At 59.4% G+C, this 97,199-nt stretch carries 91 protein-coding genes, 1 tRNA gene and 1 riboswitch; of the genes, 43 read left to right on the top strand and 49 right to left on the bottom strand.

Going from position 1 to position 97,199, the window contains the following annotated elements; all coding sequences use genetic code 11:
* Window positions 1-143: 143 nt before the first annotated feature.
* Entirely contained in the window at window positions 144-464 is a 321-nt protein-coding gene (locus tag VE934_RS02185) for a hypothetical protein (RefSeq protein ID WP_324883877.1), read from the top strand.
* 297 nt (window positions 465-761) lie between these two features.
* Here the strand turns inward: VE934_RS02185 and VE934_RS02180 are convergent, their stop codons facing one another.
* The 12 genes from VE934_RS02180 to VE934_RS02125 form a co-directional block, all read right to left on the bottom strand.
* The gene (locus VE934_RS02180; RefSeq protein ID WP_324883875.1) at window positions 762-1,097 is read right to left on the bottom strand and encodes a transposase; all 336 of its coding nucleotides are present in this window, start codon (window positions 1,095-1,097) and stop codon (window positions 762-764) included.
* Window positions 1,094-1,846: an IS110 family transposase gene (locus VE934_RS02175; RefSeq protein WP_324883873.1), complete on the bottom strand. Its 753-nt coding sequence runs from the start codon at window positions 1,844-1,846 to the stop codon at window positions 1,094-1,096. Before VE934_RS02175 ends, VE934_RS02180 begins: the two co-directional genes overlap by 4 nt.
* A gap of 419 nt (window positions 1,847-2,265) precedes the next feature.
* On the bottom strand, window positions 2,266-3,150 hold the full coding sequence (locus VE934_RS02170; RefSeq protein ID WP_324883871.1) for an alpha/beta hydrolase: 885 nt from the start codon (window positions 3,148-3,150) through the stop codon (window positions 2,266-2,268).
* On the bottom strand, window positions 3,147-4,217 hold the full coding sequence (locus tag VE934_RS02165) for a branched-chain amino acid ABC transporter permease (RefSeq protein WP_324883869.1): 1,071 nt from the start codon (window positions 4,215-4,217) through the stop codon (window positions 3,147-3,149). Before VE934_RS02165 ends, VE934_RS02170 begins: the two co-directional genes overlap by 4 nt.
* Before the next feature lie 106 nt (window positions 4,218-4,323).
* On the bottom strand, window positions 4,324-5,301 hold the full coding sequence (locus VE934_RS02160; RefSeq protein WP_324883867.1) for a branched-chain amino acid ABC transporter permease: 978 nt from the start codon (window positions 5,299-5,301) through the stop codon (window positions 4,324-4,326).
* Window positions 5,298-6,023 (bottom strand): ABC transporter ATP-binding protein, encoded by a 726-nt coding sequence (locus VE934_RS02155; protein ID WP_324883865.1) that lies wholly within the window; start codon window positions 6,021-6,023, stop codon window positions 5,298-5,300. Before VE934_RS02155 ends, VE934_RS02160 begins: the two co-directional genes overlap by 4 nt.
* Window positions 6,020-6,847, bottom strand: a complete 828-nt coding sequence (locus VE934_RS02150; protein ID WP_324883863.1) for an ABC transporter ATP-binding protein — start codon at window positions 6,845-6,847, stop codon at window positions 6,020-6,022. Before VE934_RS02150 ends, VE934_RS02155 begins: the two co-directional genes overlap by 4 nt.
* 158 nt (window positions 6,848-7,005) lie before the next feature.
* The gene (locus VE934_RS02145) at window positions 7,006-8,190 is read right to left on the bottom strand and encodes a substrate-binding domain-containing protein (RefSeq protein ID WP_324883861.1); all 1,185 of its coding nucleotides are present in this window, start codon (window positions 8,188-8,190) and stop codon (window positions 7,006-7,008) included.
* Window positions 8,191-8,344: 154 nt separating this feature from the next.
* Window positions 8,345-9,814, bottom strand: a complete 1,470-nt coding sequence (locus VE934_RS02140) for a sigma-54 interaction domain-containing protein (protein ID WP_324883859.1) — start codon at window positions 9,812-9,814, stop codon at window positions 8,345-8,347.
* A 79-nt stretch (window positions 9,815-9,893) separates the two neighbouring features.
* Complete coding sequence (locus tag VE934_RS02135) at window positions 9,894-11,405, bottom strand: tripartite tricarboxylate transporter permease (protein ID WP_324883857.1); 1,512 nt, start codon at window positions 11,403-11,405, stop codon at window positions 9,894-9,896.
* Between the two features lie 42 nt (window positions 11,406-11,447).
* Window positions 11,448-11,990, bottom strand: a complete 543-nt coding sequence (locus tag VE934_RS02130; protein WP_324883855.1) for a tripartite tricarboxylate transporter TctB family protein — start codon at window positions 11,988-11,990, stop codon at window positions 11,448-11,450.
* Window positions 11,990-12,949 carry a Bug family tripartite tricarboxylate transporter substrate binding protein gene (locus VE934_RS02125; protein WP_324883853.1) on the bottom strand — a complete coding sequence of 320 codons (960 nt, stop codon included), beginning with the start codon at window positions 12,947-12,949 and terminating at the stop codon, window positions 11,990-11,992. Before VE934_RS02125 ends, VE934_RS02130 begins: the two co-directional genes overlap by 1 nt.
* A gap of 96 nt (window positions 12,950-13,045) precedes the next feature.
* Between VE934_RS02125 and VE934_RS02120 the strand changes: the two genes are divergently transcribed.
* The 3 genes from VE934_RS02120 to VE934_RS02110 are packed head-to-tail and all read left to right on the top strand — an operon-like array spanning window position 13,046 to window position 15,625.
* Window positions 13,046-13,723, top strand: a complete 678-nt coding sequence (locus VE934_RS02120) for a response regulator transcription factor (protein WP_324883851.1) — start codon at window positions 13,046-13,048, stop codon at window positions 13,721-13,723.
* 42 nt (window positions 13,724-13,765) lie between these two features.
* Window positions 13,766-15,181 carry a sensor histidine kinase gene (locus VE934_RS02115; RefSeq protein WP_324883849.1) on the top strand — a complete coding sequence of 472 codons (1,416 nt, stop codon included), beginning with the start codon at window positions 13,766-13,768 and terminating at the stop codon, window positions 15,179-15,181.
* Between the two features lie 48 nt (window positions 15,182-15,229).
* A complete protein-coding gene (locus VE934_RS02110; RefSeq protein ID WP_324883847.1) occupies window positions 15,230-15,625 on the top strand; it encodes an RNA-binding S4 domain-containing protein in 396 nt (131 codons plus the stop codon).
* Window positions 15,626-15,738: 113 nt separating this feature from the next.
* Here VE934_RS02110 and VE934_RS02105 read toward each other — a convergent pair whose 3' ends face one another.
* The gene (locus VE934_RS02105; RefSeq protein WP_324883845.1) at window positions 15,739-15,993 is read right to left on the bottom strand and encodes an I78 family peptidase inhibitor; all 255 of its coding nucleotides are present in this window, start codon (window positions 15,991-15,993) and stop codon (window positions 15,739-15,741) included.
* Between the two features lie 239 nt (window positions 15,994-16,232).
* Here VE934_RS02105 and VE934_RS02100 point away from each other — a divergent pair, with 239 nt between their 5' ends.
* Window positions 16,233-18,014 (top strand): glycoside hydrolase family 2 protein, encoded by a 1,782-nt coding sequence (locus tag VE934_RS02100; RefSeq protein ID WP_324883843.1) that lies wholly within the window; start codon window positions 16,233-16,235, stop codon window positions 18,012-18,014.
* A 21-nt stretch (window positions 18,015-18,035) separates the two neighbouring features.
* Here VE934_RS02100 and galE read toward each other — a convergent pair whose 3' ends face one another.
* From galE to cysS, 10 genes are all read right to left on the bottom strand, one after another.
* A complete protein-coding gene (gene galE / locus VE934_RS02095; RefSeq protein ID WP_422662156.1) occupies window positions 18,036-19,058 on the bottom strand; it encodes a UDP-glucose 4-epimerase GalE in 1,023 nt (340 codons plus the stop codon).
* Window positions 19,059-19,060: 2 nt separating this feature from the next.
* Window positions 19,061-21,256, bottom strand: coding sequence for a sugar nucleotide-binding protein (locus tag VE934_RS02090; protein WP_324883839.1), 2,196 nt, complete (start codon window positions 21,254-21,256; stop codon window positions 19,061-19,063).
* Complete coding sequence (gene glf, locus VE934_RS02085) at window positions 21,256-22,461, bottom strand: UDP-galactopyranose mutase (protein ID WP_324883837.1); 1,206 nt, start codon at window positions 22,459-22,461, stop codon at window positions 21,256-21,258. Before glf ends, VE934_RS02090 begins: the two co-directional genes overlap by 1 nt.
* A 9-nt stretch (window positions 22,462-22,470) precedes the next feature.
* A complete protein-coding gene (locus VE934_RS02080) occupies window positions 22,471-23,664 on the bottom strand; it encodes a glycosyltransferase (RefSeq protein ID WP_324883835.1) in 1,194 nt (397 codons plus the stop codon).
* Window positions 23,665-23,916: 252 nt separating this feature from the next.
* Window positions 23,917-24,009 (bottom strand) — tRNA-Ser (locus tag VE934_RS02075).
* Window positions 24,010-24,064: 55 nt separating this feature from the next.
* Entirely contained in the window at window positions 24,065-25,336 is a 1,272-nt protein-coding gene (locus VE934_RS02070) for an aspartate kinase (RefSeq protein WP_324883833.1), read from the bottom strand.
* A gap of 184 nt (window positions 25,337-25,520) precedes the next feature.
* Window positions 25,521-26,462, bottom strand: coding sequence for a tRNA lysidine(34) synthetase TilS (gene tilS / locus VE934_RS02065; protein ID WP_324883831.1), 942 nt, complete (start codon window positions 26,460-26,462; stop codon window positions 25,521-25,523).
* Between the two features lie 27 nt (window positions 26,463-26,489).
* Window positions 26,490-27,470: an acetyl-CoA carboxylase carboxyltransferase subunit alpha gene (locus tag VE934_RS02060; RefSeq protein WP_324883829.1), complete on the bottom strand. Its 981-nt coding sequence runs from the start codon at window positions 27,468-27,470 to the stop codon at window positions 26,490-26,492.
* Window positions 27,471-27,480: 10 nt separating this feature from the next.
* Window positions 27,481-28,179 carry a DNA-3-methyladenine glycosylase 2 family protein gene (locus VE934_RS02055; RefSeq protein ID WP_324883827.1) on the bottom strand — a complete coding sequence of 233 codons (699 nt, stop codon included), beginning with the start codon at window positions 28,177-28,179 and terminating at the stop codon, window positions 27,481-27,483.
* Window positions 28,180-28,234: 55 nt separating this feature from the next.
* Window positions 28,235-29,614 carry a cysteine--tRNA ligase gene (gene cysS / locus VE934_RS02050; RefSeq protein WP_324883825.1) on the bottom strand — a complete coding sequence of 460 codons (1,380 nt, stop codon included), beginning with the start codon at window positions 29,612-29,614 and terminating at the stop codon, window positions 28,235-28,237.
* A 318-nt stretch (window positions 29,615-29,932) separates the two neighbouring features.
* Between cysS and VE934_RS02045 the strand changes: the two genes are divergently transcribed.
* From VE934_RS02045 to VE934_RS02005, 9 genes are all read left to right on the top strand, one after another.
* Window positions 29,933-31,009, top strand: a complete 1,077-nt coding sequence (locus VE934_RS02045; RefSeq protein ID WP_324883823.1) for a L,D-transpeptidase Cds6 family protein — start codon at window positions 29,933-29,935, stop codon at window positions 31,007-31,009.
* Window positions 31,010-31,071: 62 nt separating this feature from the next.
* Window positions 31,072-32,343, top strand: a complete 1,272-nt coding sequence (locus VE934_RS02040; protein WP_324883821.1) for a L,D-transpeptidase family protein — start codon at window positions 31,072-31,074, stop codon at window positions 32,341-32,343.
* A complete protein-coding gene (locus VE934_RS02035; protein WP_414693798.1) occupies window positions 32,343-32,945 on the top strand; it encodes a peptidylprolyl isomerase in 603 nt (200 codons plus the stop codon). The genes VE934_RS02040 and VE934_RS02035 overlap by 1 nt, the downstream gene beginning before the upstream one ends.
* A gap of 5 nt (window positions 32,946-32,950) precedes the next feature.
* Window positions 32,951-33,460: a peptidylprolyl isomerase gene (locus VE934_RS02030; protein ID WP_324883819.1), complete on the top strand. Its 510-nt coding sequence runs from the start codon at window positions 32,951-32,953 to the stop codon at window positions 33,458-33,460.
* A gap of 31 nt (window positions 33,461-33,491) precedes the next feature.
* Complete coding sequence (locus VE934_RS02025; RefSeq protein WP_324883817.1) at window positions 33,492-34,256, top strand: UDP-2,3-diacylglucosamine diphosphatase; 765 nt, start codon at window positions 33,492-33,494, stop codon at window positions 34,254-34,256.
* Window positions 34,257-34,265: 9 nt separating this feature from the next.
* Window positions 34,266-35,048, top strand: a complete 783-nt coding sequence (locus VE934_RS02020; protein WP_324883815.1) for a M90 family metallopeptidase — start codon at window positions 34,266-34,268, stop codon at window positions 35,046-35,048.
* A gap of 136 nt (window positions 35,049-35,184) precedes the next feature.
* Complete coding sequence (locus VE934_RS02015; protein WP_324883813.1) at window positions 35,185-36,048, top strand: hypothetical protein; 864 nt, start codon at window positions 35,185-35,187, stop codon at window positions 36,046-36,048.
* A 29-nt stretch (window positions 36,049-36,077) separates the two neighbouring features.
* Window positions 36,078-36,665 carry a sigma-70 family RNA polymerase sigma factor gene (locus VE934_RS02010; RefSeq protein ID WP_324883811.1) on the top strand — a complete coding sequence of 196 codons (588 nt, stop codon included), beginning with the start codon at window positions 36,078-36,080 and terminating at the stop codon, window positions 36,663-36,665.
* Window positions 36,662-37,747 (top strand): ankyrin repeat domain-containing protein, encoded by a 1,086-nt coding sequence (locus tag VE934_RS02005; RefSeq protein ID WP_324883809.1) that lies wholly within the window; start codon window positions 36,662-36,664, stop codon window positions 37,745-37,747. The genes VE934_RS02010 and VE934_RS02005 overlap by 4 nt, the downstream gene beginning before the upstream one ends.
* A gap of 188 nt (window positions 37,748-37,935) precedes the next feature.
* Here the strand turns inward: VE934_RS02005 and VE934_RS02000 are convergent, their stop codons facing one another.
* Window positions 37,936-40,809: a DUF349 domain-containing protein gene (locus VE934_RS02000; protein WP_324883807.1), complete on the bottom strand. Its 2,874-nt coding sequence runs from the start codon at window positions 40,807-40,809 to the stop codon at window positions 37,936-37,938.
* A gap of 1,078 nt (window positions 40,810-41,887) precedes the next feature.
* Here VE934_RS02000 and VE934_RS01995 point away from each other — a divergent pair.
* The 3 genes from VE934_RS01995 (at window position 41,888) to nrdR (ending at window position 44,749) form a co-directional block, all read left to right on the top strand.
* Window positions 41,888-42,742, top strand: coding sequence for a lytic transglycosylase domain-containing protein (locus VE934_RS01995; RefSeq protein WP_324883887.1), 855 nt, complete (start codon window positions 41,888-41,890; stop codon window positions 42,740-42,742).
* 40 nt (window positions 42,743-42,782) lie between these two features.
* Window positions 42,783-42,912, top strand: a riboswitch (ZMP/ZTP riboswitch).
* A 44-nt stretch (window positions 42,913-42,956) separates the two neighbouring features.
* Window positions 42,957-44,201, top strand: a complete 1,245-nt coding sequence (gene glyA / locus VE934_RS01990) for a serine hydroxymethyltransferase (RefSeq protein WP_324883805.1) — start codon at window positions 42,957-42,959, stop codon at window positions 44,199-44,201.
* Between the two features lie 98 nt (window positions 44,202-44,299).
* Window positions 44,300-44,749 carry a transcriptional regulator NrdR gene (gene nrdR, locus VE934_RS01985; RefSeq protein ID WP_324883803.1) on the top strand — a complete coding sequence of 150 codons (450 nt, stop codon included), beginning with the start codon at window positions 44,300-44,302 and terminating at the stop codon, window positions 44,747-44,749.
* A gap of 9 nt (window positions 44,750-44,758) precedes the next feature.
* Here the strand turns inward: nrdR and VE934_RS01980 are convergent, their stop codons facing one another.
* From VE934_RS01980 to VE934_RS18160, 6 genes are all read right to left on the bottom strand, one after another.
* Complete coding sequence (locus VE934_RS01980) at window positions 44,759-45,184, bottom strand: type IV pilin protein (protein ID WP_324883801.1); 426 nt, start codon at window positions 45,182-45,184, stop codon at window positions 44,759-44,761.
* Between the two features lie 34 nt (window positions 45,185-45,218).
* On the bottom strand, window positions 45,219-49,904 hold the full coding sequence (locus tag VE934_RS01975; protein WP_324883799.1) for a pilus assembly protein: 4,686 nt from the start codon (window positions 49,902-49,904) through the stop codon (window positions 45,219-45,221).
* 22 nt (window positions 49,905-49,926) lie between these two features.
* Window positions 49,927-50,418, bottom strand: a complete 492-nt coding sequence (locus VE934_RS01970; protein ID WP_324883797.1) for a pilus assembly PilX family protein — start codon at window positions 50,416-50,418, stop codon at window positions 49,927-49,929.
* Window positions 50,419-50,538: 120 nt separating this feature from the next.
* On the bottom strand, window positions 50,539-51,759 hold the full coding sequence (locus VE934_RS01965; protein ID WP_324883796.1) for a PilW family protein: 1,221 nt from the start codon (window positions 51,757-51,759) through the stop codon (window positions 50,539-50,541).
* Complete coding sequence (pilV, locus tag VE934_RS01960) at window positions 51,756-52,283, bottom strand: type IV pilus modification protein PilV (RefSeq protein ID WP_324883794.1); 528 nt, start codon at window positions 52,281-52,283, stop codon at window positions 51,756-51,758. The genes VE934_RS01965 and pilV overlap by 4 nt, the downstream gene beginning before the upstream one ends.
* 5 nt (window positions 52,284-52,288) lie before the next feature.
* Window positions 52,289-52,909 (bottom strand): GspH/FimT family pseudopilin, encoded by a 621-nt coding sequence (locus VE934_RS18160; RefSeq protein ID WP_414693797.1) that lies wholly within the window; start codon window positions 52,907-52,909, stop codon window positions 52,289-52,291.
* A 78-nt stretch (window positions 52,910-52,987) separates the two neighbouring features.
* Between VE934_RS18160 and ribD the strand changes: the two genes are divergently transcribed.
* The 10 genes from ribD to tolA are packed head-to-tail and all read left to right on the top strand — an operon-like array spanning window position 52,988 to window position 60,642.
* Entirely contained in the window at window positions 52,988-54,109 is a 1,122-nt protein-coding gene (gene ribD, locus VE934_RS01955) for a bifunctional diaminohydroxyphosphoribosylaminopyrimidine deaminase/5-amino-6-(5-phosphoribosylamino)uracil reductase RibD (protein WP_324883792.1), read from the top strand.
* Window positions 54,110-54,142: 33 nt separating this feature from the next.
* A complete protein-coding gene (locus tag VE934_RS01950) occupies window positions 54,143-54,775 on the top strand; it encodes a riboflavin synthase (RefSeq protein ID WP_324883790.1) in 633 nt (210 codons plus the stop codon).
* Window positions 54,776-54,779: 4 nt separating this feature from the next.
* Window positions 54,780-55,886, top strand: a complete 1,107-nt coding sequence (ribBA, locus tag VE934_RS01945; RefSeq protein ID WP_324883788.1) for a bifunctional 3,4-dihydroxy-2-butanone-4-phosphate synthase/GTP cyclohydrolase II — start codon at window positions 54,780-54,782, stop codon at window positions 55,884-55,886.
* Between the two features lie 17 nt (window positions 55,887-55,903).
* Entirely contained in the window at window positions 55,904-56,368 is a 465-nt protein-coding gene (gene ribH, locus VE934_RS01940) for a 6,7-dimethyl-8-ribityllumazine synthase (protein ID WP_324883786.1), read from the top strand.
* A gap of 27 nt (window positions 56,369-56,395) precedes the next feature.
* Window positions 56,396-56,911 carry a transcription antitermination factor NusB gene (gene nusB, locus VE934_RS01935; RefSeq protein WP_324883784.1) on the top strand — a complete coding sequence of 172 codons (516 nt, stop codon included), beginning with the start codon at window positions 56,396-56,398 and terminating at the stop codon, window positions 56,909-56,911.
* A 4-nt stretch (window positions 56,912-56,915) separates the two neighbouring features.
* The gene (locus VE934_RS01930; protein WP_324883782.1) at window positions 56,916-58,112 is read left to right on the top strand and encodes a pyridoxal phosphate-dependent aminotransferase; all 1,197 of its coding nucleotides are present in this window, start codon (window positions 56,916-56,918) and stop codon (window positions 58,110-58,112) included.
* A gap of 4 nt (window positions 58,113-58,116) precedes the next feature.
* Entirely contained in the window at window positions 58,117-58,611 is a 495-nt protein-coding gene (gene ybgC, locus VE934_RS01925; RefSeq protein ID WP_324883781.1) for a tol-pal system-associated acyl-CoA thioesterase, read from the top strand.
* A complete protein-coding gene (gene tolQ / locus VE934_RS01920) occupies window positions 58,608-59,300 on the top strand; it encodes a protein TolQ (RefSeq protein ID WP_324883779.1) in 693 nt (230 codons plus the stop codon). Before ybgC ends, tolQ begins: the two co-directional genes overlap by 4 nt.
* Before the next feature lie 5 nt (window positions 59,301-59,305).
* Window positions 59,306-59,737 (top strand): biopolymer transporter ExbD, encoded by a 432-nt coding sequence (locus VE934_RS01915; RefSeq protein ID WP_324883777.1) that lies wholly within the window; start codon window positions 59,306-59,308, stop codon window positions 59,735-59,737.
* A 17-nt stretch (window positions 59,738-59,754) separates the two neighbouring features.
* Complete coding sequence (gene tolA / locus VE934_RS01910; RefSeq protein WP_324883775.1) at window positions 59,755-60,642, top strand: cell envelope integrity protein TolA; 888 nt, start codon at window positions 59,755-59,757, stop codon at window positions 60,640-60,642.
* A gap of 70 nt (window positions 60,643-60,712) precedes the next feature.
* Here the strand turns inward: tolA and dnaE are convergent, their stop codons facing one another.
* The gene (gene dnaE, locus VE934_RS01905) at window positions 60,713-64,222 is read right to left on the bottom strand and encodes a DNA polymerase III subunit alpha (RefSeq protein WP_324883773.1); all 3,510 of its coding nucleotides are present in this window, start codon (window positions 64,220-64,222) and stop codon (window positions 60,713-60,715) included.
* Between the two features lie 50 nt (window positions 64,223-64,272).
* Between dnaE and VE934_RS01900 the strand changes: the two genes are divergently transcribed.
* Together VE934_RS01900 and egtB are read left to right on the top strand one after the other, a co-directional pair.
* Window positions 64,273-65,058 carry a sulfurtransferase gene (locus VE934_RS01900; protein WP_324883885.1) on the top strand — a complete coding sequence of 262 codons (786 nt, stop codon included), beginning with the start codon at window positions 64,273-64,275 and terminating at the stop codon, window positions 65,056-65,058.
* A gap of 32 nt (window positions 65,059-65,090) precedes the next feature.
* Entirely contained in the window at window positions 65,091-66,386 is a 1,296-nt protein-coding gene (egtB, locus tag VE934_RS01895) for an ergothioneine biosynthesis protein EgtB (protein ID WP_324883771.1), read from the top strand.
* A 133-nt stretch (window positions 66,387-66,519) separates the two neighbouring features.
* Here the strand turns inward: egtB and VE934_RS01890 are convergent, their stop codons facing one another.
* The 5 genes from VE934_RS01890 to VE934_RS01870 all read right to left on the bottom strand — a co-directional run bounded on the left by VE934_RS01890 (window position 66,520) and on the right by VE934_RS01870 (window position 69,998).
* Window positions 66,520-67,215 (bottom strand): DUF599 domain-containing protein, encoded by a 696-nt coding sequence (locus VE934_RS01890; protein WP_324883769.1) that lies wholly within the window; start codon window positions 67,213-67,215, stop codon window positions 66,520-66,522.
* A gap of 48 nt (window positions 67,216-67,263) precedes the next feature.
* Window positions 67,264-68,148, bottom strand: a complete 885-nt coding sequence (locus tag VE934_RS01885) for a pirin family protein (RefSeq protein ID WP_324883767.1) — start codon at window positions 68,146-68,148, stop codon at window positions 67,264-67,266.
* A gap of 12 nt (window positions 68,149-68,160) precedes the next feature.
* Window positions 68,161-68,715 (bottom strand): flavodoxin family protein, encoded by a 555-nt coding sequence (locus VE934_RS01880; RefSeq protein ID WP_324883765.1) that lies wholly within the window; start codon window positions 68,713-68,715, stop codon window positions 68,161-68,163.
* Window positions 68,716-68,786: 71 nt separating this feature from the next.
* Window positions 68,787-69,197 (bottom strand): DoxX family protein, encoded by a 411-nt coding sequence (locus VE934_RS01875; RefSeq protein WP_324883763.1) that lies wholly within the window; start codon window positions 69,195-69,197, stop codon window positions 68,787-68,789.
* A gap of 99 nt (window positions 69,198-69,296) precedes the next feature.
* Entirely contained in the window at window positions 69,297-69,998 is a 702-nt protein-coding gene (locus VE934_RS01870) for a pirin family protein (RefSeq protein WP_324883761.1), read from the bottom strand.
* A 114-nt stretch (window positions 69,999-70,112) separates the two neighbouring features.
* Between VE934_RS01870 and VE934_RS01865 the strand changes: the two genes are divergently transcribed.
* The 5 genes from VE934_RS01865 to VE934_RS01845 are packed head-to-tail and all read left to right on the top strand — an operon-like array spanning window position 70,113 to window position 74,833.
* Window positions 70,113-71,102, top strand: a complete 990-nt coding sequence (locus VE934_RS01865) for a LysR family transcriptional regulator (RefSeq protein WP_324883759.1) — start codon at window positions 70,113-70,115, stop codon at window positions 71,100-71,102.
* A 9-nt stretch (window positions 71,103-71,111) separates the two neighbouring features.
* Window positions 71,112-72,236: an NAD(P)/FAD-dependent oxidoreductase gene (locus VE934_RS01860; RefSeq protein WP_324883757.1), complete on the top strand. Its 1,125-nt coding sequence runs from the start codon at window positions 71,112-71,114 to the stop codon at window positions 72,234-72,236.
* 5 nt (window positions 72,237-72,241) lie between these two features.
* Entirely contained in the window at window positions 72,242-73,183 is a 942-nt protein-coding gene (gene gluQRS / locus VE934_RS01855; RefSeq protein WP_324883755.1) for a tRNA glutamyl-Q(34) synthetase GluQRS, read from the top strand.
* Window positions 73,176-73,904 carry a tRNA (guanosine(46)-N7)-methyltransferase TrmB gene (gene trmB, locus VE934_RS01850; protein WP_324883753.1) on the top strand — a complete coding sequence of 243 codons (729 nt, stop codon included), beginning with the start codon at window positions 73,176-73,178 and terminating at the stop codon, window positions 73,902-73,904. The genes gluQRS and trmB overlap by 8 nt, the downstream gene beginning before the upstream one ends.
* Complete coding sequence (locus VE934_RS01845; RefSeq protein WP_324883751.1) at window positions 73,901-74,833, top strand: pseudouridine synthase; 933 nt, start codon at window positions 73,901-73,903, stop codon at window positions 74,831-74,833. Before trmB ends, VE934_RS01845 begins: the two co-directional genes overlap by 4 nt.
* Here VE934_RS01845 and VE934_RS01840 read toward each other — a convergent pair.
* Complete coding sequence (locus tag VE934_RS01840; protein WP_324883749.1) at window positions 74,823-75,935, bottom strand: transglutaminase domain-containing protein; 1,113 nt, start codon at window positions 75,933-75,935, stop codon at window positions 74,823-74,825. The two genes, VE934_RS01845 and VE934_RS01840, sit on opposite strands and share 11 nt — an antisense overlap.
* Window positions 75,936-76,108: 173 nt before the next feature.
* On the opposite strand from VE934_RS01840, the gene VE934_RS01835 reads away from it, so the two are divergent.
* Window positions 76,109-77,287, top strand: coding sequence for a hypothetical protein (locus tag VE934_RS01835; protein ID WP_324883747.1), 1,179 nt, complete (start codon window positions 76,109-76,111; stop codon window positions 77,285-77,287).
* An 8-nt stretch (window positions 77,288-77,295) separates the two neighbouring features.
* Here the strand turns inward: VE934_RS01835 and VE934_RS01830 are convergent, their stop codons facing one another.
* Window positions 77,296-77,847: a TlpA disulfide reductase family protein gene (locus VE934_RS01830; RefSeq protein ID WP_324883745.1), complete on the bottom strand. Its 552-nt coding sequence runs from the start codon at window positions 77,845-77,847 to the stop codon at window positions 77,296-77,298.
* An 84-nt stretch (window positions 77,848-77,931) separates the two neighbouring features.
* Between VE934_RS01830 and egtD the strand changes: the two genes are divergently transcribed.
* Window positions 77,932-78,945, top strand: coding sequence for an L-histidine N(alpha)-methyltransferase (gene egtD, locus VE934_RS01825; protein WP_324883743.1), 1,014 nt, complete (start codon window positions 77,932-77,934; stop codon window positions 78,943-78,945).
* A gap of 720 nt (window positions 78,946-79,665) precedes the next feature.
* Here egtD and parC read toward each other — a convergent pair.
* From parC to VE934_RS01805, 4 genes are all read right to left on the bottom strand, one after another.
* On the bottom strand, window positions 79,666-82,023 hold the full coding sequence (gene parC, locus VE934_RS01820) for a DNA topoisomerase IV subunit A (protein ID WP_324883741.1): 2,358 nt from the start codon (window positions 82,021-82,023) through the stop codon (window positions 79,666-79,668).
* A gap of 77 nt (window positions 82,024-82,100) precedes the next feature.
* The gene (locus VE934_RS01815; RefSeq protein WP_324883740.1) at window positions 82,101-83,294 is read right to left on the bottom strand and encodes a diguanylate cyclase domain-containing protein; all 1,194 of its coding nucleotides are present in this window, start codon (window positions 83,292-83,294) and stop codon (window positions 82,101-82,103) included.
* Between the two features lies 1 nt (window position 83,295).
* Entirely contained in the window at window positions 83,296-84,186 is an 891-nt protein-coding gene (locus VE934_RS01810) for a lytic transglycosylase domain-containing protein (RefSeq protein ID WP_414693796.1), read from the bottom strand.
* Between the two features lie 44 nt (window positions 84,187-84,230).
* Complete coding sequence (locus tag VE934_RS01805; protein ID WP_324883738.1) at window positions 84,231-86,201, bottom strand: DNA topoisomerase IV subunit B; 1,971 nt, start codon at window positions 86,199-86,201, stop codon at window positions 84,231-84,233.
* A 143-nt stretch (window positions 86,202-86,344) separates the two neighbouring features.
* Between VE934_RS01805 and VE934_RS01800 the strand changes: the two genes are divergently transcribed.
* From VE934_RS01800 to VE934_RS01780, 5 genes are all read left to right on the top strand, one after another.
* Entirely contained in the window at window positions 86,345-87,574 is a 1,230-nt protein-coding gene (locus tag VE934_RS01800; protein WP_324883736.1) for an MFS transporter, read from the top strand.
* A 132-nt stretch (window positions 87,575-87,706) separates the two neighbouring features.
* On the top strand, window positions 87,707-88,297 hold the full coding sequence (locus VE934_RS01795) for a class I SAM-dependent methyltransferase (RefSeq protein ID WP_324883734.1): 591 nt from the start codon (window positions 87,707-87,709) through the stop codon (window positions 88,295-88,297).
* 65 nt (window positions 88,298-88,362) lie between these two features.
* Complete coding sequence (gene dapA, locus VE934_RS01790; protein ID WP_324883732.1) at window positions 88,363-89,244, top strand: 4-hydroxy-tetrahydrodipicolinate synthase; 882 nt, start codon at window positions 88,363-88,365, stop codon at window positions 89,242-89,244.
* A gap of 72 nt (window positions 89,245-89,316) precedes the next feature.
* Complete coding sequence (gene bamC, locus VE934_RS01785) at window positions 89,317-90,402, top strand: outer membrane protein assembly factor BamC (protein ID WP_324883881.1); 1,086 nt, start codon at window positions 89,317-89,319, stop codon at window positions 90,400-90,402.
* Between the two features lie 29 nt (window positions 90,403-90,431).
* Window positions 90,432-91,205, top strand: coding sequence for an MBL fold metallo-hydrolase (locus tag VE934_RS01780; RefSeq protein WP_324883731.1), 774 nt, complete (start codon window positions 90,432-90,434; stop codon window positions 91,203-91,205).
* An 88-nt stretch (window positions 91,206-91,293) separates the two neighbouring features.
* Here the strand turns inward: VE934_RS01780 and VE934_RS01775 are convergent, their stop codons facing one another.
* From VE934_RS01775 to VE934_RS01765, 3 genes are all read right to left on the bottom strand, one after another.
* Window positions 91,294-91,551, bottom strand: coding sequence for a hypothetical protein (locus VE934_RS01775; RefSeq protein WP_324883729.1), 258 nt, complete (start codon window positions 91,549-91,551; stop codon window positions 91,294-91,296).
* Between the two features lie 188 nt (window positions 91,552-91,739).
* Window positions 91,740-92,246 (bottom strand): hypothetical protein, encoded by a 507-nt coding sequence (locus VE934_RS01770; protein WP_324883727.1) that lies wholly within the window; start codon window positions 92,244-92,246, stop codon window positions 91,740-91,742.
* A gap of 9 nt (window positions 92,247-92,255) precedes the next feature.
* Window positions 92,256-93,419, bottom strand: coding sequence for a cupin domain-containing protein (locus tag VE934_RS01765; RefSeq protein ID WP_324883725.1), 1,164 nt, complete (start codon window positions 93,417-93,419; stop codon window positions 92,256-92,258).
* A 14-nt stretch (window positions 93,420-93,433) separates the two neighbouring features.
* Here VE934_RS01765 and VE934_RS01760 point away from each other — a divergent pair, with 14 nt between their 5' ends.
* On the top strand, window positions 93,434-93,958 hold the full coding sequence (locus tag VE934_RS01760) for a peptidylprolyl isomerase (protein ID WP_324883723.1): 525 nt from the start codon (window positions 93,434-93,436) through the stop codon (window positions 93,956-93,958).
* A 74-nt stretch (window positions 93,959-94,032) separates the two neighbouring features.
* Here VE934_RS01760 and VE934_RS01755 read toward each other — a convergent pair whose 3' ends face one another.
* The 4 genes from VE934_RS01755 to coaBC all read right to left on the bottom strand — a co-directional run bounded on the left by VE934_RS01755 (window position 94,033) and on the right by coaBC (window position 96,955).
* The gene (locus VE934_RS01755; RefSeq protein ID WP_324883721.1) at window positions 94,033-94,548 is read right to left on the bottom strand and encodes a glycine zipper 2TM domain-containing protein; all 516 of its coding nucleotides are present in this window, start codon (window positions 94,546-94,548) and stop codon (window positions 94,033-94,035) included.
* 207 nt (window positions 94,549-94,755) lie between these two features.
* The gene (gene dut, locus VE934_RS01750) at window positions 94,756-95,202 is read right to left on the bottom strand and encodes a dUTP diphosphatase (protein WP_324883718.1); all 447 of its coding nucleotides are present in this window, start codon (window positions 95,200-95,202) and stop codon (window positions 94,756-94,758) included.
* Complete coding sequence (locus tag VE934_RS01745) at window positions 95,202-95,576, bottom strand: hypothetical protein (protein WP_324883716.1); 375 nt, start codon at window positions 95,574-95,576, stop codon at window positions 95,202-95,204. The genes dut and VE934_RS01745 overlap by 1 nt, the downstream gene beginning before the upstream one ends.
* Before the next feature lie 74 nt (window positions 95,577-95,650).
* Complete coding sequence (coaBC, locus tag VE934_RS01740; protein WP_324883715.1) at window positions 95,651-96,955, bottom strand: bifunctional phosphopantothenoylcysteine decarboxylase/phosphopantothenate--cysteine ligase CoaBC; 1,305 nt, start codon at window positions 96,953-96,955, stop codon at window positions 95,651-95,653.
* A gap of 101 nt (window positions 96,956-97,056) precedes the next feature.
* Here coaBC and VE934_RS01735 point away from each other — a divergent pair.
* On the top strand, window positions 97,057-97,199 hold a 143-nt coding region (locus VE934_RS01735; protein ID WP_324883879.1), incomplete at its 3' end, for a hypothetical protein.

Below are 97,199 nucleotides of genomic sequence, written 5' to 3'. Positions count from 1 at the left end.
ATGGCCCGACTCCTTGCAACATGGCAACGCCCCGACAGACCACCTGTCGGGTGCACTGGTGTAGCTCGGCAGACCCCGTGTCCGCAACCTACGGCTTCGCAGGCGTCGGGCCGCCCTTGGCTACAAAGCCATTTTGTCTAGACATGAATAAAAGCTATAGCGCTCTGGTCTTAGTGGCGTCTCTTGCAGTGGGTTTCTGTGTGCCATTTGTCATCCCCAAGGATTGGGTGGAGCCCGCTTTGGGTGGTGCTTTCTTGCTTGCGTTAGCCCTCGCGGGCGTTGCCGGCAACTTCGCTTTGAAAGAAGGCCCAAACATGAAGGACGTGCTTCCCTGGTTTATTCCCGGGGCAGATAGACCCTTTGGTCGTATTAAGAGCAAGGTTGCACTGTTGGCGTTCTTCTCGTCGCTTGCATTCTTGGGGGGCTTCACTGTTGGGGCGTTCGGGGCGGCGATTCATGTCTAACTTGTTGTATATGGACTCCCCCACAAGCGCAAGAAACTGATCAATAGATTGGCTGTTGGGGAAGCGCCTGCAGTCGTATATCCGGCATCTGAGGTGGGATCGTATGTGTCCCGTGCCGACATGGAATCTGCGTCACCGAAGCGCCAGTCGTTACAAGCGGCAGGCAAGCTGCCGGAAGAGTTATCGGCGTTAAACGGTGTGGGGTGAACCCGGTTGGCCATGATGGTCGATCAATCTCGTCGCAACGCGTGATGGGTGTTCACTACTTCTTGTTAACAGCTGTTGAGGTGCCGGCCTTCAGGCCGGCATCACAAAGCTTTCCCGGCTGATCTTCTTGCTTAATCGAACGGTGCCTTCACCAAACGGCTCCTTGTCACGCAGCGTGGCATAACAAATCCGCGCTAACTTGTTGGCCAGCGCACAGGCCGCCTTGTTGTGGTTTGAGCGGCCCTGCACATCCAGCGCCCAGCGGCGTACACCGCACACTTCGCGCCCAGCTGTTTCAGCCACCTTGGAGGCACGCAGCACACTCCTGGCCCCATGCGTGAGCAACATGCGCAAGTAGCGATCCCCCTTCTTGGAGATACGCCCCAGGTAGCGGCTATTGCCCGAGCTGTACTCCTTGGGCGTCAAGCCGAACCAGCTGGCAAAGTGCCTGGCATCCTTGAAGTGACTACATCACCCGAGGTTGCAGCCACCAGCGCGGTGGCGGTCAACAGGCCGATACCCGGGATCGACAGCAGCGTCGTGCAGGCCGGGCTGAGCCTGGCCAGTGCGGCCAGTTCACGTTCCAGCTGGGCAATGCGCGCCTCCAGCAGGCGGATTTCGTCAATCAACAGCTTGGCTGTCCCACGGATCAGCTCCGGTACAGCCGTAGCCGGGTCAGCCAGCACCCGACTGATAGCTTCGATACCGGTACGTGCCCCGACAGGAATGGCAATACCAAACTCCCGGCAAAAACCGCGCAGGGCATTAATGCGGCTGGTGCGGGTGCCCATCCACAGGCTGCGGATGCGGTGCATCCCCTGCAGGGCTTGCTGCTCAACCGATTTGACGCGTACGGGACGGATATCTGAAGCACGGGCTGCTTCCAGCAAGGCGGCCGCATCGGCTGCATCGGTCTTGTTGCGTTTGACGTAGGCGCGGATGTACTGGGCTGGAAGCAGCTTGACCTCGATACCCAGGCCATTGAGCCAGCGGGCCCAATGGTGGGCTGAGCCGCAGGCTTCCATGATGACCTGGGACACGTCGCGGTTGGCAAACCAGCGCTCGAACTGAGTGCGGGTCAGGCGCTGGGTCTCAACAATTCGCCAGTGCTCATCGGCAACAGCCAATTGGAAGACAGACTTTGCAAGATCGACGGCAACAGTAGTAGCATTCATGTCGGACTCCTTACGTTTGATGAAGACCTGATCCACACGCCAATGAAGACCAGTACGCGAATTTCGCGCAAAAAGACGGGGGAGTCCATCCCATCATCCGACACGGACGCAAAGTGTTTCAGTGCGCGTCGCGCACTCGCCTCATGTCCCCCGGTAATTTCTACGTTGCAAAGGCCTGCCTTTCCGCGATGAGCAGGTGTCACTCGCCGGCCAAGCGCCAGCGCTCCTTTTTCTATAGCAAACTATGCGAGTCATTAAAGGGCGAAATGCCGATTTGGATCTCAATCTCTGACGTAAAGCCTCTCAAGGCCTTTTTAGGCTTTAACTAAAGCATAAAAATTGCCACTCGCCCAATAACCACGGGAAAACATTGCTACATAAACTATAGCGTCATGCCTTGCGCACAGCCTCGGCGCGTCTCAGCCAGTAGTAGCCGCTTCCCGCACCGTATCAATAAACCCAGCCACCAGTTGCAACTGATCCGGCACATTCAGCGCAGGCGCGTGGCCGCAGCCTTCGATCTCAACGACCTCCGTCAGCCCCCGCGCGCCCGGGCCACGTGTCAGCATTTCAGCCGTGGTTTCACGCAGCACCAGATCTGAATCAACACCACGCAGGCACAGCACCGGAATATCGAGCGCGTCGTAGTGGTCCCACACCAAGTAGTCGTTGGGGTGGTGGGTGAACTGCTGCACCATGGCCGGGTCGTAGTGTGGCGTCACGCGGCCGTCTGGCAGGCGGCGGGTCGATGTCTCTGTCAGGCGGCGCCACTGCGCGTCGCTGAGCCAGCCATAAGGTTTGTAGACCTGCCTGAAGAACGCCTCAAGCTCACGCACGGTGTCAAAGGCTGGAGGGTTGCCGGCGTAGGAACGTATGCGTTCAATAGCTGCGTCAGCAATTTTGGGCGCGGTGTCGTTGAGCACCAGGCTCTGGATGCGCCCTTTCATGCTGGGCTCAAACAGCCCAGACGCGCACACCGTGCCGATGGCCCCGCCCATGGAGGTGCCCACCCAGTGCGCCTGGCGGATGTTCAGCTGGTCAAACAAGTCTTTGGCAATGCGGGCGTAAAACGAGAGCTTGTATTCGTTTTTCGGGTCCGGGCTCCACTGGCTCAGGCCGCGGCCAATCGTGTCTGGGCAGATCACGCGAAAGCGTGTGCTCAGGTGGGCCGCCAGCTCGCCCATATCACGACCTGTGCGGGCCAGGCCGTGCCAGGCGATGACGGTCTGGCTGTGCTGCGCGCCCCACTCTGTGTAGTGGATCTCGCGGCCAGCGCACGTCAGGTAGTTGGATGTGAAGCTCATACCTTGCCCAGTGATGTTTTCGCGCGCAAGCGCCCCACCACCCCGGTGGGAAAGTAATAAACCGACAAGACAAACAACACGCCCAGCCAGAGCAACCAGCGGTCTGGCGAGAGCAAGGCAGCCAGCCACGGCCAGCCGGCAGCGGCCTGGCTGCCCAGCGCCAACAAATCCTGCAGATAACTTTGCGCCACCAAGAACAGCGCCGCGCCAATGGCCGAACCGTAGATGGTGCCCATGCCACCAATCACCACAATCAGCAACACGTCGATCATGATTTCAAACGAGAGCGAGGTGTCGGGCCCGTTGTAGCGCAGCCAGAGCGCCAGCATGGCGCCGGCCACTGTGGCAAACAGCGCCGACAAAATGCTGGAGGTCGTGCGGTACACCACCACGCGGTAGCCAATGGCTTCGGCGCGGAACTCGTTCTCGCGAATGGCCTGCAGCACGCGGCCAAAGGGTGAATTGACAATGCGCAACAAGCTCAGCAGCAACACCAGCGACACCGCAAACAGCAAGTAGTAACAAATCAGGCGGCCGTCCATGGACGCGCCAAACACGGGCTGCATAAACTCGAAGCTGGGCGACAGCACTTCAGGCACCTTGAAGGTCAGGCCGTCTTCACCGCCTGTTACTTCCGACATCTGCGAGGCCAGCGTCTGGAAAGCCGAGGCCACGGCCAGCGTGATCATGGCGAAAAAGATGGCCTTGACCCGCAGCGAAAACAGCCCCACCGCCAGCGAGAGCACAAAAGACAACCCCAGCGCAGACAACAAGCCAACAGCGAGCGCGCCCCAGGTCGGGCCCATGTGGGTGGTGGCCACCGCAATGCCATACGCGCCTATGCCAAAAAACATGGTGTGCGCAAAACTGACGATGCCGGTGTAGCCCAGCAGCAAATCAAAGCTGGCCACCAGGACGATGAAGATCAGCACCTTGGCAGCAACGTTAAGCGCCTTGACGCCCGGAAAGATGAAGGGCGCAAAGGCCAGCGCCAGCAGCAGCGCCACCAGGATCACCGCGAGCACGCGGTTGCGTGGAAAGTCGTTGGAGAGAATGCGGGTCAGCATGGTATGTCCCGTTCGCCCCGAGCTTGTCGAAGGGCATACATCGTTGACAGGGGAGACTTCGACAGGCTCAGCCCGAACGGATAATGGATGTTCATGGCTTGCTTCCTCAGCGACTCGTGACAGGGTAGACGCCCTGCGGACGCCACAGCAGCACCGCGGCCATCAGCGCGATGTTTGAAAACAGCGCCACCTTGGGAGCCAGAAAGCCGGTGTAGTTGGCCATCAGGCCGACCAGCAAAGCGCCTATCAGTGCGCCGCCTGTGGAGCCCAGCCCGCCAATGATGATGACGATGAAGATCAGCACGTTGACCTGCGCGCCCATTTGCGGCACCACGTTTTGCTGGTACAGCCCCCACATCACGCCGCCCAGGCCGGCCAGTGCGCTGCCGACCACAAACACGCCGACAAACAGCCTGCGTATGCGGTAGCCCAGCGACTCGACCATTTCACGATCCTGCACACCGGCGCGGATCAACAGGCCAATCTTGGTGCGGCTCAAGGTCCACACCAGTAGGGCAAAAACGCACAGCCCCACCGCCACCGCGATCAGCCGGTATTTTTCAATCGCCGCATCGCCAATCAGCAGCGAGCCGCGCAGGGCTTCAGGCAGCGGCAGCGCAATTTGCGCCGGGCCCCAGATGACCTTGATGAGTTCTTCACCAATGATCATGCCGCCCATGGTGATGAGGATCTGCTTCAGATGCTGTCCATAAACCGGCCGCACAATGAAGCGTTCAAAGGCGAGACCCACCGCGCCTGCCACCAGCATGGCAACCACCATGGCCGGCAGCACCGCCACCAGGTTGCGCCAGAGTTCTTGCGAACCGGTCCAGTCGCCCATGGTGCCCAGCACGGTGGTGGCCACAAAGGCACCCAGCGCAATGAACACACCGTGGCCGAAATTGAGCACGTCCATCAGGCCGAAGACCAGCGTGAGGCCGGAGGCAATGATGAAGATGATCATGCCCATGGCCAGGCCAGCCACCGTAAGGGTGAGCCAGGTGGAGCTGGAGCCAATAAGGGGAAACACAAGCACTGCAAGCAATGGCACGAGGGCAAGCGGCTTCCAGTCAAAGTCTTTCATAGCGCCAACCCCAAAAGTGATTGCTGCAAGGCAGCGTCTTGCGCCAGCTCGGCCATGGAGCCGGCATGCACGACCACGCCGTTGTCCATCACCGCCACGGTGTCGCCCAGCCGCTTGGCAAAGTTGATGTTTTGCTCCACCAGCAAAATCGTCACACCGCTGGCCTTGAGCTGCGCAAACGCGTCGATCATGTTGTTGATGATGGCCGGGGCCAGGCCCTTGCTGGGCTCGTCGACGATCAGCAGCTCTCGCGGCTCCACAATGGCGCGGGCCACGGCCAGCATCTGCTTTTGCCCGCCCGACAATTTGCCGGCCGGGTGGTTCCAGAATTTCTCAACCGCTGGAAAGAGCGAAAAGATCCACTTTAGCCGCGTCTCGTCCATCTGGCTGGCGCGCTTGGCGCTGCGTGCAGCCAGCAGCATGTTTTCCTTGACCGTGAGGTCAGAAAAAATGCCCATGCTTTCTGGCACGTAGGCAATGTTCAATTCTGCAATTTGCGGCGTGCTCAGCGAGGTGATGTCGCGTCCGCCAAAAGTGGCGCGGCCTTTGGAGGCCTGCCACAAGCCCATGATGGTGCGCAGCGTGGTGGTTTTGCCCGCCCCGTTGCGACCCAGCAGCATGGTGAGCTGGCCGCGCGGAATCTGCAGGTCAACGCCATGCAGGATGTGGTACGCGCCGATATGCGTGTGCACTCCTTCCAGCGTGAGGAGGTTGTCGGTCATACGCCCTCCTCCCCTTTCCGGTCACCCTGAGCTTGTCGAATGGCTTCGACAGGCTCAGCCCGAACGGCCTTTGAAGAAACACCCAGATAAGCTTCCTGCACGATGGGCGAGGCAATCACCTCTGCCGGTTCACCATCAGCCACCAGCGAGCCGTTGTGCAGCACGATGATGCGGTCGGCCAGTTCGCGCACCACGTCCATCTTGTGCTCCACCAGCAAAATGGTTTTGGTCTTGTCTTGCTTGAGCTGGCGGATCAAATTAAGAATGACGGGCGCCTCGTCGGTGCTCATGCCGGCAGTCGGTTCGTCGAACATGAAGACCAGCGACTCCAGCGCCATCAGCAAGGCGACTTCCAGCTTGCGCTGGTCACCGTGCGGCAAGCTGGCTACTGGCATCTGCGCTTTGCTTTCCATGGCCACGGCTTCGAGGATATCCTCAGCACGTTGGGTCAGCGCCTTGTGGTCGCTCCAGATGCTCCACAGGTTCAAACCGCGACGGTGCGGGCCTGGGCGAGAGGCCTGCACGGCAAGGCGCACGTTCTCCAGCACACTCAGATTGGGAAACAGATTGGTGAGCTGAAACGCCCGGCCCAGGCCTGCATGGGTGCGCGCCGAAGCGCTCATACCCGACAGCTCCTGCCCGTTAAGGGACACGGTACCGCTGCTGGCCTTGAGCTGGCCAGAAATCAAATTGAAATACGTGGTCTTGCCCGCACCATTGGGGCCGACGATGGCCGTCAATGTGCCAGGCGCAAAGCTGCAACTAACGGCATTGACCGCCACGTGCCCACCGAAGCGGACCGTGAGTTCTTTGGTTTGGAGCATGAGTGTTCCGTTGGATGGGGGAACGGCGTAGCGGGTGGTCTGGCCCAAGCCTTTGTCTGTCATCCGGACTCGATCCGGGATCCATGCCGCGCTGACCAACCAACTGCGGTATGCCGACATGGATCCCCGATCTAGTCGGGGATGACAAGAAAGGGAAATCAGCGTTTGTTTTTGATCGGTACGGCCATCTCTTCGGCCTTGATCTCGCGCACCAGCTCAGGCACACCCCATGCGAAAGCGGGGTCGACCTTGATCTTGAAGTGGTACATGCTCTGCATGGCCTGGTGGTCTTCCTTGCGGAAGGTCATCTTGCCTTTGGGGGTGTCAAAGCTCATGCCTTCCATGGTCTTGATCAGTGTCTCTGCGCCGGTCTCGCCCTTGCTGTTTTTCAGCGCGGTAACGACAGCCATCGCGGCAGAGAAACCACCCGCGGTGAAGAAGTCAGGCGGCGCCTTGAACTGGCTGTAGTGGCGCGAAACCATGGCTTCGTTGACCGCGTTTTTGGGTATGCCGAAGTAGTAGTACGCAGCACCTTCCATGCCGGGGAACTGCTTGAAGGCGACCATGGCTGGCAGGATGTTGCCGCCGGTGGCGATTTCGATGCCGTGGCGTTTCAGGTCCATGTCAGCGATCTTGAACGGGTTGCCGCCAGCCCAGAGAATGAAGATCACCTTGCGGCCAGGCAAGCCCTTGAGCTTGTCGATCAGGCGCTGGCCGCCAGCGGTGAAGTCGGTGGTGGCGGGTGGCAGGTACTCCTCATGCACCAGCTTGCCTTTCTTGATGGCTTCCTTGAAAGCCTTGATGCCGTCACGGCCAAAAGCCGAGTCTTGCGCCATGGTGGCAATGGTCACGCCTTCCTTGTCCAATGCGACTGCGTTGGAGATCGCGTCTTGTGAGCTGTTGCGGCCGGTGCGGAAGATGTATTTGTTCCACTTGTCGCCGGTGATCGAATCGGCCACAGCGGGCTCCACCAGCAAAATCTTTTTGTATTCCTCAGCCACTGGCAGCATGGCCAGGGCGACCGGGGAAGCGGTAGGACCTACAGCCAGGTCCACCTTGTCGTCGCCATAAGCAGCAGCCAGCAGCGACTTGCCCTGGTCAGGCTTGCCCTGGTCGTCTTTTTCAATCACCACAATCTTTTTGCCGGCAACCATCATGGTCCCGCCAGTGGCATAGTCCAGGCCCATCATGAAACCGACCGCGGTTTGCTTGCCGTAGGCTTCCAGCGGGCCGGTCTTGCTGTAGATGTGGGCGATCTTGATTTCCTTGGACTGGCTGAGCGCCAGAGGGGAAACAAAAGCGGTGGCGAGAGCGGCGAGCGCGATCAGATGGCGACGATGCATGAAATGTCTCCTGTTTTTAAGTCGATGCACCGATATTGCACATGCCGTGCCAAGTAAAAGATGCTTGATTTATATAGTTTTTTTCTCAAACAGCTTTAATTTGCATGAAATAAACACAATTATTTTGTATTTATTTCAGGCAATTGCCTGATTTTTATACAGGGTTTTCCAGACGCTCGTAGAGCTTGGCACGGGAGATTCCGAGCAAACGCGACGCCGCCAGCTTGTTGCCGCCTGTAGCCGCCATGGCTGCCGCAATCGCCCGGCGCTCTACCCTGGCCACCTGTTCTGCCAGAGGCTGAAGCGGATCAGAGTCTTCTGCCGCCGTGGGCAGCGATTCGGGCGCAATGCGCTCTATGCCCGCCTCCTTGAGCACGGCTTCAAACTGCGCGCGGTCGATGTTGGGCGAGTCGCTGCGCATGACTGCCTGCTCCAGCACATTGCGTAGCTCGCGGATGTTGCCGCGCCAGGTTTGCGCTGACAAAAGCGCCAGCGCATCGGGGGCGAGTTCGGGCTGCCGGTCACCACTGCGCAAAGCGATGTCTTCGCCCAGCACTTCCAGCAACGCAGGAATATCGGCGCGGCGTTCACGCAGCGGTGGCACGCGGATGGGCAGCACACTGAGCCGGTAAAACAGGTCTTCGCGGAACTTGCCTTCGCGCACCAGCACAACCAGATCACGCGAGGTGGCGGCAATCACCCGCGCATCAAAAGGAATCAGCTTGTTCGAGCCCAGCGGCTCAATCTCGCCCTCTTGCAATGCGCGCAGCAGCTTGGCCTGCAGCGCCAGCGGCATGTCGCCAATCTCGTCGAGGAAAAGCGTGCCGCCATCGGCCAGCTTGAACTTGCCCTCGCGACCCTTGCGATCAGCGCCGGTGTAAGCGCCCGGGGCGACGCCAAAAAATTCGGCTTCCAGCAGTGTGTCAGGCACGGCCGCAATGTTGACGCTGACGAAAGGCCCACGCGCCCTGCTCGATGAGGCATGAATCGCATGCGCCAGCAACTCCTTGCCCGTGCCTGTTTCCCCCAGCAGCAGCACCGGGCTGCTGGTCTGCGCCGCGCGGCGCGCCTGGCGCTTGACTTCGACCGCGGCCTGGCTGGTGCCCACAAAACTCGCAAAAGTGTATTTGGACTGGCGCTGACCGGTGGGTTGCAGGCGATGACTGGCCAGCTCGCGCCGCACGTCGTCCAGGTCGCGGTGCAGCAACGCAAACTTGCTGATCAGCGGTTGCAGGGTGGTCTCGGGGTGGTCAAACAGCACGATGCCGATGGCGCCAATCACGTCGCCGCCGCTTTCGTCGCGCAGGGGGATTCGGCTGACAACAAAAGTGCCCGCCTGGTTGGTCAAGAGGTCAATGAGAAAAGGTTCACCCGTCTCAAGCACACGGCGCATCTGCGTGTTGGGAATCACCTCTTCAACCATGTGGCCGACAAACTGGTCTACCGATGTAAAGCCCAGCGCCGGCAGAAATCGCTTGTAACCCTCATTGACCCAAACGATGCGGCCGGTGCGATCCACCAGAAACATGCCCTGGCTGATGGTGGAAAACAGGTGGAACATCGACCTGGCAGCCAGGGCCAGAATGCTCTGGGCATCGCGCGGCAGGGCATCGTCGGTTTGCATGCGTCGCATGTTAACGCAGGCTGGAAAACGCAAACGCCGATGCCTTGTGGGCACCGGCGTATCTTTGGTTTTAAAGACTTTAGATGGGGGCTGCCGCTACCGCACCCTTGCGCGCTGCCAGAAACTTGCCAATACGCGGCAACAGCAACACGATGACAACGATGGCGAGCAGTACCAGAGACATGGGGCGCTGCAGGAAAACCAGTGCGCTACCTTCACCAATGGAAATGGCGTTGCGCAACTGCGCTTCCGCAAGGGGGCCCAGGATCATGCCGACAATGACGGGAGCGGTAGGGAAATCAAAGCGACGCATCACAACACCCAAGAGCCCAATGCCGTAGAGAAGCACCAGATCGAACACGCTCTGGCGCATGCCGTACACACCGAGAGTTGCAAAAATCAGGATGCCGGCATACAAATAAGGCCGGGGGATCTTCAGCAGCTTGACCCAGAGGCCCACCAGCGGCAAGTTGAGTACGAGCAGCATGATGTTGCCGATGTAGAGCGAGGCAATCAGCGCCCAGACCAGTGCCGATGAGGTGGTAAACAGCTGCGGCCCTGGCTGAATGCCGTAGTTCTGGAAGGCGCCAAGCAAAATCGCCGCGGTAGTGGAGGTTGGAATGCCCAATGTCAGCAGCGGAACCAGCGTGCCTGTGATGGCTGCGTTGTTGGCGGCCTCGGGGCCGGCAACACCTTCAATGGCGCCCGTGGTGCCAAACTCTTCAGTATGTTTGGACAGCTTGCGTTCCACGCCATAACTTAGAAACGTCGGGATTTCTGACCCCCCTGCAGGGATGGTGCCGAAAGGAAACCCGATAAACGTACCGCGCAGCCAGGCAGGCCACGAACGCTTCCACTCAAGTCCGGTCATGTGCACCGAGCTCATCTTGCTCTGGCTGGCCTTGACCTTGCCTTCGTACAAAACCATGTACAGCGCCTCACCCACCGCAAACAGGCCCACGGCCATCAGCACAATTTCGATGCCGTCCAGCAGTTCAGGCACGCCCAGTGTGTAGCGGGCCTGGCCGGTGATCTGGTCCAGACCAATCAGCCCAAATGCAAGTCCGATAAAAAGCGCGGTGAGGCCGCGCAGCGTGCTTTTTCCCAGCACGGCACTGACCGCAGTGAAAGCCAGCACCATGAGCAAAAAGTACTCCGGCGGGCCCAGCTTGACAGCAAACTGCGCCACCATGGGCGCAAACAGGGTAACCAGCACGGTGGCAATGGTTCCAGCGACAAAAGAGCCTATGGCGGCCGTCGCCAATGCGGCACCCGCGCGCCCACTCTTGGCCATCTTGTTGCCCTCCATGGCTGTGACCATGGTGCCGGTCTCCCCGGGCGTGTTGAGCAAAATCGATGTGGTGGAGCCGCCATACATGGCGCCGTAATAAATACCGGCAAAAAAGATCATCGATGCCGTGACCTCAACCTTGGCTGTGATGGGCAGCAACATGGCAACGGCGACCGCCGGACCTATACCCGGCAACACGCCTACCGCTGTTCCCACCACACAACCAATCAGGCACCACAACAAATTGATGGGCGTGGCAGCTGTGGCAAAACCGGCCATCAGTTGGGTCAAAACATCCATGTCTAACTTTCTCTATCTATCAACAATTTCAAACTGACGCCATCAAATCCAGCCGGTCGACGTGAGCCCGGGCAGGTTGATGGCCAGCAGTTTTGTGAACATCCAGTACACCGGAGCCGCAATGGCCAGGCCGATGCCAGCATCGCGCAATATGCGGGTCAGTGAACCGCCCGCATCTCCCTCGGATTGACGCAAGCCGCGCACCGCAAGCACAAAGCACAGCGCGCAGCTGAGAATAAACCCGAGCGTCGTGATGAGCGCGGCGTTGACCAGCAAGCCGGCGGACACCCAGGCGAAACCCTTCCAGTCACCGGTGGACGCGCCCGAGGCTTCTTCCGCGTTGCGAAAGCCGCCTGAGCGGGCCTCAAACACCATCCATGCACCGCACACCAGCAAAACGGCCGTCACCAGCCAAGGCAGAAAATTGGGGCCAACCCCCTGATAACCCGCCTCGCCAGGAATGGTGAGCGCTCCGACAGCAAGCAGACCGCCAATGACGAGCACGCCCACACCAATCAGGGTTTGCTCCAGCACAGGCGGGGCGTGCTCCACCTCGCCGTGCGGAAAAGCGCCGTCGTCGCGCATCAGATCATCCCTGAGAGATACATGATGGCGCGCAGTGAGGAGAATTCGTATTCAACGAAGTCGTCGAATTCTTTGCCAGTCATGACTGCTGGTGTCCACGCATTTTTTGCCAGCGCATCCTGCCAGGCCTTGGTCTTGGTCGCCCTGACGATGCCCTCAGTCAACGCAGCACGTTGGGGGGCGGTGATGCCCGGGCCTGCGTAGACGCCGCGCCAGTTGCCCAGCACCACGTTGTAGCCCTGCTCTCTCATGGTCGGCACGGTGCTGCCGGGCAGGCGCTTTTCAGATGTGACCGCAATGGCGCGCATCTTGCCCGATTTGATGTATTCAGCAAACTCGCTGTAGCCGCTGCCGCCAACAGTCACGTTGCCACCCAAGATGGCTGCAACCGCTTCGCCACCGCCACGGAAAGCAACGTAGTTCACTTTCTTGGGATCCACGCCAAGGGTGCGGGCCAGCATGGCTGCAGATATATGCTCTGTAGATCCGCGTGAACCGCCGCCCCACTTCACGCTGCCCGGGTCTTTCTTGAACTGTTCAGCCACATCCTTCATTGTTTTGAGAGGGGACTCGGCAGGCACCACGAAGACGTTGTACTCGCTGGTCAGACGTGCGATGGGGGTGCAAGAGGTCAGTGACACCGGTGGCTTGCCGGTGATGATGCCGCCAATCATCACGGCGCCCATCATGATGATCTGGTCAGGGTCATTTTTGGCCGAGTTGGCAAACTGAGCCAGGCCGATCACACCAGCGGCGCCGCCCTTGTTTTCGTATTGCACGTTGTCGGCGGCCTTGGCTTCCAGAATGGCTTGCCCCAAAGCGCGACCCGTCGCATCCCAGCCACCACCCGGGTTGGCCGGGATCATCATTTTCATGTTGGTCGCGGCTTGCGCGCTCAGGGGAAGGGATCCGGCAGCAGCCAGGGCCACCATTGATTTGAGGAATTCGTCGCGACGCATGGTTTGTCTCCTTGGGGTTAATGACAACTGTATGTTGCTTTCCTTGCCTGTCAATCGGCTGTCTCAAAACACTAGGGAAAGTGCTAGGCTTGGCGTATGAAACTGCTGCTCGTAGAAGACGATCCGTCGATGCAAACCGCGCTGCGCCGCGCCTTGCAAAGCCGGGGCATGGACGTGCAGACATGCGGCGACGGACGCGCAGCACTGGGCCGGTGGCAGCAAGTTGCGCCCGATGTTGTGCTGCTGGACCTGTCCTTGCCCGGCCTGGATGGCCTGCAAGTGCTGGAGCAGGCCCGGCGGGCTGGGCTTACAACACCCGTGCTGATACTGACCGCGCGCGGCACCGTGGGTGACCGCATCATCGGGCTGAACTCAGGCGCGGACGACTACCTGCCCAAACCTTTTGACCTTGACGAACTGGAAGCCAGGCTGCGCGCCCTGCATCGGCGTCGCGCCGAGTCCGATACAGAATCCAGCCCCGCCCCTTTGCTCCTGGGCCAACTTCGCTATGAAAAGCAGAGCGGTGCCATTTACCACGACGACAAGGTCATGGAGCTGACGCCGCGTGAGGCGGCCCTGTTGCATGCCTTGATGGCCAGGCCAGGCCACGCTGTATCCAAGGAGCAGTTGTTCGAGATGGTGTTTCCCGGCGAGCTGGATGTGCAGTACGAGGCCGTGGAGGTGGTTGTTTACCGGCTACGCAAAAAACTGGCCGACACCGGCGTAACACTGATGACCCTGCGCGGCCTGGGCTATCTGCTCAAGGCCGGTTGAAGTGTCATGAGGGATACCCCACCATCTACCCCAACTGAATCAATGAGCGTGAGAAGCATGTCCCTGCGCAGGTATTTGCTTCTGGGCATCCTTTTGCCGGTCGGCGTTTTCGTGGTGATCAACACCGTGGGGCTGTACCGTCAAGCGCTGGAAGCGATCAACACCGCTTATGACCGCACACTGCTGGCCTCGGCAAAATCCATCGGCGAGCAACTGGACGTGGTGGGCTTTGAAGACGGCGCCGTGCTGCGCGCAACGGTGCCCTACTCTGCACTGGAAGCCTTTGAGGCTGACACCCAGAGCCGCATGTTTTACCGGGTGTCCAGCCGCAGCGGTACGCTGGTGTCGGGCTTTGAGGAGCTGCCTTTTTGGGTCGGCAAAATTCCGGACCGCGGCGCGTACGCGGCCCTGGTCGATTTTTACGACGACACTTTCAGAGGGGACCCGGTACGCGTGGCTGTGTTGCTGCAACCCGTGGTCAGCCAGACCGGGCGCGGAATGGCCGTGGTGCAGGTGGCCGAAACGCTGGAGCTCAGGCAAACACTCACCCGCAAAATTCTTTTTGATACCTTGTGGCGCCAGGCCGTCCTGGTCGCCGTGATTGCGTTGGTGGCGGTGGTGGTGGTACAGCGCGCGACGCGTCCGGTCCGGCGCATCAGCCAGGAACTGCAGGCCAGACCTGAGGGTGACCTCACCCCGATTGCTGCATCTCATGCGCCGCGGGAGCTGATCCCGCTGGTGGACGCCACCAACCAGGTGATGACCCGCCTGCAGCACCTGCTGGACAACCAGAAGCGTTTTGTGCGCGACACCGCGCATCAGTTGCGCACGCCGCTCGCCGTTCTCAAGACGCAGGTGCAATCGGCGCTGCGAGGTGACGTGGAGTCTAGGCAAGCACTGCTCGAGATTAATGACACCGTAGATCGCGCGACCACACTGGCCAACCAGATGTTGTCCCTCGCCAAGGTAGAGCAATTGCGCCAGCAGCCCGACAGCGCAGCCAACGACCTTTCGGGACTGGTGCGATCGGTGGCGCTTGAGATGTCCCCGCTGATCGCCGCGAAAGACCTTGAATTCGACATCACCACGGAGCCAGCTCCGGTCCAGTCGCACGAGTGGATGCTGCGCGAGCTAACACGCAACCTCCTGCACAACGCCATCAAACACTCGCCGAGCAAAGGCGTTTTGTCGGTACGCGTGATCACCGATGCAACCTCGGTCGCACTGACGATTGCCGACAACGGCCCGGGCGTCACGGCAGAGCTGCAAAACAGGTTGTTCCAGCCGTTTTCAGCCGGAGACATGCACAGCGGTTCGGGGTTGGGCCTGGCCATCTGCCGGGAAATCACGCAGGCACTGGGCGGCAGCGTGAGCCTTGAAAACCGCGAAGTCCATGGGCGTATTGCTGGGCTGGACGCCACCGTGCGCCTGCCTCTGGTGCAAAATGAAAGCTCATGACAAAACCGCGTCTGTATGATTTGATTGTTCGCCTGCCGGGACTGGTCCATGCGGCTTGACAAGTGGCTGTGGGCCGCACGGTTTTACAAGACGCGCTCCCTGGCGACCGAAGAAATCAGCAAAGGCCGCGTCCGGGTGAACGGCGTGGAAGCCAAACCGGCGCGCGACATCAAGGCCGGCGACACCCTGGAGATGCGCCAAGGGCCGGTCATCCGTACCGTTATGGTCCGAGCCTTGAGCCAGCAGCGGGGTTCAGCCCCCGTCGCACAGCAGCTTTATGAAGAAACACCAGACAGCATCCAAAAGCGCGAACTCGCGGCCGAGCAGCGGCGACTGAACACCGAGCCAGCCGTCAGCCTGGAGCACGGCAGACCCACCAAGCGCAACCGGCGCGACATTGACAAAGCCTGGGGTGACCGCTGGAGCGCGTCGGTCGACTCCTGATTGCTACTGTTTTTATAGCACTTTGCGCCCGTCGTTAAAGGGCCGGTGGTCGATTCGGCCCACAACCACCCTCAAGAGAAGGTTTACAGAGGCAAACTCACGCCATCCCGCCGCTAGCCGCAGCGCACTCGCGTAATGACGCCGGCCGCATCCAGATCCAGATTGAGCCGCTGCGCGTTGAACTCCATGGTGACCACTTGCCCGGGTCGCAATACCCTGGCCATGTAGGAGCCAGACCGCTGCCGGGCCTGCTCCACGAGGCTGGCGACCGGTGCCTTGCCAACGGCGAACTGCGCGCCCTGAGCATTACAGACAGCGGTTACAGGCGCTGAAGATGGCGGGGCTGTTCCTGAAGGCGGCGTTCTCACAGGGGCAGCGCAAGCAAATAGCAGGGGAGCGACAAGGCAGATACAGGCGAGTTTCAAAACCATGGGACCTCCAAAAAAGAAAGTGACACCCTAGCGCGACTGGCCGGGCAACGCCAGAACCTTTACCGCTGGTTGCCTGAAGCGGGATTTTTCTGCCCGTGGCACGGCATCCACTCCTACACCACCTCCACCCCTGCCCCGGGCTAGCATGAGCCATTCAATCAAGGCAGGGATATCAATTGAGACACGGTTACCCACGACCCCAGCTACAACGCGACGAATGGATATCTCTTAACGGGCCTTGGCGGTTTTGCTTCGACGATGAGGGAGCCTACCGCTCACCTGCTGATGTCAAAGCGTGGACGAAGATCATTGAGGTACCCTACCCGCCCGAGTCCAAAGCGAGTGGAATCGGCGACTGCGGGTTTCACAAATCATTCTGGTATCAACGAGAAGTAGAAATACTTCCAGGCGAAGACCGGGTTATCTTGCGGTTTGGCGCCGTCGACTATTCGGCCCGCGTGTGGGTGAACGGGCTACTGCTGGCCACGCACGAAGGGGGGCACACGCCTTTTTCCGCCGACGTGACAGAAGCACTCAATGCCAGCGGAACGCAGACCATCACCGTCCATGCAGAAGACGACCCACACGAGTTGAACAAGCCTCGGGGCAAGCAGGACTGGCAGCTGGAGCCCCACGTCATCTGGTATCCCCGCACCAGTGGCATATGGCAAACCGTATGGCTGGAGCGTGTGGGCCGCACTTATATCGACAAGTTGCGCTGGACGCCTCGGCTTGAGGGCTTTTCAATCGGCCTGGAGGCGCGCCTCCGCGGAGAGCTTACTGGCGACTTCACCCTGGCGGTTGAACTTCGTCACGGAGACCGGCTGCTCGCACGCGATCGATACCTGGTGGTGGATGGCGAGGTGGACCGCTTCATCGGACTTTCCGACCCCGGCATTGACGATTTCCGCAACGAGCTGTTGTGGAGCCCTGAGCGGCCAACGCTGCTGGACGCACGCCTGACCCTGTGGCGCAGCGGTGAAATTGTGGACCAGGTTCAGTCGTACACGGCCTTGCGCTCGGCCAACGTGCTGCGCGACCGCTTCATGCTCAATGGCCGGCCCTATGTGCTGCGTATGGTGCTGGATCAGGGTTACTGGCCCGACACCTTGATGGCCGCGCCCGATGATGACGCGCTGCGCCGGGATGTGGAGCTGGCAAAAGCCATGGGTTTTAACGGCGTGCGCAAGCACCAGAAGATTGAAGACCCGCGTTACCTCTACTGGGCCGACAAGCTGGGCCTGATGGTCTGGGAAGAAATGCCCTCGGCCTACCGCTTCACGCGCACCGCCATCAAACGCACTGTCCGCGAATGGACCGAGGCGCTGGACCGCGACTACAGTCACCCGTGCATCATCGTGTGGGTGCCATTTAATGAATCCTGGGGCGTGCCCGAGCTGCCATCCGTACAGGCGCAGCGCCATGCGGTCGATGCGCTCTACCACCTGACCAAGTCTCTGGACCCCACCCGCGCCGTCATCGGCAACGACGGCTGGGAGTCTGGCGTCACCGACATCATCGGAATCCACGACTATGACTCCAACATGGCGCACCTGCGCGAGCGATATGGCGCCGAGGTTCCGCCTGAAAAACTGTTTGGCGAGCGCAGGCCTGGCGGCCGGGTGCTGACGCTGGATGGCCATCCGCATCGGGGCCAGCCTATCATGCTCACCGAGTTTGGCGGCATCGCATTCAGCAGCACGCCGCAGCCGGGCGGAGCGAAATCCTGGGGCTATTCCGAAGTGGCGGACGAAGAAACCTTCGCGCGGCTGTATGAGCAGCTTCTGGACACTGTTGTTCACACCGCGCTCTTCAGCGGCTTTTGCTACACGCAGTTCGCCGACACGTTTCAGGAGGCCAATGGTTTGCTCTATGCCGACCGGACGCCCAAGCTCCCATTGGAGCGTATTGCCCGGGCGACCTCACAGTCGCGCACCTGGATTCCGGGCGGCGTTTGACCGCGGCCCCAGGCAAGCGTGCTAGACCAAAGCTGACTGTGGCGCGACCGCAGGCGCCTCGAGCCGCCGCTGCGCTTTTTGCTCCCACTGCCAGGCGTGGGCAATGATGGTGTCGATGTCTGGATGTTGGGGCTGCCAACCCAGGTCAGAACGGGCCCGTGTTGCATCGGCCACCAGAACTGGCGGGTCGCCGGCCCGGCGCGGGTCATCACGCACAGGGATGCCATGGCCAGTTACCCGACGCGCTGCATCAATAACTTCGGTGACGGAATGCCCCTCTCCGTTGCCAAGGTTGTAGATGGCGCTGGCGCCCCCTGCCTCCAGCCGTTGCAGCGCAAGCAAATGCGCCGCGGCGAGATCCTGCACGTGCACATAGTCCCGGACGCAGGAACCATCCTGTGTGTCGAAATCCTTGCCAAAGCGCCCTATCTCCTTGCGGCGTCCAGATGCCACCTGTAGGACCAATGGGATGAGGTGGGTCTCCGGCTCGTGCCGTTCGCCCAGCGAACCATCGGGGTGAGCACCAGCCGCATTGAAATACCGGAGGGTGGTGTAACGCAACCCGTAGGCCTGGTCGTAGTCGGCGAGCGCGTTTTCAACCGCCAGCTTGCTTTGGCCGTAGGGATTGATTGGCAGCCGCCGGTGAGCCTCGGTCATCGGTACCTGCTGCGGGTCGCCGTACACAGCCGCCGTCGATGAAAAAATGAATTGATTCACACCGCACGCGCGCATGGTGTCGAGCAAACTCAGCGTCTGCACCAAATTGTTTCGCCAGTATTTTGCAGGGTCTGTCATCGACTCCCCCACAAGGCTGGCAGCTGCAAAGTGCATCACGCAACGCGGCTGAAACTCGCGCAGTAGCGGTGCCATGAATGCCGCATCGCCGATATCGCCAACACGCAAAATCGCGTTTGGGTGCACAGCATCGGCGTGGCCTGTAGCCAGGTTGTCCACCACGACCGCCTGGTAACCGCGGTCTTGCGCGAGGCGAACCATGTGCGAGCCAATGTATCCCGCACCACCGGCAATAATGACTGTCGGCATTCTCATAGGGCCTCCTCTGCAACGACGGGTTCGGCGCAACCAGTAGCCTCGGCCGCGCCACTAACGGCTTCGGTCATGTAGCGCTCCAGACCGCTTTGCAGCGTGGGCATTACATTGCCGCGTGCGCTGCCCAGCGCGGAAAAGCGCGGACGCGCCGCAAGCTGGCCAAGGGTCATGCCTGGCACTGGCTGGATGAGACGCGTCTCAAGCCCGGCCACCTCGGCGGCCATGCACGCAAGACCTGACCAGCTGGCAGACCCCTGGTTGGCCAGATGCCAGATGCCACGCTCGCCGTCTACCAGAAGGTCAAGCGACGAATGCACAAGGTCCGGCACATAGGTTGGCGAAACAGCCTGATCATGTGCCATCGTCCAGGGCTCCCCCCGCCGCAAAGCCTGCAGCCCCGTGGTCACGAAATTGTGCGCATCCCAGGGCCCGAAGAACGCGGCGCTGCGTACCATCAGCGCTCGTGGGGCCGCGGCAAGAACGCGGCGCTCGGCCTCGTGTTTGGCCCTGCCATACGCATTGAGTGGTTGAGGGGTGTCAGTCTCGATGTAGGGCTGGGTCTTGGCCCCATCAAAAACAAGGTCGCTGGAAAAAGCCAGCAAACGAATGTCATGCTGGGCGCACGCGCCAGCAAGCACACCAGGCCCGACGGCGTTTTCCCGCCACTGGCGGGCCCCGTCCCGTTCAGCGTCGTCCACACGCACAAAGCCGGCGGTGTTCACCACGGCCCAGGGCTGCCAGCGCTGCAACGCAACCTCAACCGATACCGGATCGGCAATGTCCATGTCCGCACGGCTCAAGAGTTGATAGGCCAGGCCCCGCGCTTCGCAGATGCGAGCGAACGCCTTGCCTAGCGTACCGGTGGCGCCTGTGATGAGGAGTGGCCTGCCGCTAACGGGTAGAGCCTCGACTTCTCCTTGGGGACCATAAATCAGGCGAGTCTCACGCTGCCACCAGCCCGGGCCGCCCAGCACCGGATGATCGGGTGTTTTGCCGCTGCTGAGATGGCGCGCCATACCCGCCAGGGCAGTCTCGCGCGGGGGCGTTGAGCTCAAGTCCCACAGGCCCGGCTCGTAGTGACCATCGCGGCGGGTCACAAGACTATTCCAGTCAAACGTACCCAGCGTCGCCCAGCAGGTGACGGCCCGAACATCGCGCCCTTCGTCCCGCACGGTGGATGCGGCGGCCCACGCCTGGTGCAGCCAGCGCAGCTGCTCCTCACGCCGGCAGCCGAGATGCACTTCGGTAATGGCCACTGGCCCGCCATAGCGCTCACAAGTCTCACGCAGGCGTGCCTCGAAGCCGCCCGCGAACGAGCCATTCACGCGCACAGCTTCTACGTCGGCATAACGGTGCCGCTTGTTCCCGCCCACAAGTTGGGGCGGGTAGATCCAGATCCGTTCATCAAGATGCCGTTCGCTGGTGATGTAGCTGTTCACGCCAAAGATGTCTGGCGGGCACGGCTCATCGCACAGCGCGTCCAGCTCATATTCGCTGGCCCCAGCTTTGCGCAGGTAGCGCCACAACCCGTGCCTGCGGTCAACCCGCCCGGTCAGCAAATCAAAGCTGAGCCAGCGGCGCAGATTTTCAAACTTTGCCTGATAGGCCAACGAAGGTGAGCTGGTAGCAAAGCCGAGATCCTCTGTCTGCACCAGGCGTGCGTGGGGATTGATGCGGCGAACCGCCTTCATCGCGCCCACGGTGGCATAAATCTGGTTGAGCAGCGCGCGGACAAAGCTGGCATCGTCGCTGCGGTGGGGGTACCAAAAGCCGTAAAGCCCGCTGAAACGCGCGGTCGTCAGCGGCTCGTTAACCGGCGTCCAGTCAGTGATGTACGGGTAACGTTCCGCGACCGCGCCGGCATAGTTCGCCAGCAGAGGCGCCAGCGCAGGGTCCAGCAGGTTTGTCCAGGCCGGGCCGCTGCCGTGATGCAGCAGGCCAACGATGGGCTCAACCTTGAGCGCTGACAATTGGGCCAAAGCGGTGTCCGACCACCGCCAGTCCCGCTGACCGCGACTCGTTTCGGTACGCTCCCAAAGCAAGGGAAACCGCATGCGCGAAATGCCGAGACCCGCAAGCCTTTCCAGGTGCAATGGGTCCTCCACGAACTGGCTGGATTCCAGCTGATCGTGGTAGGTATCGCCAAGGCGGTTGACGGTGCACTCAGGCCCCGCCCATAACTCGAGAGGCATCAGTCTGCAGCCACCGCCAGGCCAGCCGCGCTGGTGCCGCTAACCTGTGCGGCCTCTGCCTCCTGCAGTTTTTTGAATGCGGTGAGTGCCTGCCCAACAACCTGGTCCATGTTGTAGTAACGGTAAGTTGCCAGGCGGCCCACAAAGGTCACCTCAGGTGTGTTCTCGGCATCCGCCTGGTATTTTTTGTACAACTCTGCGTTCTCCGGGCGCGGCACCGGGTAGTAGGGGTCGCCCTCGGCGCAGGGGTACTCATGCACGATCGAGGTGGCAGCATGGGACTGCCCCGTAATGTGTTTGAACTCAGACACCCGGGTGTAAGCGCACTCATTGGGAAAATTGACAGTGCCTACCTTCTGAAACTGTGCCTGCTGCAAGGTGGTATGTTCAAAGCGAAGGCTGCGGTACGGCAACTTGCCGTACTTGTGGTCAAAAAACGCATCTACCGGGCCGGTGTAAATCATGTGCCGCCACGGCACGATGTTCTGCACTTCACGGTAATCGGTGTTTAGCATGATCTTGATGTTGGGATGAGCCAGCATGCGCTCGAACATCCGTGTGTAGCCGTGCAGCGGCATGGCCTGAAATTTGTCGGCGAAGTAGCGGTCGTCGCGGTTGGTGCGGGTTGGCACGCGTGCTGTGACGCTGGCGTCCAGCTCGGACGGGTCCAGCCCCCACTGCTTGCGCGTGTAACCGCGAAAAAACTTGTTGTAGAGTTCGCGGCCAACCTTGTTAACCACCACGTCCTCGGACGTCTTGATCTCGTCCTTTTTCTCGGCCACCGATTCAAAAAACTTTTCAACCTCGAAAGAATTGAGGCTCAGGCCGTAGAGCTTGTTGATGGTGTCCAGGTTGATGGGCATGGGGACCTGCTGGCCATCGACGCTGGCAAGCACGCGATGTTCATAAGGACGCCATGCAGTGAACTGCGACAGGTGATCGAAAATATCTTCCGAATTGGTGTGGAAAATGTGCGGACCGTAGGGGTGAATCAGCACGCCGGCATCGTCGTAACGGTCATAGGCATTGCCGCCAATGTGAGAGCGTTTGTCGACGATCAGCACCCGCTTCCCCAGCACATTGGCCAGTCGCTCGGCCAACACGCTGCCTGCAAAGCCGGCACCGACAACAAGGTAATCGAAGCCGTCATGGCCTGAAGCACGGGCAGCGGCTGCCCGAACGAATTCGTGGTTGTTTGCGTCCATGTGATGACCTCAGGACGCGGCAGCGCCAGCCACCGTGGCGGAGGCACCGCTCAAGCCGCGGCGCAGCTCGGCGGCAATGCTGGTGGCGGCAGAGAGCGGCCGTGACTCTCGCGCAGACTGGGCCTTGGCGATCAGCTCAACCATACCTGCCGCAGTTGCGTCCCAGGATGTCTTCGCAATAATCCCGTCGACCTCGGTTTGATGAGCGTCCCGCTCCTGAACATTGCGCGCCATGATCGCGTCACACGCTTCGACAAAACCGGCGGCATCTGCGCGAATCGGCACAACATGTCCGTAGGGTTCAACCACATCCCGTATCGCCGTACTCACAGAAGGCTTGCCGCAGGCCATGTACTCGAGTGTCTTGGTCGGGCTGATGAAACGTGTTGCATCGTTCAACGCAAACGGAAGCAGGCAAATATCCCAGCCGTTGATGAAGGCTGGCAGATCGGCATAACTCTGCTGCCCCAACCAGTGGATGTTGGAATGCCTGGGCAGGCTGGCCGGGTCGATTTTGGCCGTGGGGCCGACCATGACAAGCTGCCAATCCGGACGGGCGGCGGCTATGCCAGCGATCAATTCGATATCGATGCGTTCATCAATCACCCCGCAATAACCAAGGCGTGGATGGGGCAAGCTGGCTTGCGCCGGATGGTCAGACACACCCGGCCGGAAGTGAAGCGCATCCACGCTGCTGGGGAAACAGTGCACGTTGGGATGGCGGCCACGCTTGGCGTTGTACAAACTGCGGCCTCCGGTAAAAACGAGATCGGCAGCACGGAATAACGCCGCTTCCTGCTCAAGCAACTGAGGAGGCGCGCCTTTGAACATGGACAGCTCGTCCATGCAGTCGTAAATAACGCCGCCAGGTTCCAGTGCCTCGGCAAACGGCAGAGCCATGGGCGTGTAGAACCAGATCCAGTAGTCCTCAATCTTGCGCTGACGCAAAGCCTGCGCGACCAGGCGCTGCATGGCAGCCTTGTGGGTTGGGTGCATGCCGTGCTCACTGCCGCGCAGATGCGGTCGCCACACTTCAACCCCAGGCGCAGCGGCGATGAACTCGATACGGTCAGAAGGAGCACCCGGAACCGGCTCTTCGATGAAAACCACCGGCCACTCGGACGCAATACGGGACAACACATGCTGCGGACGCTGATAAACAAAGTTCCAGCGAAGATGGGAGTAGACGAGTAGTGTGTTCATGTTTCAGTGCTGCGTATGGGTGAGATTGGTAAAGCCGGATCGAACTCCGCGTTGGCCATCGATAGATTTCTCGACATGACTTTTCGGGAAGCGGTCTTCAGGTTAGTAACAGCTTTACATTGGCCTGGTAGGCAAGTAGCCGCACCACTTGTCGGACGCGTCCTTCGCCAAAAGTGCGCCGTGATGGGTCGCGTGTCCCAGTTTCAGAAGACCAAAAAAAACGCGCAATCTGTGAAGATTGCGCGTCATGTTTGGCGGAAACGAAGGGATTCGAACCCTTGATGAGGCTCTACACCCCATACTCCCTTAGCAGGGGAGCACCTTCGGCCACTCGGTCACGTTTCCTGATTTCTGGCAGAGCGCGATTATCTCACGACTTGCCCGCCTTTTACCTGATTACCTAGGCAGCTGTGGGTTGCTCGAGCTCAAAGGCCTTGTGCAGGGCGCGCACCGCGAGCTCCATGTACTTCTCATCGATCACCACTGAGGTCTTGATTTCACTGGTGGAAATCATCTGGATGTTGATGCCCTCCTCGCTCAGGCAGCGGAACATTTTGGCGGCAATGCCGACGTGGCTGCGCATGCCAATGCCAACAATGCTCACCTTGCAGATTTTGGCGTCGCCAGTGATTTCCTGCGCGCCCAGCTTGGGCAGGACCGCTGTTTTCAACAACTCAATCGCCCGCGCATAGTCGTTGCGGTGCACGGTGAAGCTGAAGTCGGTCTTGCCGTCCTTGCTGACGTTCTGGATGATCACATCGACTTCGATGTTGGCTTCCGCCACGGCGCCCAGGATTTGGTACGCAATGCCGGGGGTATCCGGCACGCCCAGGATGGAGATTTTGGCTTCGTCGCGGTTGAATGCGATGCCCGATACGATGGCTTGTTCCATTTGTTCGTCTTCCTCAAAACTGATCAGGGTGCCGGATTTGGCCTCTTCGTCGATGTTGATGTCCCAGGGCGTGAAGCTGGAGAGCACACGCAGGGGAACCTTGTATTTGCCCGCAAATTCGACCGAGCGAATTTGCAGCACTTTGGAGCCCATGGAGGCCATCTCCAGCATTTCTTCAAAGCTCACCGTGTGCAGGCGGCGCGCCTCTGGCACCACACGCGGGTCAGTTGTGTAGACACCGTCAACGTCGGTGTAGATCAGGCATTCGTGGGCCTTGAGCGCCGCAGCCACAGCCACGGCCGATGTGTCAGACCCGCCGCGGCCCAGGGTGGTGACATGGCCTTCGCCGTCCACGCCCTGGAAGCCGGTGATGATGACCACCTTGCCTGCGTCCAGATCGGCGCGTACGCGTTTGTCGTCAATCGACTCGATGCGGGCCTTGGTATAGGCGCTGTTGGTCTTGATGGTGACTTGCCAGCCTGCGTAACTGACCGCCTCCATGCCCTCGGACTGCAGGGCGATAGCCAGCAGAGCGCTGGAGGCCTGCTCGCCCGTAGCGGCCAGGGCGTCCAGTTCGCGGTGGTAGCTGTCGTTGGCGCTAGCAGGCGCCAGTTCCTTGGCAAGGCCCAGCAGGCGATTGGTTTCGCCGCTCATGGCGCTGGGAACGACCACCATCTGGTGGCCGGCGCGCGCCCACTTGGCCACACGCTTGGCGACGTTGCGGATGCGCTCTGTTGAGCCCATCGAAGTGCCGCCGTATTTATGAACGATCAGTGCCATTGCAGGAGGTCAATCAGGAGTTTGTAAGGACTTGGCTTTTCTGCTGTAGGCGCAGATTGAGGCCGCAGCAAAGCCTTCAATTATAGCCAGCGGCTGTATTGCCTCTGCTGATGACCTGCCCCCTGGGCTTGTCATCCCGGACTTGATCCGGGATCCATGCCACATCAACCGCGGCAATAACTTTCTAGCCCGCGTAGTGCAGGCACAAGCCTTGGCGAGTGACATGGCCTGAGGCCACCTTGATATGAATCTGATGCCCGCGCGTCGTGCAGGCTGCCACCTGACTCAGCAGTTGCTCCAACTGCGCCGAGCTGGGGGTTGCAGCCTGTTGCTGTAGCCAATGCCGCAGCACATTGGCCTGGCGCGCTTGTGACAAGGCTTGCAAGGAACTGATTACCGGCGGAGAACCCGCCGCGAGCAGATCCTGCGCGGCGATTTCATTGAGCAGATCCTGCGCCTGCGCGGCATGCCGGGCGCTGCGGGCAAAGGTTTCACGAAACTGGGGGAAAGCCGCCTCCAGTGGTGGCAACAGTCGGGCGCGGATCCGGTTGCGGGTGAATTTCTCGTCTGTATTGGTCGGGTCATCCACCCAGGTGACGCCCCGCTCTACCAGCCAGGCACGCAACTGCGCGCCGGGCACTTGCAGCAAAGGGCGGTGGTAGGTGATGCCGTCGCGCTCCCATCGCGCCGGCATCGCGGACAGACCGGGCAGGCCCGCACCGCGCGACAGCGCCAGCAGGATGGTCTCAACCTGGTCATCGGCGTGCTGGGCCAAAGCTATGCTTTTGATAGCAATTTCCGCCCGTGATGATTGGGCGGCAGCCCGAAAAGACTCGTAACGCGCCTTGCGGGCCGCGTCTTCCGGGCTTTCGCCGGCTGCATGGCGTGCGTCAACGCGGTGAACTGCGAGGGGAACTTTCAGTTGGAGACACAGGGCTTCGCAGTGGCGCACAAAATCATCAGCCGAAGCCTGCAGGCCGTGGTGGACATGAATGGCGCTCACCTGCCCGGGCCATTTCTCGGCACAGGCGAGTAGCAAGGCGGTGGAGTCAGCGCCGCCGCTGAGCGCAACGGCCAGCGGCAGGCCTGGTGAAAAGTTTGCCAGCGCTTCGACCACGCTGGCCATCAACGCCCCGCGCTTTCTAAGGTGGGCTTACTTGCCAGCGTCAGCTTTGGTGTCGGTATAGCGGCCATAACTTTGCAGACGCTCGTAACGACGGTCCAGCAGGTCCTTCACCTTCAAGTCGCTGACCTGGCGGAAGGCGTCGTTGAGGGCGCGTTTCAAAAACGCTGCCATTTGCTTGTGGTCGCGGTGCGCACCGCCCACTGGCTCGTTGACGATTTTGTCGATGACGCCGAGAGCCTTGAGGCGGTGTGCGGTGATACCCAGGGCTTCCGCCGCTTCTTCGGCTTTATCGGACGTCTTCCACAGGATGGACGCGCAGCCCTCGGGGCTGATGACCGAATAGATGGAGTACTGCAGCATGACGACCTGATCGGCCACAGAGATCGCCAGCGCGCCGCCCGAGCCGCCCTCACCGATGATGGTGGTGATGATGGGCACTTCGAGCTGGGCCATTTCGAAAATGTTGCGGCCAATAGCTTCTGACTGGCCGCGTTCTTCAGCATCAATGCCGGGATAAGCCCCCGGTGTATCGACAAAGGTGAACACCGGCAGCTTGAACTTTTCGGCGGTTTTCATCAGCCGCAGCGCCTTGCGATAACCCTCAGGCTTGCTCATGCCAAAGTTGCGCAAGCCGCGCTCTTTGGTGTCGCGCCCTTTCTGGTGGCCCAGCACCATGCAGGCGGTGCCGTTGAATCGGGCCAGGCCGCCGACGATGCTCAGATCATCGGAAAAATGCCGGTCACCATGCAACTCCACAAAATCCGTGAAGAGTTCGTTGACGTAGTCGAGTGTGTAAGGGCGCTCAGGGTGGCGCGCAATCTTGGTGATCTGCCAGGCGTTCAGGTCACTGTAGATGTCTTTGGTGAGCTGCTGGCTTTTCTTGGCGAGCTGGTCGATTTCCTCAGAAATATCCACAGCAGACTCGGTTTGCACGTAGCGCAGTTCTTCTATTTTTCCTTCAAGCTCCGCAATCGGCTGCTCGAAATCGAGGAAGGTCTTCTTTGCCATCTGCTGCTCCTTAATTCTGCTCGGCGCCCAACACAGGCAAGGGGTCCAGAGAGCGCCAAATATACCAAGTTGCCACGCTGCAATAGGGCGCCCAGGCGGCGGCCACTTCGCGCGCATCGCTGCGGCTGACGGACTCGCCTGAAAAATAGTTTTGGCTGATGCCGTTGATCAGGCCAATATCGTCAAGCGGCAGCACGTTGGGACGCCGCAAATAAAAAATCAAAAACATCTCGGCCGTCCAGCGGCCAATGCCGCGAATGGCGATCAGCTCGGCAATAATGGATTCGTCGTCCATCGCCTGCCAGTCCTTGACGTGGACCGTACCCGCATCAAAGTGAATCGACAAATCAACCAGGTACTCGACCTTGCGTGCGCTGAGGCCGGAGGCCCGCATATCGTCCACCTTCAGTTTGAGCACGTTGCCCGGCGTCATCTTGCGCGGCAAGGCGGCAAAACGGTGCCACACGGTTTGCGCCGCCTTGACCGAAATCTGTTGGCCCACAATGCTGCGCGCCAGCGTGCTGAAGGCATCGCCGCGCGACTGCAAGCAGGCGTCGCCAAACTGCGGAATCAGCCGTTTCATCACCCGGTCTTTTTTGACCAGGTGTTTGCAGGCATCAGCCCAGTATTCAGGTACGGAAGCGACGACCGGATCGGCAACGTCAGCCAGCTCAGCGCTGGCGGGTCCGCTTTTTACTATGTTTTTCATAGCGCACTACCGCCATCACCAAAGGGCAAACAGCCGAAAACACTTATAAAACACATCAAGATTGCACTTCCCACGTCGTCCCGGCCGGGGAGTCCTTGAGCACAATACCCTTGGCCAGAAGATCCTGCCGAATCCGGTCGGCCGCAGCGAAGTCTTTGGCTTGTTTGGCGGCCGCGCGTTCCGCAATCAAGGCCTGAATGCTGGCATCGTCCAGCCCGGCACCTGCCTGCAAAAACATCCCCGGCTCTCCCTGCAGCAGGCCAAGGCATGCGCCCAGGCTTTTCAGCAGGCCAGCCAACTCGGCAGAACGTGTCTTGTTGATCTCGCCAGCCAGCTCAAAAAGAACGGCCACTGCTTCGGGCGTGCCAAAGTCCTCATCCATCGCTGCCTTGAAGCGAGCTGCGTAGGGGTTGGTCCAGTCAATGGGCATGGTCGCCCCCGATGGCACCAGATCCAGCGCGGTGTACAGCCGCTTGAGTGCGCCACGGGCATCGTTCAGATGCACATCGCTGTAATTCAGTGCGCTGCGGTAGTGCGCGCGGACCAGGAAAAATCGCACGGTTTCCGCGTCGTACTTGGCCAGCACTTCCTGAATGGTGAAGAAATTGCCCAGGCTTTTGGACATTTTTTCATTGTCCACGCGCACAAACCCGTTGTGTACCCAGTAGCGCGCCAGCGGCTTGCCATTGGCCGCTTCGCTTTGAGCGATTTCATTTTCGTGGTGTGGAAACTGCAGGTCTGCCCCGCCGCCGTGGATGTCAAACGTTTCACCGAGGGTCTGGCAGCTCATGGCCGAGCACTCGATGTGCCAGCCCGGCCGGCCTTTACCGAAGTTGCTGGCCCACTGGGCGTCAGCGGGCTCGCTGGGCTTGGCTGCTTTCCACAGGACGAAGTCCAGCGGGTCTTCCTTGCCGTCCTGTACGGCGACGCGCTCGCCGGCGCGCAATTCGTCCAGCGACTTGCCGGACAGCTTGCCGTAACCGACAAACTTGCGCACGGCGTAGTTCACGTCCCCGCTGCTGGCGCGGTAGGCCAGGCCTTTTTGTTCCAGGGTGCTGATTACGTCCAGCATCTGCGGCACGTACTCGGTGGCGCGTGGCTCCAGCGTGGGTGGCTCGATGCCCAGTGCTCCGATGTCACGGTTCATGGCGGCGATCATCTCGTCCGTCAGCGCGCGGATGGTGATGCCGCGCTCAACCGCGCGCTTGATGATCTTGTCATCAATGTCAGTGATGTTGCGCACGTAAGTGACGCTGTAGCCGCTGGCTTTGAGCCAGCGCTGCACCACGTCGAACGCCATCATCATGCGGGCGTGGCCGATGTGGCACAAATCGTAAATGGTCATGCCGCATACATACATGCCGACCTGGCCGGGGACGAGGGGCGAAAAATCTTCTACGGCACGCGACAGCGTGTTGTAAATGCGAAGGCTCATGAAAAGTCTGGGTAGTCAGTCTGGCTGTATTTGCCGGGACTAGATGGGGTCACTGAAACGGGGGCAGGTCATCGCGTACATCGGCAAAGGCAAAAGCTGCTCCGAAAGGTCGATCACAAGAACGCAGGGTGATCGAGACTGGTAAAAAGGCCGCTTACCTGATGCCCGGGGGCCCGGCGTGCGGCATCCTAAACGATACGCTCAGATACAATCGCTCAGTATAGCCAGTCGGTGTTGCACCCCCGTACCGACTGACTCGCCGGCCCCATTTTTGCATGTTACGGTTCATCCCGGCCTTTCAACGCGCTACGAGGAAATATGCCCCAAACTGTCCCCTTTTCCAGCAAGCCCCTGACTTGCGTCCTGCGCTGGCTGGTTCTCACGGCGGCCCTTTTCGTCACGGCGGCGCATGCTGACGAATACACCGATGTGAATGATCTGGCCCGTGCAGGCAAGCTTCCAGAGGCGCTGGCAAAAGCCGAGCAATACCTTGCAGGCAAACCGCGTGACCCGCAAATGCGCTTTATCAAAGGTGTGATTCAAACTGAAGCGGGCAAGCCGGGTGACGCCATCACCACCTTTACCAAGATCACCCAGGACTACCCGGAGCTGCCGGAGCCCTATAACAACCTGGCTGTGCTGTACGCCAGCCAGAACCAGTTTGACAAGGCGCGTGCCTCGCTTGAAATGGCGATCCGCACCAACCCCAGCTACGCCACCGCTCACGAGAATCTGGGCGACGTATACGCCCGCCTGGCCAGCCAGGCCTACAGCAAGGCGCTGCAGCTTGATGGCAACAACGCCGCTGTGCCACCCAAGCTCGCCCTGATTCGCACGCTCTTCAGCGCTGAAAGCACCGTGCCAAAACGCACGCCGGGCAACCAGTCGTCGGGGCCTGTGACGACTCAGCCGCCGCCCGCCGCAGTAGCGCCTGCCCCTGCCCCCACTCCGGCACCCGCACGACCGGCCGTGGTGGTACCACCTGCTGCCGCTCCGGCCCCTGCCGTCACCCCAACCCCCACCCCCACGCCGGCGGATGCAACCTCAACGAGCGCTGCCGAAAAAGAAATCGAACGGGCCCTGCGCGCATGGGCAACTGCCTGGTCCTCCAAGGATGTGCCTGCCTACCTGTCCGCTTACGGCAAGGACTTCTCGCCGCCCGGCAACCAGTCGCGCAAAGCGTGGGAAGAAGACCGACGCAGCCGGATCGTGGGCAAATCCCGCATCAGCGTCAAACTCAGCAATGTGTCCGTCGCGGTCAAGGGCAGCAAAGCCACGGCCAAGTTCAAACAGGACTACAGCGCCGATGCGCTCAACGTGTCAAGCCGCAAAACACTGGACATGGCCAAGGCGGGTGATCGCTGGCTCATCGTCAGGGAATCCACCGGCAGCTGATACGGCGCGCACGGTCACACGCATTTGTCTGCGGCCTTTCATTGACACTTTTTCCTGACTACATGCAACGCGCCACGGCCGCTCCACTTGTCATGGCAATGTTTTTGCTGTGCAGCTTTGCCGCACCTGCGCAGACCTTGCCGCCGTCCAAAAGTGCGGCGGCACGCCCGGCCGCCGAGCAGCGGAAACCAACGCCACGCCCTGCCGCACGCGCCAAGGCCAGGGATGGAGAAGCCGAAGCCCGTTTGATAGAAATCTACAAGCTGGCAGGACAAGCCAAAAGCCGCGAGGCGCTGGCGCAGGCCGAGCGACTCGTTACCGATCACCCCAACTTTCAGCTGGCCCAACTTGTCTACGGCGACTTGCTGGCGGCCCAGTCGCGCCCCGTACGCACACTGGGAGATGTGCCCGGCACCACCGCCACGGCCAACGCCACCATGCTGGGCGATTTGCGTCAAGAGTCCCTGCTTCGGTTGAAAGCCCTGAGGGAACGGCCCGCGCCTGGCACCATCCCATCGCAGTTTCTGCAGCTTTCTGCACGCAACAAGCACGCAATCGCTGTCGATGCCTCCAGAGCGCGGCTGTACTTGTTTGAAAACACCGCCACCGGCTTGAAGCTGCTGGCCGACTACTACATTTCCCTGGGGAAATCAGGTATCGAAAAAATGGTTGAGGGCGATCTGCGCACACCCTTGGGCATCTACTTTGTTACCAGCAATCTGGACCCCAAATCGCTAAAAGACTTTTATGGCTCCGGCGCACTTCCTATCAACTACCCCAACCAGCTCGACGTCAAACGCGGCAAAACCGGCAGCGGCATCTGGTTGCACGGCACACCGCCTGCGCAGTTCTCCCGCCCGCCGCTGGCTACAGACGGCTGCGTGGTGCTGGCCAACCCGGACCTCGAACGCATCATCAAGACCGTAGAGGTACGCAGCACACCAGTCGTGATCGCGCATAGCCTCAAATGGGTGGCCGCAGACAGCGTGAAAACCGACACCCAGGCTTTTGATGCAGCCCTGCAAGCCTGGCACAAAGCCAAATCGACCGGCGACATAGCGACGCTTACCAGCCTGTACACCACTGACTTCAACAGCTACGGCAAAACGCTGGCCGACTGGACTGTGCAGCAGCGAACTGAAGCAGAAAAAATGCGGGGACGCGCGGTTCAACTGAAAGACCTTTCTTATCTGCGGTGGACGGACAGCGGTAGCGACACCATGGTGGTAACCTTTGGCGAAGTGGTGGCCGGGGCGCGCTCGGGCCAGGTCCGGCGTCAGTACTGGGTGCGTCAAAGCCGCCAATGGAAAATATTTTTTGAAGGAGTGGTTTGATGAAATCAACATCTTTTGCAAGTGGCCGCCGTGTATGGCTGGCCGTCGCTGCATTTAGCCTCATGTTTGGACAGGCCATGGCTCAGAGTGCGCCGCCCAAAGTCAAATTCGCAACCAGCGCAGGTGATTTTGTGGTCGAGGTGTATCCCGACAAGGCGCCCAAGACGGTCGAAAACTTTCTGCAGTACGTTAAAGACAAGCACTATGACGGCACCGTGTTTCACCGGGTTATTGAGAACTTCATGATCCAGGGCGGAGGCTACGACGCGAAGTATGCCGAAAAGAAAACCCGCGCACCTGTTCAGCACGAAGGCCGTGAGGCACTGTCCAAAGGCGGTGACAAAAACGTGGTTGGGACGTTGGCCATGGCACGCACCAACGACCCCAATTCCGCCTCGTCACAGTTTTTCATCAATGTCAAAGACAACGACTTCCTCAACCCCAGTGCCCAGGCCCACGGCTACACCGTGTTTGGCAAAGTGGTCAGCGGCATGGACGTGGTCACCAAAATCAAGGCCACACCAACCGGCCCGGGCGGACCTTTCCCAAGCGACGTGCCCCAAACACCCATTCTTATCAACTCTGCAACCCTCATTAAATAAGCACCATGACCAATCCAAAAGTAGAACTCCACATCACCGGCCACGGCGTCATCACCCTTGAGCTGGACAAAGAAAAAGCACCAAACTCGGTTGCCAATTTTCTGGACTACGTTGCCAAGGGCCATTTCACCAACACCATCTTTCACCGCGTCATTCCCGGCTTCATGATTCAGGGCGGCGGCTTTGAACCCGGCATGAAGCAAAAGCCATGCGGCGCACCCATCGCCAACGAAGCCAACAACGGCCTGAAAAACGAAAAGTACACCGTCGCCATGGCCCGCACCAATGTGCCCGACTCGGCCACCGCGCAGTTTTTCATCAACGCATCCGACAACGGCTTCCTGAATCACACCTCTCCCACACCTTCCGGCTGGGGTTATGCCGTGTTTGGCAAAGTCGTTTCGGGCCGCAATGTGGTCGACGCGATTGAGGCCGTGCAAACCGGCAGCAAAGGCGGCCACAGTGACGTGCCCAAAGCCGACGTCGTCATTGAAAAAGCTGTTGCCCTGAGCTGAGCGCGCCCCGCTTGTGATCAGTCCTGCAGCCTTGCCCCACATTGCAGAGCTGCAGGCGCCCTCTTCCTGGCGCAGCGTTGATTTCATTTCTGACCTGCACCTGCAGGCCAGTGAACCCGCCACATTCGACGCGTGGAAAAACCACCTGCTGAGCACACCGGCGCACGCTGTGTTCATGCTGGGCGACCTTTTTGAGGTCTGGGTCGGTGACGACCTTGTCACCACCGACACCTCGGGCTTTGAGGCGCAGTGTGCACGGGTGCTGCAGCAAGCTGCGGCGCGACGGCCGCAGTTTTTCATGCATGGCAACCGGGATTTTCTGGTGGGCCAGCCACTCATGGCCATGTGCAAAACCGCCCTGCTGGATGATCCCACCGTTCTCATTTTTGCGAATCAGCGCTGGCTGCTCAGCCACGGTGACGCGCTTTGTCTGGACGACACGGCCTACATGACCTTTCGTCAGCAGGTTCGAAGCCCGGAGTGGCAACAGGACTTTTTGGCCAAGCCACTGGCAGAGCGGCAGGTCATCGCACGCGAGTTGCGGCAGCAAAGCGAAGCGCGCAAGCGGTCCGGCGCCGACTATGCCGACGTTGACAGTGCTGCAGCCGTGCGGTGGCTGCAAGCCGCCAAGGCACCCATCCTGGTTCACGGCCACACCCACAAGCCGGCCACGCACGACCTCGGGCAGGGCTTTAGCCGCGTAGTGCTCAGCGACTGGGACCTCTGCGCCACGCCACCGCGGGCCGAGGTGTTGCGCATCAGTGCCAGTGGCATGCAGCGCCTTCCCCTGGCCTGAGTCCACTGCATGTTTGAGTGGCTGAGGCGCTGGACGACGGGCAAGGTGGCAGAACATGCCATTCCTGATGCCCTGTGGCACAGCACGCTGGCCCGCTACACATTTCTGGCTCAGCTCCCTGCAACGGAGCAAGACCATTTGCGTGTGCTGAGCAGCCGCTTCCTGGCGCAGAAGGAATTTCATGGTGCCCAGGGCCTGGAAATAACCGACGAAATCGCTGCCAGCATCGCGGCACAAGCCTGCCTGCCCATCCTGCATCTGGGGCTGTCCTGGTATGACGACTTTGTCGGCATCGTGGTCCACCCGGGCGCCATGGTGGCGCGTCGTGAAATGACCGATGGCTCGGGCGTGGTGCACCGCTACACGGAGGTACTGGCTGGCGAGGCCATGGAGCGCGGCCCGGTAACGCTTAGCTGGCAGGACGTAGCCGCGGCTGGCGAGCCCGCCGGGCGCGGCTACAGCGTGGTGATCCATGAGTTTGTGCACAAGATCGATATGCGCGATGGCTATGCGGATGGCTGTCCACCCCTGCCCTCACGGGCGGCCCATGCAGCGTGGCGCGCCGTGATGCTGCCCGCCTATGAAGCCTTTCGCGAAAAAGTCGCCATGGCCGAACGCTTTGGCGGCGAGCCCACATGGCTGGACCCCTACGGCGCTGAAGCGCCCGCAGAGTTTTTTGCGGTGGCGTGTGAAGCCTACTTCGTCAGCCGGCAACGCTTCGCGGAGGAGTTTCCGGCCCTGAGCGCCCTCTTTGACAGCTTCTTCAAGCGAAATTCGAGGCTTGCCCTTTAACCGCGGGAATACTTTGCTATTGAATCAATAGCAATTTGTTTGAGCAGAAACTGACTCGGTTTTTTTACAGCCCGTTTAACCCCGTTACGCCAACTCGTTCGTTTCAGTCAGCTCCACTACTTTTTATGGAGATGACATGCAATTCAAACTTCTTGGCCTTTCAGTCGCGCTGGCCGCGTGTGCGTTCACCACTCTTCCGGCTCACGCCATTGGTCGCCTGGCCGACGTCACTGTTGTAGACCGCGAGTCGGGCGCAACGCTTCCCACCCACTACCACCGCGGTGAATACTGGGTTGCCGGCAGGCCGGGCGCACGTTATGCCATCTCCGTGCGCAGCAAGATTGGTGAGCGGGTGATGGTGGTGGCCGCAGTTGATGGCGTCAACATCCTCAGCGGAGAGACCGCAAGCTGGGATCAGACCGGTTATGTGTTTTCACCCTACGAACGCTACCAGATCACCGGTTGGCGAAATAGCAACAGCGAAGTCGCGGCATTCGAGTTTTCCGCAGCCAGCGACTCCTACGCAGGCCGCACGGGGCGGCCCGATCATGTAGGTGTGCTCGGTGTTGCGCTGTTCCGCGAGCAACGGCCTGAACCCGTCGCCGTGCCCGAGTATTCCAGGCGCAGCGAGTCACGCCAGGACCAGGCAGCAGCCAACCAGAGCCGCGAGATCCCAGCTGCACCCGCAGCTGCCGCGCCGTCTGCAGATGCCCGGGGATCCAGTGAAAGCATGGCCCGTTCAGCACCACCCTCGCCGACAGCCAAGCTGGGCACCGGCCATGGACAGCGCGAGACCTCCTTGGTCTCGCACACCAGCTTCGCGCGCCAGCAAACGCAGCCCAACGAGATCATCCGCATTCGTTATGACAGCTTTGAAAACCTGGTCGCCAGTGGCGTGATTCGCAAACCCGCCCCCTATCCAGCGGTACCCGGACCCAACGCATTTCCAAACTCGGCCAGCACTTCCTATGTGCCGGACCCACCGGCTCGCCACTACTGATCGGAATTTCTATCGGGATAATGGAGTGGATGCCGGATGCCGCCCCATTACCTGAAGACACCGACGAGTCGCTGATGCTGCGTTATGCCGCCGGCGACATCGCGGCGTTTGACACGCTGTACGGGCGCCATGAATTGCGCCTGTGGCGCTATTTCCTGCGCAGCGTGCGCGTGCAGGCAGTGGCTGATGACCTGATGCAGGACGTCTGGTTTGCGGTGGCGCGCCAGGCCACGAGTTATGAAGTCAAGGCGCGCTTCAAGACCTGGCTGTTCACCATGGCACACAACCGGCTGGTGGACTACTTTCGGACCAACAAACATCATGTGAGTTTGAACAGCACGGAGGGGGACGACGACGGCCGGCTGATGGATACACTGGCCGCCGACTCGGGCTTTGGCCCGCTGCGGCAGCTGCAGTCGCGCGAGCAGGCCGCAGCGCTTATAGCGGCCGTGGAGCAATTACCGCCCGATCAGCGCGAAGCATTTTTACTGCAGGCAGAAGGCGACATGAGCGTTGAAGAAATTGCCGCCGCTACCGGCGTGCGCTTTGAAACCGCCAAGAGCCGCCTGCGCTACGCACGCAACAGTTTGCGGCAGCTGCTACAGGAGTTTGCATGACCGACCCACGCCCTGCCGATGAATTGCTGCAGCGCTACCAGGAGGCCAGCGCACATGACACGCGCCGCCCCGCCAGCAGTGTGCGCGACGCTGCCCGCGCCCATGCGCAACTGATGACCGCCTCCCGCGCCGCGTCCCCGGCCGCCAGCACCCAGGCGCCGCAGACTCCCGCAGCCAACCAGTCGCGCTGGAAAATCTCACTGCTGGCCAGCATTGCGCTTGCAGGCATCACGGGCTTGCTGGTGCTGCAATTTGACCGTGGTACGCCCGATGAACAGGAGGCCGCTTTGGGACGGCCCGCCCCTGCCGCGTCACTACCCATGACATCACCTGTTCCGCCACCGTCGCAGTCGCCGCCGGTTGCTATGAGCGAACAAGTTTCACGGTCATCACCCGCCACTCCGCCGCCGAAATCTGCGTCTGAAACAAAAAACCCATCTGCAGCAACCGGGGCCGATGCTGGTATGGCACGCGATGAGCAAGCAGCTGCTAAATCTACTGCCAAAAACGCGCCCGCAGCGGGGCCTGTGGAATCCGCACCCGCTACGCAGACGGGCAATGCCGCGCCCAACGACGCTGCCGCTGCAGAGACCCTGAGCGCGGCACCAGCACCAGCACCAGCACCAGCACCAGCACCAGCACCAGCACCAGCAGCGGCGCCGATGCAAACCATGCCCTCCGTCCGAGCAGCACGGGCGCCTGCTGCGGCGGCGGCTGACGCCTCCACCGCGATGCAAAAGAGCGATAAGGTTGAGACACCGCCGGCTCGACTGGAGAGCGCGACCGGCGCAGGATCAAGTGCTGGAGAACTCATCGCCGCACTGCACGGCGCAGCGCGAATGGGTCGCCTTGCCGAGCTTGAACGCCTGCTACAACAAGGCGCACCCATCAACGCAGTCGACGGTTCGGGTAGAACGGCCCTCATACTCGCTGTCATTCATGGCCACGCCCCGGTGGTTCAACGTCTGCTGACACTGGGAGCCAACAAATCCGTGGTGGACAAGGAAGGGCTTGGCGCCCTAGACTACGCACGGCGCCTGGGCCTGGAGCGTATGGTGAGTCTGATCGAAACGGGCCAATGAGGGAGTTTCAAGGGGCATAGGGAGCAAAAATAGCCGTTAGCCCTTTAGCTACGCCCATAGCTTGCTACTGAATCAGTAGCATCTGGCAAGCCCCCGCCCACCCGCGCGCTGAATAAAGTCATGCCTTCGACTAGCGGCCCGGCGCCGCATCCGCACGCCTTTCCGCTCATCCATCATAGAAGCAGCGATCAGCGCTTCAGCAGCGCCTTCAGCACGTTGTGCACACGGCGGGTATGGGCCGCGTCAAATGGCGCGGCCAGTACTTTGGCCGTGTCCTCGCCCCAGGTCTGCGCCGGAGTGGGATCATGGCGCTTGGTCAGCAGCACCAGTTGCAGCATGCGGCGCGCGCTGATGTGTTCTGCGGGCGTTGGCAACTCTGCCGCAATTTCCAGACGCAGCAGCGACTCGGCAGCGTCGCCTTTGGGCGCCGATGACAAGGCCTGTACCCACGCATTGCGTGTGGCCGGTGTTGCCAGCTTGCCCAGTGCCTGTGCATTGGGTACCAGAGCGGGGTCGCGCTTTTCCCAGGCCGACAGCAAATCAGTGAGCACCTCTCCATGCGCTTGCTCGGCAAGTTTTCTCAATGCGCGCTGGGCATGCTCGAACGCTTCGCGCTGGGCGCGGAACGCGGCGTCGCCAAGGCGCGGGCCACGTTCTTCGTAGGCCGGGCGCTCGTTGAAGCGGCCGCGGTCTTCGCGCTCTGCGCGATAAGGTTCAAACTTGTTGTCGGCCGGGCGTCCGCCGCGACTATCGGGCTTGCCCCCACCGGGTCGGGCATCCTTGCGATCGCCAAATTTGCCGCCGCGGCCTGCTTGCACAGGTTCGGCTTTTTTCAGGCCCGGACGGTCATCGCCACGCATGGCCACCACCGGCTTGACCGGTTTCGGTGGCGCAGCAGCGGGTGCTGGTGCTTCGGGTTCTGCAGATGTTTCGCCGGCGCTTTCAGCGCTTGCAGCGGTCACAACTTCTTCGTCTGCGGCAGGCGCAGCGGGCGCGGCGGGCGCTGCATCTTGTGCGGGCTCCGAAGCATCCGCTATCATTTCAGGAGCTGGCTGCGCCGGTGTTTCCTGGGCTGAGGCCTGATTTGGCTCTGAACTTTCGGCATCGGCTGCTTCCGCATCGGCTGGAGCTGCTACTGGCGCAACAGGCGCAACAGGCGCGGGCCGCACGTACTGGCCACGCAGTCCGGCTTCCAGATCAGCCATCGCGGCGTGGATTTTTTGTGCATCACCTGTCGCGTTGGCGGCGTCCAGCGCTTTGGACAGCTCAACCACCAGGCGGTCATGCTCGCCCAGCGCCGATGCTGCCTTCTCGCGTTCAGCCGTCTTGCGCTGAAAAGCGTCGTCAATCGGCTTGCGGAAGGCGTCCCACAATTTTTGCTCCTGCTTGCGCTCGATGGGTACGGCTTGCGCCTCATGTTGCCAGCGCTGTTGCAGGTGTTTGACCGCGTCAATGTGCAGTTGCGGCTCGGCGCCCAACACCTGCGCCTCTTCAATCATGGCTTTGCGGTGTGCCAGGCTTTGCGCACGGGCCGCCTTGAGCGGTGCATCAGCGGCGTCCATGGCGGCCTTCCAGACCGGCTGGATTTCGGCAAAAGCCTTTTCGCCAAGGTGGCCGGCGGCCGTCCACTTTTCAACAAAGCCATTCAGGCTGCGAATCTGGAACTTCCAGTCGGTATTTGCCTTGTTGGCCTCGGCCCAGGCCAGCACTTCATCGATCAGCTTGCGGCGCTCGGCCTTGACGGTCTCTGTCTGTTCCTTGACTTTTTCCAGCCAGGATTCAACCACCTTGTGCGCTTCGTTGCACGCGTCGTCAAAGCGCTTCCACATCGCGTGGTTAGGCGTCCCGCCCTGATCGCTCGTTTTCCACTGCTCGCGCATGGCGCGCAAGGCATCCTGCTGCTTGCGCCCGCCCATGGGCTTGGCCACCAGCGCCTCAGCCTTGGCAACCAGCTCTTCACGAATCTGGTCGGCACGCCAGCGCTGCCAGCCTTCCAGCTCGCCGGCGGCGGTCAACGCCGCATGCGCGGCTGCTTCGAGCGCGTTGTCTATATTGCGGATGTTTTCTTTGAGTGCCTGGCGCAAGTCCGCCGCAGCCTTGGGTGTGGCTTTGCCATGACCATCGCCCACGGCCTGCTCCAGATTGGCCAGCGCGGCTTTAACAATGGCGGTGGATTTGGCGCGCATTTCCTGCAACACAGCCGGATCCAGCTTGGCCTTGGGCGCACGCGCGTGCTTGTCGCCTGCTGCGCCATCGCCCGCCTGCAGTGTGCCGCGCGCACTGCGCAGTTCGTCAGCCCACACCGGCACTGCCGGCAGCGGCGCAGCGGCGTCTTCGGCGGCTGCCACGGCCAGTGACAGCGCCCCCTGAAAAGCCTCCCACACGGCGAGCAACTGGCCACGCGACGCATCAAGCTGCGGCGGAAACTTGGCATCCACGCTGGACCAGTTATTGTCCTGCGCCAGTTCGTCGGCCTGAGCTTGCCAATGCGTCACGTCGGTACGCAGCGCATCCCAGGCAGCCTGCGCGTCGCGCCAGGGCTTTGTCGACAACACTTCAACCCGCTGCGCCATCAGCACAGCGGCCTCACGCTGCACCTGCACGCGGTGTTGCAGGTCCTCAATGGTTTTTACACGGTCAGCAAGTTGTGCTTTCAGCCCGGCCAGCGGCTCGCGGGACAAAGGCGCGCCCGCTTTGGCGGCGTCACGCTGCCACGCCAGTGCGTCGGCCAAGTTGAGTTTTTTCAGCGCCAGCAAGGCATTGCCTTTTTCAGCCCATTCAGCCGCTACCGTTTCCTGGCTTTTGAGGCGCTTGGCTTCGTCCAGCTTTTCTTTAAGCGGCTTGGCTGCGCCCTTGTCGCGGTTGGCCAGGTCTTTGTAGACCTCGGCCATCAACTCGGCTGTCGGCTCCGTTGCCAGCCACTCGCGAATGCGCGTCGTCCGCTCGCCAGAGGTAGGCGCAGAAAAGGCGCCGCCGGTCAGCCCATCCAGCGGGTGGGTATCGGGCTGTTTGGCTGCAGGTGTTTTCACGGCGGGGGTTTCGGTCTTGGGAGATTTGGACATGAGGGAACGCAGCATATATATAGAGTGAAAAGAAAGCGAGGCTTTCTGGGGAAAAAATCGGGACTTGTCCGCCTGCGTGGATTTCGGATCAACACCAGGCGCAAAGGCAGGACAGGTAAAAAAATATGGGAGCGGCGGATCAACCCGCAGCCCCGACTCAAGCCTTCAGTGAGGTCACCCTTAACCTTTAATGATGTCGGGGCGAGGCACTGCTAATAAAGCACTGCAGGTATTTTCGCTGTTTTTAAGGACCATCCGCGCAGCCATTCATCCATGGCCGCGGATTTCCCAAGCGCGGTGACGACAAACTCGCAACAGACAAGAAAAAACCCCGGGCAGCGAGCCGACCGGGGTTGACGGCGGGCGTGATGCTCATGCCGTCGGGTTTCGCCAGGAAGAGAAGTTCGTCTTCAGGGCGTTGAAAGCAAATGATTGCTCTCAGGTTTACCGGGGTTGGTTACCCGGAAATGCTCAAGGTATCAAGCTCAAGCAACTGCAGATTACTCCTGCCGCACAATGCCCGCAAGTCGGAATTTGTAATCAAAAACAGCTCATCGATTGGGATTTGGACAAATCTTTACATGGATGGCTTTTGTCCTACAAAAATATGCGCGTCCGTCGCAATGACACCTTTTGAGCCGGATTTCCATGCTTGCGGCAGTTTCTTCAAAAGATGCTGCAAGCGCTTGTCATTCAAGCCTTTACTGTCAAAACATACAGCTTTCAGATCGCTTTTTCGGCGCCAAGACCAACTTAGAGCAAGTGCTCAAAAAATGAGCAAATCGACGTAAACAGGCGCCTGGAGGCCATCTAACCGGTGTTTTATATATCAATAGTTATTAAACATGGTTTTAATAGTATTGACATGTTATTAAGGCGCCTCATAGAATCCGCCATCCCAAAAAAACCAAGGGAGAACCCGAACCCGCTGCCGAACCCGGCAAAGTCAGACAGGGGTCAACACCCACAGGGCAATCCCTTGTTTGATGGCGACCCAATCAAAGCGAACCGCTACCGAGCGGTGCGCATAGAAAGGAGTGCTATGACAGCGCTAGGACAATCAAGCCCCGTAGTGAAGATGCGGGCCATTCAGAAGAACGTAGGCAACAGTCTGGCAAATATTGCTGACGACATTGCCCACGGGTTTTTTGAAATCACGCACAACAGCTTTGCCATGGTCGGCCTGGCCGTGGTGTTTGCCGTGATCACCCTCACCGCCCGACCCGACCTCCGTCAGGCTGGCGAAGCAAGACTCATGACCTGGCTCCTGGAGCGTCAGGAAGCAGCCATCGGCTTCACCGAGCCCGACGCCATTGAGCGCGCTACCGCCGCCAATCCAAAGGACTTGCCCCAGCAGCAGGCGGCATTGGCGTTCTGGCTCAGCAAGAAGTACAACGTAGCACCAGAGCCATTGAGCGCGCTGGTCTCCGAAGCCTTTGAGATCAGCAAAACAGCCAAACTTGATCCGACACTGATCCTGGCCATCATGGCCATCGAGTCAGGCTTCAACCCTTTCGCCCAAAGCCCCGTGGGTGCCCAGGGCTTGATGCAGGTGATGACGAAAATTCACCATGACAAATACGAAAACTTTGGCGGCAAGCTGGCCGCCTTTGACCCCCTGACCAACCTGCGCGTCGGCGTCAAAGTGCTGCAGGAGTGCATCCAGCGCGCTGGCTCGGTTGAGGCAGGCCTCAAGTTTTATGTAGGCGCGGCCAACCTTGAAAGCGATGGCGGCTATGCGGCAAAGGTCATGGCGGAGCACGCGCGCCTTCTGGCCGTTGCCGGCGGCAGAGCCCCTGCCTATGCGCCAGGATATGCCCCCGCCATCCGTCCGCCGCAGGTGATCCCCGCTTCCATGCCAATCAAGATGGAAAGCCAGGACGAGCCAGCTGAAAAGGCCGTTGACAAGGTCGCCGGCCTGTCCATTTCCTGACGGTTTTCGACCGCCGCTCAATCGCCGAGTCCGCTACACTACGTGGGTGCGCGACTGGCGATAGGCAAATCCCCTGAACAAGGGCGACTGCCGACGTGGGATACCACTGGGAAGCGCACCGCTGTTGTCAACGATGACCCGGCGTTCAGCCGTTCGCCTGGGCAGCCCTTGCCTCCTACTACCAAGGACAGGGACCACGTCTTAAAGGACTGCCATGTACGACCGCACCATTCTTGTTGAACAAGCCGACCCTGAAATCTGGGCCGCCATTCAGGCAGAAAACGCTCGCCAGGAACACCACATTGAGCTGATTGCCAGCGAAAACTACGCCTCGCCCGCTGTCATGGCGGCGCAGGGCTCACAACTGACCAATAAATACGCCGAGGGCTACCCCGGCCGCCGCTACTACGGCGGTTGCGAGCATGTTGATGTGGCTGAGCAACTGGCAATTGACCGCGTCAAACAAATCTTCGGCGCCGAGGCTGCCAACGTGCAGCCCCATTGCGGCGCGTCGGCCAACGAGGCCGTGTTTCTGGCCTTCCTCAAGCCCGGCGACACCATCATGGGCATGAGCCTGGCCGAAGGCGGGCATCTGACCCACGGAATGGCTCTTAATATGAGTGGCAAGTGGTTCAATGTCGTCTCCTACGGCCTGGATGCCAAAGAAGAGATTGATTACGACGCCATGGAGCGCAAAGCCCATGAGTCCAAACCCAAACTGATCATTGCCGGCGCGTCTGCCTATTCACTCGCCATCGACTTCGCCCGTTTTGCCAAGGTGGCAAAGGATGTTGGCGCCATTTTCATGGTCGACATGGCCCACTACGCCGGCCTGATTGCCGCTGGCATCTACCCCAATCCCGTGCCCCACGCCGATATCGTGACCTCAACGACCCACAAGAGCCTGCGCGGCCCCCGTGGCGGCATCATCCTGATGAAGGCTCAACACGAGAAAGCCATCAACAGCGCCATTTTCCCCGGCCTGCAGGGCGGCCCGTTGATGCATGTGATTGCAGCGAAGGCCGTCGCATTCAAGGAAGCCCTCACGCCCGAGTTCAAAACCTACCAGCAACAGGTGCTGAAAAACGCGCAAATTGTGGCCGACACCCTGACACAGCGCGGCCTGCGTATCGTCAGCGGCCGTACCGAAAGCCATGTGATGCTGGTTGATTTGCGCGCCAAAGGCATCACAGGCAAGGAAGCCGAAGCGGTGCTGGGCAGCGCGCACATGACCATCAATAAAAACGCGATTCCGAACGACCCCGAAAAGCCAATGGTCACCAGCGGCGTTCGCATCGGCACCCCCGCCATGACGACGCGCGGCTTCAAGGACGAAGAAGCGCGTTTGACCGCCAACCTGATCGCCGATGTGCTGGACAACCCGCGCGTTCCCGTCAATATTGACGCCATCAAGGCCAAGGTCAACGCCCTGACCAGCCGCTTCCCGGTGTACCGCTGATCCATGCATAGGCGCAGATGCTATTGTTTTGATAGCCTTCTGCGCCCGTGGTTAAAGGGCAAAGTGCCGTTTTTATTCTCAAGATGTAAGGGGCAGGCATGAAATGCCCGTTCTGCGGCAATCTCGAAACCCAGGTTGTGGAAACCCGGGTGGCTGAAGACGCTGACTTCATACGCCGCCGCCGCCAGTGTGGCGCGTGTGAAAAACGCTTCACCACCTACGAGCGCCCCGACGTCAACTTCCCCGCGATCGTCAAAAAAGACGGCCGCCGCATCGAGTACAAACGCAGCAAAATCATGGACTCCATGAACCTGGCACTGCGCAAGCGCCCGGTCAGCACCGAGCAAGTGGACTCGGCGATTGAGCGCATAGAAGAAAAGCTGCTCAACCTTGGACTGCGAGAAGTACCCTCCACCCGCCTCGGCGAGCTCGTCATGCGCGAGCTGAAAAAGCTCGACAAAGTGGCCTATGTCCGGTTTGCGAGCGTTTATCGCAGTTTTGAGGATATTGACGAGTTCAAGACTTTGGTGGATGAGGTTCGCAGATAAGTGAGGAGCTTACTTGTTCCAACAAGTTGCGGCATCTCCCGCACTTTGCCCTTTGGTTCCAAGGTTATTCAGCGTCAGATCACCGCATGCACTATCCGTCCAACCAGAGGGGGTTGCAGTCAGGGTAAAAGCTGTGGCAGTCACCCCGCTCAGCGCGATGTCATACCGTTTCGTGCCCTGCGACGGAGATAGCGTTAGCGCTGTCGGTAACGCAGGCGGGTTGGCGCTCGCGTCAACATATTTAAAGTTAATCGATCGATACCGCTCCATGAATTGCGCGGCTTCAAGTAACACCGTTTTTGCGTGAGTACGGTGCCCTCGCTCAATGTACGCTGTGTAAGCCGGCAGCGCAATCCCGGCAAGGATGCCGATAATAGCCACCGTGATCATCAGTTCGATCAGCGTGAAACCCCGCATGAGCTTGATTGTTTTCAATTTAAATCCTTTCAAACCTTAAACCCATCGTCATTTACTTCAGTTGCCGCCAAATCTGCCGAACTGCGCTTGCGCCCGTGGGACTAGGGGGCGTCAAGTTAATTTGCAGAACCTGGGTTTTCCCGCAAACACCATTGATACATACCGTTTGTTGTCCGCCAACGCTTGTTGAGTAGGTCGTTGTGGCGATCGTATCGTTAAATATGGTCTGACTGATGTACAGGGCGGGAGGCCCGTTATCCTGCAACACAAACACTCCGCGAGGTGAACCACCGGCAACACGTACGGAATTGGGGACAATGGTGCTGAATACTTTTTTGTACCCGCCGGTCAACGCGTCGACACCCGTAATCCAGGCGTCCAGTCCAGCCGCACAGTCATCAACGCTAGGCACGATAGATGTGAAAAGAAACGCATCCACCACGCCCGGGATGGTGTAGCGCACCGGCGGCGCTATCACCCTTTCACCCGGCGTAACATTCGTGCCCGTCAACGGGACGACCCAACCTTTTTTCCCCGAGACGGTGTACCAGTCGGGGGTCGCGCCCGCTGAGGTCGTACGCACGTCGCTTGCTACGCCGCCAACCGGCGCCGGCATGGATATGGTCATCGATGACAAGTTGGATTCGACAACGAAGGGCGTTGTACTCAGGCCATGAAGCAAATCGTCGTAGATGCCATACAGCGCCTGGACGGTCGTAACGGCAGGATCGGTAGCGCTCAAATAGCTGCCTGTACCGAAATAAATCATCTTTCCTCCGTTTGTGTTGACATGCGTGGGGGCAGCGCCCACTTTGATCTCGGCAGTGATGGGCCGCCCCGTCGGGGTTGTGTAGATCAAAGCCCCAGCACTCCCGGAACTGGGATCAAAGCGCCAAATATTGCCCTTGTAGTCGGCACCATAGACGTATTCAATGGTGTCCTGGTTGCCGCTGGTCTTGCGCACCAGTTCAACTGCTCCCAAGCCGTTGTTGGCGATTGAAGCATTGGTGGGAATGATGCGAAGAATGTTCCCGTCGCTCAACCTCACTACGTAAAGGTTGGCGGTCCCAGCAGTACTGTTGTAACCATTCCCAAAGATGGCAACCCAGGTCCCATCAGCAAGCTTGCCAACCCCTGGTCTTCCCATGATGTTGCCAAACGTGGTTCCAATACCAGCGGAGCTGGAATTGATTTCCCATAAAACGCTGTCGGCTGTGAAAGTTTTTGACGTGGCATTGATGGCAAACACGGTCTTGGCACCACTTCCCCCGGCAGCCACCACCACGGTGCGCCAGTTGGTGGTCGCATCCCCTGGGACGGCTATCTTGGCATGACTGACAGCGATGGAGCCATCAATAAGGTTTTGATGTTGATAGCCGGGATCTGCCAAATTCTTGACCTGCGAACGCACGGCCTGTGGCATGAAACCAAGCAGTTCCACGCCACCGGTGGTGTCGGGCTCTGCATCAAAAATATGAAAAAACCCGCTGTTTGTTCCAACCGCCAGGGTTTCAAAATTAATGGTGCTCAAAAAGGACGTGTAAGTTGCATCACTCAAAGCGTAGTTCAGGTTCTTCGCCGAAATGATTTGTGGATCGGAATTGACGATGTCGCCCAGTACCGAGCCATAGTCCGCTGCGGCGGTGGTGCCCCGATTGCGAAAGGCTCCACCCTTTCGCTCTTCACCGCTTTTTTCGCCCAGCAGGTATTGATATGTCGCTGCGTTCACAAAGTCAGTTTGCTCAGCGCCGGTCAGCGATGCGTACCCCGAGGATGTAAGGGAAACCGGTGGAGTTGTGCCGCCGCGACCCAAAAACAGCTTGGTACGTGATGCCGGAACAGGTATTTTGGAAGAAACCTCCCAGATTGGCGTATTGGATACCGCACCACTCGTTGCAATCGAGAAAGCATACAGACGCGAGGTCCATGTCAGCGAATCGTAGTTAGCCTGGTAAATCGCGGCCGACCCCAGACTCCGTTGCCCGACCCCCACGACGCTGGTGCTGGCCACCGCTGCCAATGCAGCAGCAGAACGGAAAGCTTTGGCCATCTGGTCAGGTAGGTTGGCAGGATTGTTGACCTTGAAGTAATTGGTTGGGTCGCCGTTTGCATCCAAAAGGCCGGCACCTCCATACTTAGCTGCATACCAAAGCGCGTCGTGCGGAATGTAGCCGGACACCGTGGAACTGGTCGCAAAATCCAGGGTGCGGGAAGTCGCAGTATGCGGTAACACCGTGCCGTTGGCGCGTGTTCCGTTCGCTGGCGCCGGATCCTGAACCGTGGGGGTCAGAAGGGTGTCGAGGTAATACTTGGTTTGAGGATCTTTTCGTACCCCACCGATCAATGGCCTGCTGGACATGTCCAGGTACAGGCCGTCCTTGGTCGTCCCGGTTATGGTGTAGCCAAGGTGCATTTCAATGTCGGCCGCACTGGTATTGATAGGAGCCAAGGCCACGACTATCTTGCCAGCCGCATTGACGCTCACGGTGTAACCTACAACAGCATCGGTTTCATTGTCTCCGCCTGCATCCGTGTCAGAAAAATTCACGACAAAGGACATTGTTGGCCGGCCGCCGTTGATGGCTGCGTTGTAGTCTGGCCCAGTGGTACCACTCGTGTTGTTAAACGTGTCCAGATAGAAACCGGTAATTGAGCCTGTCGGTTGAAACGCTCCAAACGCGGCGCTTGTAACGTATCCGCTGGGACCAACCGACTTGGAAACAGGCACCAAAGACACCTTCTTGCCGCCGTAAGAGATTTCAATTTTGGGCACAACACTGCCCAGCGCTACTGCAATGGTATCCACCGTAGCATTCGTAGCAGTCATGGGAACGGACGGAGGATTGCCAATCTGAAAACCTGTCACCTTTCCAAAACGGGCAATCGCAGCAGAATAAAAACTACCTCTCGACTGGGTCGCATCCGGTGCATGCCCCTGGATGTTTGCAAAAGAATTGGCAGATTTGGCGGTCGGATTCCCGTCGCTAGCTGTCCCCGATTGGCCGACGAAAACATTTCGGGTACCCAGGTTTTCGTTCGTGGGGGTAGGCGTGGGCAACGGGGCCTTGCCCCAGATGATGTCCGCTTCGGTACTCACGTTCACGCCGGCAAGGTCGCCTCGAGGAGGGGCCAGCGGATTGCCCATTTGCGCCTCTACGTCAAAGTAGGCATACGGAAGCTCGTCATTGTCAAATGTCGTCACTGGATCAGCGATCACCATTTGCACGGGGCGGGAACAGATCGGGCTGCCCCCGGCTGATTTGAGTCGGAAAGGATTTTGCCAAGGTGACGAGCCCGTGCCCATCAAAGGCAATTGAAGCCTTGAGTCTCCCGAGTTGTTGACATTCACGCCATTCGCATAGGCAGAAAACCCCGAGCCTTTACCTGCAAAATAACGTAACCCTTCGTACATCATTTCGCCGATGGGAGCCCCCCATGAAGGGCAAGCACCCTCTATCTGCAGCGAATTGAAATTGTTATCGCAGTGATACCCGTCCCCTTTCCAGCCATAGATGGATATGCGGTCTATCGTTCGGGCTATGCCATCAACCGTTGCGGTGCCCTCGGTCACCTGCCGAAAAACACCGTTGGCGGGGTTTACTTCATCTTTGAAACTGGCAATGTTCCGGCGGACCACGCCCCCCGAATAGTTGTTTCTATAAGAGCCCGTAAGCAGGCCAAATTTCAACTGGTCGTTAACCGAATACTCGTGCAAGACTCCTGTTGGCTTCCACACGGTGGGTGCGGCGGTGGGGTAACCTGTGCAGCCTGCCTCCCGGGCGCCGCTCAAGGTGACGCAGGCCTCGACTTTAAGCGTGTAGGCGGTACTGGTGATACCAAAAGCAGTATCCGCAGCAATGTTGGCGTTGCCGTCTGCGGCAGTCCACTTCCAGATGCGGTCAGTAACCTGATCGGCGTTAAGTATCACCCGCAACGCCGGCGCAGGCATTGGAAATGGATAAGTGCCTGAGCCGGCATTTGCAGGCGTGGTACCGGATGCATAGGGATAACTTCTCACAGCAAAAAGGTGCTGCTTTCCTGCGGTTGGCGCAGCGAGGTCGGTGTAATAGGTAATGTTATAACTGTCGCGCCCTGTCACCGGTCGGTATTCCTTACCCCACACGTGGCTATCCTGCGGGATAAATGCCCCTTGCAAAACAGTGGGACTTGCGGATGTGGTCGGGTCAGTAATGCGATGCCCGCCATACAACACCCTGCGCAAAGCATCCATGCGCGAAGTTGTGGCCCAGTTAAGCCAATTCCCGTGCCACCGCGCACTTGAAGCCGCAGTCAGGCAACCGTCGCTGCTTTTTGCAACATCTTTGGGGCTAAATCGTCCGTTGTCATACAAATAACAGCGATCAGACGCGAAGTTGCCGTAATAGGTGATCGTGGGTTTGAACCCGATGTCGGGTATCCCGTCGGCATTAAGATCACTCGCATCGTTGTAAGCGGCATAAAAAAGCCGATGGTCCTTGCTCATGGTCAACATGACAAGACCTGGTGCCGCCTTTAACGCGAGCAGCGGTATATCAGCGATGTTGACAGTGGTCTGCGCGTTCGCAAATTTCGCCGGCACGCCCACGAACAACAAGGCTGCAAACAGCACACCCCAAACGCGGGACGCTATCGCGAATCGCCGTCGGAAGATACCATCCTCTATGGCGTTCGGTCTAGGCGAAGCCCGGTCCGATCCCGACAGTTTTTCATTGATAGCAATAACTGATGGCTTGTTCATAGCGAACCCCTTAAAAACATCTCTATGTCGTTTTGACATACATAACCTGCAATACGGACTCAGCAACGCCAGATCCCCCGGTACTCCGCGACGTCACCCGGTAGGTCCGCGTAGTGGTCGTTCCCGATACGACCGTACTTAACAGTTCGATCACATACTTCGCGCCCTCGGCATTGTTGGCATAGGTGGTACCAACTGCGGCCGCGCAACTTTTCCAACTAAATGGCGTAGTGGTGGTACACGTACTTGTGGTGGCTCCTGCACCCTGCGTCCAGAAACTGGCGTTATCACCCTCACTCAACGGAGCCCCATAGTGACCGAGCGTTCCAGCGGAAAATCCACCTGACTCAATAAGCTCCAAGGCTTCCTTGCCCGCGCTTTCAGCGGACTGAAAAGAAAAATTGCGATCCACCACATTGCCAGTCATACGCTCCGACATGGTGGTGTTGCGAAATCCGATCATGCTTATTGACATCAACATGACGAGGAGAACCAGCCCGACAATCAGAGTCATGCCGCGCTGACGGTTCCGACGCAGGCCACGTCTCGCCGTTCCCAGGCTGCGAGTTGCCCCGCTTTTACAGCGTGAAGTGAATGTCAAACTTTCGTACATTTTTTGCGCTCGAAGATCGTGCTAACGTGCCGCTACGCTGTTCCGAAGAACAACAGTGGTGGAAAATTCCTTGCGGAGCCGCTTTGTCGACGCGCCTGTGGGAACGGCATAGGACTGTCCCAGTAGGGTAGGCGTCGTGCTCACATCAAAATTCAGATTGTCCTCAGCGGAAACCATCATCAAACCTACCCGCACAGCGACCACACGCGACCAATCGGTAACGCTGGCTGCCGTTGTACGCCACTCATCTGCCACAAGATTCGGCATGCACGTCGTGGCGCCAGGCAAGGTACACGACGTTCCAAGGGAGCTGTCTGTGCCTAACGTGTTCTCTCCGTAGTGCAGTTGCATGCTCTCTACGTTGGAGACCACCTCCTCGGCATTGGACCGGGCATTTCCATTGAAAGTCACGCGGTACAGGCTGGGAGTGGTCGCGCCGCTGCGGGTGGCAACGTAGAAGAGGTTCCATTGCGCCAACATCACAATCGCACCTGCACGGGCGCCTACCCCAGATGCAACTGCTGGACCGAACAGGTAGCTGTCTGTAAAACTGCTCGTCGCATTACCAGTACCGTCATGTGCAATCGTGGTGACACCGCCGCTCGTTGCGACTGTTCCTTCGAACAGACTGGATGACACACAATCCGAAACGATCATCGTATTCGCGCCACTCCATCCGTAAACATTTGATGAGATGGTCAGAGGCGACGCGGCGGCGGGCATCGCTACCGTTACGCCTACCGTGCTGGCGCTGCCTCCAGCAAAAAACAGACTGTCAGAGCCACTGGATACGGGAACTGAACCTGTTGCAAACATGGCACTTGGTAGGCCGTCAAAACCGCGTATGAAATTTAGCGGAGTGAAGGGCTGTACGATCACCTCACCATTCCCCGTCTCTACCGACGCTAACGGATTGGGCCCGCTGATAGTGTCTGGATTCGAAGAGGCAAGCACGCTGCCCGGATAGCGAGTGGTTACGCTTGCGACCGTCACGGTCTTTATGCCAGAACATCCGGCAAATCCGGCCATTCGCAACTCTCTCGAAATTGAATCCAGGGCGAAATTTGCATCCTCCTGCAGCCTCCCGGACCCTTCCTGAAACCTAAACGCATTCTTTACCGCAACGTAAACGGACGACAGACCGATTAACACCGCCAAACCGAGGGCAAGGGAAATCAAAAGCTCGATCAGCGTCATTCCAAGTTGAGTGCGATCCAAGCGAAAATTTACGGTCGCCTTCATAGCCGCAACTCAAAAATAACGGTCTTGAAAGCCGCAGCTGAATTGTCGCGGCACGTAATAAAGGCCGCATCACTCAAGGTTCCCAAACAATTCGACCAGCGAACCTCTATCTCGACCTTACGCGCGCCACTTGCCACGGTGTTGGTTATTTTCCCGTCTCCCTGCGGGAGTTGGGCAGCCAATGCCTCCAGCCACGCTTTTTTGTCCTTCATCGCAATGGTTGTGGGGCTGGAGGGCGGTGTGTCTGCGTACGACGTGATGTATTGGCTGGATGCAGACAATGCGACTACAGGGTTCGCACGGATCCGGTCGGCCATGTCAGCGGCGAGTTGACTGGCTTTTGACGTGGCTTCAGAAGCGGCCGCATTAGAAACACCCTTGACGAGCAACCCCGCAACACCAAGCAAACCAAAACAGAGAATCACCATGGTGACCAACACTTCGATAAGGCTGAATCCTGCCTGCTTGCGTTTGATGCACACGCGGGTCACTTGCCGGGGATTGGAGGAAGGAAATAATTTCATGACAATTAAGAGTCAGTGGGACAACTGGAAGCGCTTGCCACACGGGCCGTACGAACTCGCCCCGTGATACTGAGAACAAGGCAGTACTTTTCACTTGTACCGTCAAAAAACCAAAAAGAGCGATTTGCCCCGGATGCCCCGGTAGATGTGATCAGCCGCCCCTGACCGTTATAAGTAAAATAATTGAGCGAGCCTGTCCGACCGGTACTGATGGGCCCTGAGGGAGCAGCTACAACCTCGATCCGCGTCACTAGCGGTGCGGTGGTTGTGTCAACGGTCGGGCCTACCGAGCCATTGGCGTTGGTAGTTCCATCTACAAAAACAGTCCAGCCATTGGTCCAAACACCCGCAGTGGTGTTTGCGGCAACAGTTACTCTGGCGTCAGCGCCCCGCTTGACCGCCTCGGAACGCGCAAGACTCAATGAAACCTGCAACGCCGAGGCAGCAGCAGAAACCCGGTTATTTCGCAGCATGTCCCCGAATGCAGGTGCGCCCACAGCTACGAGAATTCCCAGTATGGTGACCACCACCATGACCTCAATCAGCGTAAAACCGCATGCGTCCCTGACGCGACCACCCACACGCTGGGAGCGTGCTCGGCCACAAGACGTCGTTTGTCTACTCATGATGGCGATACTACGCACTTAAGGATGCGCGCCGGTTACAGTACCGACGAACGGCCAGATCGGCTAGCCAGGCGGCAAATGACCCACACAACCTCCCCAGTGTCCACAAATCCGATACAGCACGCGCAGAGCCTGGCAGAAAGAAGCCTCTTTGCGCCCCCCCCAAACCCGCGCGTCGGCTGTGTGCTCCTAAATGCTGGGGGCAGGCTGATTGGTCAGGGGCGGACCCAACGAACGGGCGGGCCCCACGCCGAAATCATGGCCCTTCGTGATGCGCAGGAGCAAGGCCATTCGCTCATGGGCGCCACCGCCTACGTCACCTTGGAACCCTGCTCCCATCATGGCCGGACCGGCCCCTGCTGCGATGCACTGATCGCTGCGGGCATTAGAAAAGTTGTTGCATCCATTGCTGATCCCAACCCGTTAGTCTCAGGCCAGGGCATCGAGCGGCTTCGGGCTGCAGGAATCGAAGTCGAAGTGGGTGCGGGCGCGGAAGAATCCCGTGAACTCAATATCGGGTTTTTCAGCCGCATGATCCGCAAAACCCCTTGGGTGCGAATAAAGGCTGCCGCATCTCTTGATGGGAAAACCGCGCTGGACAACGGTCGCAGTCAATGGATTACCTCGGACGCGGCCCGGGCGGACGGCCATGCGTGGCGGGCACGCTCTTGCGCAATATTGACTGGCATCGGCACCGTGCTTGAAGACAATCCGCGGCTGGATGTCCGCTTGGTGGATACCCCGCGCCAACCGCATCTGGTGGTGGTGGACAGCCGGCTGGAAACTCCAACGGATGCGCAGCTATTCACCCCCGAGCGGCGGGTGTACATCTATGCAGCTCAAGAGAATGCCGACAAGAAGTCAGCGCTTGAGGCTTGCGGCGCCACTGTGATCTATCTGCCGGGCGCTGACGGCAAGGTTGATCTGGCGGCGATGCTGCGTGATCTGGCTCACCGCGAGGTGAACGAGGTCCACGTAGAAGCGGGGCACAAGCTCAACGGGTCGCTGGTGCGGGAGGGCCTGGTTGACGAATTTGTTGTTTACCTTGCACCCAAGCTGATTGGCCAGGGTGCGAACATGGCCAGTTTTGGCCCGATTGCCGAGCTCTCAGATGCCTTGGAGCTTGATTTCCGCTCCACAGACAGGATAGGGGCCGACTTGCGCATTGTTGCCAGAGTAAGGGGACGAGACCAGTTCTAGCAGCGTGTGGGCAATCTCTGCGAAAATACCCGCATGTTTACCGGAATCATTACCGGCATGGGGCGCATCGTCGCTATCCATCGCCTGGGCAGCTCTTTGGACCACGGCAAGCGCCTCACGATTGAGGCGCCCGATGGCTACCTTGATGACGTGGGCCTGGGTGACAGCATTGCGCTCAACGGCGCTTGCATGACGGTCATGGCGCTGGACAGCGCTAAAAACCAGTTTTCCATCGAGATTTCTGCCGAATCACTCGCTAAAACCTGTGGTTTGAGTGAGTTAGGCCCCATCAATCTTGAGAAGGCACTGCGCGCCCACGACCGGCTGGGTGGCCATATCGTGGCGGGCCATGTCGATGGCATTGGTGTGGTCACGCATTTTGCAGAGGTTGGCGAAAGCTGGGAGCTGCGTATTCTTGCCCCGCGCGATCTGAGCAAGTACCTGGCTTACAAGGGATCCATCACCGTCAACGGTGTGAGCCTGACGGTCAACCGGGTAGCAGACCTGCTAGGCGACGGCGCCGGAAGCGAGATCAGCATCAACCTGATCCCCCACACCGTCCAGAACACTGCTCTTCACCATCTGCAGGAAAAATCGCAGGTGAACCTCGAGATTGATTTGATTGCGCGCTATGTTGAGCGCATGCTCCAAGACAAGAAAGCCTGAGCTCATGACCATTGCCATCTCTCCCGTTGAAGACATCGTGGCCGACATGCGTGCCGGCCGGATCGTGATTCTGGTTGATGAAGAAGACCGCGAAAACGAAGGCGACCTGGTGCTGGCCGCCGACCACGTGAGTCCTGAGGCCATCAACTTCATGGCGCGTTATGGCCGGGGCCTTATTTGCCTGACCTTGAGCCGTGAACGCTGTGAGCTGTTGCAATTGCCGCCCATGGTGGCGCGCAACGGTACCAAAATGGGGACCGCTTTTACCGTCTCCATTGAAGCGGCTGAAGGCGTCACCACCGGCATCTCAGCAGCAGACCGCGCTCGCACAGTACAGGCCGCAGTCGCCAAAAATGCCAAGGTCAGCGATTTGGTGCAGCCCGGCCACATCTTCCCCTTGCAAGCTGTGGACGGCGGCGTGTTGATGCGCGCTGGCCACACCGAAGCTGGGTGCGATCTGGCGAGTATGGCTGGCTGCTCACCCGCTGCTGTCATTTGCGAAATCATGAAAGACGACGGCACCATGGCGCGCCTGCCAGACCTGCAGGTTTTTGCCGCCGAGCATGGTTTGAAAATTGGCACGATTGCGGACCTGATTGAGCACCGCAGCCGCAACGAATCACTGATAGAAAAAATCGGCGCGCGAACCATACAGACCGCCTTCGGCGAGTTTGCTGTTCACGCCTTTCGTGACAAACCGAGTCAGGGACTGCACCTGGCCCTTGTCAAAGGCCAGTGGGCTGAAGAGGACACCGTTGCAGCACGCGTACACGAGCCGCTGTCAGTCCTCGACGCACTGGAAACCGGCCGGGCCATGCACTCCTGGAGTCTGGACCAAAGCCTGTCGCACATTGCCAAAGAGGGCAAAGGTGTCGCGGTGTTGCTCAACTGCGGTGAGAGCGCGGCCCAATTGCTGGCGCAGTTTGAAGGCACGGCTTGCGCGGCGCAGGCGCCAGAGCGCGGCCGCATGGACCTGCGGACCTACGGCGTAGGCGCGCAAATCCTGCGTGAATGCGGCGTCAAGAAAATGAATTTGATGGGCAATCCGCGCCGCATGCCCAGCATGACGGGCTACGGCCTGGAAATCACCGGCTACATAGCCCAAAAATAACAAAAGGGAAATTTATTGTGTTTGGTGCAGAAAAAGGATCAGCAAACAAGCTGGACGGTAAAAAACTCTCAATCGGTGTGGTGCAAGCCCGCTTTAATGAAACCATCACCAACGCGCTGGCACAGGCCTGCCGCGAAGAACTGCTGGCGCTGGGAGTGGACGAGGAAAACATCTACCACGTGAAGGTGCCCGGCGCGCTGGAAATTCCCTCTGCGTTGCAAGCCCTGGCCGAACGCGACCAGTACGATGCGTTGATTGCCTTGGGCTGCATCATCCGCGGCGAAACCTATCACTTTGAACTGGTGGCCAATGAAAGCGGCTCCTCTGTGAGTCGGCTCGCACTTGACTATCAACTTCCTATCGCAAATGCCATTCTCACGGTTGAAAACGTCGCGCAAGCCGAAGCCCGCCAGACCGAAAAGGGCCGCGATGCAGCGCGCGTTGCGGTGGAAATGGCCAATCTGCTCAACGAACTTTCCTGATACCGACCCCGAACTCACAAGCGCGCCATGACCGACAAGATCCCCACCAAACCCAAGCGCCCGCCGCAAACCCGAACCGGCCTGACCGACACCGGTGTCAAAAAGGCCGCCGACAAATCAGCCCGAACCCGCGCGCGCGAGTTTGCCTTGCAGGCCCTGTACCAACACTTGGTGGGTCGCAACGAAGTTGAATCAATTGATGCGTTTACACGCGACCTGGTGGGCTTTCACAAAGCGGACTCCGCGCATTACGACGCGTTGCTGCACGGCTGTATTGCAGATGCCAAGACTCTGGACGCCGCCCTTACACCGCTGCTGGACCGCAAGATGGCTGAAATATCACCCGTTGAACATTCGGTTCTGTGGATCGGCATTTACGAGTTCAAAAACTGCCTTGACGTGCCCTATCGCGTTGTCATCAACGAGTGCATTGAGCTAGCCAAGGCATTTGGCGGCACCGACGGGCACAAATATGTCAATGGCGTGTTGCACAAGCTTGCGCCCGCGTTCCGCACAGCTGAAGTCGCCGCCGACAAAGCCTGAGCCAATGCGAATTTCCCGTCGTGCCGAGCGCATAGAACCCTTCTATGTGATGGAGGTGGCCAAAGCCGCAGCGGCCTTGGCCAAAGAAGTTGCGGGCACCGCGCAGCCCATGATTTTTCTGAACATTGGCGAGCCGGACTTCACCGCGCCGCCACTCGTTCAGCAGGCTGCCGCACAAGCCATTCATGCTGGCAACACCCAGTACACACAGGCAACCGGCTTGCAAAACCTGCGCGAAAGCATAAGCCGCTGGTACGCCACGCGGTTTCAGGCCAACGTGGCTCCGTCGCGCATCGTCATCACCGCCGGCGCCTCGGCTGCCTTGCAGTTGGCCTGCCTGGCGTTGATCGAAGCCGGCGACGAAATTTTGATGCCCGATCCGAGCTACCCCTGCAACCGGCACTTTGTCAGTGCGGCGGAAGGCACGGCGGTGCTGGTGCCCACCACGGCAGCCGAGCGCTTTCAACTCAGCAGCGCCAAGGTCAAGGTTGCGTGGACCGACAAAACCCGCGGCGTGTTGCTGGCCTCGCCATCCAACCCCACCGGCACTTCGATTGCACCGGAAGAGTTGCGCAGCATTCATGAGTTTGTGCACAGCCGGGGCGGCATCACTCTCGTCGATGAGATTTACCTGGGCCTCAGTTACGAGGCTCACTTCGGCCACACCGCACTGGCCATGCCAGGCGGCCTGGGCGAAAGTGTCATCAGCATCAACAGCTTCAGCAAATACTTCAATATGACCGGCTGGCGACTGGGGTGGCTGGTGGTGCCAGAGGCTTTGGCGCCGGTGATTGAACGCATCGCCCAAAATTTGTTTATCTGCCCAAGTACGATTGCCCAGCATGCAGCCCTCGCCTGCTTTGAGCCCGAGAGCCTGGCCGAATACGAACGGCGACGCGCAGAGTTCAAAGCCAGACGTGACTACTTCATCCCTGAACTGAATCGCTTAGGCTTGACGGTGCCCGTCATGCCGGATGGCGCTTTTTATGCGTACGCGGACTGCACCGCGGCGGCCAAACGTCTGGGCGTGAGCGGGAGCTGGGATTTTGCATTTGAGCTGATGAAGCGCGCCCATATTGCCGTCACGCCCGGCCGCGACTTTGGCACCGACGCGCCTGAACGCTACATCCGTTTCTCCACGGCCAACTCGATGGGAGAATTGAAGCAGGCCGTGGCACGGCTGGAGGCTGTCCTTGGTTAAAGCCATGCAATTTTCCGCAGGGCCGCCCCAAGGAAAATTAGCCCCCTCGGGGGGCAGCGCCTTACACGAAGTGAAAAGCGTGGGGGCCACATTTCAGTGGCCGCTGCGAGTCTATTGGGAAGACACGGACGCTGGCGGCATTGTTTTCTACGCCAACTACCTGAAATTTTTTGAACGATCGCGCACGGAGTGGCTCCGATCTCTTGGGATTGAGCAGCAGCAACTGCGTGAAAGCACGGGCGGCATCTTTGTCGTCACTGAAACGAGCGTGCGGTATCACCGCCCGGCCCGTCTGGATGATGAACTGATTGTTACTGCAAGTCTCATCGAAAAAGGGCGCGCGTCCTTGATAATCGTGCAGACTGCGCTATTGAAATCAGAGCAGAGCGAAGTCGTGCTTTGTGAAGGGACCATACGCATCGGCTGGGTTGATGCCGCCAAGTTGAAACCTTCAAGAATTCCCGCCTCCCTCCTTGACCGTCTGGAAACCACAACATGAATCAGGATTTATCCATCGTCAACCTCATTCTCAATGCCAGCTGGGTGGTCCAGGGCGTTGTTGCTTTGCTGGTCGGCGTGTCGATTGCGAGCTGGGCAGCGATCATCCGCAAAATCATTTCGCTCAAGCGGGTGCAGTCGCTCAACGAGGAGTTCGATCGCGAGTTCTGGTCAGGCACCAGCTTGAACGACCTTTTCGCGGCTGCCGCACAGAACGCGAAACACAGCGGCCCGATGGAGCGTATTTTTGCCAGCGGCATGCGTGAGTTTCAGAAACTGCGTGAGCGCCGCATGTCGGACCCCAGCACCCTGCTTGACGGCGCGCGCCGTGCGATGCGGGCCAGCTACCAACGCGAGGTCGATGCGGTTGAGTCCAACCTCTCCTTCCTGGCCACCGTCGGATCGGTGTCTCCTTACGTGGGCTTGTTTGGCACGGTGTGGGGCATCATGCATGCCTTCACCGGTCTGGCCGCGCTGGAGCAGGTGACGCTGTCCAGCGTCGCGCCCGGCATTGCAGAGGCGCTGGTCGCGACTGCCATCGGCCTGTTTGCGGCCATACCGGCTGTGGTTGCCTACAACCGCTTTGCCCATGACATTGACCGTGTGGCGAACAAGCTGGAAACCTTTATCGAGGAGTTCTCCAACATCCTGCAACGCAATCTCGGTGCCCAGTCCCCCTCCGGGCATTAAGCAATATGCCAGCAGTTTCATCCCGTGGCAGAGGCCGCCGCACCATCAGCGAAATCAACATGGTGCCCTTCATCGACGTGATGCTGGTGCTGCTCATCATCTTCATGGTGACTGCTCCCCTGATCACGCCCAGCATGATTGCCCTGCCCAAAGTCGGCAAGGCACCGGGGCAGCCGCCCAAACCGATCCAGATCGAAATCAGCAAAGACGAAGTTATCCAGATCAAATCGGGAGGAACCGCCGTCACCACACGGCTCAGCGAGGTAGGCGCGTCTGTCAAACGCCTTCAGCCGGCTGTGCCTGCGAGTGAGCAGGTCACGCCGGTGGTGATCAGCGCCGACAAGTCCATCAAGTACGAGACCGTCGTAAAGGTGATGGATGCGTTGAACAAGGCGGGCGTGATCCGCGTCGGCCTGTCGGTGCAAACGGGTAATTAATCTCCGTCGACACTCCCATGCCCAGCGCCATCGATCGCCTCGAATTTGCGCCGCACCCTGATCCGGGCGCGTTACGTGCCTTCAGTCTGGCGGTGGTCGCCCACCTGTTGCTGCTGGCGGCACTGACCTGGGGAGTGAACTGGAGACACAGCAACCCCGATATTTCGTTTGATGCCGAGTTGTGGTCCAGCGTGCCGCAGGAGGCCGCGCCAAAGCCGGCGGAAGCATTGCCCCCGCCCCCTCCTCCGCCCCCCGCACCAGAGCCGCAGGTCAAAGCGTCGCCACCTGCGCCCGCGCCTGATGCAGACATTGCGCTGGAGCGGGAGAAAAAACGCAAACTGGAACTGAAGAAGAAGGAAGCCGAACTTGCCAAGGCCAAGGCTGAGCAGGAAAAGCTGAAAGAACTCCAGGCCAAAAAAGAAAAAGACTTGAAGGAGAAAGAGGCGAAGGCGAAAGAAGACCTTGCCAAGCGCAAAGCCGATGAAAAAACACAGGACGTAAAAGCTCAGGAAAAGAAAAAGCTGGAGAGCGCGGCCGCCGAAAAGCAGCGGCAGGAAAACATCAAACGCTCACTCGGACTTGCGGGAGCCACCGGAAGCGCGGATTCCAAAGGTTCTGCGCAGAAATCCAGTGGACCATCTGCCAGCTACGGTGGCAAGGTACGTGCCAAGGTCAAGCCCAACATTGTTTTCACTGATGAAGTCGCAGGCAACCCTACCGCAGAGGTCGAAGTGCGCACCGCGCTTGACGGCAGCATCATCAGTCAGCGACTGATCAAGTCCAGCGGCAACAAAGCCTGGGACGATGCGGTGATCAAGGCCATCATCCGTACAGAGACCATGCCGCGCGACGTGGATGGCCGGGTACCCACCCCGATGATTCTGGAATTCAAACGCAACGACTAGCGTGAGACCAGCAGATCGCTATCAATAAAATAGCGAACTATTCCCGTGGTTAAAGGGCCAACGGCCAATTTCATTCATAAACAATCCTGGCCAGCCCCTGATCGGCTTGCGCCATCCAGCTGGCCAGCGCCGCATCCGTCGGGAAAAATTTGGCAGCCTCGCCCAGCTGCAACTCAGCCACCGCGCTGTCACGCTTCAAACTCAGGCGAACCGGCAATCCGCGCACCACTTCCCCCTGCTCTGACATTTCGCGGCGTGGCGGAAAGTCTTTAACAATGCGTTGCACGTCGGGTGCCTTGCCATTGACCGCCACGCGCAGGTATTTTCCGAAGCGGCAACGCGCGGCGTCCAGATCCCACACCTGGGTGACTTTGAGACGGGAGCCACCAGTGAAACGGTCAGCCTGCAGCACACCTTGCACGATGACCAGCTCATCGTCTTTCAGCAAGTTGCGGTTAGCATTGATCAACGCCTCGTCGGCGGTGGCCTCCATCACGGCTGACTTGTCATCCAGCTTGAACAAGGCCAGCTTGCCGCGTTGCCCGTTGATGACGCGGAAATCGGTCACGATGGCGGCCAGCAGTTGCGGATCACGCGAGTCAATCAGGTCGTCGATCTTGCGCTTGGCAAACTGCCGCACCTCGTGCTCAACTTCATCAAACAAATGGCCTGACAGGTAGAAACCAATCGCTGTCTTTTCCTGGGTCAGCCTGGCCTTCACCCCAAACGGCACGGCATCAACCAATGCAGGCTCTTGTGTACTCGCGGCATGGGAGTCAGACATGTCGAACAGCCCGCTTTGATTGGCGTTGGCCTCACTGGCGGCGGCAAATTCAAAGGCCCTGTCCACTGACGCCAGCAGCGACGCGCGGTTGAGCTGCAGGTTGTCAAAAGCGCCGGCCTTGATCAAAGCCTCGACCGTACGCTTGTTAAGTTTGGTTTTATCGACCCGGACGCAGAAGTCATACAGCGAGGTGAAAGGACCGCCCTCCTCGCGCGCAGCCACGATGGCGGCAATGGCCTGCTGGCCGGTGCCCTTGACCGCGCCCAGACCGTAGCGAATGCTGGAGCTGGTGATCGGCTCAAAACGGTAGTTGCCACGGTTCACGTCGGGTGACTCAAACGTCATGCCCATCTTCATGGCGTCGCCAAACAAAATTTTGAGCTTGTCGGTGTCGCCCATCTCAACCGTCATGTTGGCGCAGAAAAACTCGGCGGTGTAATGCACCTTCAGCCAGCCGGTGTGATACGCCAGCAAGGCATAAGCGGCAGAGTGCGACTTGTTAAAGCCGTAGCCTGCAAACTTCTCCATGTCGTCAAACACCTTGTCGGCGTTTTCCTTGCTGATGCCTTTTTCGGCCGCACCCGTGCTGAAAATCTGGCGGTGTTCCGCCATTTCTTCGACCTTCTTTTTACCCATGGCGCGACGCAGCAAGTCGGCGCCGCCCAGCGAGTAGCCGCCCAGGATCTGCGCCATCTGCATGACCTGCTCTTGGTAAATCATGACGCCGTAGGTCTCGGACAAAATGGCCTCAACCCGCGGATCGGGGTAGACAACATCTTCACGGCCGGATTTGCGCGCAATGTAAGTCGGAATCAGGTCCATCGGACCCGGCCTGTACAGCGCATTCATCGCAATCAGGTCTTCAAGCCGGGTAGGTTTGGCGTCACGCAGCATGCCCTGCATGCCGCGACTTTCAAACTGGAAAACGGCTTCAGTCTGCCCCTTGGCAAACAGCGCGTAAACACGCGCATCGTCCAGCGGCAAATCCTCAAAGCGGAAGTTCTGCTGCGCAGGGTGGCGCTGAATGATGAACTGTCTGGCCAGCTCCAGAATGGTCAGTGTCGCCAGACCCAAAAAGTCAAACTTGACCAAACCAATGGCCTCGACGTCGTCCTTGTCAAACTGACTCACCGCCGAGCCGCTGCCGGGCTGCGCATACAGGGGGCAGAAGTCGGTGAGTTTTCCGGGCGCGATCAGCACGCCGCCCGCATGCATGCCGACGTTGCGGGTCAGGCCTTCAAGCTTGCGCGCCAAGGCCAGCAGCGTGGCCACGTCTTCTTCCTTGCGCTCGCGCTCGGCAAGTATTGGCTCGGCTTCCAGCGCATAGACCAGCTTGTCGTTTTTGTCCCGGTCGGTTGGCGGCAATTGCAGGGTCACTGCCTGGCCTGGCTTGTTGGGGATCAGCTTGGAAATGCCGTCGCAAAAGCCATAAGCAAAGTCGAGCACGCGGCCCACGTCCCGAATGGCAGCGCGCGCCGCCATGGTGCCAAAGGTGACGATCTGGCTGACGGCCTCCTTGCCATACTTGTCCTTGACGTAGTCGATCACACGGTCGCGGTTGGTCTGGCAGAAGTCGATATCGAAGTCGGGCATGGACACCCGCTCCGGGTTGAGAAAACGCTCAAACAGCAGGTTGTATTGCAGTGGGTCCAGGTCGGTGATCTTTAGCGAATACGCCACCAGCGAACCGGCGCCGGAGCCCCGCCCTGGCCCCACGGGGCAGCCGTTGTTTTTGGCCCAGTTGATGAAGTCCCCCACGATCAAAAAGTAACCGGGGAAACCCATTTTCAGGATGGTGTTGATCTCGAACTCCAGGCGCTCGACATAGGTCGGTCGTTTGGCGTCGCGCACGGCCGCGTCAGGGTACAAATGGGCGAGCCGTTCTTCCAGCCCCTCAAACGACGCATGGCGAAAGTAGGCGTCAATCGGCAGATGTACGCCATTGACTTCCGGCGTCGGGTAATCAGGCAGCATGGGCTTGCCCAGCTCCAGCTTCAGGTTGCAGCGCTTGGCAATCTCCACCGTGTTGGCCAGGGCCGAGGGCACATCGGCAAACAGCGTGGCCATCTGGGCTGAGGTTTTGAAATACTGCTCGCGCGTGAACTTGCGCACCCGCCGCGCGTTGCCCAGAATTTCACCCTCGGCAATACAAACACGCGCCTCATGCGCCTCGTAGTCGTCATAACTCAAAAATTGCACCGGGTGCGTGGCCACCACAGGCAGCTTGAGCCGCGCGGCCAGTTGCACAGCTGCGGCCACGTGCTGCTCATCATCCACGCGCTGAGCGCGCTGCAACTCCAGATAAAAACGGTGAGGGAAAAGTCCAGCGAAGTACAGCGCACATTCCGTTGCCCGCGCGCTGTCGCCCTGCACCAGCGCCTGCCCCACAGCACCGCCCTGCGCGCCTGAGAGCGCGATCAGCCCTTCATTCAACTCCTGCAGCCACTCCAGCTTGACGACAGCCTGATCTCGCACCACGCCGCGTGTCCAGGCGCGCGTGAGGAGTTCTGAAAGGTTGAGATAGCCCTGGCGGCTTTGCACCAGCAGCAGCAGCCGGGCCGGGCCGGCAGTCACGTCCTTGCCCGGCACTTGCACCCACACATCGGCGCCGATCAGCGGCTTGACGCCAGCACCACGGGTCTCCTTGTAAAACTTGACAGTGCCGAAGAGATTGCTGAGATCAGTGATGGCCAGTGCGGGCTGCCGGTCGGCCGCTGCAGCCTGCACGATTTCATCGATACGGTTGGTACCGTCAACCACCGAAAACTCGGTGTGAATACGCAAATGAACAAACATTCCTTCATTCTATGGCGAGGGCCCCACCGCCCGCTGCCTACAATGAGTCGATCATGAAAGTTCTCAACATTGCAGCCTACAAATTTGTTGGGCTGGATCAGCTGGAATCCTTGCAGCAGGCCGTATCCCACAAGCTGCACCAGCTGGAACTCAAAGGCACCGTGCTGCTGGCCGAAGAAGGTATCAATCTGTTTCTGGCTGGCCCCGCCCCGGCCATTCATGATTTCCTTGCTCACTTGCGGCAAGACAGCCGCTTTGCGGATTTGCAAGCCAAGGAGAGCTGGTCGCACGCGCAGCCTTTTCGCAAGCTGCTGGTCAAGGTCAAACGCGAAATCATCCGCATGGACCACCCGGCCATCCAGCCCGTGCTGGGGCGGGCGCCGGCTATTGATGCTGTGACGCTCAAGCGCTGGCTGGATGCGGGCCATGACGATCAGGGGCAACCGGTTGTCACACTGGACACGCGCAACGCCTTTGAGGTTGAGGTGGGTACTTTCAAAAATGCCATTGACTGGCGTATTAACAAGTTCACCGAATTTCCGCAGGCCTTGCTGGATCACCGGGAGGAACTCGCTGGAAAAACGGTGGTGAGTTTTTGCACGGGCGGCATACGCTGCGAAAAAGCGGCTATTTTCATGCGCGAGGCCGGGGTGGAAAACGTCTACCAGCTCGACGGCGGGATTCTGAAATATTTTGAAGATAGCGGCCACGCGCACTTTGATGGAGAATGTTTTGTCTTCGACGACCGTAGAGGACTCGACCCAAGCCTTTCACCCCGGGTGGATGTCGGCGTACCGTCTGACAAGCCTAAAGACCCAACCATGGAAAGCTGTTAACGATCGACCATTCGCCGCAGGCCTTTGTCACCATGCCCCTTACTCACCTTGCACCACAAGCCCACCTTTCACCCTCCGGTTTGGGGCAGCGTTTTGCACAGGTTCGCGGGCAAACAGAAGCGTTGACGCAACCGCTGAGTGCTGAAGACTGCCAGTTGCAGTCCATGCCAGACGCCAGCCCCGCAAAGTGGCATTTGGCGCATCTCACCTGGTTTTTTGAGACTTTTGTTCTCGAGAAATATGAGCCGGGATTCAAACCATTTGATGCCAGCTTCCGCGTGCTGTTCAACAGCTACTACAACGGCGTGGGCAACAAGCACCCGCGTCCCCAGCGCGGACTGATCAGCCGCCCCACGCTGGCTGAGGTGTTGGCCTATCGGGCGCAAGTTGACGAGCGCGTCTCGACCCTCCTTCAGAGCCATCCCGACAACACCGAACTGATCCAACTCATAACCCTGGGCCTGCACCATGAGCAGCAACATCAGGAGTTGCTGCTGACCGACATTAAACACGCGCTTTCGTTCAACCGGGCACGACCGGCTTACGCGCAGCACTGGCCGCTGTCCAGCATCAGTCCGCAGCCTCTGCAGTGGTTCGGCTTTGACGGTGGCCTGGTCGAGCACGGTTATGACGAAGGCATGGATGGTGCCTTCGCCTTCGACAATGAAACGCCACGGCACAAGGTGTATCTGGCGCCGTTTGAAATCGGCAGCCGCTTGGTGACCAACGGCGAGATGATGGCCTTCATTGACGATGGCGGCTACCGGCGGCCCGAGCTCTGGCTGTCCATGGGCTGGGACTGGGTACAAGAAAATGGCGCTACCCAGCCTCTGTACTGGCAAGGTGAATTGGGCGCGCTGCAGAACTTCACCCTGCAAGGTTTGGTCAAGCTGGACCCCAACACACCCGTGTGCCACCTCAATTATTTCGAAGCGGACGCCTATGCGCGCTGGGCGGAGGCGCGTTTACCGACAGAGTTTGAATGGGAACTGGCTGCGCGCAGTGTGGCGGGTCAGCAGGGAAATTTTGTGGAGACTGAGGCGTACCACCCCATTCCCTTGCAGCAGGAAATTGTGGGCAGCCCCGCGCAGATGTTTGGCGACGTCTGGGAGTGGACCCAGTCCAACTACAACCCCTACCCCGGCTACAAGCCGTGGGAAGGTTTGGTGGGTGAGTACAACGGCAAGTTCATGTGCAACCAGTTTGTGCTGCGCGGCGGCTCATGTGCCACGCCACAAAGCCACATACGCGCGAGTTACCGCAACTTTTTCCCACCGGATGCGCAGTGGCAGTTCAGCGGCCTGCGCTTGGCGCGCGACACCAACTAACCAGGCGGCGCCGTCCGTCAAGGCCCTCCCATTCAAGCAGGGGCCGCGGAACCGGCTTCGTCGGGCCGCAGGCGCAGCGCCCCCTCGGGGGGCAGCGCAGTACACGCAGTGACAGGCGTGGGGGCCAACACCATTACTCTCGTAGCACTTCGAGAACCTCGGAGCGAAACTCCCGGTTGTAGAGGATGAGCACCACCACGGCGGTGGCCAATGCAAACGCAAAGGTCGAGAAAAACCAGGCCATGATGGCGAAGCTTAGGTAATAAGCGCGCAGGCCATCGTTAAAGGTTTCTGCCGCCAGCCCCACGGTACGGCTGGCGCGGCTGGCAAATTGCTCACGGTCAAACTTTCCGGATGCAAAGTCTTCAGGCGATGGCAGGGAGCCGATGATCAGCGCCACAAAGGTGTACTGCCGCATGGACCAGCTGAAGCGGAAAAACGCATACACAAACACCCCAACCATCATCAGAATCTTGAGGTCAAAAATCAGCACAGAGGTGCGAACCGCAAACGGGATCTCCCGAACCAGTTCGGACGCCTTGTCTGTGGTGCCCAGCAGCGCAAACAGGCCACCAATAATGATGATGGTGGTGGACGAAAAAAAAGCCGGGGTGGACGACAGGTTCTGGGTGATGATGCCGTCCACAACGCGCGGATCACGCGAGGTGGCCTGCAGCAGCCAATAGTGGCGGTATCGGTTGGTGGTTCGCAAAATCGACGGGCGCTTGACGCCGTAGTAGCGCGCAAACCAGGCGTACCCCATCCAGCACGCAAAAAACCAGACAATCGCCAGCCAGTCGGCCCAGGGGAGCAAGGTAAAGACTTTCATGTGAGGATCTTAATCGTGCCCGCCCGTCGCGAGATACTTCTGCCCTGCCTAGGTCGCTTTGAAGCGGCGCTCCGGCAAGGGTATGAACTCAGCATCTCCGCTCACTTGCCCCATGTCCTGATTTTCCCAATCAAGCGAGGCCTGCACGATGCGCTCTTTGCGGCTGGAGACAAAATTCCACCACATGAAGCGACGCGCTTCCAGTGCATCTCCGCCTATCACCATCAGCCTCACCGCCGTAGCTGCGGTTACTGCTGCGGCGCTCCCCGGCACCAGCACGACCAGCGTATGGGCGGCAATGGCCACGCCATCCACAACGATGTCTCCGTCCACCGCATACAGCGCCAGCTCCTGGGCCAGCGGAGGCAACTCAAAAGGCACGCCCGCAGCCAACTGGACATCGAGGTAAACCGTGGTGGAGAAGGTCTTCACCGGAGAGGTCAGACCGAAGGCATGACCAATCAATACCCGCACCGCTGTCGCGCCTGACATCAGCGAAGGAATTGCCGTGGCCGGTGTGTGCTCGAAAGCGGGATCCGTCTCCTCATGCTCCTTTGGCAAAGCCGCCCACAGTTGAATGCCATGGTTCACATAAGTCTGCTCTTTCAGATCCTCCGGCGTGCGTTCCGAATGCACAATGCCACGCCCCGCGGTCATCCAGTTGATGGCACCGGGAGCGATGCACTGTTCAACGCCCAGGCTGTCACGGTGCATGATGGCGCCGTCGAAAAGGTAGGTCACCGTGGCCAGCCCGATGTGCGGATGTGGCCGTACATCGTGCGCACTACCCGGCTCCACACTGACCGGGCCGAAATGGTCAAAGAACACAAACGGGCCGACCGACTGTCGCTGCGCAGCTGGCAGCAGTCGACGCACCAAAAAGCCACCACCGAGGTCGTGGTTGTGGCCGGTCAGCTGGAGGGAGGCAGGCATTGCGGACACTCCTCAGGCTTGAAACTTTGCTGCGACGTCGGCCACCCGTTTGCCAAACAGTCTTGCAGTTTCCAGATCGCCGGGCAACATGTCCGCAGCACCCGCGTCTGACGGCGACTGCGCCATGGCGCCGATGTAGGTACCCAAATAATTGACGTCATTACGCTGCGCAGCCTTGGTATTGGCCGGCATCATGCCCTGGCCAACCCACACGCCTGAATGCTGCATGGCAAGCGTCACAAGATAACTCAGGGTAGAACTCTTGTCACCGTTGACCGACGCACTGTTGGTAAACCCGGCAAAAAGTTTGTCTTTCCAGCCCTGCGTGAACCAGACCTTGGATGAAGCATCGGCAAATTTCTTGAACTGCCAGCTGACACTTCCCATGTAGGTCGGAGAGCCCATGATGATGGCGTCAGCCGCGTTCAGTGTTTCCCACCCGCCTTCGGGCAGATTGCCGTCCGCATCAATGGCCAGCAGCTCTGCGCCCGCGCCCTCTGCCACTGCCTGCGCCATGCGCTGGGTATGTCCGTAACCCGAATGAAATACAACCACAATATTTTTCATAGCCTGTCCTTGTCATGTTTTAGAAAAGTGGGCCACTGAGGTGGCCCGGGAGATGCGTTGTGACGTCTGAATCAGCCTTTGCGCTGACCGTCAATACTCCATGCACCGGCGCCCCATGCGGCGATGGTCAGCAATCCGCCAACCACGGCAATGTTCTTGAAAAATGCCTGTTTCTGCATCATCATCATTTCGGCGGGTACAGCCCAGTACGCGTGGAAGATAAACGTGATCACAACGGTAAAGAGAGCAATGCCCAGTGCGGCCCAACGCGTTTGAAACCCCACCAACAGCAGCAAGCCGAGGCCCAGTTCAACACCGATGGCGGCTGCAGCTGACAGCTCTGGCAAGGGAACGCCTTTGGAGGCGATGTAGCCAACCGCGCCGGAAAACCCCGCAATTTTGCTGAAACCAGCCGGGATAAACAGCAGGGCAATCAGCACGCGACCGATCAGGGACAACGGGTTTTGAAGTGAGTTAAGCATAAAAATCTCCTTGTTGAAAAAATGCAAAGCGAAACAAGCGGTGAAGCAAACCGCCCCGCTGTGCAACAGGCCCTGAGCGATAGTACGTTCGGATAAAGATCAGGCAGCCAGATCAAACACCAGCACTTCGGCATCCTTGCCGTCAGTCAGCCGCAGGTTACCTTCTGATTCCAGCCCCGCAGCGTCCCCCGCCTGCAGGGTATGCCCATTGACCTGCAACTCCCCACGCACGAGGTGCACCCAGGTTTTGCGGCCGGGCGCCAGCGACAGGTCGGCACTCTCGCCGCCGTCAAAGAGCCCTGCATAAAGTTTGGCGTCGGCATGGACTGTCACGGACCCTTGAGCACCGTCGTTTGAGGCAACCAGCCGCAGTGCGCCGCGTTTTTCGCTCTCGGCAAACGATTTTTGCTCATAGCCGGGCGCAATGCTTTTGACATTCGGCTCAATCCAGATCTGCAAGAAGTGCGTTGTTGCATCCTGCGCGTGGTTGGACTCGCTGTGCTGAATACCTTTGCCTGCACTCATGCGCTGCACATCGCCGGGCGGGATGGACGCACCGTTGCCTATGCTGTCCTTATGGCCGAGCGCGCCGCTCATGACGTAACTGATGATTTCCATGTCCTTGTGCCCATGGGTACCGAAACCGGTGCCAGGAGCAATCCGGTCCTCATTGATGACGCGCAGGTTGCCAAAACCCATATGGGCCGGGTCGTAATACCCGGCAAACGAGAAGGAGTGAAAAGACTTGAGCCAGCCGTGGTCGGCATAGCCACGTTCGGCAGATTTTCTGAGCGTCAACATTCTGAAGTCCTTTCAAAAAAACTTGGTATGTGATGAATGTATGGCCCAACATCCCCGCGATAATTGTTGTTATTTGATGTCATCATTCGAATAATTTGAATGAACGGAAGCCCTATGCGCAACGTTTTGACCCCGGAAGCCCTGACTTTGGTGGAAACCGTGCACCGGACCGGCAGTCTGGCCGCCGCCGCGCGGGAGCTGGGCGTGGTACCCAGCGCCCTGACCTATCGGGTGCGCCAGCTTGAAGACGCGCTGGACGTTCTGCTCTTCGACCGCTCATCGCGCCAGGCGCAGCTGACGGCTGCGGGCCACGAGCTGCTGCGGGAGGGTCATCGCCTGCTGATGGAGCTTGACGCGGTGGCCCATCGCATCAAGCGGGTGGCAACAGGCTGGGAGCCGCAACTGACCATCACGGCGGACGACGTGATCTCCAGCACCACCTTGTTTGAATTGTGCGAGGCGTTTTACGCACTGAACCCACCAACCCGCCTGCGCATCCGCTCCGAGACCCTTTCCGGCACCTGGGAAGCACTGGTGCTGGGCCAGGCTGACCTGGCGATCGGCTGCGTTGTGGAGGTTTCCCAATCGCGCGGCATTTTGAGCCAGCCCATGGGCCATCTGCCCTTTGTCTTTGCCGTCGCGCCGCATCACCCGCTGGCCCAAACTACCGGCAGCATCAGTGATGCGCTTTTGCTGCAGCACCGGGCGGTAGCCGTTGCAGACACCACGCTGCGCGGAGCAGGAATCAGCATTGGGCTGCTCGGTGGGCAGGATGTGCTGACCGTGCCCACCATGCATTACAAGCTGGAGGCCCAGCTGCGCGGCCTGGGCTGCGGATTTTTGCCGGAAAGCCTGGCCCGTCCTTACATTGAAAGCGGCCGCCTGGTCGCCAAACCAGTGGCCCGGGCTGGCCGGCTTGTGCCTTTGAGCTACGCCTGGCGGGACCCCAGTGCCGTACCCGGCGCACCAGCAAGGAAAAAAAATAAAAACAGCACCCCGGCCCAGCCCTTAGCACCGCACGGGCTTGCGCTGAGCTGGTGGCTGACGCAGCTGGCGCGACCGCAAACACGCAAGGCATTGCTGGAGCGCCACCACAGCGTGTAGAGTGCAGCCATGACAGCAAAAACAAAACCCGCAAGCACCCCCCTCAAACGCCCTTCACGCAGCACCGCAAAATCCGCGGCAACGCCGGAGCGGCAAGCGCCGCGCCACTATGCCGTTGTTGGCGCGGGTATCGCGGGCATTGCCTGCGCACGCACGCTGGTGCAGGCGGGCCACAGGGTCACGGTATTCGAAAAAAGCCGAGGTCCTGGAGGCCGCATGGCCACCCGCCACTCGGAATTCGGCGGTTTTGACCATGGCACCCAGTACTTCACCGTGCGCGATGCGCGATTTGAAAAAGCCCTGGCATCCGCCTCTGGCCTGGTGCGCCCGTGGAGCGCCAATACCGTTCGCATTCTGGATGAAGCGGGCCGCGTGGTGGCGTCCGCACTGCCGCCGAAGGAAGCCCATTGGGTTGCCACACCGGGGATGAATGCGCTGGTCAAGCAATGGGCTCTCCCGCTTGGAGTCGCGGGCGCCCTCGCGCTCGAAACCGAGGTCATCCGCATGGAGGCCGACAAACTGCATCCGGACCGCTGGCAAATGCAAACCGAAGGCCCTGGCGCTGCCAGTCAGGTCTATTCTGGTTTTGATGCGGTGGTGCTGGCAGTGCCAGCGCCGCAAGCACATGCCCTGCTGCTCAGCTCTCAACAAGGCAAGACGCTCATGCCCGCACTGAGCGGCATCAACATCGCGCCCTGCTGGACCTTGATGCTGGCCTTCCCGCAGGCGTTGCAGCCCACCCTGCCGCATCTGGGCCCCCACTGGAATGCCGCGCGTAGCACCCACCACCGCATTACGTGGCTGGCCAGGGAGTCGTCCAAACCCGGGCGCGGCGCGATCGAGCGCTGGACCGTGCAAGCCAGTCCTGAGTGGTCGCAGAAGCACCTGGAAGACGATGCCGAGCGCGTCAAGGCCAAGCTTCTCAAAGCGTTTACCGAAGTCACCGGTATTCGTGCGCAACCGTCCCACGCTGTGGTGCACCGCTGGCGCTACGCCCAAACCACCGAGCCGCTGGGCCAGCCTTTTCTCTGGGACGCCAAATCCCGTATCGGAAGTTGCGGTGACTGGTGCATAGGCCACCGTGTTGAGGACGGTTTTGTCTCAGGCCTGGAGATGGCGCTAGCCTTGGTTTAACGCGCGTGTGGGCCACCTACCGGGGGCGCTTTGCTCCCTCTCCCACAGGTCCATTACACGCCGGCTCGCTGGTGGCAGCTCTGGCAAGCTGGCTGGATGCCCGGGCACATGGTGGGCAGTGGCTGGTGCGCATCGAAGACACCGACACCCCACGCTGCGTCCCGGGCGCCGACCAGACCATCCTGCAACAACTCGCCGCCTGCGGTTTGACACCGGATGAGCCGCCCTTGTACCAGTCGCAGCGAGGCACGCACTACCAGACGGCTCTAGACTCGCTGGTTAGCCGGCAACTGGCCTACCCCTGCGCCTGCACGCGCCAAGACATCGAGCAAGCCCAAACAGCCGCCAAACCCCGCCATGGCGAGCTTGTGTACCCGGGCACCTGTCGGCACGGCCTGCAAGGCCGCCCAGCGCGCGCCTGGCGCTTTCTGACGCTTGATTGTGAACAAAATCGGCACTTTGCCCAGGAAACACGGGCGGTAACAGCTATAAATTCGATAGCACAACAGGAGATAACCTGGGAAGACCGGCGCCTGGGCCCGCAACAGCAGGACGTGGCGCAGGCGGTGGGCGATTTCGTTCTTCTTCGTGCTGACGGCTTCTGGGCTTACCAGCTGGCTGTAGTGGTTGACGACGCTGCGCAAGGCATCACGGATGTGGTGCGTGGCGAAGATTTGCTGGACAACACCGCCCGCCAAATCTTGCTGCAGCGCGCCTTGGGCCTGCCCACGCCGCGCTATCTGCACCTTCCCCTTGTGCTTGCGGAGAATGGCGAAAAGCTGTCCAAACAAAACGGCGCCTTGCCATTGGATACCAGCCAACCCTTGCGCGCACTGAAAGAGGCGGGGCTGGAGCTGGGTCTTCAGCCGCAAGCAGACCAATTGGGCGACTGGCTGGCCGAAGCGGTGGAGCAATGGGGCCGCGCCGTAAAATCAGCAAGTGACTGATCCAAACTCCCCCGACACGCCCCCCGCGCCTGCCCCGCAAGCCCCTCACCTTCGCACCATCCGCAGTTTTGTCCTGCGCACCGGCCGCACTACCGTGGCCCAGGCTAAGGCTTTCGAAGATGTGGGGCCGGCCTTCTTGCTGCCCTATGCGCCGCAAGCCATGGACTTCTCTGCGGTGTATGGCCGCAACGCACCCACTGTTCTGGAGATCGGTTTTGGCATGGGTGAGGCGACCGCGCACATTGCCGCGCTAATGCCTGAGAAAAATTTTCTTTGCTGCGAAGTCCATACCCCCGGCGTGGGCGCGCTGCTCAAACGCATCAGCGAGCAAAGCCTCACCAACATCCGTATCGTGCAGCATGATGCGGTAGAGGTATTGGCGCACATGATCTCGCCTCAAAGCCTGGACGGCGTGCACATTTTTTTTCCCGATCCGTGGCACAAGAAAAAACACAACAAGCGCCGCCTGATCCAGGCCCCGCTGATAACCCAATTGGTCAGCCGCCTCAAGCCGGGCGGCTACCTGCATTGCGCCACCGACTGGCAACCGTATGCCGAGCAGATTCTGGAAGTGCTGAACGGCGAAGCCTTGCTGAAAAACACATCCACCGCAGAAGGTGGCTACGCGCCCAAGCCGCACTACCGGCCCCTCACCAAATTTGAAAACCGCGGCATCAAGCTCGGGCACGGCGTCTGGGATTTGGTGTTCGAACGGATGTGAAGGAACGACCTGCACAGGGTGGTCTGCCAACGCTTGAGGGTGTCAGCCCGAGTGTGGTCAGCCTGCCAGGTGGCGACTGGCCCACCATCACCGAGTTTCTGGTTGAGCGCTTTCCGGCGATCACGCGCGAAGTCTGGCTGGACCGCATGCAGCGGGGTCTGGTGGCCGATGAGTTTGGCAAGGCCGTCACCGCCGAGCGCGCTTACCAGGGCCACATGCGGGTCTATTACTACCGCGCCCTGCCGCCAGAAGTGCGCATTCCGTTTGACGAAGAGATTCTTTTTCAGGACGAGCATCTGGTCGTCGCTGACAAACCGCATTTTTTGCCGGTCACGCCCTCGGGTCACTACCTGCAAGAGACCTTGCTGGTGCGCCTGAAAAACCGGCTCCGCCTGCCGGGTCTGAGCCCCATTCACCGCATTGATCGCGAGACGGCGGGGGTGGTGCTGTTTTCAGTGCAGCCACAGGAGCGCGCGGCTTACCAGGACCTGTTTCGCCAGCGCGATGTCATCAAGCACTATGAAGCGATTGCGCCCTGGCGTGCGGACCTGAGCTTTCCGCGCGTCTGCAAAAGCCACATCGTCGAAGGGCTACCCTTCTTCAGGCAAGCCGAAGTGCCAGGCGTTGACAATAGCGAAACCTTGATCGACGTGATGGAAGTGAGCGGGCCATTGGCACGATATTCCCTGAGCCCGGTCACCGGCAAAAAGCACCAGCTGCGCGTACACATGCACGCGCTGGGCCTGCCCATCGTCAATGACCGCATGTACCCGCCGCTGGACCCCACACCGGACGACGACTACCGCTACCCGCTGCAGCTACTGGCAAAAGGTATTGCCCTTGACGACCCTTTCACCGGCGAGCGCAGGCAGTTCAGCAGCAAGCGAAAGCTCGAGCTTCCGCCTGCACACCTGCCGCTTAGCTTGTGATCTCTTTCGCCGTGATTTGGTATTTGAAGTCGTCGGGCGCGTAAGAGTCAAAACGACCCTGGGCGTTTTCGCCCACCGGGTACATGAAAAAGCCCAGCTTCTCCTGTTTTGAATTCGGCAGTGCAATGTCGTGCGCCGTGTTGTAGGCCATCCAGTTGCCTTCCCAGCCGCCAAACAGGGACTTGTTGACAGGCGCGACCACCGGGTCGTTCACGTTCTTGATCCACTCGGGCGTTTCCAGACGCATGACCTTGGCCACATCGGCGGGGTCCATGGCCACCCAGCCGTAACCCTTAAGGAACACTTCCGAACGGCAGTGCTGCGCGCCCTTGAGGCTGGCCGGGTTGCCACTGAGCTCTTTGTAGCCGAAGGCCGATGGCACAAGGCGGATGCCGTACACGTCACGCGCGGGAATGCCGACCGAGCGACAGAGGCCAACAAACAGGGCATTGAGGTCGGCGCACTTGCCACCCAGATTGCCGGTTTCCAGCATCGTTTTGATGTCACCTTCGCCGCAGCCGCGGACCTTGGGGTCGCGGTAGGTGTTGACCACAATCCAGTCGTAAAGCTTCTGGGCTTTTTCAACGTCGGTTTTCGCGTTCCCAATGGCCTGCTGCGCCGTGGTGCGCACAATGCCGTCGGTGGGCAAGAATTTCGTGGGGCGGGTGAAAAAGCGCAGAGTGTCAGCGTCCTCGCGCGTAGCCACCTTTTGGGACCAGTCGATGGCGCGGCCCTGGGTCTGCACGCGGCTGGTCAGTTCGGCGAATGGCTGGGCCAGTCCGGCGGGAAACTCCGCATACAACATCTTCGCGCCGTCGACGCCGTCTTCCATGAGGTCGGTTGCGCCGTTGCTGGAAAAGCTGTTGCCCTGCGAACGCTGATAGTCGCTGTTGACCGACGGAATCGGCAGCCAGATTTTGGTCACGCCCTGCGGCTTGACGATGTCGACCCGGGTCGTCACTTCGAAGGTGCGCCAGCCGCCGCTTTGGGGCGCAAAGTTTTTGCGGGCCGGGGCCTGCTGCGCATGGCTGACAAGGGGAAACGCTGCTGCCATGGCGGCTGCGGCAGAGGTTTTCAGAAAGGTACGGCGTACGGTGGTCATTAAAAAACTCCGGAAGGGTGAAAGGGTGACGGGACCGGGCATGTAAAGGTGCGCCGGGAGGTCGGCAAGGAAGACGCGGTCAATTATCGACGTATTCATGCCCCTGGGCTCTTCCGGCAGGTGCCCAAACCGGCTCGGTTACTATTCGCTAAAAACGGGGAAGAGGAGTCGGCATGAATGAATCGGTCGTCAAACCCGGGCCGAAACGAGGGCAACAGGTCGGACCCAATGAGGACGTTGTGGGCGGGCTGCTGATCCGAGGACCAGACGCCAACAATCCCGGAGCAGCGCTTGAGGCCCTACTGAATCGGCTCAATGCACAAGACCTGTCGTCTTGCGTGCAGACAAGTTCGGGCATCGATGCCGGTGGCTGCTTTGTCCGCTTGACGTTGGCGCCAGCTCAGCTAGCCGCCTGGGCGCCGGGCTGCGACACCTTGCAGCTGTCCAACACACTGCACCTTGCTACTGGCACCAAGACATCTGACCTGCAGCGGGAAATTGTCCTGACCCTGTTGATGGGACCGGAGGCGTTTGAGTTTCCAGGCATTGACGAGCTGGTGTCAGCGGTGCGCATCCGCGTCAACATCGTGCAGGCTGCGCGCTTGACCATGCTGGACTTCAAGACCATCACTGCAGAAAGACCCGCAGACTGCTGGGCCTACAGAGAGGATTGCGGCTTTGTCAGGCAGCCGGGCGTGCCGTTGATCACGGCGCTGATCAAAGCGACGCAGCCCGACGTGTCGGGCACGGTGTATTCCTTCTCGTGTTACCGCGCCACGGAATACGTCATTCTTCTGGGTATGGCGCAGGAGCTCGCTTATTGCAACCCACCCCTTCTGGACAAACTTCAGGAGCGCTGGGCCTTGCAGCCCATCATGTCGGGCCAGTTTCACGATGTTTTTCTGCGCGAGCAGGGAAGCATGGACAATCCGCTACCGCCGTTTTACTTTGTTCCCGGCGACCGCGTCTGGTTTCGCAATCCCGACTCTGCTTCCTCGGAGGCGTCCGGTTATGAGGGTTCGTGGGTCTTCTATTTGGGCAACGGACTGTTCAGCAATTTCTGGAAACGGGATCAGCCCTTCACGCTGGCGACTAAATGCCTGGAAATTTATCACTGGCGAAACGCGCTGTATCGCGACGCTCAGGGCGACGAGCGTATCGACGAACTCAAGGTGGAAGCACTGGTAGCGGCGACCGCGCACGAGCCAACGGAAGCGGCCCGCATTCAGGCTCTTATGCAGCGTTACAGAGAGCCGCGCGGCGTGTACCGGGACGGAGGCTGTCTGGACACCACGCGCGAGTTTGTACGGTGGGTTTGCCCGGGCACCACCGACATCTATTTGCCCGACTAAGAGCCCTGCTAAGCCTTGAGCAAGGCTTCAATCATGTTCGCGGCTTGCGGCCCCGTCCAGTCCACCTCGCCCTGCACCCGCTGCCGCGGCCGGCCTTGGCGGTCAATCAGCAGCGTGGTCGGAAACACCTTCACGCTCCAGTCCCGTGCGGTCTGACCTTGTGGGTCCAGCAGCACCGGCAGGCTCAAACCTGTGGTCGCAGCAAACTGGATGGCGCGGTTGGGATGCTCCTTGAAGTTGATGGCCAGGACGAGCAATTTGTCCGGACCATACAAGTCGGCAACCTGCTGCAAGGTCGGCATTTCTGCACGGCAGGGTTCGCACCAGCTTGCCCAGAAATTAATGATGACCGCACGACCCTTCAAATCAGCCAGCCGCCAGACCTTGCCTGTGGTGTCCACCGTTTGAAACGCCGGGACTGCACCCTGCCACGGCGACACCGTGTAAGCCGGCTCGCCCGCCGCAAGAGCTTCGGGAAGCAACAGCGGGCTGACGGCGGCAGCAAGTGCGCGTTGCAGAAACAAACGCCTGACCTGCAGGACTTGTAAGAATGAAGGCATGATGTTGACCAAGCTTAGCAGGGCTCAAAAGAACTGCGCCCTGCGCGGCCATCTTCCGCCTCCATTGACACAGGTTGAACCGAATTGAACTTGCCACTCGATCTTTCCACTCCGAATCCCGCCTCTCCCCGTTTTATCGACCAGTACGGCGACGCCTCGCGTCTGCCGTCGCAAAGCGCGCAAGAAGAGCTGGCGGCCGGACTGCGCGCACCCCAAGCCTCAATTGCACCGAAATACTTTTACAACGCGCTGGGCTCCCGCCTGTTTGAAGCCATCACTGCGCTGGATGAGTACTACCCCACACGCACCGAAGCGGGCATATTCGACAAGGCCAGCGCAGACATTGCCAAGGCCATTGCCGCGAGCGGCATCACCCATCCTTGCCTGATTGACCTGGGCGCCGGCAACTGCGCCAAGTCCGCACGACTGATCCCGCATCTGCAGCCCACGCAATATGTGCCCGTGGATATTTCGGTGGATTTTCTACGCGGCGCGGCGGAGCAAATACAAACAACATTCCCCATGCTGGACATCGTGGGCATCGGCATGGATTTCTCGAAAGGCCTGACTCTTCCTCCAGCGGTTCAGAAGCAAGATCGCGTGTTTTTCTACCCAGGCTCCAGCCTCGGGAACTTCCCTCCCATCGAAGCGCTGGCTTTTTTGCAGCAGGTCAGCGACGCGGACAAGGGAAACGCCCGTGGACTGCTGCTGGGCATCGATTTGGTCAAAGACAAATCCGTGCTGGAAGCTGCTTATGACGACGCGCTGGGTGTGACTGCGGCGTTCAACAAAAACGTGTTGCTGCATGTCAATACCTTGATGGGATCTGCCTTTGATGTGCACCAGTGGCGGCACGTCGCGCTTTTCAACGAAGCGGAGTCGCGGATCGAAATGCATTTGCAGGCCGAGTGCAATCTCACCGTGCGCTGGCCCGGTGGGGAAAGGCGCTTTCTCGCTGGTGAGCGGATTCACACCGAGAACTCCTACAAGTTCACTGTCGACTCCATGACTGATTTGCTGCGGAAGGCTGGGTTTTCGCAGGTCAGGTGTTGGACGGATGCTGATGAGTGGTTTGCGGTTTTTTGGGCTGCGGTGTAGAGCTTCTCGTTAGGTTCGCGGGTTGCCTGCAAGCCGGGTCTCGCCCCGGCGGGCGACTTACTTTTCTTTGCTTCGCCAAAGAAACCTAAGGAAAAGAAAGGCGACCCGATGGTCCGGGTCCCTTCGCTTCGCTCCGGGCAACCTGTGGTGCTCGGTAAAAGCGGGGTCTCGCAGAACTCGCCTTCGGCTCAGACAGCTGCGAGCCATGATCCGCTTTGACCTGCGCTCCTCGGCCCGGCCCGACGGGCTTTTGGGGAGAGAAGACAAATTCAGGGAGGCAAGGACGCGCAAAGCGCGACCTTGCCGGAGTCCGCTCCCGACTCCGTTCCCCACGCCTTCTGTATGCGCCGAGGAGCGCAGGTTTAGACGGATAAGGGCTGACACTTGTTTGAGGCGTAGCCGAGTTTGTGTCAGACCCCGGCTGAACCGAGCACCGCAGGCTGCCCGCAGCGAAGCGGAGGGACGCAGACAGCAGGGTCGCCTTTTCTTTTGCTCACTTTTCTTTTGGCGACGCAAAAGAAAAGTGAGTTGCCGCCGGGCAACCCCCGGCTAGCAGGCACACCACACGCGGTGAAAAGCAAGAAGGCTTCGACAAGCTCAGCCCGAACGGGGCGGAACGGCAGTAGGAAGCGACAAGTGAGTAGCTATTGTATTAATAGCAAACTATGTCCGCCGCTAAAGGGCAACCTAGCGATTTCCCTCACAAACCCGCTCCAACCCCTATTCAACCCGGCAAATCCCCGCCGGCTTGAACCCCAGGTCCGCCGCCTTCCCCTTCCGCCCCCGCGCCGCCCGGGCGTTGTTCAGGCTGCGGATCTCCAGCGTTTCCTCGCGCGACTTGCCGCCACGGCCAATGCCTTCGATCTTGACGCTGCGGGTATAGGCCGCCGCACCGGCCAGCGTGTCTTTGGCATCCAGATCAATCAGCATCAGACCGCGGCCGCCTGCAGACTGGGTTTTGAGTTCAGTAATTTCAAAGGTCAGGATGCGCCCGCCCGTGGACGCGCAGGCCACGTGGGTGGCAGGGTTCAAAGGCAAGGCGCCACTGCTTCCAGCTACGTGTGAGGGTTTGCAAATGGTTTCGCCCTCGGCGCAGCTGATGAATGCCTTGCCCGCTTTGAGCCTCGAGCTCATGCTTTCGACACTCGCCAAAAATCCATAACCACCGCTACTGCTGAGCAGCAGGGAAGCCGTGACCGGTCCAGCAAAATAATGCGCCGGTTGAGTGCCCGTCTCCAGCTCGATCAAGGTCGTGATCGGTTGCCCATCTCCACGGGCACCGGGCAGCATGGACACCGGCACCGAGTAAACACGGCCCGTGCCTTTGGCCGCCGTGCCGAACACCAACAAGGTATCCACTGTGCGGCATTCAAAAGTGCCATACAGACCATCACCCGCCTTGAAGGCAAAGCTTGCCGCGTCATGGCCATGACCGGTGCGTGCACGCACCCAACCCTTGGCGCTCACGACCACAGTCACCGGCTCGTCCAGCACCTTCACTTCTAGCACGGCTTTTTTCTCGGCCTGGATGAGCGTACGGCGTGGGTCGGCAAACTGCTTGGCGTCCGCTTCAATTTCCTTGACCATGAGGCGGCGCAAGGCTGCGGGGCTGCCAAGAATTTCTTCCAGTTTGCTCTGCTCTTCGCGCAGGCCCTTGAGCTCCTGTTCAATCTTGATGGCCTCGAGCCTGGCCAGTTGGCGCAGGCGGATTTCGAGAATGTCTTCGGCTTGCCGGTCACTGAGGTTAAAGCGCGCAATCAACGCTGCTTTGGGTTCTTCAGCTTGCCGGATGATGGCAATCACTTCATCGATGTTGAGCAGCACAAGCTGCCGCCCCTCAAGGATATGGATGCGATCCAGCACCTTGTCCAGACGGTGCCGCGAGCGGCGCTCAACCGTGGTCTGACGAAAGGCAATCCACTCCAGCAGCATTTGCCGCAGGTTTTTCTGCGTTGGTTTGCCGTCCAGGCCGACCATGGTCAGGTTGATGCTTGAGGAGCTCTCCAGACTGGTGTGCGCCAGCAAGGTGGTGATCAGCTCTGACTGCTCGATGCGGCTGGTCTTCGGCTCAAACACCAGTCGAACCGCAGCGTCCTTGCTTGATTCGTCGCGCACCACATCCAGCACGGCCAGCACGGTCTGCTTGAGCTGCACTTGATCCAGGCTCAAGGCTTTTTTCCCCGCTTTGATTTTGGGATTGGTGATCTCTTCAATTTCCTCAAGCACTCGCTGCGTGCTCACACCGGGCGGAAGTTCCTGCACCACCAGCTGCCACTGGCCACGCGCCAGGTCTTCAATTTTCCACCGCGCCCGCACCTTGAGTGAGCCGCGCCCGCTACTGTAGGCGGCGGCAATCTCGGCGCTGCTGGAAATGATTTGCCCGCCGCCCGGGTAATCAGGGCCGGCAATCAGGGCATAGAGGTCTTCGTCACTGAGCTTGGGTGTCTTGATCAGCGCAATGCAGGCATCAGCCACTTCGCGCAGGTTGTGGCTTGGGATCTCGGTGGCCAAACCGACCGCAATGCCGCTGGCACCGTTGAGCAGCGTGAAAGGCAGGCGCGCCGGCAGTAGACGGGGTTCCTCAAAAGAGCCGTCGTAGTTCGGCACGAAATCGACTGTGCCCTCGTCAAGCTCGTCGAGTAGCAGTGTGGTGATTTTGGACAGTCGCGCCTCGGTATACCGCATGGCCGCAGCACCGTCACCGTCGCGGCTGCCGAAGTTGCCCTGGCCGTCGATCAACGGGTAACGCTGGCTGAAGTCCTGCGCCATGCGCACCATCGCGTCATAGGCGGCTTGATCGCCGTGCGGATGGTATTTACCCAAAACATCACCCACCACACGCGCACTCTTGACCGGCTTTGCGCCGCTGTTGCCCGAAAAACCCAACCCCATGCGGGCCATGGCGTACATGATGCGGCGCTGCACGGGTTTCTGGCCGTCGCAGACATCGGGCAGAGCCCGGCCCTTGACCACGCTGAGCGCGTACTCAAGGTAGGCACGCTGCGCATAGGCGGCCAGCGACTCCTGGTCAGGTGACTCGGGAATAGCGAGCGGGTCAGGCGTAAATAGATCGTCCATGGAGGTTCAGGCTGAATGTCGGAAGTGAAGGCAAAGGACCGGCCGCGAGAGGCAGGCTGCCGGTGGGGATTATCAACTCAGAACTGGCTGGCAGTCACTGCTTGAGGCCGGCGAACCTGTCCCGCTGAAAACAGCAGAATGCTGCGCGATCGGTGGGTGTCGGGCCAGGCGGCAAAGTGACTGATCAAGCCCCGCATCCAGTGCTGGGCAGCGGCCACGTTGGGCAATACGGGTCCTTTCAGGTCACTGGCGATGACGCGGAACTGCAAAGCCACACCGGGGAGAAACGTGCTTTCGATGCGCAGACCGCTAACCACCAGCTTGGTCGCCAGGGAATCGACCTGCGCGTTGTCCTGCAGGTCCTGGGCCACCACTGCAAACAATTGTTCGCCGATGCGGGCAGCGGTGTCGCTGTCACTTACAGCGCGCCGAATCCGGTTGGCAGCCTCCAGTAATATTTTTTCTTTGGCGTCGCCACCCAGCTCCTGGGTCAGTCCGGTCAGGTTTTGAATCTCAATCAGATAAAGCGCACCGCCGTGCGGCATCTGTTGGGCCCGGGTCACCGCAGGCCTGAGGCGATCCAGCAAGACGGCAAGGCTGGCCAGCCCCGTCAAGGGGTCGGTCACCCGCGCGGCCGCTCCGCGCAAGCGGCTCTCGTTCAGGAGACGACTGCGCCAGACCAGAGCCAGATAGGTTGGAGGCAGTTGCAGCAGCAGCATCATGGATACCGACCAGTAGTTGGCTTTGGCGTCTGCCCAGCCAGAAAGGAAAAGCATGGCCACAACCAGGCCCCCCACATGACCCAGCAAAAGCCACCATTTCCAAGGACCGGAAATGCGCCAGGCCGACCAGCACAGGTACAGCCACGCCAGAGTCTGAACAGCACCCAAGCCCCACGTGGTGGCCAACATCGCCATTGGCGAGCTATCCATCATTCGGAAGGCCACCAGACTCAGTACGGCAATTACGGCGGCGCCCATAACGGCCTTGCCCGCAGGCCCGAACTGGCGCTTGCGCAAAAGCCAGGCATGCAAGACCCCAACAAGTGCGGGGCCTAACATCAGCACGGCGTTCTCTACGGTTTCTATGCCGAACCCAGTCTGACGGCCAACGACCAAAACCAACGTGGCAGCCAGCAAGTAGCCGCCGAGAGCAAAAAGCGTCACCTCGTCATAGGCGTAGGCAATGATCAGGCTGAACAGAAATACCAGCCCCAGCACCCCGGCAGCAATGCCGAGGACAAAAACATCCGGATTAAAAACGGGGTTCAAGCTATTCGCGCTCTACCCGAAATTCCGGTGCTACAGGCGTTTGGACCAACAGAGCGGGCAAGTTGTTGCCGCGTCTGGCCGACCCACCGGCCGGCTGAGAATCGGCAACCGGGTTCTTCACGCCGCCCATCATTTCCATGCGCACCCGGCCACCGGAACGACGCGAATCAGTCAACGTGCTCGGCGGACTGAGGTGGCCGTATAGCTGCATCACCGTCTTGACGTAATTTTTCGTCTCGGGATAGTTGGGGATTTTGTTCCCAGCACGCTGCACAGCGCCTTCACCCGCGTTGTAGGCCGCGACGGCCAGTTCAAGCCGACCCGGAAACAAGTTGATCAGGTAACGCAAGTAGCGGGACCCCGCGCGGATATTGGTACGAGGATCGGTGAGCTTTTTCTCAATGGGAGAATTTTTATCTCCTTTCACGCCATACTGCTCAGCCGTTGGAGGCATCAACTGCATCAAACCGACGGCGCCCTTGGGCGAAACCGCGTGGGTGTTAAAGCCCGACTCGGTGGCGATCAGCGCCTGCAGCAAGGCATAGTCGATATCCTGCGCCACAGAAGCTTCCCTCAGCAAGTGTTTGACCGCCTTGTAGTTTGGCGAGACATCGAAGAAAGCCAGTAACTTGGGCGGAGCGCCGGACATGCCCTGACCGCCGACCTTGCGGGCGGTGGTGTCAAAGGTTTCGCCACCCCGGAAAAACAACTGATAACGCTCATCGAGCCGCTCGGCAGAAAAATGCGCCACACCCTTGTCGTCCACGTAGCCCCAGACATCCGCACGCGCAGGCGTCGAGGCGAGCACGCAGGCGCCAAGCATCAAAAACGCCAGGAGCTGACGACCACGCGCAAACGGCTGCAACCAAATTCTTTGCAGGGGAAATTTCATGTCATACCAACCAAGCACGCAGCATCGCTCATTCTCAATACCTCTTAAACGTCAATTTCAACGGCATCGCCGTGAAGCTCCATAAGCTCGCGCCTGGCGGCAGCTTCGCCTTTGCCCATCAATTTGGTGACCAGGCTCTCGGTTTGGGCAAAACTTTGGTTACCCAGTTGTACCGGCAAAAGGCGCCGGGTGTCAGGATTGAGTGTTGTTTCCCACAATTGTTCCGCGTTCATTTCGCCCAGACCCTTGAACCGGCTGATGGCCCAAGCGCCTTCGCGCACGCCTTCTTTGCGTAACTTGTCCAGAATAGCACTTAACTCTCCTTCATCCAACGCATACGCCTTGGATGCCGGCTTCTTGCCGCGGGCTGGCGCATCGACCCTGAACAGCGGTGGTCGCGCTACAAACACATGTCCGGCTTCTATAAGTTTGGGGAAATGCCGGAAAAACAAGGTCAGCAGCAAAACCTGTATGTGGGAGCCATCCACATCGGCATCACTGAGGATGCAGACCTTGCCATAACGCAAACCGCTCAAATCAGGGGAATCATTGGGTCCGTGCGGGTCCACACCGATAGCGACCGCGATGTCGTGGATCTCGGTATTGGCAAACAGGCGATCACGCTCCACCTCCCAGGTGTTGAGCACCTTGCCGCGCAGAGGAAGGATGGCCTGGCTTTCCTTGTCGCGGCCCATCTTGGCGCTGCCGCCTGCGGAGTCACCCTCGACCAGAAAGACCTCGTTATGCGCCAAATCCTTGCTCTCGCAGTCGGTCAGCTTGCCGGGCAGCACCGCCACCCCTGAACCTTTGCGCTTTTCCACCTTTTGTCCGGCCTTCTGGCGGGTTTGCGCAGCCTTGATGGCCAGTTCGGCCAGCTTTTTGCCGTAGTCGACGTGGTGGTTGAGCCAGAGCTCCAGCGTCGGCCGCACAAAGCTGGACACCAGCCGCACAGCGTCGCGCGAATTGAGCCGCTCCTTGATCTGCCCCTGAAACTGCGGGTCCAGCACCTTGGCACTTAAAACATAGCTGGCACGGGCAAACACGTCCTCGGGCAAGAGTTTCACGCCCTTGGGCAGCAGCGAATGCAGGTCGACGAAACTTTTGACGGCGTTGAACACGCCGTCACGCAGGCCGCTCTCGTGGGTACCCCCGGCGCTGGTCGGGATCAGATTGACGTAACTTTCCCGCACCGGCTGCCCGTCCTCGGTGAACGCCAGGCACCACTGCGCGCCCTCGCCTTCGGCAAAGCTGTCGTGGTTAGCGTCGGCAAATCCCTGTTCTTCAAAAAGCGGGATCACCGGATCGGCCGTGAGGGTCTGCATCAAATAATCACGCAAGCCGCCCTTGTAAATCCAGGTTTGTGTCTCTTTGGTCTTTTCGACAAAAAGTGTGACGGTCACGCCCGGCATCAAGACGGCCTTGCTCCGCAGCAGATGCGTGAGCTCGGCCATGGGCAGGACCGACGCTTCGAAATATTTGCCATCGGGCCAGGCACGCACGGTGGTACCTGATTTGCGGTCGCCTTCGGCGGCCTTGCGCAAGTGCAGCTTTTCGGTGACTTCACCACCTTCAAACACCAGCTTGGCCACAGTTCCGTCGCGGTAGGAGGTGGCTTCCAGGCGTTTTGAGAGGGCGTTTGTCACGCTGACGCCAACACCGTGCAAACCGCCGGAAAAGCTGTAGGCCCCGCCCTTGCCCTTGTCAAACTTGCCGCCAGCATGCAGGCGGGTGAACACGAGCTCAATGACCGGCGCTTTTTCTTCCGGGTGCATGCCAAAAGGGATACCGCGGCCATCGTCTTCCACGCTCACCGATCCATCCGTATGCAGAGTGACCTTGATCTTCTTGCCGTGACCGGCCAGCGCCTCGTCGGCGGAGTTATCCAGTACTTCCTGGATGATGTGCATCGGGTTGTCGGTACGCGTGTACATGCCCGGCCGCTGCTTGACGGGCTCCAAGCCCTTGAGCACGCGGATCGAGCCTTCAGAATATTCGTTGGGTGGTTTGGTCGCCATGGGCAGAATTGTAGACGCAGCGCATTGAATGACTGGATGAATATACAGCTCCATAGCAGAGCCGACCATTCATGCTTTGCCCGCATCAATGAGCTGAGAAACTTTCAAAAGCAAAAAAAGGCCGCTTTGGTTACATTGTCGGGATGCACTCCCAGACACGACCCCTCTCCATGGCCCAGGTGCTGATCTGCGGCGCCGTCATCGTCACCTTGTCCATGGGCATTCGCCACGGGTTCGGCCTGTGGTTGCAACCCATCACGCAGGAACAGGGCTGGACGCGCCAGACTTTTGCTTTTGCGATCGCCATTCAAAACCTGTCTTGGGGCGTGTTTGGCATCTTCGCCGGCATGCTCGCCGACCGCTTTGGCGCCTTTCGGGTCATCGTGGGGGGCGCCGTTCTTTATGCGCTGGGTCTGGTGGGTATGGCGCTCTCGCCAACTGGCCTGCTCTTCACCCTGACCGCAGGTGTGTTGATTGGCGCCGCCCAAGCCGGAACAACCTACGCCGTCATTTATGGCGTGATTGGCCGAAATATCCCGGCAGAAAAAAGATCCTGGGCCATGGGCGTGGCTGCAGCGGCGGGGTCTTTTGGTCAGTTCCTCATGGTGCCAGTCGAGGGCTACCTGATCAGCAGCATCGGGTGGAAAGAAGCACTGCTTTTCCTGAGTGCCATGGTGTTGTTGATCGCACCCATGGCTTGGGGTTTGCGTGAAAACAGCTTTGGCGGCGGCCAGTCCCCAGCACGCGAACAGTCCATCATGCAGGCGCTAAAAGAGGCTTTCAAATACCCCAGTTTTCAACTGCTGATGGCCGGGTATTTCGTTTGCGGGTTCCAGGTCGTGTTTATCGGCGTGCACATGCCCAGCTACCTCAGGGATAAAGGGCTGTCTCCGCAAGTGGCCAGTTATGCGTTGGCGCTGATCGGCTTGTTTAATGTGTTTGGCACCTACGCTGCCGGCGCACTGGGCCAGAGGCTGGCCAAGAAAAACATTCTGGCTTTCATCTACTTTTCGCGGGCCATCGTTATCGCCGTGTTCCTCGCGGCGCCGCTGAGTCCGGCCAGCGTGTATATCTTTTCCAGCCTGATGGGACTGCTGTGGCTGTCAACCGTACCCCCGACAAACGCAGTGGTGGCACAGATCTTCGGCATCCATCACTTGTCCATGCTCAGCGGGTTTGTGTTTTTCAGTCACCAGATCGGCTCCTTCATGGGCGTCTGGCTGGGAGGCATCCTGTATGACAAGACGGGAAGCTACAACATTGTCTGGTACATCACGATTGCGTTGGGCGTCTTTGCCGCCCTGATCAATTTGCCCGTACAGGAAGCGCCCATTCACCGCGGCACCGCAACGCGCGTGCCCCAAGGCGCCTGAGATGTTCATCAGGCTCGGTGTTTACGCCATGACACTCGCGGCGACGCTGGCGGTGTTCGCCTTGTACACGCGCCCCGAGTTTCTGGTCACGCTTGCCGATCAGGTCTGGGCCTGCTTTTAAAGTAAAACCCCGTGGCAACCGACTCCCCAAACCCCCATCCGCACGAACACCTGACTCCCTCCGCGTGGGTCAAACGCTGGTCGCACCTTGTTCCCAAGCGGGGCCGCATCCTCGACGTCGCCTGCGGGCATGGGCGCCATGCCTACTGGTTTTACGAGCAAAAACACCATCTAACCCTTGTAGATCGGGCGCAAGACGCTATTGAATCCATAGCAATACCGGCTACTTCCTGCGAAGCCATCGTCGCTGACATTGAGTCCGGGCCCTGGCCTTTTCCCGGACGTCAATTCGACGCTGTAGTAGTGACCAACTACTTGTGGCGACCGCTGATGCCTACCTTGGTGGCCAGTGTTGCGCCTGGCGGTGTCCTGATTTACGAAACTTTTGCTCAAGGCAACGAGACCGTGGGCAAGCCGTCCCGGCCAGATTTTCTCCTCAGGACGGGTGAACTGCTGGAGACTTGCCGCGGGCTTCGGGTGGTTGCCTTCGAAGACGGCTATCAGGACGGTCCGGAGCGCTTTACACAGCGAATCGTGGCGGTCCGGGAACCGTCACCCTTGGAAGCAGTCCCACGCTATTTGCTGAGCCACCGCCCTGAGTAGAATGCGGAATCGGCATTTTTGGGCCGGGTCACCTGCATGACCCACCCATTCCCTGACATACAGACATGAAAATCATTACCGGCAGCATTGTTGCCCTGGCAACTCCCCTGCATGAAGACGGCAGCGTCGACTATCGGACCCTGCGAAAGCTGGTGGACTGGCACATCGCCGAAGGCACGGATTGCATTGGCGTCGTCGGCACCACCGGCGAGTCGCCAACGGTTAGCGTCGAAGAACACTGTGAAATCATCCGCGTTTCAGTCGAGCAGGCCAAGGGACGGGTTCCGGTCATGGCCGGTTGCGGTGCCAATTCCACGTCAGAGGCAATTGAACTGGCGCGGTTCGCAAAAAAAGTGGGAGCAGACTGCCAGTTGCAGGTCGTCCCGTATTACAACAAACCGACGCAAGAAGGGCAGTACCGCCACTTCAAGGCTATTGCCGAAGCTGTCGAGCTGCCCATGGTTCTGTACAACGTGCCTGGCCGCACGGTTGCCGACATGCTGCACGCGACGGTTCTGCGCCTCGCGCAGGTGCCAGGAATTATCGGCATCAAGGAAGCCACAGGCAACATTGAGCGCGCCCAGTGGTTGATCAAGGAAGTCCCGGCGGGATTTGCTGTGTATTCCGGCGATGATCCCACTGCCGTGGCGCTGATGCTGTGCGGCGGCCAGGGCAACATCAGTGTGACGGCCAACGTGGCGCCCCGGTTGATGCACGAGTTGTGTGTCGCAGCACTTGCGGGTGATACCCGGACCGCCATGAACATCCAGCTCAAGTTGCTGCCCCTGCATAAAAACCTGTTTGTTGAGGCCAACCCCATCCCCGTTAAATGGGCGATGGACCGAATGGGTCTCTGTGGTGGTACGCTGCGCCTGCCAATGACGCCTCTCGAAACAAGCAATGAAGCCACCGTGGAAAACGCCTTGCGCGTTTGCGGTTTGATCTGATTTTTAAGGAAAATTCCAGTGAAGATTTTGAACACTACCGACACCGCACGCCAGCAATACGCCCTCCCGGTCATGGCGATTTTGACCACGGCACTGTTTCTGGGTGGATGCTCAAGTCTTTCCGAGTCCCTGGAAGGCGACAAAGTTGACTACAAATCCAGCGGAAAGGGCCCTTCCCTGGCGGTCCCGCCTGATTTGACGCAACTCTCCCGCGATACGCGCTACGTCGTTCCCGGTACTGCCGTTACTGCCAGCAGTTTTCAAATCGGAGCGAGCAGTCAAGGCCTACCCACTGCTTCCACCGAGGTCGGCGATGTCCGGATTGAGCGGGCAGGTAGTCAACGCTGGCTGGTTATCAATCGGCCTGCTGACAAGCTATGGGGCCCCGTGCGTGAGTTCTGGCAAGAGAGCGGCTTTTTGATGGCACTTGAGCAGGAAAACCTCGGCATCATGGAAACCGATTTTGCGGAAAACCGCGCCAAACTTCCCCAGGACTTTATTCGGGCGACCCTTGGCAAGTTGCTGGACAGCGTGTACTCCACCGGTGAACGAGACAAATTCCGCACCCGCCTGGAGCGCACACCCAGTGGGGGCACCGAGATTTACATCAGTCACCGCGGCATGGTTGAGACCCTTTTGAAAAGTAACTCGAGTACCACAACCGGTCAAACCATGTGGCAGCCCCGACCGGCAGATCCAGAACTTGAAGCCGAGTTCTTGCGTCGTTTAATGGTCAAATTGGGGGTGACCCAAGAGCAATCCAAGGTGCTGGTCGCTAGCGGTGCCACCCGGCAAACCTCTCGGCTTGCAAAAATTGACAACCAGCCCGTTATTCAAATGGACGAAGGTTTCGAGCGGGCCTGGCGCCGCGTTGGCCTGGCTCTGGACCGCACCGGCTTCACGGTAGAAGACCGCGACCGCGCCAAAGGCACTTATTTTGTCCGCTACGTGGAGCCTACGGCCGACAAGAAAGAGCAGGGATTCCTGAGCAAACTCTTCAGCGGTACAGCTCCGGGCGCCGCACCACTGAAGTACCGCATTGCTGTGCAGAGCCAGGGAGAGGCGACCACGGTGTCGGTACTGAACGCCCAAGGCGGACCGGAGAGCTCCGCCAATGCACAGCGAATCGTTCAGGTTATCGCGGACGATCTTAAATAAATTGGTGAGTAGCTTTCGGTCGGGGTTCGGTGATACGGTTCAAGAGCCTCGGTAGCGGCAGCACCGGTAACGCAACGCTGGTCGAGGCACGTGGTGACACCACGGTGCGCCTGCTCATTGATTGCGGCCTTGGCCTGCGGCAGCTTTCATCGCGGCTCGGAGACGCCGGGCTGGGCGACGAGGACATCGACGCCATCTTTATCACCCATGAACACAGCGATCACATCGGCTGCGCGCGCCAGTTTTCCCGCCGCCATCGGGTGCCCGTGTGGATGAGTCGGGGTACCTTCACCGCGCTGGATACTCCCGACTTCGCCGGCATGCTCCGGATAGCCCAGGACGGTGTAAGCGTCGACATCGGCGGTTTGCAGGTCACACCTTTCACCGTTCCCCACGATTCCCGCGAGCCCTTGCAACTGACCTGCACGGACGGCGCTGTCAAGCTGGGGGTGCTGACTGATCTTGGGCACGCGACACCTCATGTTTTGGCCCATTTGCATCGATGCGACGCCCTGTTTCTGGAGTCCAACCATGACAGCGATTTACTTGCGGCATCAAGTTATCCGGCGTTTCTCAAGCGACGAATAAGCGGCCAGTACGGACACCTCTCAAATGACGCGGCCGCACAGATTGCCCGAGCAGTGGACCACCCTGGCCTCAAACACGTCGTAGCAGCTCATTTGAGCCAGCAAAACAATCACCCAGATCTCGTCCAGGAATTGCTGTCGCAGGCGCTGAACTGTCGGCGCGACGATATCGTGGTCGCTTGTGCCGGGATGGGCTCCCCCTGGCTGACCCTGTAAGAAGGAGAGAGCGAAAGGAACGCGCGCAGGAAATACTTTCAGGCAAAAAAAAGCCGCTCGAAAGCGGCTTTTACGGGAGAAGCAAGAATTACTTCTTGGCGTCGCTCGCAGCTTGCATGGCAGCATCAGCAGCGCCAGTTGCAGCAGTGGCAGCGGCGCCAGCAGCAGCGGCAGAACCGGCAGCAGCAGAAGCGGAGCTGGCAGCAGCGGAAGCGTCAGAAGCAGGCGCTGGAGCAACCACAACGGGCGTGGGCGTCACAACCACGGGTGCTGGAGCTTCAGTTTTGCTGCAGGCAGCCAGAGCAACGGCAGCAACAACTGCAGCCAAAACGAGGGACTTGTTCATGTGAATGATCCTTGATGAATGAAAAAACAATTTCCGGAAATCGTCAGAAAAACCCCGCTTGATAGTTGCGGGTTTTGTTGACGGGTTGAAAAAGGACTCGAGCTCTTTCTCCCCAGTCTTCGATTATATGCGGGTTTTTACGGGGATGAAAACCCCTAGGGTCACATGGACCTTTGGTCGCGACTACGTCAAAGGCCCAAGGTTGTGGCCGCAAAAGACGGTGTGCTTCGAAGGAGCTTCTCTTCAAGTCGCTCTTTCAAGGCAACACGGCGCGCGGAGCCGGCACACGCCACGCCCGTGCTACGGACAATATCCAATCGCTCGAAGACCCAACCGGCACTCCATAGAGCGCTGGGTAAATCTCCGGCGGCGCAGCGGCGGCAATCCACGATATGCGTCCACGTCCGCCGCCAAGTCACAAAACGCGCGTGTCGACGGGTGATCTCATCGTAATTTTGAGCCAGCACCGTGAGTTTGCGCCCGGTTTTGGACCAGTCATTGAGGGTCTGCATCACCACCCGCTCGCCCAGGGGCCAGTCTTCAAAATTGTTATCGCACATGATGATTTCCCGCCAGCCTTGGGAAGCCGCCGTTGCAAACGCTTGGCGAATCAAGGCGCCAAATTCGGCACGTCCCTCGAACCTGCCTTCCAGCAACGCTGGAAGATTTTCCGGCAGGGTTTGATGAACATCCATGGATGATCCTCAGCCTTGCCTTAGCCACCCCGCGCCGTGCCAGTCGGCCAGGAGACTGAGAACTGAGGGACTCGCCCGCTGCAGGTCGGCTGCCGCCATAAAGCGATGGTCTGCGAGACGCTGCATAAGAGTCGCATCCCTGCCCCCGGCACGATAGCTTTCGCCGTTGATGAACACGTGATGGGAGTCGTACATCATGCGGGTGCGCAAGTCCAGACTCACGCCCTCACGATGATGCGGATTCCAGTTATCCGAAGGATCTTCAAACCACACGGTTTCCTTCGGTTCCGTCAGATACTCTCCCAACGCGCACGCCAGGGCCAGCGGATCCTGCAGCGCTTTGCTCACCGCGTTCCGCGCAAACCCAAGCAACGCGTCGGGCAGTGCAGCCGGCGTAGACGTTGCCGCCTGCGTGGCGTCGCGATAGTGTGTTGGCACGCCGCTGCCGCCTTCAGCGTCGCCAAAGTCAGCGAGGCGCTGCAGCATTTCCCTGGCCAGCTCGGTCTGCCCTGGCGCCCTGAATCCGATGGAATATGTCATGCAATCCGATGCCTTGCCATCATCGCCAAAAGCACTTTCTGCCAGGCCATCGTGGGCGTACCGGGGCGGAAGATAAAGCATGTCCCCAGCCTCCAGCAAGAACTCCTGCTCAGGTTCAAAATTTTGCAAAATTTTCAGCGGCACACCTTCCTGCAAGGTCAGATCTCTTTGCCGCCCAATTTTCCATCGCCTGCGACCGCTTGCCTGGAGAAGAAACACGTCATAGCTGTCAAAGTGCGGACCCACGCCGCCGCCCGGCGTTGCATAGGAAATCATCAGGTCGTCCAGGCGTGCATCCGGCAGGAAACGAAACTTCTGAAGCAACTCATGGGCCGCACCAACATGCAGATCCACACCCTGAACCAACAAGGTCCAGCCCGGGTTTGAGAGCGCGGGCAAGCTGCGTTTTCCAAAAGGACCCTGTTTCATGCGCCAGCCTTTGGCGTGCTGCTCCACCAGACGCGACTCCACATGCTGCTCTGACGCCAGCTGGAAAAGCTCTGCGCGGGTTAACACTGGACGAAAGCCCGGAATGGCCTGCCGCACCAGAAGCGGCTTTTTTTGCCAGTACCTGCGCATGAACTGCGACGGGTTCAAACCGGCCAGAAGAGGGAGAGTTTGATTTACATCCATGGGACAATTGTCGGATGAAAATCACTCCGCAATGTGTTGTTGCCCTGACCTGGACACTTAAAGATACCTTGGGCGAGGTCCTTGACGAGCTGGACGAGCCGGTTGAGTTTCTGCTTGGGGGGACAGACCTTCTGGTCAAAATCGAAGAACGTCTGCAAGGGCACGAACCCGGCGATACCGCCGAGCTGCACCTTGAGCCGGAAAGTGCGTTTGGCGACTACGATGAGAACCTTGTTTTTCTCGAGTCCCGCAAGCTTTTTCCGGCTGAACTTGAAGAGGGCATGACCTTTGATGGTGCTGCCCTGCCGCCTGGCTGCACTCCCGATATACCCCCCGCGCTGATTTATACCGTGACCGAGATTTATCCGGAGCACGTCGTCCTGGATGGAAACCACCCCCTTGCCGGAATCGCCATACGCCTTACCCTGAGAGTCGAATCCGTTCGCGAAGCGACCGAAGAAGAAGTGGGACAAGGTTCGATGGGAACCGGTTTTTTCCGACTTGAAGCACAGGCCCCTGGAAACAACACACTGCACTAGGCAGGCTGGAAGCAGGCGTAAAAAAACCGGCTCAGACCTTTCGGTCAGAGCCGGTTTTGCTGATAGCGCAAGCTTTACAGCATGCGATAAAGCTGGTTGTTTTCGATTTTCACCCGATCGCCAATGCGCAGTTCGCCGTAAGAAGGAACGTCGTAAGCACGGGATGTACCGTTGTCCAGTTGCACGGACACACGATAACTTTCGCGAACATTCACATTGGCTGTCGCACGATTGCGCTCGATGGCGTTGCCAGCTACAGCACCACCGACTGCGCCAACCACGGTAGCCGCAGTACGTCCACTGCCGCCGCCAATCTGGCTGCCAACAGCTGCGCCCGCCACGCCGCCCAGGATGGCCCCTACGCCAGTCGTTGAGGCGGCCTGATCAGGGGTGCGGAGAACCTCAACATTGCTGACACGTCCGTACTCCACATAATTGCTCTGCGACGTCTGCGGATAGGTTTGTGGATATGTCTGCGCTGGATATGTTGAAACCGGTGTGGTGTTTACGGGTGGGGCCACACAAGCTGCCAAACTTGCCAGTAAAACTGCTGAAGAGGTCACGGTGATGAGGCGGGAAATGTTGCGCATGAGAATCTCCTGAAGTTGAAGTTGATGCAGCTCTTCGATCCGTACCGCTGCAGTGCGGCGAACTGAACCTTGAACTGTCACAAATTCATTACAGGTCCAACCCTGATTTGGCGTGGTGGGGCCACAGGCTGTCCGCTCGTGGGAGTCAGCAATTGGGGAATGTAGGAAAAACCTGACGCCCCCGAGCACGCACCTCAAGCTCCTCGCTCAACCTTTGCCAGTTGATCCGTAACCGCCCTCACCGCGCTGCGATGCGGCAAACTCAGTCACAACATTGAACTGTGCCTGCACCACAGGGACAATCATCAACTGCGCAATGCGATCCATAGGCGCTATGGTGAAAGCCACGTCGCTTCGATTCCATGCGCTGACCATCAATTGCCCCTGGTAATCGCTGTCAATCAAGCCGACCAGGTTGCCCAGCACGATTCCATGCTTGTGACCCAGACCAGAGCGCGGCAGGATCAAGGCCGCATAGCCCGGGTCCTCAAGATAGATGGCAATGCCCGTTGGAACAAGTTGCCACGCGTTGGGCTGCAGAACCAGCGGTGCATCCAGGCAGGCTCTCAAGTCCAGGCCTGCACTCCCCGGCGTCGCGTAGGCCGGGAGGTTTCCGTTCATGCGGGCGTCGATGATCTTCACGTCAATGTTCATTACGGTTTTTTGGTTTGGGTTTGTTGAGCTTTGCGGACCTCTTCAGCGGCGTGTGCAAGTAGTTGGCGCGCACGTTCGGCAAGAGCACCTGAGCCGTTGCGGTTTACCTTGAGGATGATCCAAGCCACATAAGCCAGCAGCAGTGGAACAAACAAAAAATCCGCCCATGGGACAAAGGATGCGAGTACCTGTACAGCTACCCAGCCAACTACCAGCCACTTCAGGTGGGTCAGAAAAGGAATTCCGGCAAAAGAGATGGCCCTGGAGGGAGCTCGGGCTGCCTCCACCGGAATTGCAGGTTGAGGGCTGCGTGTAGCGCCTGTTTTTGCTTTTGCGCCCTGCACTCGCAAATCCTCCCGGCCACTTTCAACCATTGTGGTGTTACTCGCGCTCAGGCGCTCAACGTAACGGACAAAATCGCCGTCTGGCGGCGTATCAGAAGGTTGCATCATGTCGCGTGGCTTTCGGAACGCGTCGAAAGAGCGGCCAAATGTGCAGCCCTCCGAACAGCAATCTCCTTGACGAGTTTTCGCGCCAGCGCAAGCTTGGAGGCTTGGGCAAGCTCGACAGAGCCGTGCTCGTCCACCAGCACCAGCGTGTTGTGGTCCTTGCCGAAGGTGTCAGGGCCGATGTTCCCGACCAGCAAGGGCACTTTTTTGCGCAAGCGTTTGGCCTGTGCGTTTTCGAGAAGGTCCTGACTTTCCGCGGCAAAGCCAACACAGAACAACTGCCCGGAAAGGGCCGCGGGCGACCGGGCCACCGTGGCCAAAATGTCCGGGTTCTCGGTGAACGCGAGTTGCGGCGTCTCGCTGGAACCGTCCTTCTTGATCTTCTGACTGGCTGCTGTAGCAGGCCGCCAGTCAGCCACCGCCGCACTTGCTATAAAAACAGTAGCATTCTGCGCCCGCGTCTCAACGGCGTGCAGCATATCCCGGGCTGATTTCACATCAATCCTGGTCACACCCCGTGGGGTATCGAGGCTGACCGGCCCGGCGACCAGCGTCACCTGCGCTCCCGCCTCGCGCGCGGCACGTGCCAGCGCAAAACCCATCTTTCCACTCGACAAATTGGTAATGCCGCGGACAGGATCTATGGCTTCATACGTGGGTCCCGCGGTCACCAGCACCTGTTGACCTCCCAGAACTTTCGGCATGAAAAACGAAACAACGTCTTCCAGCAACTCGGGCGGCTCCAGCATGCGCCCGTCGCCCGTTTCACCGCACGCCTGAAAGCCGGAGCCTACCCCGAGGATGGTTGCGCCATCGGCTTGCAACTGCGCCATGTTGCGCTGGGTGGCCGGGTGGGCCCACATCTCCCGGTTCATCGCGGGTGCAATCAGCAACGGCACACTTTCGATTGGCCGGGCCAGACACATCAGGCTGAGCAAATCATCTGCGCGCCCATGCAGCAACTTGGCCATAAAGTCCGCGCTGCAAGGCGCAATCACGATGGCGTCGGCCTCCCGACTCAAGTTGATGTGCGCCATGTTGTTGTCCATGCCCCCGGACGCCCGGCTGTCCCACTGACTGGTGTAGACGGGTCGGCCACTCAGGGCTTGAAGGGTCACTGCAGTGATGAATTGCTCGGCCGCTTCCGTCATAACCACCTGGACGGTGGCGCCGTGTTTGATCAGTGCCCGGCACAACTCGGCTGCCTTGTAGCAGGCAATGCCGCCCGACAGCCCCAACACAATGTGCTTTCCTGCAAGGTCGAGATCTGGCACAGCACGGGAGCCTGCTTGTTCGTAAGTCATGAACCGCAATGTAGCAGTTTGCGCACCACTTCCAGTCAAGGCAACAGCCACCCGTATAATCCCCGTTTACCACCTAAGCGAACTTGCGGTTCGTACCTGACATGACCAAATTTGTCTTCGTCACCGGCGGTGTGGTGTCTTCCCTGGGCAAGGGAATCGCCTCAGCCTCCTTAGCAGCGATCCTTGAATCGCGAGGCCTCAAAGTCACTTTAATCAAGCTGGATCCCTACCTCAACGTTGACCC

Origin of the sequence: Polaromonas sp. (genome assembly GCF_035638815.1) — a bacterium.
In the GTDB taxonomy this organism is placed as follows: Bacteria; Pseudomonadota; Gammaproteobacteria; order Burkholderiales; family Burkholderiaceae_C; genus Polaromonas.
Note: the sequence above shows the minus strand (reverse complement) of the source record. Positions and strands in the feature narration are given on the sequence as shown.

Excerpts from the sequence above, each read along its gene's own strand:
- VE934_RS02185 (WP_324883877.1), top strand. The coding sequence starts at position 144 with ATGAATAAAAGCTATAGCGCTCTGGTCTTAGTGGCGTCTCTTGCAGTG.
- VE934_RS02175 (WP_324883873.1), bottom strand. The coding sequence starts at position 1,846 with ATGAATGCTACTACTGTTGCCGTCGATCTTGCAAAGTCTGTCTTCCAA.
- VE934_RS02170 (WP_324883871.1), bottom strand. The coding sequence starts at position 3,150 with ATGAGCTTCACATCCAACTACCTGACGTGCGCTGGCCGCGAGATCCAC.
- VE934_RS02165 (WP_324883869.1), bottom strand. The coding sequence starts at position 4,217 with ATGCTGACCCGCATTCTCTCCAACGACTTTCCACGCAACCGCGTGCTC.
- VE934_RS02160 (WP_324883867.1), bottom strand. The coding sequence starts at position 5,301 with ATGAAAGACTTTGACTGGAAGCCGCTTGCCCTCGTGCCATTGCTTGCA.
- VE934_RS02155 (WP_324883865.1), bottom strand. The coding sequence starts at position 6,023 with ATGACCGACAACCTCCTCACGCTGGAAGGAGTGCACACGCATATCGGC.
- VE934_RS02150 (WP_324883863.1), bottom strand. The coding sequence starts at position 6,847 with ATGCTCCAAACCAAAGAACTCACGGTCCGCTTCGGTGGGCACGTGGCG.
- VE934_RS02145 (WP_324883861.1), bottom strand. The coding sequence starts at position 8,190 with ATGCATCGTCGCCATCTGATCGCGCTCGCCGCTCTCGCCACCGCTTTT.
- VE934_RS02140 (WP_324883859.1), bottom strand. The coding sequence starts at position 9,814 with ATGCAAACCGACGATGCCCTGCCGCGCGATGCCCAGAGCATTCTGGCC.
- VE934_RS02135 (WP_324883857.1), bottom strand. The coding sequence starts at position 11,405 with ATGGATGTTTTGACCCAACTGATGGCCGGTTTTGCCACAGCTGCCACG.
- VE934_RS02130 (WP_324883855.1), bottom strand. The coding sequence starts at position 11,990 with ATGCGCGACGACGGCGCTTTTCCGCACGGCGAGGTGGAGCACGCCCCG.
- VE934_RS02125 (WP_324883853.1), bottom strand. The coding sequence starts at position 12,949 with ATGCGTCGCGACGAATTCCTCAAATCAATGGTGGCCCTGGCTGCTGCC.
- VE934_RS02120 (WP_324883851.1), top strand. The coding sequence starts at position 13,046 with ATGAAACTGCTGCTCGTAGAAGACGATCCGTCGATGCAAACCGCGCTG.
- VE934_RS02115 (WP_324883849.1), top strand. The coding sequence starts at position 13,766 with ATGAGCGTGAGAAGCATGTCCCTGCGCAGGTATTTGCTTCTGGGCATC.
- VE934_RS02110 (WP_324883847.1), top strand. The coding sequence starts at position 15,230 with ATGCGGCTTGACAAGTGGCTGTGGGCCGCACGGTTTTACAAGACGCGC.
- galE (WP_422662156.1), bottom strand. The coding sequence starts at position 19,058 with ATGCCGACAGTCATTATTGCCGGTGGTGCGGGATACATTGGCTCGCAC.
- VE934_RS02090 (WP_324883839.1), bottom strand. The coding sequence starts at position 21,256 with ATGCCTCTCGAGTTATGGGCGGGGCCTGAGTGCACCGTCAACCGCCTT.
- glf (WP_324883837.1), bottom strand. The coding sequence starts at position 22,461 with ATGGACGCAAACAACCACGAATTCGTTCGGGCAGCCGCTGCCCGTGCT.
- VE934_RS02080 (WP_324883835.1), bottom strand. The coding sequence starts at position 23,664 with ATGAACACACTACTCGTCTACTCCCATCTTCGCTGGAACTTTGTTTAT.
- VE934_RS02070 (WP_324883833.1), bottom strand. The coding sequence starts at position 25,336 with ATGGCACTGATCGTTCATAAATACGGCGGCACTTCGATGGGCTCAACA.
- tilS (WP_324883831.1), bottom strand. The coding sequence starts at position 26,462 with ATGGCCAGCGTGGTCGAAGCGCTGGCAAACTTTTCACCAGGCCTGCCG.
- VE934_RS02060 (WP_324883829.1), bottom strand. The coding sequence starts at position 27,470 with ATGGCAAAGAAGACCTTCCTCGATTTCGAGCAGCCGATTGCGGAGCTT.
- VE934_RS02055 (WP_324883827.1), bottom strand. The coding sequence starts at position 28,179 with ATGAAAAACATAGTAAAAAGCGGACCCGCCAGCGCTGAGCTGGCTGAC.
- cysS (WP_324883825.1), bottom strand. The coding sequence starts at position 29,614 with ATGAGCCTTCGCATTTACAACACGCTGTCGCGTGCCGTAGAAGATTTT.
- VE934_RS02045 (WP_324883823.1), top strand. The coding sequence starts at position 29,933 with ATGCCCCAAACTGTCCCCTTTTCCAGCAAGCCCCTGACTTGCGTCCTG.
- VE934_RS02040 (WP_324883821.1), top strand. The coding sequence starts at position 31,072 with ATGCAACGCGCCACGGCCGCTCCACTTGTCATGGCAATGTTTTTGCTG.
- VE934_RS02035 (WP_414693798.1), top strand. The coding sequence starts at position 32,343 with ATGAAATCAACATCTTTTGCAAGTGGCCGCCGTGTATGGCTGGCCGTC.
- VE934_RS02030 (WP_324883819.1), top strand. The coding sequence starts at position 32,951 with ATGACCAATCCAAAAGTAGAACTCCACATCACCGGCCACGGCGTCATC.
- VE934_RS02020 (WP_324883815.1), top strand. The coding sequence starts at position 34,266 with ATGTTTGAGTGGCTGAGGCGCTGGACGACGGGCAAGGTGGCAGAACAT.
- VE934_RS02015 (WP_324883813.1), top strand. The coding sequence starts at position 35,185 with ATGCAATTCAAACTTCTTGGCCTTTCAGTCGCGCTGGCCGCGTGTGCG.
- VE934_RS02010 (WP_324883811.1), top strand. The coding sequence starts at position 36,078 with ATGCCGGATGCCGCCCCATTACCTGAAGACACCGACGAGTCGCTGATG.
- VE934_RS02005 (WP_324883809.1), top strand. The coding sequence starts at position 36,662 with ATGACCGACCCACGCCCTGCCGATGAATTGCTGCAGCGCTACCAGGAG.
- VE934_RS02000 (WP_324883807.1), bottom strand. The coding sequence starts at position 40,809 with ATGTCCAAATCTCCCAAGACCGAAACCCCCGCCGTGAAAACACCTGCA.
- VE934_RS01995 (WP_324883887.1), top strand. The coding sequence starts at position 41,888 with ATGCGGGCCATTCAGAAGAACGTAGGCAACAGTCTGGCAAATATTGCT.
- glyA (WP_324883805.1), top strand. The coding sequence starts at position 42,957 with ATGTACGACCGCACCATTCTTGTTGAACAAGCCGACCCTGAAATCTGG.
- nrdR (WP_324883803.1), top strand. The coding sequence starts at position 44,300 with ATGAAATGCCCGTTCTGCGGCAATCTCGAAACCCAGGTTGTGGAAACC.
- VE934_RS01975 (WP_324883799.1), bottom strand. The coding sequence starts at position 49,904 with ATGAACAAGCCATCAGTTATTGCTATCAATGAAAAACTGTCGGGATCG.
- VE934_RS01970 (WP_324883797.1), bottom strand. The coding sequence starts at position 50,418 with ATGACTCTGATTGTCGGGCTGGTTCTCCTCGTCATGTTGATGTCAATA.
- VE934_RS01965 (WP_324883796.1), bottom strand. The coding sequence starts at position 51,759 with ATGAAGGCGACCGTAAATTTTCGCTTGGATCGCACTCAACTTGGAATG.
- pilV (WP_324883794.1), bottom strand. The coding sequence starts at position 52,283 with ATGAAATTATTTCCTTCCTCCAATCCCCGGCAAGTGACCCGCGTGTGC.
- VE934_RS18160 (WP_414693797.1), bottom strand. The coding sequence starts at position 52,909 with ATGAGTAGACAAACGACGTCTTGTGGCCGAGCACGCTCCCAGCGTGTG.
- ribD (WP_324883792.1), top strand. The coding sequence starts at position 52,988 with ATGACCCACACAACCTCCCCAGTGTCCACAAATCCGATACAGCACGCG.
- VE934_RS01950 (WP_324883790.1), top strand. The coding sequence starts at position 54,143 with ATGTTTACCGGAATCATTACCGGCATGGGGCGCATCGTCGCTATCCAT.
- ribBA (WP_324883788.1), top strand. The coding sequence starts at position 54,780 with ATGACCATTGCCATCTCTCCCGTTGAAGACATCGTGGCCGACATGCGT.
- nusB (WP_324883784.1), top strand. The coding sequence starts at position 56,396 with ATGACCGACAAGATCCCCACCAAACCCAAGCGCCCGCCGCAAACCCGA.
- VE934_RS01930 (WP_324883782.1), top strand. The coding sequence starts at position 56,916 with ATGCGAATTTCCCGTCGTGCCGAGCGCATAGAACCCTTCTATGTGATG.
- ybgC (WP_324883781.1), top strand. The coding sequence starts at position 58,117 with ATGCAATTTTCCGCAGGGCCGCCCCAAGGAAAATTAGCCCCCTCGGGG.
- tolQ (WP_324883779.1), top strand. The coding sequence starts at position 58,608 with ATGAATCAGGATTTATCCATCGTCAACCTCATTCTCAATGCCAGCTGG.
- VE934_RS01915 (WP_324883777.1), top strand. The coding sequence starts at position 59,306 with ATGCCAGCAGTTTCATCCCGTGGCAGAGGCCGCCGCACCATCAGCGAA.
- tolA (WP_324883775.1), top strand. The coding sequence starts at position 59,755 with ATGCCCAGCGCCATCGATCGCCTCGAATTTGCGCCGCACCCTGATCCG.
- dnaE (WP_324883773.1), bottom strand. The coding sequence starts at position 64,222 with ATGTTTGTTCATTTGCGTATTCACACCGAGTTTTCGGTGGTTGACGGT.
- egtB (WP_324883771.1), top strand. The coding sequence starts at position 65,091 with ATGCCCCTTACTCACCTTGCACCACAAGCCCACCTTTCACCCTCCGGT.
- VE934_RS01890 (WP_324883769.1), bottom strand. The coding sequence starts at position 67,215 with ATGAAAGTCTTTACCTTGCTCCCCTGGGCCGACTGGCTGGCGATTGTC.
- VE934_RS01885 (WP_324883767.1), bottom strand. The coding sequence starts at position 68,148 with ATGCCTGCCTCCCTCCAGCTGACCGGCCACAACCACGACCTCGGTGGT.
- VE934_RS01880 (WP_324883765.1), bottom strand. The coding sequence starts at position 68,715 with ATGAAAAATATTGTGGTTGTATTTCATTCGGGTTACGGACATACCCAG.
- VE934_RS01875 (WP_324883763.1), bottom strand. The coding sequence starts at position 69,197 with ATGCTTAACTCACTTCAAAACCCGTTGTCCCTGATCGGTCGCGTGCTG.
- VE934_RS01870 (WP_324883761.1), bottom strand. The coding sequence starts at position 69,998 with ATGTTGACGCTCAGAAAATCTGCCGAACGTGGCTATGCCGACCACGGC.
- VE934_RS01865 (WP_324883759.1), top strand. The coding sequence starts at position 70,113 with ATGCGCAACGTTTTGACCCCGGAAGCCCTGACTTTGGTGGAAACCGTG.
- VE934_RS01860 (WP_324883757.1), top strand. The coding sequence starts at position 71,112 with ATGACAGCAAAAACAAAACCCGCAAGCACCCCCCTCAAACGCCCTTCA.
- VE934_RS01840 (WP_324883749.1), bottom strand. The coding sequence starts at position 75,935 with ATGACCACCGTACGCCGTACCTTTCTGAAAACCTCTGCCGCAGCCGCC.
- VE934_RS01835 (WP_324883747.1), top strand. The coding sequence starts at position 76,109 with ATGAATGAATCGGTCGTCAAACCCGGGCCGAAACGAGGGCAACAGGTC.
- VE934_RS01830 (WP_324883745.1), bottom strand. The coding sequence starts at position 77,847 with ATGCCTTCATTCTTACAAGTCCTGCAGGTCAGGCGTTTGTTTCTGCAA.
- parC (WP_324883741.1), bottom strand. The coding sequence starts at position 82,023 with ATGGACGATCTATTTACGCCTGACCCGCTCGCTATTCCCGAGTCACCT.
- VE934_RS01810 (WP_414693796.1), bottom strand. The coding sequence starts at position 84,186 with ATGAAATTTCCCCTGCAAAGAATTTGGTTGCAGCCGTTTGCGCGTGGT.
- VE934_RS01805 (WP_324883738.1), bottom strand. The coding sequence starts at position 86,201 with ATGGCGACCAAACCACCCAACGAATATTCTGAAGGCTCGATCCGCGTG.
- VE934_RS01800 (WP_324883736.1), top strand. The coding sequence starts at position 86,345 with ATGCACTCCCAGACACGACCCCTCTCCATGGCCCAGGTGCTGATCTGC.
- dapA (WP_324883732.1), top strand. The coding sequence starts at position 88,363 with ATGAAAATCATTACCGGCAGCATTGTTGCCCTGGCAACTCCCCTGCAT.
- bamC (WP_324883881.1), top strand. The coding sequence starts at position 89,317 with ATGGCGATTTTGACCACGGCACTGTTTCTGGGTGGATGCTCAAGTCTT.
- VE934_RS01775 (WP_324883729.1), bottom strand. The coding sequence starts at position 91,551 with ATGAACAAGTCCCTCGTTTTGGCTGCAGTTGTTGCTGCCGTTGCTCTG.
- VE934_RS01770 (WP_324883727.1), bottom strand. The coding sequence starts at position 92,246 with ATGGATGTTCATCAAACCCTGCCGGAAAATCTTCCAGCGTTGCTGGAA.
- VE934_RS01765 (WP_324883725.1), bottom strand. The coding sequence starts at position 93,419 with ATGGATGTAAATCAAACTCTCCCTCTTCTGGCCGGTTTGAACCCGTCG.
- VE934_RS01760 (WP_324883723.1), top strand. The coding sequence starts at position 93,434 with ATGAAAATCACTCCGCAATGTGTTGTTGCCCTGACCTGGACACTTAAA.
- VE934_RS01755 (WP_324883721.1), bottom strand. The coding sequence starts at position 94,548 with ATGCGCAACATTTCCCGCCTCATCACCGTGACCTCTTCAGCAGTTTTA.
- dut (WP_324883718.1), bottom strand. The coding sequence starts at position 95,202 with ATGAACATTGACGTGAAGATCATCGACGCCCGCATGAACGGAAACCTC.
- VE934_RS01745 (WP_324883716.1), bottom strand. The coding sequence starts at position 95,576 with ATGGTTGAAAGTGGCCGGGAGGATTTGCGAGTGCAGGGCGCAAAAGCA.
- coaBC (WP_324883715.1), bottom strand. The coding sequence starts at position 96,955 with ATGACTTACGAACAAGCAGGCTCCCGTGCTGTGCCAGATCTCGACCTT.